Source organism: Paenibacillus sp. BK033 (assembly GCF_004345425.1).
Taxonomy (GTDB): domain Bacteria; phylum Bacillota; class Bacilli; order Paenibacillales; family Paenibacillaceae; genus Pristimantibacillus.
In genome coordinates this window covers 155,646-270,988 of the sequence record NZ_SLVP01000003.1, presented here as the reverse complement: position 1 = coordinate 270,988, position 115,343 = coordinate 155,646, and the positions used below count along the sequence as shown (strand labels likewise).

Genomic DNA, 115,343 nt, shown 5'->3' with positions numbered 1-115,343 from the left:
CCCGCACCGTGTGCAAGGAAGGCGACGAAATCGTCATTACGCCGATGGAGCATCATGCCAACCTTATTCCGTGGCAGCAGGCAGCCAAAGCGACAGGAGCGACGCTGAAGTATATTCCTCTTCAGCCGGACGGCACGATCTCTTTGGCGGATGTTGAACAAACGGTTACGCCAAATACAAAAGTCGTCGCGATGACTTATGTATCGAACGTGCTTGGCGTTGTTAATCCGATTAAGGAAGTTACGGCTATCGCGCACAAGAACGGTGCGGTTATGGTTGTTGACGGAGCGCAAAGCACGCCGCATATGAAAGTAGACATTCAGGATTTAGACTGCGATTTCTACGCTTTTTCCGGTCATAAAATGTGCGGGCCAACCGGTATCGGCGCTTTGTACGGCAAGAAGTCGCTTCTGGAGAATATGGAGCCGATCGAATACGGCGGCGAGATGATCGACTTTGTTGATTTGTATGAATCAACCTGGAAGGAATCGCCGTATCGCTTCGAAGGCGGTACGCCAATTATTGCGGGAGCCGTAGGACTTGGCGCCGCGATAGACTTTCTGGAGCAGATCGGACTTGACGAGATCGATAATCATGAGAAAAGGATGGCGGCTTACGCCTATGATAAGCTGTCCACGATTGAGGACGTAACGATCTACGGGCCAAAAGCAAACCGCGTTGGTCTTGTCACCTTCAATCTGGGCGATATCCATCCTCATGACGTATCGACGGTGCTTGATTCTTACGGCATTGCCATTCGCGCAGGCCATCATTGCGCCCAGCCTTTAATGCGCTGGCTGAATGTATCGGCTACGGCGAGAGCAAGCTTTTATCTATACAATAACGAGGAAGAGATCGACCGCTTGGTGGACGGCCTCATCCGGACAAAGGAGTTCTTCGGTCATGCAATTGGATGATTTATATCGTCGAGTCATCATGGATCATTATAAAAATCCACGCAACCGCGGAACATTGGATACTGAAGCCATCACGATCAACTTGAACAACCCGACTTGCGGCGATCGCATCTCGCTTCAGCTTCAAGTGGAGGACGGCAAAGTAATCGATGCGAAATTCAGCGGCGAAGGCTGCTCCATCAGCTTGAGCTCCGCATCAATGATGACGGAAGCTGTTAAAGGCAAAACTTACGAGGAAGCTCTGGAGCTTGCTGAGCGGTTCTCCGGCTTAATGAAAGGCCAAGACGTCGAGTTCGAAGAGAACGAGGATATCGAAGCCTTATCCGGCGTTAACAAGTTCCCTGCGAGGATTAAATGCGCAACGCTGGCTTGGAACGCTTTGCGTAAAGGAATTGAACAGAAGCAGGTTTAATACGGATACGATTAAATAAAGGAGTGTGAATACCATGCCAGGAACAATGCCTGAAATGGAAGATTATAAGTATGGTTTCCGTGACGAGCATAAAGCGGTCTTCCAATCCGGTAAAGGATTGACGGAGGAGATCGTACGCACGATTTCCGAGATGAAAGGCGAGCCGCAGTGGATGCTCGAATTTCGTCTGAAATCGCTGGAGCAATTCAACAAAATGCCGATGCCTAACTGGGGCGGCGATATGGCTGACCTTGATTTCAGCGACATTCAATACTATGTCAAGCCATCCGAGAAGCAAGGCAAGACATGGGAGGAAGTACCGCAAGAAATTAAAGAAACCTTCGATAAGCTGGGTATTCCCGAGGCGGAGCAAAAGTTCCTTGCCGGCGTATCCGCGCAATACGAATCCGAGGTCGTCTACCACAGCATGCAGGAAGAGCTGGAAAAGCAAGGCGTTATCTTCACCGACATGGATACCGCGCTTCGCGAATATCCGGACCTTGTGAAAGAATACTTCAGCACGATCATTCCCCGCACGGACAACAAATTCGCTGCTCTGAACAGCGCGGTATGGTCCGGCGGCAGCTTTATCTATGTTCCGAAGGGCGTGAAATGCGAAGTTCCGCTGCAAGCTTACTTCCGCATCAACTCCGAAAACATGGGCCAATTCGAACGTACGCTCATTATTGCGGACGAAGACAGCTTCGTGCATTACGTAGAAGGCTGTACGGCTCCGATCTACAGCACGAACTCGCTGCATAGCGCGGTTGTAGAGATTCTCGTCAAGAAGAATGCTCGCTGCCGTTATACAACCATTCAGAACTGGGCGCCAAACATCTACAACCTCGTTACCAAACGCGCGGTTGCGGAAGAGAATGCGACTATGGAATGGGTTGACGGCAATATCGGCTCCAAGCTGACGATGAAATATCCAGCGGTTATCCTGAAAGGCCGCGGCGCAAAAGGCATGGTGCTTTCCATCGCCGTTGCAGGCAAAGGCCAGCATCAGGACGCAGGCGCGAAGATGCTTCACCTTGCTCCCGACACAACCTCGACGATCGTATCGAAGTCGATCAGTAAGCATGGCGGTAAAGTAACTTACCGCGGTCTCGCATCGTTCGGACGCAACTCCGAAGGATCGAAATCTAACATCAAATGCGATACGCTCATTCTCGATAACGAATCGACATCCGATACGATTCCTTACAACGAGATTATGAACGACAACATTACGCTCGAGCACGAGGCAACCGTGTCGAAGGTGTCCGAGGATCAGCTGTTCTATCTGATGAGCCGCGGATTGTCCGAAGCGGAAGCGACGCAAATGATCGTAATGGGCTTCATCGAGCCGTTCACGAAAGAGCTGCCTATGGAATACGCGGTTGAGATGAACCGTCTCATCAAGTTTGAGATGGAAGGCTCGATCGGTTAATAAATGGTAAGGATGCGTGCCCGAGATTCTCGGGCACGCATTTTATTTTGCAGCGTTATTGTTTCTGCCTTGTGTGAAAATACGCAAAATTCAAATGCCCGTCCATTATTGGACGGGCATTTGAGTAGCTGTTCATTTTAGAAAATAATTTCCTTGATCTCATACTCGCGATCGACGGTAAGATCGATAAAGCGTTCGCCCGTCTGAATAAGCGGGCGGAAGAATTCGGTCGGGTGGGTCATGACGATGGTGCCAACCTCTCCGGATTCCAGGACGGCTTTTTTGCCGATAAAGTTAGGGATCATATGCTTGATAAAGGTATGGGTCGTATGCGCATCCAGCTCATTAAAGCTCATCTTATACAGTTCCTTCAGGACATAGAACAGGTCGCGCTTTTTCTTGTAGACGCGTTCGGAGATCATGGCGCTGTAAATATCAACGACGGCAATAAGCTTAGCCACCGGATGAATCTCGTCCCCGCGCAGGCCATGCGGATAACCGCTTCCGTCATTGCGTTCATGATGCTGAAGAGCGCTGACCGCCATCATTTCGGAATTGATCTCAAACGATTGTCGAATAATTTCATGGCCGTAAAGCGTATGCTTCTTTATTTCCTCGAATTCCTCGTCGGTTAATTTGGCGGGCTTGTCCAAGATGCTGGAAGGAATTCTGCTCTTGCCGATATCGTGAAGATAGCCGGCTTTCGAAATTTCAAGCGCTTCCAATTCTGTATAACCAAGCCAAGAGGACAGGTAATAAGATAACATGCCCACTTGCACAGAATGCTGGTACGTATAATCATCAGCCGTATTCAACAGAAGCAGCATGGAGACAACATCGCGTTCCATTTGGAAATTTTTAAGAAGAGGCTGGAAGGCCGCAGCAACCTCGTCCTGCTTGACGATCCCGCCGTCCGTTGCTTTCTGGAACAATTCCTGGAAGCCCTTGACGGCATTCTCGTAATCGGGCCGCACGTTGGGCAGCCATTTGGGATTTACTGTAGTCTCGAGTGTACGATGAGCAGGTTGCTCTGTAGTTGGCCGGTCTTCAATATCAACATAGTCAACATGATGCTGAAACAGCTTTGCAATATCCTTCTGCGCAAGGACGGTACCCTTGGACAAAACATGCAGACCGTAACCGTTAAAGGTGTCCTTAAGCAGGATATCTCCCTCTTTTAAATCTGAAATATGCAGCCTCATCGTTGCACCTCAATAGTAAATTATGTACGGTATATATGAAATAATAGTAACAATGAATGAATGTAATGGCAATAAGAGGGATGCGAAAACATGACTATTGTCCTATACGTTTAGCACCACTCTTCGAATGGACATCCATTAATCGGGCAGGGATTCAATCGGATTCCAAGGGCTTCCCTGCTGATGCCCTTTCCATTCGGAGCCGTTTTCCCAAATTTCCTTCTTCCAGATTGGAACGATCTGCTTCAGTCTCTCGATAGCGTACCGGCTTGCTTCGTAACAGGCATCCCTGTGGGGGGAGGAGACCGCTATAACGACACTGGTCTCCGCGAGGCCAACAACGCCAATCCGGTGGGAAATCGCCGTCAGCGTTCCCGGCCAGCGCTCGTTAAGCTCAACGTCAATCTGTTCCATCGTACGCACGGCCATAGGCGCATAAGCTTCATATTCCAGGCGTACCGTGCGTTGTCCATGGGTCCATTCGCGCGTGGTCCCCACAAACGCGATCGCTGCGCCATGCGCGGGCACGATAACTTTAGCGAGTACTTCATCCGAGGTGATCGGCTGCTTCGTGATGACGAATCGGCCGTCCGCGGAACTGTATTCGCCTCCGCCTGTTTCGTTTTCCTCCGGTTCCCCGCCGGAGACGGGGGGAAGGACGGCAAGCTCGTCCGAGGCTTGAATAACGGTATCGTCGGAAGCATACGTCTGATTGCAAGCCACAAACGAAATGCGCACAAGATCCGCCTGCTCCGGAAAACGGTCCGCGAGCTCCTGCTTGAGCGCCGCTACCGTCATGGAAGAGGCGTCTGTTTCTATTTGAATGACCGGGCTGCCGAAACGGTCGGAAAGCCCGGCGAATAACTGGATTTTCCAAGTATATGCCATGTAATATAACCTCTCATCGCTTAAGGGTGAACTCCGTATTAGCATACCATAATCATGTGAAAAATGTTATTCTAGTAGAAGAGAAAAGGAGTGAGAGGCATGCCCCCATTGATGGACCGTTTCGGGAGAGAACACGATTATTTGCGTATTTCGGTTACGGATAGATGCAATTTGCGTTGTTTATACTGCATGCCGGAGGAAGGTATGGAATTCGCTGATGCAAGCCATTTGCTCAGCTATGACCATATTGTAGAGGTGGTTCGGACCGCGGCGGAGCTTGGCATTACCAAGCTTCGGATTACTGGCGGCGAACCGCTTGTCCGTCCGGGCTTGGATGATCTGATCCGCAGGCTGAAGGCGATTCCCGGCATTGAGGACATCGCCTTAACGACGAATGGCATGCTGCTTGGCAAATATGCCGAAGCTTTAAAAGCTGCTGGCTTAAACCGCGTCAATATCAGCCTCGATACGCTTGATCCCGCGAGATTCAAGTTTATTGCCCGCCGCGGAGAGCTGAAACGGGTAATTGAGGGGATTGAGGCAGCCGGCCGGGCTGGCCTTGCACCGATTAAGCTGAATTGCGTGCTGCTCAAAGGCATTAACGAGGACGAAATCGCTTCGTTCCTGAAGCTGGCTTACGAGCAGCCGATGCATGTGCGTTTTATTGAATATATGCCGATTGGCCATGCGGACGATAATTGGCGTAACCACTACCTGCCACTGTCGCATGTGCTGGATACGGCAGAGCGCGAGGGTTATAAGATCGAAAGACGTTTGAACGTAAAAGGAAACGGGCCGTCCGATGATTGGCAGATGGAAGGCGGCAAGGGATCCTTTGGCCTTATTCATCCGGTTAGCGATCATTTCTGCAAGAGCTGCAACCGACTTCGCCTGACGGCGGACGGTTCGATGAAGCCCTGCCTCTATTGGGTGGATGAGCTGAATGTGAAGGCAGCGCTGGGCGATCCGGAAGCGATGCGAGGCATTTTCTACAAAGCCATGGATCTGAAGCCCGAAAATCATGAAATGGCGGCTAAGCTGGCGAATGAAGCGTTGTCGCATACGCCAACCGACCGCCGGATGTCTCAAATTGGCGGGTAACGAACCGGAGGAGGCAGGCATGACATTCTCAAATCGATCAATCCTCATTTTGCACAGCAACGATATTCATAGCCGTCTCGAGAATGCAGCAAGAATGATGTCTTATATAGAGGAGCAGCGAGCTGCTTACGGCAGCGAACCTATACTCTGCCTGGATATCGGCGATCATATGGACCGTATCCGGCTGGAAACCGAGGGCAGCGACGGTATGGTCAATGTCGAGCTATTGAACGCGGCCGGTTATGACGCGGCGACGCTTGGCAATAACGAAGGTCTTACGTATTCGAAGGATACGCTTGAGCGGGTATACCGCGAGGCGAAATTTAAGATTCTTGGCGCAAATATGCGCGAGCTCGGTACGGGTAAGCCGCCGGACTGGCTGCTGCCCAGCACGGTAATGGAGAAGAACGGAATCCGAGTCGGTCTGATAGCCGCTACGGCCCGTTACACGGACTTTTACGAGCTGCTTGGCTGGGATCTGACCGATCCCTTTGAAGCTATTGGAGAAGAAGTGAAGAGGCTAAGAGAGCAGGTGGACGTCATAGCCGTGATGTCTCATCTCGGAATTAACGTCGATAAGCAGATGGCGGAAAAAATACCGGGCATCGATCTGATCATGGGCGGACATACGCATCATCTGCTTGAGGAGCCGCTGGTTATCGGCGGTACCTCGATTTGCGCCGCCGGTAAATACGGCGAGCAGATCGGACGCATCGAGCTCGAGCTGGACGAGAGCAAGAAGCGCTTGAGTCTCCGCGCAGCATGCGTGCCGATGGCCGCCTATGCGGAGCATCCCGCAGCCGCCGCGATTATCGGCGGCTACCGCGAGGCGGGAGAGCGGCGGCTCAGCCGGGTTATCGCCCGGCTGGATGCGCCGCTGCCCGCCCTCCCCGAGCGGGAATCGCCGCTCGGGAACCTGCTGGCCGCCGGCCTGCGCCGCCATGCCGATGCCGAGATCGGCATCGTGAATACGGGGCAGCTGCTAGGCGGCCTGCAGGAAGGCGACGTGACGGAGGGGCAGCTGCATGCCCTCTGTCCGTCGCCGATTAATCCGTGCCGCATGGTGCTCAGCGGCGCGAATATCCGGGCAGCGCTGGAGGAAGCGCTGCTGCCTTCTTTTACAGGCATGCCGATCAAAGGCTACGGCTTCCGTGGCGAGGTGCTTGGCACGCTGGCGATTGACGGCATGGAGGTCGAATACGATCCATCCCTTCCGGAGTTTCATCGAATTTTGTCGATTCGCGTTAACGGCGAACCGCTCTCCGACGAGCGGGACTACGTGGTTGGCTGCATCGATATGTTTACGTTCCATATCGGCTATTTATCGCTGGGACAGGCGACGGAGGTATCCTACTATCTACCCGAATTTATCCGGGATCTTCTGGCTGCGGAGCTGCGGGAAGGCAATGGAATTACGGCATGTCACCAAGAAAGATGGAGAATATTGTCGAATTTTTAGTATAAAATGGTTGCCAAGCGTGAATTTATACCTTACATTAACAATACGGCTAGTTTTGTCCGAATAAGAATGTATAAGTGTTTTTTAGCTTAGACACCGTTTGATTAAGGGGAAGGATCAAGAACATGCGCTTGGTACCCATAACGCAATGCCAGCCTGGCATGAGACTTGCCAAAAAAATTTTCTCGGGCGACGGATTAGTCCTCTTGGGAGAAAATATGGAATTAACGAGTCGCCATATTTTCCGTTTGGAGCAATATGGAATTCATTATGTGTTTATTAAGGATCCGAGGACCGATGATATCGTAGTTCCGGAAATTATAAGCGAAAATACGATCAGTCTCGCCTTAAAGGAGATCAAGACGAATTTCCGCGCGATGATGGAATTGCCGAAGCAGAAAAAAGGCGCTACTTACCCGTACATCGCACAGCCTTTTAAACAGATCATGAATATGATAATCGACGATCTGTCCAATCATAAGGACGCCATGATCATGTTGATGAACATGGGGATTGTCGACGAATATCTCTATCAGCATTCATTGAATGTCTGCGTATATACGACATTGCTTGGCTCTGCCCACGGTTATACGAGAGACGAATTAATGAAGCTCGGAATGGGAGCGTTGCTCCATGATATAGGGAAGACGCAAATCCCGATGGACGTGCTGAAAAAGCCTGGCTCTTTGACCGATCATGAATTTCGGATGATGCGCAATCACGCCAAAATCGGCTTCGAGCTTCTGAAGGATGAGCCAAATATGCCGCTCATTGTCGCGCATTGCGCTTTCCAGCATCATGAACGGGTTGACGGCAGCGGTTATCCTCGCGGGATCAAAGGGGAAGAAATCCATGATTTCGCCAAGTGGATCGGCCTGGTTGACTCCTATGACGCGATGACGACAAACCGCGTGTACCGCGCGCCTATGCTTCCTCATCAAGCGATTGAGCTGTTGTATGCGGGCACGGGCACCTTGTACGAGCAGCACATGGTTCAGCTATTCAGGGACAAGGTGGCGATTTATCCAATCGGGATAACGGTCAAGATCCATACGGGCGAGACGGGTGTTGTGGTTGATTTCAACCACTCGTATCCGCATCGGCCAATTATCCGTCTGCTCTATAACGAAGCGGGGGAAGAGCTGGCTGCGCCTTACGAAATCGATTTATCGAAGCAGCTCAGCACGATGATCGTCAGCGTAAACGGCGAACAATCGAATGTTGGCCTGGCCTCAGGAATATAATAGGAGAAAAGGAGGCTGCATAGCCTCTTTTTTCGTTGTTTATACCTATTTCCATTTGCTTCATTCTCCTTCGAACATTACAATGGTATAAGCCATACCCAATTTAACCATGTAAGTCAGGTGCTGATATTAATGAAATTATTGAACCAGATAGATTATGCATTGAATAAGAATACCCTCACGCCATTATCTCCCCTTAACGATCCTTGGGACCCGATTCGATCCTTGCAGCAATATGGACGCCATACCTTGACCAGTGTCGAGATGACGGTATCCAACCTGTGCAATATGCGCTGCGAGCATTGCGCCGTAGGCGATACGCTGGTCATGTCGGAGCCGGCGAAGCTTCCTTTGGAGCTGATGATTAAGCGTCTGGATGAAGTGAAGCATTTGGAGACCATAAGCATTACGGGCGGAGAGCCGTCTTTCTCGGACCGTACCGTGAAGGAATACATGGTTCCTCTTCTTCAATATGCGAAAAGCCGAGGCATCCGCTCGCAGATTAACTCGAATGTCACGCTGCCGTACAGCCGTTATGAGCAGCTCGCTCCGTATCTGGACGTCATGCATATTTCGTTTAACTACACGAATGCGGACGATTTCCACCAGATTGGCTTCGCGAAGGCGGGTCATGCGGTATCCCGCGAAGCGGCTGCCAAGCTGTATGACCGGATGATTGACAATGCCAAGCGGTTAAGCGATGCGGGTGTGCTTGTATCCGCCGAATCAATGATCAACTACCGGACTCATGATCAGATTGAAGAGATTCACCGGCTAATTATCGAGATGGGCTGTCAGCGCCATGAGGTGCATCCGATGTACCCAAGCTCGTTCGCGAAGGATCTTCCGGTCTTGTCGAAGGAAGACATGCAACGGTCGATCAGCAGACTGCTCGATGCAAGGGACAAGAATGTGTGGATGCTGTTCGGAACCTTGCCGTTCTATCAATGCAGCGACAATCCGGAGGAGCGCAAGCTCTTGTCGAGACTAGCCTCGGAACCCAATGTGACGGTGCGTAATGACCCGGACGGCCGCAACCGGCTGAATGTGAATCTTTTTACCGGTGAGGTATTCGTAACCGATTTCTCCGACGTACCCGCATTTGGCAATATGAAGGATGAACGACTGGATCGATTGTTTGATCGCTGGCTTGACCATAAGCTCGCGAGAAGCGTGAATTGTCATTGTCCGGCGGCCGCCTGCTGCGGTCCAAACCTGCTGGTGAAGGACATGTATTATAAGGACATCGACTTTCACAAGAAGACAGCAATTCTTTAAGCTTCCGCGCGGAAAAGGGGACATTACTTTCGCAATTGGGCGTATGCTGATAGTGGACGAAGCTCATACGAAAGTCTTAGCCCCGCTTACATAACGGCTCGTAAAACTTTTCCAGAGGAAAGGAGGGTATCCGTTAAAGTGTCGATAAAAACGTTAGTCATGGTTGCGTTTGGACTGTTCCTGCTGTACATGCTGTTTACGGTTGGGGCGCCGTTCCTGCTTGCTCTAGTTGTTGCTATTTTCCTGGAGCCGCTGACTCAGTTTCTTATCCGCAGGCTGAAGACCAACCGTCTCATCGCCTCAACGATCTCAAGCAGCCTGTTTACCGTTATTCTAATCGGATTGATGGCGCTGCTTGGGGTTAAGGTTGTCGCGGAGCTTATCGCCTTCGCGCAGAAAGTACCTAACTATGTTGGGGATGCCAGTACATACGTAACCGACCTGGTCGAGAATGCAAGATCGCTGTACGCGAATTTCTCTCCGGATACCGTAAGCCAGATTGAGAATTGGCTGACCGATATGAGCAAGTCGCTCACGGGCATGGTAGGCTCATTATCGTCCTCCGTCATTTCTTTTGCTTCAGGGATTCCGAGCATGTTCATTTTCTTTATCGTCTTTCTGGTTGCGGTCTACATGTTCGGCTTCAGCCTCCATACGATGAAGGCTACGTTCTTAACCCTGTTTGACGAGAAATCGAGGCCACAGGTCAATGAAGTGCTGGATAATTTGAAAAGATCGATTTTTGGCTTCCTTCGCTCGCAAATAATTTTGAGTGCTCTTACTTACATCCTTTCGTTAATCGGTCTGATCATCCTGGATATCAAATATCCGCTTGCGATTGCTCTTCTTATCGTCATCGTGGATATTATGCCAATCCTGGGCACGGGTACGGTGCTTGTCCCATGGGGGACTTATCTGGTCGTAACCGGGGACTTGTATGCCGGGATCGGACTTTACGTCCTGTTCCTGTTCATGACGGTATTTCGCCGTATCGTAGAGCCTAAAATTCTGGGTGACTCGGTAGGGATCGGCTCGTTATCCGCGTTGATCAGCTTGTATGTTGGTTTTAAGCTGGTGGGCGTAATCGGGGTCTTTCTTGGACCATTGGTTGTCATTATTTACATGGCGATCCGCAAAGCAGGTTTGTTCAAAATAAATATCAAGCTGTAACGTGATCCGGCAGATTCTGCCGGATTTTTTTTCGTTTGCGATTACGCGCGGAATAATTGATGTTTTTTCCGGTATTCTCCGGGGGTATACGAGGTATGGCGTTTGAGCAGCCGCGAAAAGTAATTGATATCCTGAAAGCCGCATTGTTCCCCGACTTTAACCAGAGGAAGCCTGGTATGCGCGAGGAGTTTTTTGGCGCGATCGATCTGCAGATGATGCCTGTACTGCATGGGGCTCATGCCGGAATATTCCTTTAAGCAGCGCGCCAAATAGTCAAAATGATAATTTAAATCCAGTTCCATCCGTTTGGAATCGAAAGGAAGCTCGAGCTGGTCTGCCAGGTAGGAAGCTACCATTTCGCCAATTTCGTATGTCCGGGCATTTGGGCTGTTCTCCCGTATTCCATTCTGTAAGTGAATGAGAAGCTGGCCGAAGAGGATCTCTAATTCAAAGGAGCGCGAAAGAGTCAACATGCTATGCAATTTGATCATTTCTTTCAATAAGGGAACGATTGCCCGCACATTGATGGCTGTGAACTTGGGAATATCGATGATCGCGGGGGGAGGGACGATATCCTGGTCTGTTACCTGCAGCAGGGGCTGCCGGGAGATGGACTTTTCTTTCAATAACAAAAGGTCCGACGAAGGGTATTGAAAATGAATCCAGTACACTTCCGTTTCTGATTCTGTGGGACGGTAACCACCGTGTATCTTCCCGGGTTCGAGAAGAAGCATCATTCCTTGTTCGAGTACGTACTGGATATCGTTCTCTTCCATATATAACGTACCTTTGGTGCAAATTATAAGATCGTATGCATCGAATTGGCGGCGAGCATGCACAATTCCGTTTTGCCACAGGGTATAGCCAACAGCAGTCAGTAACGGAATTGGCGGGACGGGCAGTTCGACGACCAGCATTCTATCATCTCCTCCTATTCAATGTAGATATCGTATGATTATTAGTCGTCATTGTCTGATTAACTAATTAGATAAATGAGATACAGTAGTAGATATCATACGATATCGAGTGGTTGCTAGCAATAATAAGGAGGATGGAGAAATGATAAACCCCGAGCTGGTGCGGAGACAGAAATGGTTTGTTAATCAACGATTCGGCATGTTTATTCACTTCAATAGCGCTACCTTTCAGTTTGCCGAGACGGAAATAGAGGATTGGGAATATGCGCACGAAAATCATGACGAGCCCCGCAGATTCCCTTTCGAACCAAAGAGCTGGAGTCCGTCCGAATTGGATTGCGCGCAGTGGGCCAGGGCAGCTAAATCAGCAGGCATGAAGTTTGCCGCATTGACAGCGAAGCATCACGAGGGGTTCAGCTTATGGCCGACCCGTTATACGGAACACAGCGTGAAAAACGCAGCTATTCAGCGTGATGTCGTTAAGGAATACCTGAATGCATTCAGGCAAGAAGGCATTGCGGCGGGACTCTACTTCTCAATGCTGGATTTGCACCATCAAATCGGGCGTAGGAAGTGTACGCCAGAGGATAAGCATTTTATTAAAAATCAATTGGAGGAGCTGTTGACAAGCTATGGAGAGGTTCCGTTCATAATCATTGACGGATGGAACGCGCATTGGGGAGGTCCGAATTACGAGGAGCTTCCGTTCGAAGAGATCGATGAGTGGGTGAAGGGCTTCCAACCGCAATGCTTGCTGATGAATATCAGCTGCGAATCGACATTGGATCATACGGATATCGTCTTTTACGAGAATGCCGCGGGTCAGGAAATAGAGGATTCATTTAACGGACCGGGAGCAAGCTGCAATATTCTGACTAAGACCTGGTTCTGGAGAAAAACCGATTCGACCATGGAATTGAAAAGTACGGACTGGGTACTGCAAAAGGTTGAGGATGCCAATCTTCACAACGTCACGTTTTTATTGAACGGGGCACCAAACCAAAAGGGACTCCTCGACAAAAACATTGAAGAGCGCTTTGCCGAAATCGGGACGCGTTTCGGGCAGCCCGAAGAGCTTGTTGAGATGCCTGCGAACTGGCTTTACCGGAACTATTAATTGCCGAAATTAGCGAAATACGTCCATTTATCGACGGTTATGGATGCGCAGGACCGCATTTGTATTTTTTAGGTCGGAAAGTAGGTCGGTCAATTCCAGACCAATTCTCTAATGTAAAAAAACCGGCTCTATTCTCATGAATAGAAGCCGGATGGCCGTAATTAGACCGGAGAAAGATCAGCTCTAGACGTGGCTATTTGTTCTCGCCAAATCATACTTAGGTGAGCTTAGGAGACAACAAACTGAACGATAATTGGAGTTCCTGCATCCAGGACGTCGCCTCCTGGAATGGTAATAGTAGTGGTCGTAACGGTGGACGTGTCAGCCGTTTGCATAAGACCGTTAATATAGAGATTATAATAATTGAACGTGCCCGGAAATGCTGTTGCAGCAGTACCGGCATCGTTCGTGAAAGCTGTGGCGGCAATTGCATACGTCGCGCCAGTTCCCGTTCCTGAACCGATAGTAGAAGTAAACCTTCTGCTATTTTGATAGGGTGTAACGATTGGCATTGTTCTCACCTCCCTTCCTCATTAATAAATGATAGAAGGGAGGTAGATGTGAGGGCAAATCTATCAAAATTACGAATTATGAAGGAATGATATTCGCCATAAACTGTACCGTTTCGAGTACGATTGGAGTTCCTGCAAAGATGATGCTGCTTTGCGGTGGGAAATACAGTTCGGCATAACTCACGTCATAAGAGCCGCCCGGTTGAATGATTCCGTTAATGTAGAGGTTATTGAAACTGTTCGGGCCAACTCCAGTAAATTCGGAGGTTACCGCACCATCGTCATTTGTAAATTGATTTGCAGGAATGGCAGTAGACAACGATAAATCCAGATCGGTATCAGGGGAAAAGAAATAACGGTTTTCCATGGAAATGACTTCTACTCCAGGAACAATGATTATACCCTGTGGACCCTGTGGACCCTGTGGGCCCTGAGGACCCTGTGGGCCTTGAGGACCTTGAGGACCTTGAGGGCCTTGAGGACCTTGAGGACCTTGAGGCCCCTGAGGGCCCTTAGGACCCTGTGGGCCTTGAGTGCCTTGAGTGCCTTGAGGGCCTTGGGGACCTTGATTGTCTTTCTGACCTGATGTGCCTTGAGCACCTTGCGGGCCTGATGGACCGGTAGGGCCTTGAGCACCAGGGGCACCTTGCGGACCTGATGAACCGGCGGGGCCTTGAGCACCTGCAGCACCTGACGGGCCAGCTGATTCGTTCCGCCATTGTACGCTTGATGTATCATGAGACTTTTGAACCTTCTTTATTGAACGATAAAGGCAGGGTCTTTTGCAGATTGAGCGACGTCTCCTGCAACCAGATTTCTTTGGTATACCCTTTTTCTTGCATGTCCACGAGCCTTTTCTTTTTTTTGTCACTCGTTTGTGCCTTCTTTTTCTTTTCACGATCCTTTTCTTTTTCTTCAAATCGCCCAGCTCTCCTTGGTTATAAGGCATATATAATTATTTGTATGTTATTTGACCATTCCGAGAGTGGATGAATAACTACCTTACAGCAAATTAAAAGACCGTAAACATTTCCCTTGGAGGCGATATATGCATGAACGGATTGAAGCTATTGCATCGTTTAAGGAGAAACAACGGTATGAACAATATTCTTTTATGAGATGGGTGATCTGAGTAATGTTTGTTCAAGTTTAAACAATTAAAGTAGAAAGATCCGGCAGATTCTGCCGGATATTTTATTTTTGTGATAATGGGGAAAAGCCATCCCGGCATACAGTGATTAGGAGATGTCTAAATGTCAGGAGGGATATCCGGATGACCACCGAGAGCAATAACCGAGCGGAGAATAACGCTAACATGGCAGCTCAAGCTGTGAACAACGCTCCGAATGCGGCAAACGCTGCAAACGCCTCGAATGCAGCAGTAAATGCAGCAAACGCGGAAAACGTTGCGGCTGCAGCCAACAATGCCCCTGTTCCAAACATGGCAGCTGTAGAGAACATGGCAATGGGGATGGAAAATAAGGGATACAAGACCGCAAACAATACGAACCCGCTTAATCAGGTTCATGTGTATGAGCCTTTTATCGGTCCATGCGATCCTTGTCCGCCGATGAAGCTAAAAACCTATGTCGTGCCGCCGAACCTGTTTATCCCGTACCAGCCGCAGGGGCTGCCTCAGTACTCGATTCACGAAGCATTAAGGCGGGGAACGCTGTGGCCGGCTCTCTACAGCTCCTATCAATCCAAGTATTACTTGTAAGGATTTCTTAGGGTTATGCTTTCGAAGTAAGAATTGCTTCGCAATTCCGGGTTAACGTTTACGAAGTAAGAATTATCACAAATGGCCAGAGAATGGCCAAACGGGTGACAATTCTTTGGGTTTATGCTTTCGAAGTAAGAATTGCTTCGCAATTCTTTTGAGGAGGTTGATTTTCTTGAGCATTGTTCTGGACGAACAATACTACAGCAAGCTGGAAGAGCTTCAAGCGATAAGTTTTGCCTTGGTGGAATTGACCCTCTATTTGGACACCCATCCGCATGATGCCCAAGCGATCCAGCAGTTTAATCAGCTTGCGATGCAGCAGCATCAATGCCGGCAGGCGTTCGAAAGCCTATACGGTCCAATGCTTCAATTCGGGAACAGCTTCTCGAATTATCCTTGGCAGTGGTCCCAAAGTCCATGGCCGTGGCAGGTGTAGTACCGAATTGAGCCTGTATTTCCACTTGAGAAAGGGGACGTGTCGAACGGATGTGGTTATATGAGAAGAAGCTGCAATATCCCGTAAAGGTAAGCAAATGCGATCCAAGGATGGCAAGATACTTAATTGAGCAATACGGTGGTGCGGATGGAGAATTGTCAGCTGCTCTTCGATATTTGAATCAACGTTATTCGATTCCGGATAAAGTCATTGGGCTATTAACGGATATCGGCACGGAAGAATTTGCTCATTTGGAAATGATTGCGACAATGGTATATAAATTAACGAAGGATGCGACTCCTAGGCAGCTGGAGGAAGCTGGGTTGGGACCTCATTATGTAAACCACGACCACGCTTTATATTATGCCAATGCCTCTGGGGTTCCTTGGACCGCAGCATATATCCAGGCGAAGGGTGATCCAATCGCGGACCTCTACGAGGATATTGCAGCCGAGGAGAAGGCGCGCGCTACCTACCAGTGGCTCATCGATATGACGGATGACGTTGATTTGCAGGACAGTTTAAAGTTCCTGCGCGAACGCGAGATTGTCCATTCCCTGCGGTTCAGGGAAGCGGTGGAGATGATCAAGTCCGACTGGGGAACGAAGAAGGTATTTAAGGTGTGAGGTAGGAATTAATATCCCCGAGAAATCGATAGACAGCAGCCGATTACTTTGTCGGCTGCTATTTGTGCGTTTGGCCGTGGAAATGACTTGGGAATGAAAATCTGTCTATGATTCGCATTGTCCCACTTCGAATGGTATGAAGAGCTTACAAGGATAAGTTTGTAAGTAAAAGTACGTCTTTAAAAAAGTCGTCCAGAAGCAAATGATAAGTAGAATTTGGAGTAGTGATTTAAAGACAATATAATATAGAATGTTTAATAAAATCGACATCATGCTATCTGGGAGGTCCTTACCGTGAATGCTCTGTTGCCACATCTATCGAGGAATTCCATGCGCTTCAAGCTGACAGCTCTGGTCATCGCTATTATTTTGCCCATACTTGCCTTGCTGCTATATAACACCTTTTATGCTATAGACGTCGTTAGGGAGCAGGTAGCGCAATCGAATAAAAATTTGATCTCGCTCTATATGGGACAGATCGATGGCCGCCTTGATGATGTCGATAATTATTTAATCAGCCTGGCGGCTACCAATTTGGATTTGCAGAGCATGCCGGACAATCGTTCTCCGCAAGAGGAGCTGTTAAGTAAAATCCGGCTGTCCAGAAAATTGTCCGATGATGTGCTGGTCTATAAAACGATTGACTCTTTGTTTGTATATACGGGAAAGGATGATTTACTGGAAGGCATTAACCTAAGCGCCTCTTATAAGGAGAGAGAAGCGGTACGAAATTATTTGAAGAATCACCTTAATTCAACGGAGCGCCCTTCCAAGGATTGGATCGTACAAAAGCTTGGCGATGAATATTATTTGTTGCGTATTCTGGCTACTGATCATTCTTATGTAGGTGCATGGGTAGATATCAATCAGCTGCTGATGCCATTAAAGCTAATAAATCTGGGTGAAAAAGGTGTTTCTTTGATGGTGACGGATGAAGGTAAACCGACGATTCATGCGGACATTGTAAGTGAGAATCGCATCCATTTGAATCGAAGCTTCGAAAGTTATTATATGTCCGGTGATAAAAATCGTTACCTGGTTGTAGGCGAACGCTCGATGAAGGGGGATTTCAGTTTGTTAGCGCTTATTCCAGATGAACAGATACTAGAAAACCTTCCTTATTTGCAGAAGATTTCCACTATTATCACTTTGGGATCGATCTTACTGCTGCCGCTTTTCCTCATTATGCTGCGCAAAATGGTCCTGCGTCCGCTCAACCGAATCATCTCGGCAATGAAATTGATTGGAGAAGGGAACTTGAACATTCGCATACAACCTTATCGTACAAGTGACGAGTATCAGGTCGTAAACAATTCGTTTAACAATATGATGAGTCAGATTGAGGAACTGCGTATCAGCGTTTATGAAGAACAGATCAATAAGCAAAAAGCAGAGTTGCAGCATCTGCAGTTACAAATCAATCCCCATTTTTTTATGAATTCGCTAAATATCATTTATACGCTTGCCCGTTCGGGTAAGACGAAGGTGATCGAGGAGATAACGCTCTGCTTGGTTCAATATTTCAGATATATGTTCAGAAGCAATCTAACGGTCGTGCCGCTTCAAGATGAGCTGAAGCATGTACGGAATTATTTGCGGATTCAGGAGCTTCGGTCGCCGACTGGACTTATTCCGTCCATTGATGTTCATGACAACGTTGCGGATGTTTACGTCCCGCCTCTTCTTATCCAGTCGTTTGTGGAAAATACGATTAAGCATGCCGTAACCTTGGATACACCCGTATACTTGTTCATTGACATTCGGATGGATCATGCCGGTGCAGCGCCGAGAGTGCATATTAAAATTAGAGATACGGGAAAAGGCTTCTCTCAGGAAATGCTTCAACTGCTTAATGGAAGCGAACCGATTCGAGACGACCAAGGCGAGCATATCGGCATTCGAAATATTCAACAGAGGCTCAATCTTTTATATGAGGGACAAGCAGATATTAAATTTAACAATGGAAATCCTTCCGGAGCCGTGATTGAAATTCAATTGCCGCTCGAGCAAAACAACTTGAAGAAGGTGAAGCATGGATGAATCTGCTAATCGTTGATGACGAAAGTATTGTAGTTGACAGCCTTTTATCGGATATTAATTGGTCTAAGCTGGGTATTACGGGCGTGTACACAGCATTCAATATTCGACAAGCGAAAGAGCTCTTCGAGGGTACGGCCATTGACATTATGCTATGCGATATCGAAATGCCGCAAGGGAGCGGATTGGATCTGCTTGAATGGGTAAGGGAACATTCGCAAACAACGGAATCAATTATAATGACTTGTCATGCTGACTTTCATTTCGCCAAAAGGGCAATGAAGCTCGGCAGCTTGGATTATATATTGAAGCCTCTTCCGTATGAGGAGCTGGAGATAGTCGTAGCGAAAGCAGCAGACAAAATTATGAAAGAAAGAGAAACGGTCAATCTGGGCGAAAAGTGGTTCCGTCATCAATCCATATTGAAGGAACGATTTTGGATGGATGTATTGAATCGTTCTATTTCTTTGCAAGCTTCTCATATCGAAAAAATGGCAACGGAACGCGGTATACCGTTTTGCGCTTCCGATAAATTCGTGCCTGTGCTTATTCATATTCAAAGATGGCACAAGTCCATCAATCAACGAGATGAACGCATATTGGAATATGCTTTAAAGAATACGGCTGAAGAAATGATGAAGGGCGAATCTTCCGTCATCCAGGTTATTCCTTTTACAAAAGGGTCACTGCTCGCAATCCTATCTTTTGAAGAAGCTCACAACTATAAGGAACAAGAGCTAAACCGTCTTTGCGAGCAATATATTACCGCTTGCCGCGGGTACTTCTTCTGCGATCTCACCTGTTATATTGGAGGGCAGGTTGATGTGAACCAACTTCCCGAGCTCGTGGATGAGCTGATCGTTACCCAGAGGAATAACGTGGCACATCATAATAAAGTGATGCGGCTTGGTTACGAGCCGTTTCGCATTAGCTCGACGATCCAAAAACCGGACCAGCAGATGTGGACGGTTCTGCTGCGCGAAGGCTCAAAGCAAAAAATCGTGATGGAAGCGGAGCGTTACTTGGCCAATCTTGCAAATGCTTTCGAGCTAGACGCGAGCGCATTGTATCTTTTTCAGCAATTCATAACGCAAACTCAGTACTATATGATGAGACAAGAAGGTGCCCCTTTCCAATCTTTATTCGGAGATATCAAACTGGTGGAACTGTCCGAGAATGCAACGCGATCGGTTCCCGATTTCCTCGCATGGATTTCCGGGTTCACGGAAACGATATCCGCGTTAAAGAACGAAAAGGACCTGAATCACAGTGTGATAGAGCATATCATGGCCTATATCGCTCAGCATCTGGACTTGCCATTGACGAGGGAAGAGATCGCCCAGCAGGTGCATTTAAATCCGGATTATCTTGATCGCTTATGCAAGAAAGAGAAAGGTATGTCCGTAACGGAATTGCTTGTGTTGGAGCGTCTGAAATTTGCGGAATCGTTGCTGCTGAAAACGGAGATGCCAGTCAGCAGGATAGCTGTAAGCGCCGGATATTCGAATCTGTCGCACTTTTCGAGGAGATTCAAGAAGCATACCGGGATGAATCCTTTAGAATATAGGCTTAAGTCTCTCTCGTAGTCTAAAATCCACATAAAATGCCGACCGTTCAGGTCGGTTTTTTTCTCATTTACATCGAAATACTTTTGGTCGAGATGAGGCAAATGAAAGGTCGATCACGGAGCAGTAGGCTTGTTCCATTCGCATTACTATAGAGAATATACAACAAGTGAGTGGAGAAAAGGGAGGATTGTTCGATGACAGAGGTCGTGATGGCAGAAGAGAAGCAGATCAGCGCGAAGAAAAAAGTCATGAAACTAAGGAAGTATATGCCGCTGATGCTGATGACCCTGCCGGGTATCTTGTATTTGATTATCAACAACTATTTACCAATGTTCGGAATTGTGATCGCCTTCAAGGATGTCAATTTTTCGAAGGGCATATTGGGCAGTGAATGGATCGGCTTCAAAAATTTTGAGTATTTGTTTAAGACAAGCGATGCCTTCATCATTACGAGAAATACGATCTTGTACAACACCGCATTTATCATTATTAATTTAATTGTTGCTGTAGGTATCGCTATTCTGCTCAATGAAATTCGAAATCGATTTCTGTCGCGGTTTTATCAGAGCATTATTTTGCTGCCGCATCTTATTTCCATGGTCATTGTCAGCTATCTGGTATTCGCATTATTAAGCGCTGAAACTGGATTTATGAACAAAACCATTCTTCCCATGCTCGGGCTAAACGAAATTTCTTGGTATACGGAATCGCAATATTGGCCATTTATTTTAACCGTGATCAATGTTTGGAAAAGTGCGGGATTTCTGTGTGTTGTTTACTTAGCTGCCATAATCGGCATCGATCAGGAGTATTTTGAAGCAGCTACGCTCGACGGCGCGTCCAAATGGAAGCAAATCTCGATGATTACGATCCCTCTAATAATGCCTGTTATTACGATGATGACGCTGCTGGCGATCGGGCGCATTTTCTATTCCGACTTTGGCCTGTTCTATCAGGTTCCGCTCAACGCCGGTGCATTGAACAGCACAACAAACGTTATAGACACTTATGTCTATCGAGGCTTGATGCAGCTTGGCGATATTGGCATGTCGTCTGCTGCTGGCGTTTACCAATCGATTGTTGGTTTTGTATTAGTTCTCATTTCCAACTATGTCGTTCGTAAAATCAACAGCGATAACGCTTTGTTCTAGAGAGGAGCTTAACCATTATGAACGCAGAAAATCGGACGATCCAATCGATTGGCCATATTACGATGATCCTCATTTCGGGTGCATGTCTTATTCCGTTCCTGCTGCTGGTCGTATCCTCATTGACGAGCGAGCAATCTATCCTTAGCAACGGGTATTCGTTTTTTCCGCAGGAGTGGAGCTTTTCCGCTTATGAATATTTAGGAAAGGCATCCGAAGAAATTTTTAGAGCATACGGAATAACGATATTTATTACGCTGACCGGCACGGCGACTAGTCTAGCGATTACATCCCTGCTTGCCTATCCGATGTCCAGGGGAGACTTCCCGGTAAAAAATCCGCTTGCCTTCTTCGTTTTCTTCACGCTTCTATTCAATGGAGGTCTGGTTCCGACATACCTGATCTACACGCAATATTTTGATTTGAAAAACACGATTTGGGCGCTGATAATCCCAGGGCTGCTAATGAATGGCTTTAACGTATTGCTCATGCGGACGTTTTTCATGACCTCCGTTCCGCTGCCGGTTATCGAGTCTGCCAATATCGATGGAGCAGGAGAGTTCAGGACATTTTTTTCGATTGTCATTCCGCTTTCGATGCCCATTATGGCAACCATCGGATTATTTCAGACGATCGCCTATTGGAACGACTGGTTTAATGGGCTTGTTTATTTGACAGATCCGAAGCTGTTCAGCATTCAAAACATTTTGAATCGAATACTGACGGACATACAGTTTTTATCGAGCGGGATGGCGGACTCGAGAGCCAGCGGTGCAGCACAACAACTGCCAGGCACTTCAGTACGTATGGCCATTGCCGTAGTGGGTGCTATTCCAATATTGATTGCTTATCCTTTTTTCCAGAAATACTTCATTAAAGGAATTACGATCGGAGCCGTAAAAGGATAACAGCTTTGTGATCAGGGGAAACGAGCACAAAGTCGATATGGTGCAAATGAGAGGTCGAGCTTGGAGCAGAGTGCTTGAAAGCATGATTATATAATGGGTACCAAGCTAGCGAGGTTCAACGAAATGGGAATGCGACCGTCAACAAATCGCTGGCTATACAATACACAATGAAATGGGGGATTCTCGATGGTTAAAAAAATGAAATGGTTGTCCGCATTAATGGCTCTTTGCATGATCGTGCTGTCGGCTTGTTCTTCTAATGGAGACAGCAATGGTGAAACGGCAAGCCATTCCGGAAGCGGAGGTGAAAAGCCTTATGAGCTAAATATTGTATTCCCTATTTTTGGCGGTGTGCCGACCGATCTGCAAGCTGTACAAGATCAAATCAGCAAATTGGCTTTGGAGAAGATTAATGCTACTGTCAAGCTGACTCCGATTAATTTCGGCGCTTGGGATCAGCAAACGAATCTGATGCTGACAAGCGGCGAGAAGATTGATCTTATGATGCTGTCCGGCAATACGTATCCGCTTAAGGTGGCCAAGGGCCAATTGACGGCGCTGGATAACTTGATTGAAGAGCATGGTCAAGGGATCAAGAAGGTATTCGATCCTGCTTATTTATCCGCCAGCAAAATAGACGGAAGCACTTACGGTGTCCCTTCGAACCGCGATCTCGCAACGAATTATTCGTTTGCGATGAGGAAGGACATGGTCGATAAATATAAAATTGATGTTACGTCCATTAAAACGTTAGATGATGTGGAAGCGGTTCTGAAGACGATTAAAGAAAACGAGCCAACTATGGCACCTCTTATACCATCCGCAGTTGGAGCATCGATCGCAGACAGCTATATTACTTATGATAGCTTGGGGGATTCGTTCGGTGTATTGCCAAATTTCGATAATGGGTTGAAGGTCGTCAATTTGTACGAAACGCCCGAATACGCAGCGCTATTAAACAAAATTCATAGCTGGTACAAAGCAGGATACATCCTTAAGGATGCAGCTACGAATAAAGACAGTCAGTTCGATCTGTTGAAATCAAATCGCGGCTTCGGCTACTTGGCAAAAACAAAGCCTGGTTTTGACGAACAGGAATCAAAGAACGGCGTTGCCGTTGTATCCGTTCCGCTTACCCTGCCTGTTGCTACAACATCTTCCATTACTGGCATTATGTGGGGTATTCCGGGCAGCAGCAACAATGCTGATAAAGCGATGCAATTTTTAAATCTGATGTATACGGATAAAGAAATCGTAAATCTATTCGATTGGGGAATCGAAGGCAAGCATTTCGTGAAAGTATCGGATAACGTTATCAAATTTCCGCAAGGCGTCGACGGAACGAACAGCGGATACAATTTGTTCATGGGCTGGTTGTTTGGCAACCAATTTCTTTCTTACACCTTTGAAGGCGACAACCCTGACATTTGGAAGCAAATGGAGGAATTCAATTCTTCGGCGTTAAAATCCAAAGCTTTAGGATTTATATTTGATGTTGACCCGGTAAAAACGGAGTTTGCGGCTGTGACAGCTGTCAGTCAGCAATTCCGTCTCGCCCTTGAAACGGGCATGTTGGATCCGGGTAAATCGCTTCCTGAATTTATTTCGAAGCTAAAATCAGCAGGAATCGACAAAATTATCGCTGAAAAGCAAAAGCAGCTGGATGAATGGGCGAAATCGAATAAGCAAGTTTCGAACTAGTATAACAATATTAGCGAGGTGCAGATGAAATGAAGCAATTGCCCTATCTCAATAATGAGAATGGATTAACAACTTTGTACGTGGACGGAGCACCCTATATCGCTTTAAGCGGTGAGATTCATAACTCCAGTTCTTCTAGTCTTGACTATATGAAGACGAAAGTTTGGCCGAATTTACGAGGCTTGCATTTGAATACCGTGATCGTGCCCGTATTTTGGGAATTAATGGAGCCCGTTCAAGGCCAATATGAATTTGCTTTGGTTGACGGCATTATCGATCAGGCAAGAGAAGAAGGCGTAAGACTTGTCCTGCTATGGTTCGGGCTGTGGAAAAACGGTCGATCCACTTATGCGCCTTCCTGGGTAAAAAAAGACTATGAAGCCTATTTCAGAGCGCGTTATCCGGGCGGAGCGGCATCGGATACGATTTCACCGCTATGCGACGCAGCCGTTGAAGCGGACGCCACGGCGTTTCATTCTCTGATGAAGCATTTGAAGGAAATAGACGGGGAGAAGCAAACCGTCATTATGATGCAGATCGAGAACGAAATTGGTTTTCTGGGCGCGGAAAGAGATTACTCGGATAAGGCTGACAAGCAATTTGAAGAGGCTATTCCTTCGGGCCTTGCTGCCCTATATAGTAAAAACGGGAACTGGAAAGAGGTGTTTGGCGAAGCAGCCGCTGAAAATTTCATGGCCTATCACTACGCATGCGCGATAGAAAAAATCGCTAAAGCAGGTTCGGAGGCTTATCCGCTTCCAATGTTTGTTAACGCATGGCTGGAGCAATACCCTTGGAAGGCCGGCACTTATCCGAGCGGCGGTCCAATTGCGAAAGTGATGAAAATATGGAAGCACGCTGCTCCGACCATCTGTCTGTATGCGCCTGATATTTATTTGCCCAATTTTGCCGAGGTTTGCGAAGAATATACGGCTGACGGCAACCCTCTCTTCATTCCGGAAGCAAGAAGAGATATGGTGTCGGCAACGAACGTATTCTACGCCATCGGAAAGCATAATGCACTATGCTTTGCTCCGTTCGGGATTGAGGATTTTCTTGCTGCTGAGACAAATGAAGACGGGCCGGATTTCGGAATCATGATGGCACTTAATATTGATATGTCGGCTTTCATCTTAAACGGTACCGGACCATATCTCGCCGAAAGCTATAAATTGCTCGGCAATATGATGGGTATCATTAACCGGTATCGGGGTACTGGAAAAATGACCGGTTTCCTGCAACATCATAACAGTGGATGCTTGCTAACTTTTTCGAAATATGATGTGAAGCTTACCTATAAACGGCAAGAGGAAGGCAAACCGGTTTCAGGGGGGCTGGTCATCGAGATTAGCGAGGATGAATTTCTGTTCGCTGGAATCGGGTTCTCGGTGGAATTTCTTCCGAAATCGGGAGAAACGGATAAGGTCGGCTACATTCAAATCGAGGAAGGCGAGTTTATAAATGATGAATGGATCAGAGGAAGAGTATTAAACGGTGATGAAGCTGCTTATATGATTTCGGTAGGTCGAAAACCAGCTGCTCTTAAAGTGGAGATGTATAAATATAAATAATCAAGCGATACGAAGGGATAAGGACGATGGCGTACCATAAAGTACTTGCCTCTGCGCGCCTTGGTTTCGTTCGGCGGCGGTGCCATGACCGATGGGCACCTCGAGCAAGTTTTAGCACAATTAAACGAAAGCAAATAAAGGAGACGATCCATGACAAGGCTGCCACAATCCGGCAGCCTTGTTTATTTGTAGGACAGTCTGAAGCGGTGCAGATGATCAAGTCCGATGGGGGAACAAAAATGTATATAACGTAATGGAACGGTATTTAATGTGGTTCAAAATGGAATAATAACGTGGATAAATAAGTGAGAAATCACGTTAAACAAGAAGAGGTGCCCCATGAGCAAACTACAACACGAAGAAAAAACGGAAATGGAAGGAAATACGCCCAATAAATTAACGTCGGCGGAAGTCGGGAAATTATGGGCGACTTTTATGGGGAACAGTATGGCCAGGTGTGTTTTGCGTTATTTTCAGCAAAATGTGGACGACGCAGATATTCGAAATGTTTTGAATGAAGCGTTACAACTGGCAGACCGATTAACGCAAACGGTCAAGGATATTTTCACGCGGGAGGGTCATCCGGTACCGGTCGGACTCACCGATGACGACGTAAATTTAAAAGCTCCCCGGTTGTACGCGGATGAATTTTATTTGCATTACTTGAAGTATACCGGTAAAGCGGGGATTAGTATCTACGGAATCGCTGTGCCATTAATGAGTCGTCAGGACATCCGCGAATTTTTTACCGATTGTCTCAAATCAACCATTAATCTAATCAATGACGTTAACGATTTGCTGGATGCGAAAGGACTTTTGGTCAAGCCGCCTTATATACCCGTTCCGGACAAAATCGATTTTATCAAAAAACAGCGGTATTTAGACGGTTTCTTCGGGGATATTCGTCCTCTTCAATCACTGGAAATTACCCATATTTACGATAATGTTCAAAATAACGCGACCAGTTGTGCGGTATTGGTAGGCTTCTGCCAAGCTGCCAAGCTGGATCAAGTTAGGAATTACTTCAAGAGAGGGAAGGATATCGCATTGAAACAATACGATATTTTAACCAAGCTGCTGCACAAAGAAGATTTGCCTACCCATCCGTTGATGAATCATCTCGTTACCGATTCAACCGTATCGCCATTTTCGGATAAGCTAATGCTTACCCATAAAATCGATATGTTTGCGATGCGGGTCCGAACATATGGCAATGCGTTGGCTTTTAGTGCAAGACATGATGTGTCGGCTACATTCGCGCGATTAATCATGGAAGTTGGAAATTACGTGGAGGATGGAGCCAATACAATGATTGATTTAGGCTGGATGGAACAGCCTCCACAAGCGGCAGATCGTAAATCGTTAACCATGGGGTAGGACATGGGTAGAGTGTCCCGCATCGAGGCGTTATTGTGGAGTATTGCTTTACCGGGATTCGGCCAGCTCCTTAACGGTAGATATGTAAAGGGCATCCTGCTGATTTCCTTGGAATTTCTTATCAACTTAAAGTCACATCTGAACGGGGCTATTGTAACGAGCTTTCATGGAGATATTCCAACGGTCGAGCCAACATGTATGGAATGGCTTATGTTCTACCCTTGTGTCTACATGTTCGGAATTTGGGATGCCTATAAGGATGCCGGGGAAGAACTGAACCCAAATACTGTATTCCCTTTTGCTTTCGGAGCTTTTTTCGGGACCGTTGGAGTTGTTTTTTCGAAGGGATTTTTGGGAGCGGTTTGGCTTGGGTTAATAGGAATCGGTGTTGGCGTTATAATCGGAATTGGTCTTTTCACTATCCTTCGGAAACGTTAAAAGACAGTGAACAGCCTCGAATCATGACGCTTTAATTACAGGACAGCAGCCGATACAGGCTGCTGTTTTTTACGCCAACGGAAGCTTAGTTCCAATAAGCAGCATTAAGCTGAACTCAGGAGTTAAAGGAATAGGAAATGAAGACAGAGCCAAAACGCTTAGTAGATGAAGGCATGGTGAATCGCAAACACAAGAAAGAGCTATTTGAAAACATCCAACAGCCCAATCCACCAATGCTCGGTAACCATACGCGTAACAGGACTCTATTGTGTAGACTAAAGACCGCCGTATAGGGTTCCTTTAAGCGTCAAGCATCGCTATGGAAGTATCTGCTATTTGATGCAGCCTTTTTTTATCGGTGGTCGTTCGAACCAATACTCTTAATCCAATCAGTGTAGTCTGCAAACTAGCCGCAAGAATTTTTGCATCCTTATCAATGGGAATCTCGCCCGACTGCTGACCTTTTTGAATGAGTTCTACCAGAACTTTCTCCGAGTTATTAAAACCTTCGTTTGTTATTTCGCGTACTTCCGGATCCCTCAAAGCCAGTTCGGTGGCTGAATTCACAAATAAGCAGCCCAACGGTCGGTCGTCGTTTACTTCAATCAGCAAATCAAAGATCAAGCGGATCGCCTGTTTCGCCGAACGACCGCGTGTTACTTCTGCCTGAATAGCTGCTGTTTTGTGTTTCTCGTATAGTTCCAACGTCTTTATAAAGAGGCTATGCTTATCGCCAAAAGTATCATACAGGCTTCTGCGATGTATCCCCATATGCGTAACAAGGTCCTGTAAAGAGGTTTTCTCATAACCCTTTTCCCAGAATAAATACATTGCCTTTAATAGGACTTCTCTCTCATCGAACTCTTTGCTTCTTGTCATCGTGTTCACCTCATCAGAATGATTTTATCATATTAGAACATTCGGTAAAAGTTTAATAGTGAACAATCAAATGTAAACCAATAATGCCTTAATCTAAGCATTCTTAGGTTTTGAAAAGCTGAAACGATTATATTTTTTTAAACATAAAAATACTGACCGGAAAAATTTATGAAATGTTAAGATTGCGCAGGATACATTGACTAAAGCGGATGGTTTTTCTATTATGAGAATGATCGATCTCATTACTGCGCAGGTAAAAAAATCGACAACCAAGAGGAGACCGGGAGAAATCATGAGTAATCAAAGCAAAGCAGGAAAGATGCACCGGAAGTCAGAAAATGATAATACGTTTTTATTCCTTACCGACATTAATTCCATCTTGGTAAGCGGGGAAGACACAAACGGGGAATTTTGCGTCGTGCATTGTTCGGTTAAGGAGAATGATGGTCCGCCGCTTCATATCCACGGAAACGAAGATGAATCTTTTTACGTGCTCGATGGAGAGTTAGAGATGACACTTGGGGATGAAACGTTTTTTGTGCAAAGCGGAGAATATGTCTTCGCCCCTCGCGGCATTCCGCATACCTTTAAGGTGAGGTCCAAAAAGGCTCGTTTCTTAGTCACGGCCTACCCTGCAGGCTTTGATTCTTTTGTAAAGGAATTGGGCACCCCTTACGTGGAAGGGATGGAAGCCCAATTGGAGCCCCCTACTCCTGAGTTTTTCCAGAAGCTCATACAAGTATCCAATAAATATAATATTACGTATCCGGGTCTTTAATTTTACCTTGAATGCTAGCGAATCTTTTTAGCCTACTATATCCATGCCAGAACATATTTACTGTCCACCATTGAACGAGCTTCAGCAGGAAAATGGAAGAGCAATCCGATTCAACCGGTAAAGTAACTCAAATCGTAAAATAAAGGCTACCCTTTGCCGTATACGGCAAAGGGTTTTCTCTATCCGTTGATCAATGTCAAACATTTAATCTAAATCCTGCAAGAAGTTTTTTCCTATCCTAAAATGACTAAACGGAAAAATTTATGAAATATTAAGTTTGCGATAGATTCGTTGACAAAACATTGTTGGAGTACCATTATGAGAATGATCGATCTCATTACTGCGCAGGTAAAAAAGTCGACAACCAAGAGGATTTCTATTCATCCGCCGAACTAGCCGATTTCCAGATAAAGCATGAAATGATTGCTATAGCGCAAAAGAAAGAGGTTCTATTATGTCAAAAATTATCATTCCCATTACACCTGTATACGGACATGTCGCTCCCATGCTGTCTATAGCAAAAGACCTTATTCGCCGCGGTCACGAGGTGACTATTATTACAGGATCTATATTCAAGGAAGCTGTCGAAAAGACAGGCGCCGCATTTGTTTCATTTACGGGTGCAGCCGATTGGAAGCCCGAGGAATTATTAGACCCCGAGCGACTCGCTCTCGAAGGGCCGACTCAGGTTAACTATGACCTGCAGCGTTATTTCGTTAGCGCTATTCCGAATCAATACGCAGCACTGCAACAAGAACTGAAAAAGTATGGAGACGACCAGGCGATTGTGATGGCAGAATCATTTGGATTCCCAATCTCGCCAGCATTGCACGGTGCCCCAGGCGTACGAGCGAAGGGTTATATAGTCGTTGGTGTTATACCGCTAGCAATTTCTAGCATGGATGCTGCGCCATTTGGCATGGGGCTCGAACCGGACGGCTCGGAAGAGGGACGCGCACGAAACATCGAGCTTAATGGCTTAATGAAAAATACCGTATTCGGGGATGCACAGAAGCTTTATGAAAAGGTGTTAAAGGATCTGGGAGCGGTCGGGGAAATACCGTACCTTCTTGATAGCTGCGTACTTGCCGACAGCTACCTTCAGTTGTCTGTAGAGGAGCTGAGTTATAAGCGATCAGACCTGCCCGACAGCGTCCGCTTCATCGGAGCGCTTCCTACCCCGCCTTCCGTTGAGGCTAAATTGCCAGTATGGTGGCCGGAAGTGTTAGAAGCTGAACAAGTTGTCGTTGTAACACAGGGAACCGTAGCAAACGGTGACTTCAGTCATCTCATTGAGCCAACACTAGAAGCGCTGGCTGACCTGCCTGTTCTAGTTATTGCCGCGACAGGCAGTAAGGATGAAGTCAAAAAAATACCGGCCAATGCGCGCGTCGCGGAATTTATTCCTTTCGTCGACCTCCTTCCGCATACCAATGTTCTCGTCACAAACGGTGGATTTGGCGGGACGCAGCAGGCATTGAGTTTCGGAGTGCCGATGGTATTGGCTGGAATCTCCGAAGATAAGATTGAGGGTAACGCTCGTACGGCCCATACTGGTGCCGCAATCAATCTCAAAACCCAAACACCAACGCCGGCGGCAATTCGGGAGGCGGTTCTTAACGTACTTAACAAGACGGAATTCTTGGCGAATGCACAACGATTGAAGGCGGAGTATGCTGCCCTTGATCCGTACACGTCCATCGCGAATGTCGTCGCCGAGTTAGAAGCCAAATCATAATATCCTTGTCATCTTAATATTGATGACCGGGAGGTAAGGGGGGATATTAATGAAGGGAATTATTCTCGCAGGCGGGACGGGGTCCAGATTGTATCCACTAACCAAAGTGACGAATAAACACTTATTGCCCGTCGGTAAATATCCCATGATATTCTATCCGGTTTTTAAATTAAAACAAGCCGGCATCACCGAAATTCTTGTCGTAACAGGAAAAGAGCATTTAGGGGATGTTGTTAACCTGCTCGGGAGCGGCCGAGAGATGAACGTTACATTCACTTATAAAGTTCAAGATAAAGCCGGAGGGATTGCCCAGGCTTTAGATTTAGCCGAACAATTCGTGGGTAGCGACAAAATGGCTGTTATTCTCGGGGATAATGTGTTTGAAGAGAGTATAGCTCCTTTTGTGAATCGTTTTAAAGAGCAGTGCAAAGGCGCGAAAATATTGATCCGGGAAGTACAAGCCCCGGAGAGATATGGTGTTGCAGAGCTCTTAGAAGATAAAATCCTCTCGATTGAGGAGAAACCCCGATATCCGAAAAGCAATTATGCCGTCACGGGTATTTATATGTTCGACAACACCGTTTTTGATATCGTGAAGAAACTGAAACCATCCGGTCGCGGCGAATTGGAAATTACGGATGTGAATAACGCGTATATCGAAAGAAACGAGCTCACCTTTGATATCCTGAAGGGTTGGTGGACAGATGCGGGGACTCATGAGTCGTTATTACACGCTAATGAACTAGCCAAGGATTTATTTCTTGATGACAACTACTGGAATTAAAAATGTAAGGTGTTGATGCTAATGAATTTCATTCCTACAAAGCTAGAAGGATTATATGTTGTAGAGCCGGAAGTTCATGGCGATTCCCGAGGCTTCTTCATGGAGAGTTACAGTCAGGCAGCATTTGCTGAGCATGGGATCGACATTCCATTTGTACAGGATAATCATTCCTTATCTGCTCAGAGCGGGGTTTTAAGAGGCTTGCATTATCAAGTAAATCCCCATGCTCAAACAAAACTAGTTCGTGTCATTACAGGAGCCATTTATGATGTTGCGGTTGATATCCGCCCCAATTCTCCAACCTTCGGCCAATGGGAAGGGGTCATCCTAAGTGAGGCTAATAAACGGCAGCTGCTTATCCCGCGGGGCTTTGCACATGGCTTTTGTACCATAGTTCCCAATACGCAAGTTCTATATAAGGTTGATGCTTTTTACTCTCCTGAGCAGGATCGGGGGATCCTTTGGAGTGACCCGGCATTAGGTATTCATTGGCCTACGGCGAATCCTATCTTATCGGGTAAAGATCAGGAGCATCCGCTGCTTGTTGATGCGGAACTAATTTACTAGGAGCAATAAAGTCATGAAAATACTAGTCACGGGCGGAGCCGGATTTATTGGCAGCAACTTCGTTCATTATATGCTGGATCGCTATCCGAATTATGAACTAATCAATTTAGATGCATTAACGTTCGCGGGAAATCTAACGAATTTGTCAAAAATTCCAAGAGACAGCAAGCATTCATTTATAAAAGGCGATATCACAGACAAAGAACAAATGAACCGTTTGTTTGGACAGGGAATTGATATCGTTGTTCATTTTGCGGCTGAATCTCATGTGGACCGCAGTATTGTGGAACCGGATATTTTTACAAAGAACAATGTATGGGGCACGCAAGTCTTACTTGATGCCGCTGTAAAAGTTGGAGTTAAGAAGTTTGTTCATGTCTCTACGGATGAGGTGTATGGAACGCTTGGCGAAACAGGGTTATTTACCGAGCAATCACCGCTTCACCCTAATAGTCCGTATGCGGCAAGTAAAGCCGGATCCGATCTGCTTGTACGTGCCTATCATGAGACATTCGGCTTGCCAGTTAACATCACACGCTGTTCGAATAATTATGGGCCCTATCAATTTCCCGAAAAATTAATCCCGCTCATGCTTGTAAATGCATTGAACGATCGTCCTCTTCCTATCTACGGAGACGGCTTGCATATCCGTGATTGGTTGTATGTAGAGGATCACTGCCATGCTATCGATCTGGTGCTGCACCAAGGAAAGAACGGCGAGGTTTATAACATTGGCGGAAGTAATGAGAAGACGAATATTCAGATTGTGCAGACGTTATTAAAGGAGCTTGGAAAGCCGGAATCATTAATTCGGCATGTTCCTGATCGTTTAGGGCATGATCGTCGTTATGGAATTGATGCAACCAAGATTATGAACGAACTGGGATGGCATCCGAAGCATCATTTTGAGACAGGTATATTAGAGACTATTCAATGGTACTTGGACCATCAAGACTGGTGGATGAGCATTCTCACTGGTAACTCTTCAGAGCCAGGCCATCACGGTTAGGGGAATGCCATGAAGATATTAGTGACAGGTGCGCATGGTCAGTTAGGTCATGATGTTGTCAAACTTTTTTCGGCTAGTCACGAGGTTTTAGGTCTTGGCAGAAAGCAGCTTGATATTTCAAATGAGGCTCAGTGCGTGGTGGTGTTTGAGGCTTATAAGCCGGATGTCGTCATCCATTGCGCTGCTTTCACAAATGTGGATTTAGCCGAATCTAAGGAAGAACTGGCTTTCAAAATAAATGAAATAGGCACCTGGAATATAGCAAGAGCCTCTTCAAGCATAGGGGCAAAGCTATGTTATATCAGTACGGATTATGTCTTCGATGGCAGGGCAACTAAACCATATGAGGAACATGCATCTACTAATCCACAAAGTGTTTATGGAAAGTCAAAGCGGGCCGGAGAGCAAGCTGTCCAAATGTTTTCCTCTCGCTATTTTATCGTAAGGACCTCTTGGGTATATGGGCGGAACGGGAATAATTTCGTTAAAACCATGCTGAAATTGGCTCAGGAACGAGAAAGGTTAGAGGTAGTCCATGATCAATTCGGATCTCCTACCTATACCATGGATCTTGCCCATTTTCTATTGCAACTTATCCATTCGGAGAAATATGGCATCTATCACGCCTCAAACACGGGGATCTGTTCCTGGTATGATCTTGCTCTTGCGATTATGGAGGAGAGCGGATTCCAAGCGGAGGTTAAACCATGCTCCACGAAAGACTTTCCACGACCTGCGCCTCGTCCGCGCTACTCGGCAATGGCGCATACGGCGATCCACTCCAATGGATTTGAAGACTTTCGTCCATGGCGCAAAGCATTGGAGGAATTTTTGAAGTCGTTCGGCGATAATGGCAAGTAAGGTGAAATTACAATCAATTATAATCATTAACCAAGAAAGAAGGAATTTAAGCATGAATACATCTAATGATGCTATCAAACAACCACTGGCAGCTGGAGAGCATGAAATCTTCATCGACGGTCTGCGTCAAGTTTATCACGTAGCTGGCAACGGCCCCGTTTGTTTGGTTCATCCGGGCGGACCCGGGTTTCACTGGAAGTATCTGCAGATGCCGGAGCTGGAGAAAACAATGACAATGGTTTATTTGGAGCCTGTAGGAACAGGTAAATCAGATGCGCTGCCAGACGGAGACTACAGTATGCCTCGGTATGCGCATTTCGCGCATAAAGTAGCCGAGCATACCGGAGCTCAAAAGTATTACTTCCTGGGTCATGCTCATGGCGGTGGCGTTGGCCTTCAATACGCTCTGGATTACCCGAACGAACTTGCCGGTCTGATCCTCCAATCCAGTGCTCCTTCCATGGGACCCGAACTGTACATGGAGCAATTCAAACAAATCGAGAGCTTTGCAGAGCGTTGGCCGGATAACGCGGAAGCTCAAGATGCAAAGCAGGCTATGATGGATTCGAAAAACGTAAGAGACAAAGAGTCTGCGCTGGCAGTTCTCCACCGCTTATTGCCTGCCTACTTCGGTAACTACTGGAGCGTTAAGGAGAAGGTAGACAAATGGAAGGTTGTTCTCGATTTCTTTGGAGATCCTAACCGGCAACCCTATGAGTGGGATGTACGGGATGTCCTGCACACGATCACCACGCCAACGCTCATACTGGTCGGTGAATATGACGTCAACTGCGGGCCAAGGTGGTCAAATGAAATGGCGGAAAAAATACCTGGATCTCAACTCGTCATATTCGAACGAGGCGGTCATATGGAACACGTTGAGCACACCGAGCAATTTACGCAAGCGGTTAACGAATTTGTTGCGCAAACAAAGTAATAGGACGAATTCTTAACATAAATGGGAGGATAGTTCAGCCATTTGTCGAACACCTAGTCATGACGCACACAAAGGCTCCTTGATATTTCTCCGCTGTTAACCTGCAAAGGAGGGCGAGCTGCAGATGCCAATGGTGTTCTCCTCCTGGATTTCTAGCTCTCCGCATGTTTCGTGATTTGATTAAATGGGCATTATTTTGAAAAACGGATGGCGTAAGCCAATCCGTTTTTTTGTATGCGCCAGCATGGGCGTCATATCTGGCCAAGTGAAGCTGCAATTCGATCCAAAAATTTACGTTAAGTATTTGTTATAGACACCGTCTATACCATCTCTATATTATATTAATTTCGTATATGGTGTAGTTTCGTATTATAGTAGAGCTGACGATAGAACAATATGATGTTGAAGGAGAGAAGAATGTTGAGATGATGTAATGATTTCCGTTGGCCGACTAAGTTAGACCGCAACAGAGGCTAGAATAAAGAGTCAGCTCTAAGAAAAATACAAACAAAGCCGCACCATGAAATCGAAGGTGTGCGCAAAAGTGGAGGGAATACGAATGAATAAAGTTCAAATTGGCGTGGCGGGATTAGCCGTTATGGGCAAAAACCTAGCCTTGAATATAGAAAGCAAAGGTTTTTCGGTAGCGGTGTATAACCGTTCTCCGGAAAAAACGAAAGAGCTTCTGGCCGAAGCACCGGGCAGGAACTTTGTAGGCACTTACAGCATCAATGAATTTGTACAGTCGCTTGAGGTACCGCGCAAAATCTTGATTATGGTTAAAGCGGGGAAACCAACGGATGATACCATTAATCAGCTAGTGCCTTATCTCAGTCCCGGAGATATCATTATCGACGGCGGTAATGCTCATTACCTGGATACGCAGCGCAGAAACCGGGAATTGGAGGCCCAAGGAATTCGTTTCATTGGGTCGGGGGTTTCCGGAGGTGAAGAAGGAGCTCTTAAAGGGCCGTCTATTATGCCTGGCGGCCAGCGTGATGCCTATGAGCTTGTAGAGCCGATTCTGACCGCCATTTCCGCCAAAGTGAACGGAGACGCATGCTCGACCTATATCGGGGAGGGTGGAGCCGGTCATTATGTCAAAATGGTGCATAACGGTATTGAGTACGGGGACATGCAGTTGATCGGCGAAGCTTACCATCTGCTGAGAGACGTGCTGAATGTGAATGCTGACGAATTGCATAACATTTTCAGCAATTGGAACAAGGGAGAACTGGACAGTTATCTCATCGAGATTACATCGGATATTTTCTCCAAAAAAGATCCAGCCACCGGCAAACCGATGGTAGACGTGATCTTGGATTCGGCCGGCCAAAAGGGAACTGGCAAATGGACCAGCGAAAGCGCGCTTGATCTTGGCGTTCCACTCTCCATCATAACGGAATCCGTCTTTGCCCGGTTTATTTCCGCGATGAAAGAGGAACGTTTAGCAGCAAGCAAGAAGCTCCGCGGCCCTGCGCTTCAGAAACACGAGGGTGAAGCTGATGAATTCATCGAAGCGGTAAGACAAGCTCTATATGCTAGTAAAATTGCCTCTTATGCGCAGGGGTTTGCCCAGATGAAGGTGGCATCGGAGCATTTCGGCTGGAATTTGAACTATGGCAATATCGCCATGATTTTCCGCGGAGGCTGCATTATCCGAGCCGGCTTCCTGCAGAATATCAAGGATGCATTCGATAAGGATCCGGCGTTGAATAACTTATTCCTGGATGAATATTTCGGCGGAGTCATCGACAAATACCAGGAAGCCTGGCGCAAAGTCGTTGCAATCGCGGTAACCAGGGGTATTCCTGTTCCGGCATTTTCTTCCGCGCTTGCTTATTACGATAGCTACCGGACGGCAAATTTACCGGCCAATCTGCTTCAGGCACAGCGGGATTATTTCGGGGCTCATACGTTTGAAAGGGTGGACCAAGAGGGAAGCTTCCATTTCCAATGGTTGCAGAACAACGAATAATACAGCAGCCGCAATTCGTTATACAATATTAATCTCGCCTCCGAGCGGCGTACAGCTGCTCGGAGGTATTTTGCGTTTAAAGGAAAGAGAACCTTATAAACGGAAGATAAACGTCCCCGCTGGCGGATAAGCCTTGTGAGAAACTGGCATACTATCCACGATAATAAGGAGGGATTTTCCATGAATACTAGGATGCGCCGCATCGGTATTATGATTTTGTCCGCCGTAATTTTGCTTTCCGGAACGGCATGTGGTGCCAAGAATAATGGGAGCAATGCGAATTCCGGTACGGAAGACGCATCAAACGGTAACAATGCGAGCTCAGCACCTGACCATTCACTGGCATCGATTAAATCGGCCGGTGAAATCACGATTGGCACGGAGGGGACATACGCGCCATTTACATTCCACGACAAGAGTGGCAAGCTGACGGGATTTGATGTGGAAATCGCGGAAGAGATTGCGAAGCGAATCGGGGTAAAAGCGAAGTTTGTGGAAACCAAATGGGACGGTATGCTGGCCGGCTTGGATGCGAAGCGATTCGATATGGTTGCAAATGAAGTTACGATCAGGGATGACAGAAAAGCCAAATACGACTTTTCGGAACCTTATATTCTATCCAAAGCGGTTCTGATCGTAAAGGAGACCAACACGAGCATTAAGAGCCTGGCCGATCTAAAAGGTAAAAAGTCCGGTCAGTCGCTAACCAGCGACCTCGGCGATATCGCTAAAGCGAACGGTGCGCAGCTCGTTGCGGTCGATGGGTTCAATCAGGCAATCGATTTGCTTACATCCGGACGAATCGATGCAACCATTAATGATAAGCTGTCTTACCTGGACTTGAAGAAAGCGCGTCCTGACGTGCCGATAAAGGTTGTAGCCGAGACGGATAATGTGTCGCAAAGCGGCATGCTTTTCCGAAAAGGAAACACGGAACTGGTCAACGCTGTTAATCATGCAATTAAAGAAATGATGGCTGACGGAAGATACTTGGAAATTTCCAAAACCTATTTCGGTGAAGATGTCTCGAAGTAAAAAGGCGGGCTTTGCATCATGAATGAACGAACAAACCTGGATATTTTCTTTGATTCATTTTTCCCTCTGCTGAAAGCAGGGATTTCGTTTACTGTACCCCTAACGCTGATCTCCTTCGTGCTTGGTCTGGTGCTCGCGGTCCTGACGGCACTCGTGCGATTGTCCGATGTTTATCCACTGGTTTTGGTGGCGAGGTTCTACGTCTGGATTATCCGGGGAACGCCGCTGCTGGTACAGCTGTTTATTATTTTCTACGGACTGCCGAGTCTTGGCATTCTGATTGACGCGTTCCCGGCCGCTGTCATCGGTTTCACGCTTAGCGTAGGTGCATACGGATCGGAAATTATTCGCGCGGCGATCGTCTCTATTCCGAAAGGACAGTGGGAAGCAGCGTATTCGCTCGGAGAAACTCGACTACAGGCGCTGCGCCGTATTATCCTGCCCCAAGCAGCGCGTGTCTCGGTACCGCCGTTGTCCAATTCTTTCATATCGCTTGTGAAGGATACGTCGCTAGCGGCAACCGTGACGGTTACCGAGCTCTTTCAGAAAGGACAGCAAATTACAGCGGCTGTCTACGAGCCGCTGCTAATCTACTGCGAGGTAGCGCTGATCTATTTGATTTTCAGTTCCGTGCTGGGGTTATTGCAGCAGCAGTTGGAACGGTATTTCGAACGGTATTCCACGGTTTGACACGGGAAGGAAGTTTCATATTCGCTGAAGGAGGGTCGACCGCATGATTAACGTGCGTGAGTTAACAAAATCATTTGGAGACAAGCTGGTGCTTCGCGGTATAGACCTGACCCTTGAACAAGGGCAAGTCCTGGTGTTGATTGGGCCCTCGGGTTCGGGAAAATCGACTTTGCTTCGTTGTTTGAACGTGTTGGAAGTCCCAACCACAGGCACGGTTGCAATCGGGAACGCGCGGCTAGAGTTTCGACCAAACGCGAAACCCCGGAAAGCAGACGTACTAGCGCTGCGCCGCCAGTCGGGTATGGTGTTTCAAGCGTATCATTTATTTCCGCACCTTACGGCTCTTCAGAACGTGATGGAGGGGCAAATCACGGTGCAACGCAGATCAAAGAATAAAGCCCGGGCAAAGGCGCTAAGTTTGCTTGCGAAGGTCGGGTTGGGTGACCGGATTGACGCGTACCCGCATCAGCTCTCCGGCGGCCAGCAGCAGAGAGTCGGCATCGCGAGGGCGATGTCGATTGACCCGGAATTATTGTTGTTTGACGAACCGACGTCTGCGCTTGATCCCGAACTTGTACGCGAAGTACTTAAGGTCATCCGTGAGCTGGCGGAGGAGGGAAGAACCATGATCATTGTCACGCATGAGATGCATTTCGCGCGTGAAGTTGCGGACCGCGTTATGCTTCTCGACGGAGGTGTCATTGTAGAAGAAGGGCCGCCGGAACAAATTTTCTACAATCCCCAAAATGCACGGACTCAGCAGTTTCTCTCCTTGCTGTCGGAAGCGTAAGTTTTACAGGCTTCTTTCCAATAAGGCCCCCACTTGTTTGGCCATGCTTTGCGGAGGATAAGGCATTTCGTTTCTAATCCACCATTCAATTACCCCTACATACGCTGTACCTGTAAATTGCAACATGACGTCTTCGCTTAAGTCCTGATTTCTCCCGCTTTCCCTATCAATCTCGCCTTTAAAACCTTTCATAATATATTCTAGAAGCCTTGTTCTAAAGGATGGGGCTCCCTTACTGGCTAACATGGTCGAAAAAAATAAATAGTTTTTCTCAAAGTACTCGAAAAAAGGGACCAGGGCATTGGTCCAATCCAGCTTGCATGCCCATTCATCCATTTCGCTTAACTCATCCATATGCGATTCAATCATTTTATCCAACAGGTCATATTTATCCTGATAATGAGAGTAGATGGTTCCACGGTTCAAATTGGCTTGGTCGGCGATATCCTGTATGGTAATTTCGTCGAAACTTTTGTCGGCCATCAACTCAATAACAGCCTTTTTTAAGGATTCTCGAGTCTTCGCAATTCTTCGATCTATTTTTGCCATCCTCATACCACCAATCTTTCTCAGTTAATTAACAATTTCGATTATTATGTTGAAATACCAACAAACTAAGGTTTTTTAATCATTGAATATGCGAGGGTTACTCTTATAATAATAGACATGAGTTGGATAAACAAATCAATTTGTTTTTCAATCCATTGTTGGTTTTGAGGAGGAGGCTTTAATATGAATCGAGTGGAGAAAAGTCAGGATACGTATATAAAGCTTTTCGGCGACGCCATTCCGGCAGCATACGCAACTGATCCGGATCTTCAAGATATTTTGAGCCGTTTTATATTCGGTGAAGTGTTCCATCAGGGCAGCTTGAATGAGGGGCAACGGGAGCTGATTACACTGGTGGTTCTGGCCATGAATCAAACGCTTCCTCAGCTCCGTTCCCATGTGCATGCCGCACTTCATGTCGGGCTGACGCCGATCGAGATCAAAGAGGCGGTTTACCAGTGTGCGCCCTATATTGGGTTTCCCAAAACGCTTAACGCAATCGCAGAGGTTAATGAGGTTTTTAAAGCCAGAAACATTGAATTACCCCTTGAAAGCCAGCGCCTCGTGAATGAAGACGAACGCTTTGAAAAGGGACTAGCTGCGCAAATCGAGATTTTCGGAGAGGTCATCAGGCAGAACCGCGAGAAGGCTCCGGCCAATCAAATCCATATCCAGGATTTCCTTTCCTCCTTTTGTTTTGGCGACTTCTACACCCGCGGTGGTCTTGATTTGAAAACTCGGGAATTGCTCACGCTTTGCATTCTAAGCGCGCTTGGCGGAGCTGACAGCCAAGTCAAGGCGCATGTTTGGGGTAATCTCAATGTTGGCAACAAAAAAGATACCTTGATCGCCGCCATCACACACTGCCTGCCCTACATGGGTTTCCCTCGCACGCTAAATGCGCTGCAATGCGTCAACGAGATTATTCCGGAGGATGAATGAGCGACCGGCTTATATAGGGTTTGAAACGATAACAACGGATAAGGTGGGCAAAATATGTTTAACGAAACCTGTAGATTATCAAATGGCTTGGAAATACCAAAGTTGGGGCTAGGTACTTGGCTGCTTGACAATGAGCAAGCTGCGCAAGCCGTGCGTGACGCGGTGTCTATCGGATATCGCCATATTGATACTGCTCAGGCTTATGGGAATGAAGCTGGCGTAGGCGAAGGAATTCGTTCCTGCGGCGTCGCAAGGGAAGAGCTTTTCATTATGACAAAGGTTGCTGCCGAATTAAAGAACTATACGGCCGTTATGCAATCTATTGATGAATCGTTGGCGAGAATGGGGCTGGATTACATTGATCTTCTGATTATTCACAGCCCGCAGCCTTGGCGGGAGTTCCGCGAGGAGAAGCGCTACTTCGAGGAAAACAAAGAAGCTTGGAAAGCAATGGAGAATGCTTATAGGTCAGGAAAAGTAAAGGCTATCGGCCTTTCCAACTTCCTCCAGGATGATATAGAGAATATTCTAGCCGTCTGCGAGATCAAGCCAATGGTCAATCAGATATTGGCGCATGTGAGCAATACTCCTGAGAAGCTGATTCGATTCTGCCAGACAGAAGACATCCTGGTAGATGCCTATTCCCCAATAGCTCATGGTGCAATCCTTGACGATGCAGCCGTGAAGGTAATCGCGGATAAGTATGGAGTATCGGTTGCCCAGCTTTGCCTGCGCTACGACATACAGCTTGGTCTAGTTGTCATTCCCAAGACGGCAAATCCGAATCACATGAGAATGAATGCGGAGCTTGATTTTGTTATCAACGATACCGATATGGATACGTTAAAAAATCTGGAGCAAATTCAGCATTATGGGGAACATAGCTTCTTCCCGGTGTTTGGCGGAAAATTAAAGTAAGAGGATACCTTCGCCGCCGTTTGACCTTCTCACCCGCGGGGAAAATTACGCCATTTTTTACAAAAGTCATTGATGTTCGGTTAGCGTCTAACGAAACATCGGTTTACTTAACCGTAGCCAACGAGGGTGAACGAATAACGAAACGTAATAGCGTTTTAAGGTAAGGGAACGGCCAGGCCTCTCCGATCGGATATTGCCTAATCCATCCAACGGAATCTCTAATTGGACCGGAAAAAGGTTAATTCATAAAAAGCTCCGTCCTTCGGGACGGAGCTTTTCGTTGGTTAAGTAGACCCTGCGAAAGGAGACTTAAGGTCTTGGCTAGGAAGCTTATTCTTACAGGTGCTGCAGAAACCGGCAGCATGTTTGACGTTGTCAATGCACACCCAACCGGTCGTCATAATGAGATCCCCTTTCCGGCGAACATGAACGATTTTGCAATGCATGCAGAAATAAGAATCGTTACGGATTAACAATCGTGTAACCACCTTGTCCAATATGTTTACAGAACTATACCATAATTGGTTTGCGTTGGAATGCGGTTGGATTAAGGAGTGAGGTAGAGAAAATCAAGAAGTTTGCCGTGTTCGCAGCAACGGAGGAGACCAGAATCGTTAAGTTTGCCGTGATCACTGATTACGGCATGAGAACAGCACTAAACCGTCTGCTGTTACCGGTACGCGCACTTATGTTACGATAGAAGTAAAACCTTTTTGCGTTAGTTGCAAATCAGGAGGAGTCTATGGCAAATACGCATGTCTATTCTAGGAAGGAAGAAGCGGCTAACGCTATCACCCATGGCATTGGCGCCGGGTTAAGTATTGCCGCATTGGTATTGCTCATCGTTAGGGCGAGTTACATTGGTGAAGCCTGGCATATCGTATCGTTTGTCCTGTTTGGATTTTTTATGTTTATTTTATATATGTCATCCACCCTTTTGCATAGTTTTCCGGAAGGAAAAGTAAAGGATCTGTTCGAAATTTTCGATCATGGGTCGATTTATTTGTTTATTGCCGGCACATACACGCCTTATCTGCTTGTTACGATACGAAGTCCGTTCGGTTGGAGCTTATTTGGCATTGTGTGGGGATTAGCGATCGGGGGCGTGGTGTTTAAATGCTTCTTTGTAAAGAGGTTTCTATTCTTATCAACGCTTGGTTACGTCGTTATGGGATGGATGATTGTTTTTGCATGGGGGGCCATAGCTGACCATTTAGCCTATGGAGGACTTGTATTTCTGGTCATCGGCGGCGTGTGTTATACGGTTGGCAGCATCTTTTATGTATGGAGAGGCTTCCTTTATCATCATGCGGTATGGCATCTTTTCGTTATCGCCGGATCCGTCTGTCACTTCTTTTCCATTTTTTTGTATGTTTGAGAAAGGCCGCGAATCGCGGCTTTTTTTAATACGGACTTAAAAACAGCCGAGCCTAACGAAATCCTATATTGGCTGCCAAGAACAAAAACATGCATGTCATTTTAGGAGGCGCATTTTGAAAAAGAAAATTTCCTATATACTAATCGGTGCAATAAGCACGATCATGCTTTCTTACGGTGTAGTAGCCTACGCGGATTATGATGCTTCCGCAGCGCAAGAGGATAAACCGACAATAAGCGATTCATCCGTAGTCCCGTCAAAGACGGATGCTGCGGTTAAGCTTGCGGCAGCCCAACCGGGCACCAGTACAGCTCCAATTCAGCTTGAACAGTTGAAGGAACTGGAGCTGAAAATAGAAGGCAATAACGTGAAAGTCAAGATCGAGCTCGAAGAGGAACAAGCGCAAACCGAGTCCAAGGTGGAAATTAAAATTGGCGAGGGCCAGAAACAATATTTGACAGGCAGTGAAGCGACTTCGTTCATTCAGCAGCTGCTTACGGCACTAAATCTGCAGGCAAACATGGACAAGCAGCAAGTCATGGATGCGTTGTATAAGCACTTTGCTGTCGATCCGGCAAAAGTAGAACTGGAAATCGATATTAAAATGAAAAACCGTCCGGATGAATTGAAGTTCAAGGAAGAGAAGGACGACGACGCTGATCACGGTGATGACGCTGCGAAGGTTCAACCCGTACAATCAACCGTTCAAGATAAGAAGGCACAGGCTGCAACGGATGATCAGCATACCAAGCAAGAGCAGAAGAAGGCATTGATTGCTCAGAAAAAAGCGCTGCAGCAAGCTTGGCAGAAGGCTCATAAGGAGCAGCAGGAAAAGAAGAAGCAGCAAACGCAATTAGTGCGCAGCGATCGGGAGCACGGCCAAAATAACGGGCAAAAGGGTAGTCATGATGATGATCAAGGCGAGAACCGCGACCATGACGGCAATCATGGTAAACACCAAGAACATGAAGAGCATGACGAGGACTAATACAAATTCAAAAAAAGGGTCGGATCATATCCGGCTCTTTTTTTGTCCGTATTATTTTGATTTTAATAGCAGTTAATAAATTACTTATTATTTAACGCTAATCTACAGAAGCGTGCGCTTGTGATTATTACATTAGGGAAGTTATTAATTAGTCGATCCCGTGATAGGAAATAGTCGAGATTGTATTCGTCTAATGTTAACCGATCTAATAAAATAGGAGTTACGCTGGGCATAATAGGTCTTTTACATAGAAAGGATGATCGCAAATGACGGGACGGCTTTTTGGATTTACATGGAACTCCATTCGCTTCAAGCTCGTTTTCGGTCTGTTAGTGATTACATTGCCGACTGTAGCATTTCTCATATACAACAACAACTATGCAATCCGCGTCGTTCACAAGCAGGTCGCTGAATCCAACCGCAACTTGATTACGATGTACATGGAGCAAATCGATAGTAACCTGGACAATGTCGATAAATATATGACGAATCTTATCGTGAATGACCCGGATCTACAAGATATGGAATACCAAGCCTCCGAGCAGGCTCGTATCCTGGCTAAAGTCCGCTTGGACAACAGGATGAAAACAGACATAGCCAACTTCCAGTCAATCGATTCCATGTTTGTCTATTCGGTTCCGAACCAAGAGCTTTTGGAAGAATTTCAAGGATCCGAAAGCATGCAAGAAAGAGAAGGGATTCGCAGCTATATTCAAAAGCTTACCGACAACCTTCGGAGCGAAAAAGCATCGTTAAACAGGACGTGGTACAGCGAAAAAATTAATGGCGAGTACTACTTGTTCCGTGTTTTGCAAACAAGCGACAGCTATGTAGGTGCTTGGTTAAACATAGAGAGGCTTTCGGTACCCTTGAGCTTATTGAATCTCGGCAAGGACGGGATTTCGCTGTTCTCCACGGAGGAGGGGGAACCGATGATACATGCCGGAGAGGTGAAGGAGCACAACATCAATCTATCCAGGAATATGGAAGGTTATTACTTTTCAGGAGATAAGATCTCTTATTTGGTCCTTGGCCAACGGTCGACCAAAGGCGACTTTCGTTTGGTAGCGCTGATTCCGAATAAGCAAATGCTAGAGAATTTGCCGTATTTGAAGCGCATTGCTTCGATGATTCCGATTGCAGCCGTCATCTTGGTTCCGGTCTATTTGTTACTGCTGCGAAAGATGGTTCTCAGGCCCCTCAATCGGATTATAGTGGCCATGAAGCGAATCGGCGAGGGCAATTTAAACACACGTATCGACCCATTTCCGACATCCGATGAGTTCCTGCTTGTGAACGAGACGTTTAATCGAATGATGCAGCAAGTGCAGGAACTGCGAATCAACGTATACGAAGAGCAGCTAAGCAAGCAGAAGGCGGAGCTGCAACACTTGCAGCTGCAGATTAATCCGCATTTTTATATGAATGCTTTAAACATTATATACAATCTAGCGTTGGTGCGAAATTACGAATTAATTCAAGAGATGGCACTAAATTTGGTGCGATACTTCCGCTACATGTTTCGAAGCAATCTGACGTTCGTCACGGTGAAGGACGAGCTCGAGCATGTGCGCAATTACATTCGGATTCAAGAACTAAGATTTCCCGATAGACTATCATTCGAGATAGCAGCTCCCGAATATTTGCTGGCCGCACGGATTCCGCCGCTTGTCATTCAGACATTTGTTGAAAATTCCATTAAGCATGCCATAGACTCCGACGTAAAAGTCAGGATCTCCGTTCGCATTAAATTAGAGGAGTCCGAATCGGAGCCGAGGCTTCTGATCAGTGTCCAGGACACGGGGAAAGGCTTCTCGAAGGAAGTTCTGGAGGAAATAAGAGCGGGAAATAGGATCATTGATGAACAAGGAGAACATATCGGAATTTGGAACGTTCAGCGAAGGCTTGGATTGCTGTATCCGGAAAAGGCTTATTTGCTCGCCTCAAACGCTGTGCCTTCCGGAGCGCTCATTGAGATGCTGATACCCTTGTAGACAAGCTTGTGATTAGAAAGGAGAACGATTGCTTATATGGCCAGACTTTTGATTGTTGACGATGAAATTCACTCGGTGGAAGGGATCAAGGCAGCTGCCCGGTGGGACAAGCTCGGCATCTCCAAGGTGCTTACCGCTTACGATATCCGACAGGCCAAAGAACGATTCGAGGCCGATTCTCCAATCGATATCATGCTGTGCGACATAGAAATGCCGTTGGGGAGCGGTCTTGAGCTTCTTGCCTGGGTTCGGGAGAATTATCCGGATACGGAATCGATTTTCTTGACGTGCCACGCAGACTTTCAATACGCCAAGCAGGCTATCCAGCTAGGCAGCTTCGATTATCTTTTGAAACCGATCCCAATTCCGGAACTCGAGAATGTTATTGCCAAAGCCGTAGCCAAGAAAGAAAAGGACAACAAAAAATCGGAGTACAGCCAGTACGGTCAATTCTGGGTTCAGCATCAACCGCTGCTTATCGAAAGATTCTGGCTGGATATTTTGAATCGAACCATTCCGTCCCGTCCTGAAGCCATTCACCTGGCCGCGGAGGAACGCAACATCCCGTACCCGAAGGGGATGTTATTCGTTCCGTTACTGATTGTCGTAAAGCGATGGCATAAGGTCTTGAACAAGAGGGATGAGATTATACTCGAGTACGCACTTCGAAATTCCGCTGAGGAACTACTGATGAAGTTGGGCGAATACGGGCAATTGCTTCCTATTAATCAAGGTAATTTACTCGCGATTTTAACGTTTGAGACATGGAGTGACTACGAGCTGGAACGGCTCAGGAAAAGTTGCGAGACTTTCATAAACAGTTGCAATCAATATTTCTATTGCGATTTGAGCTGTTATGTGGGTCATCCGGTTCATGCATACGAATTGCCGTCCGTGACCGATCAATTATTGTCATTCGACCGTAACAACGTGGCATTCGATAACCGGGTTCATCTGTTGAACGGGCAATTAGCGGAACAGTTCCCTTCAAATGAGCCTGAGCTTCCGTTGTGGTCCGTTTTACTTTCGGAGAACGCTCCCGAGAAATTGTTGGAAGAAGTGACCGTTTTTTTGGAAAGATCAGCTCATGCCACAAGTTTGGATGCGAAACGATTGCATCAATTCCATCATGATTTTCTGCAGATGGTGTATTCCATGCTGCATGCCAAGGGGATCCAGGCTCGTCAATTATTCAGTGACGATAAATCCGTTGAAATGTCGCAGAAAGCTTGCCGTTCGGTAAAAGAGATGCTCGAATGGTGCCGCCATATCGTAGCCAAAGCGGCGGAATGCCTTCGGTCCGTCGAACGCTCCGGATCAATCGTTGACCAAGCGACAGCGTACATTGTTCAAAACCTGGACAAACCTTTGGTACGTGATGATATTGCCAAGCATGTTTTTTTAAATCCCGATTACTTAGACCGGATGTTTAAAAAGGAGATGGGGGTATCCGTCACGGAATATATCGTCCGGAAACGTATGGCCGTCGCCAGACAGCTGTTGAGTAAGACGGCTCTTCCCGTTCACGCGATTGCGAGTCAGGTTGGCTTTTCGAATTTTTCGCATTTTGCCCGCATTTTCAAAAAGCACGCGAACCGAAGTCCGCTTGAATTCCGACACGAGGAACAGGCTGGTACAAGCAGAGAAAAAGACCGTTGAGTGGTCGACGACGTGACAGGTAGAGGTCGATATCCGGGTAGTTGACCTTATTCAAGAAGTCCTATTATAGATGCAGAGCCGGGAAGCGCAACGGACCAAACGATTCGGACCTGGCTTATTCCAACGAAACGAGGGGACAAAATGAAACGAAAGATGATTATGCTTCATGCTTTGGTTACCATGATGCTTCTGCTTGCCGCATGTGGATCAAACAACGGGAATAACAGCAGCTCGTCCGGGAACGGAGGGACCGAGGAATCCGGCGGAGGCGGAGGCAAGCCCTATGAACTGACGGTGGCCTATTTCTCGCTTGGCAGCGTACCGAAGGACCAATTGCTCATTGAGCAAGAGCTAAACAAGATCACGAAAACGAAAATTAACGCCACCGTAAAGCTGTTGCCGATCAGCATGAGCGCATGGCAAAACCAGATTAACTTAATGTTAACCAGCAACGAGAAGCTTGACCTAATGCCAATGTTAGGCACCACGTACGCGAATCAAGTCGCAAAAGGCCAGTTGGTCCAACTGGATGACTTACTCTCCAACCAGGGGAAAGGAATCGTGGAGGCGCTTGGTCCGGATTACGCGAATGCGGCTCAGATTAACGGAAAAACGTATGCTGTTCCAACGGTCCGCGACTTGGCGCAAAGCTATGGTTTCTATTTGAACAAAAATCTTGCCGACAAGTATAATCTTGATTTGAGCAAAGTGAAAACCTTAGACGATGTAGAGCCGATTCTCAAGACCGTTAAGGAAAACGAGCCGAATATGATTCCGATGGTCAACGCCACGAACGCTTCACCGCTCTCTTCGTTCAGCACGCGGGATTCGCTTGGCGACGATATGGGCGTTCTGCTCAATAACGGACAAGATTTGAAAGTGGTGAATTGGTTCGAATCGGAAGAATACGCGGCAGAGTTGAAGAAAATGAGAGAATGGTATCTTGCCGGTTTTATCGCCAAGGATGCGGTTACGGTGAAGGAATCCAAATCCGAGATCATTAAAGCCGGCAAAGGAGCCGGAAGCCTTGCTGTCATGAAGCCCGGATTCAACGTACAGGAATCCCGCCAGAGCGGAACCCCGATCATATCCGTCGAGATGCTTCCGCCTGTCGCGAAAACCAGTACGGTCACTAATATCATGTGGGGAATCGCAAGGAATTCCCAGAACCCGGAAAAAGCGATGCAGTTCTTGAACCTCATGTATACGGACAAGGAGGTTGTCAATCTGCTCGACTGGGGAATCGAGGGCAAGCATTATGTCAAAGTATCCGATAACGTCATTGATTACCCGCAAGGCGTAAACGCAAGCAACGTCGGTTATGCCGGAACAGGATGGTTGTTCGGAAACCAGTTCCTATCTTACGTATTCAACGGAGACGATGAGCAGCTCTGGGAAAAGATGAAGGCATTTAACGCCGGAGCAATCAAGTCCAAGGCACTAGGCTTTACGTTCGACTCTTCATCGGTCAAGACGGAATATGCCGCCGTCAGCAACGTTCTTAGCCAATACCGCATCGCGCTGGAGTGCGGGGCGCTCGATCCGGCCAAGGTTCTTCCCGAGTTCTTATCGAAGCTGAAAGATGCGGGTATCGGCAAGATCATCGCCGAGAAGCAGAAGCAACTGGATTCCTGGGCTGCCAAGAAAGGCACGGAAGGAAATAGAACATGACAAGCTTCTCGGTCAGAAGGTGGAAAAAGTTCGCTCCTTTGTTTTTATTGATGCTTCCCGGGCTCGCTTATTTGATCGTCAATAATTATCTTCCCATGTTCGGAATTATCATTGCCTTCAAAGATATCAGTTTTTCGAAGGGGATTCTCGGCAGCGATTGGATCGGGTTCAAGAACTTTGAATATCTGTTCAAGACGGAGGATGCCTACATCATTACGCGTAATACCATTCTTTATAATGGATTTTTCATCATCGTAAACACGATCGGAGCCCTTGGCCTCGCGATACTGTTAAACGAAATACGGAAAAAGTTTTTCCAACGGTTCTATCAGAGCATCATCATTTTACCGCACTTGATTTCGATGGTAATCGTGAGTTATCTGGTGTTCGCCATGCTAAGCAGCGATACGGGATTTGTCAATAAATCGATTCTCCCGCTATTTGGCGCAAGCGATATATCCTGGTACTCGAGCAAGCAATATTGGCCTTATATTCTGACCATCGTCAATGTGTGGAAAGGCATCGGTTACTTGAGCGTCGTTTATTTGGCGTCCATCATCAGCATCGATCCGGAATATTACGAAGCGGCGACACTCGACGGCGCTTCGAAATGGAATCAAATCCGCACGATAACGGTTCCCCTCATTATACCCGTGATTACTATGATGACGCTGCTATCCATCGGTCGCATATTTTACTCTGATTTCGGGCTGTTCTACCAAGTTCCAATGGATTCGGGCATTTTATCGGAGACGACCAATGTCATCGATACTTACGTCTATCGCGCTCTCATGAACTTGGGCGACATCGGGATGTCATCCGCTGCAGGAGTGTATCAATCGATCGTTGGGTTTGTCCTGGTCATTATTTCCAACTTTGCGGTACGTAAATTCAGCAAAGACAATGCTTTATTCTAAACGGAGGTGACTCTTGATGCCGAACGACAGCAGATGGGTCAGATGGGTCGCGCATTCAGTCTTGATGGGTTTCTCGATTGTTTGCATCGTTCCATTTGTGCTCTTGGTGATGGCATCGCTTTCAAGCGAAAGCAGCATCATTCAACATGGTTATTCATTCTTCCCTCAACAGTTCAGCAGCAAGGCTTACGATTATTTATGGTCTCATTGGGGCGAGCTCGGACACGCTTACGGGATAACGGTGCTGATTACGGTGGTCGGCACTGTTGCCAGCCTGGCAATGACATCCATGCTGGCGTATCCGATGTCGCGTCAGGATATTCCGCTGCGAAATTTCTGGGCATTCCTCGTGTTTTTTACGCTTCTGTTTAATGGAGGACTCGTGCCGTCCTATTTAATTTACACGCAGGTGTTTGAGATCAAGAATACGATCTGGGCACTGGTTGTTCCGGGTTTGCTCATGAACGGATTTTATGTGCTGCTGGTCCGGACGTTCTTCGCGACCTCGGTTCCCCCTGCCTTGATCGAGGCAGCTCAAATCGACGGAGCGGGGGAGATCAAGGCATTTTATAAAATTGTTCTTCCTCTGTCGATGCCTATCATGGCTACGATCGGTTTGTTCGAAGCGATTCTTTACTGGAACGATTGGTTTAACGGGATGACGTACGTGACCGATCCGAAGTTGTTCAGCATCCAGAACATACTAAACCGAATGATCTCGGATATTCAGTTCCTTGCGAACAACAGCAATCTTTCCTCTACAGCAGGCGATGCAATGTCGGAACTGCCTGGATCGTCGGTACGAATGGCCATTGCGGTAATCGGAGTCCTCCCGATTCTGATCATCTATCCGTTCTTCCAGAAATATTTCATCAAGGGCATCACGATCGGCGCCGTGAAGTAATAGGGTGGCAGCTCGAATAGGGAGGAACATCTCGATCGGAACTTGGAGCAAATTAATGGAGAAACTAGAAACGGGGAGCGGCGAATAAGATGTCTCATGCGATATCATTAAACGATAACTGGATTTTTACCACAACAGACGATTCTGCTTATCAGCTCAAGCCTATTACGGAGGGACACATGGTTTCGCTCCCTCATACCTGGAATCAAACGGACGGTCAAGGGGGCGCAGATTCCTATTTTCGCGGTTCCTGCTGGTATCAGAAAGGATTGATTGTCTCCCCGGAGGACTTAACCAAGCATATATACCTGGAGATCGGAGCGGCTGGAAATATCGGGCACGTGTATGTCAATGGCCGATTAGCCGGGGAAAGCCGCTGCGGTTATGCCATGTTTCGCGTACTGCTGACCCCGTATCTGAAGGAAGGGGAGAACCTCATCGCGATTCAGGTGGACAACCGTCAACATAACGAGGTGTTTCCTCTCATGGCCGACTTTACTTTCTATGGAGGCCTGTATCGGGAAGTTAAGCTTTTCTACATGGACGATATTCATTTTGAGATGACGGACAACGGACGCGACGGTATTTATTTGACTCCAAAGAAATTGGAAGGACGAACCTTCGAATTGCTGGTTGAAGGCCAAGTTGCCAATCGGTCCGCAATGCCTGAAAAAGGAGAGATCAGGGTTCGGCTTCAGGATCAAGATGGAATAACCGTATTGGAAGACGTTATGCAGCTGGCGTTTGAGGATCAAACGAAGTTTGCAATGCGAAGCGAGCTTATAGATCCGATCCTGTGGGAAGGGGTAGTACGGCCCTATTTATACTCGGCAACCATTGAAGTCATCGTAGGGGGACGGATTAGGGATTCCCGGAACATTTCAGTCGGCTTTCGAACGATTGAGGTCACAACGGATCGCGGATTTCTCTTAAACGGCAAACCGGTCAAGTTGAACGGCGTGTGCCGCCACCAGGATTTCGGCGGCAGGGGCAACGCCATAACCAAAGAGCATATGGAATTGGACATGTCCTTGATCCGCGAAATTGGAGCCAATAGCCTTCGGCTCGCCCATTACCAGCATGACGATTATTTTTACAGCTTGTGCGATCGTTACGGATTGTTGGTATGGGCCGAGATTCCCTTCATCAGTATCCCTTCCGCCCAGGACCCCGAGAGTCGGAATGCGGAGGAGCAATTGGAAAAGCTCATCAAGCAAGCTTACAACCATTGCTCCATCTATTGCTGGGGGGTTCAAAACGAAATTACGATCGCGGTTGAAAACGAGCATACTCACCGGTCGATTCAGAAATTGGTTCGATATGCGAGAGCTTTGGATCCGAATCGTTTGACCGCGCAGGCGAATATCTACAGCGTCGAGAATGAAAGTGTCATCAATCGGTATACGGATCTTGTAGGATACAATTTGTATTACGGCTGGTATTACGGAGAGATTAAGGATTTGGCCGACCGTTTCGATGCGTTTCATCAAGCTCAGCCGGATGTTCCGCTAATCTTGTCCGAGTATGGCGTGGATACCAATCCTAAGTATCATTCCTATACGCCTCAAGTTCAAGATTACACGGAAGAATACCAGCTTCTATTCCATCGCAATGCGATTGAAGCAATGAGCTCGAGACTGTTCGTTCAGGGCGGGTACGTCTGGAACATGTTCGACTTCGGAAGCGCAAATCGGCGGGAAGGAGGAGAGACCGGCAAAAATCAGAAGGGGCTTGTGACGATCGATCGCGCCTTGAAGAAGGATGCCTTCTATCTTTATAAGGCTTACTGGTCGAAGGAGCCTTTCGTTCATTTGGCCGGCCGGCGCTTCGTGAATCGGCATCAAGAGCTCAACGACATCGTGATCCTGTCGAACTTGAGGCGGGTCCGTGTTTATCTGAACGGGATTCTCCTGACGGAGATTTCGAACGAAGAACCGGTGAAAATTGTGAAAGATGTCTCTTTGGCTATCGGAGAACACCTATTGCAAGTAGAGGCAACGGATGAGCTTAGCCATGTTTATCGCGATGAAATTCAGCTATGCCGCGTGATGGAGATCGACTCGAGTTATATCCATGTGAAAAAAGAAGAATCCGGGAATGTCGTTAATTGGTTTGAGAAATTCGATCTGTCTAACGCGGAAAGCATTGAATTGAAGGAAGGTTACTATTCGACCTTCGATACGTTCGATGAATATGATGGCAACGAAGAAGCAAAACGAGTATTCCTCAAATACTTCGGAGACATGACGAACAATCCTTTCTTCGAAGTAACGAAAAACGTTATGTCGATCGAGAAGTTTGCGCAAATTACAAATATTCCACCGGAATTATTGGCAGTCATTAATAGGGAATTGAATGTAATCAAAAAGGTGACGTAATGGATAAAAGCCGCGAAAAAACGCGGCTTTTTCCTATTTTCGATTACGGACATAAAATCACTCTACACATCCACAACTTAGGAAAGGAATATGGATAGCTCCTTTTATGTAGCCGCGTTCAAAGCTTTACTTCCTCAAATAGGCCTTTTCTCGATTCGAAAAATCACTACCGGAACAACGAGAATAAATGCAATTGCCCCGTAAAGTCCTATCGTATAACTCGTTACATAGGTAATGCCAATCATCTTGTGCAGGATGAAGGTGAACAGATGAATCAGCATATTCGTAAAGCAGAAGGCGTAGCTGCGGATCATCCACCGGCGATGCGGAGAAACCCGTTTTTTCCGGATGTGAACAATCGCTGTTGTTGTGACAGCCAGCCAAATCAGATTAAGCAAATTAAAGCCCATGCTGCTTATTTTTCCTCCTGTTGCATAAGGGGCCATGTATCCGGAGGTCAGCACCACCATCAGTACGGAAGTTACATAGATGTATCCGTTCGAGCGATGTAACCGGGGGTGCTTCATATAACTGCCGGTCCAGAAGTTGAGAAGCCCCGAGGCCATTGCGACGCAGGCGAACGCGATATGAACGTACATAACCATTAACCAGGCTGACGTATTAAGCTCCCGCGTTAGATCTGTCTTGTGGCCTAGGAATGCCTCCGCGCCCGGATCGATCATGTAATTGTGGGCCAGCGAATAGAGGATGTAAATAGCGCAAACAGACGAAACCAGCTTGTAGAAAGATAAATTTTTAATCAATGCTTCCCGCAACCTCCCTTTGATATAAAACCGCTAATCCGAAGGATAGCAGGAAAGTCTCTCGAATGAAGCGCACAAATGATCACAAAATAATAAACAAACCGTCACAATATGCGAAGAGCTCGTTTTTTCCGGGACGAAGATGGTACACTTTTGATCGTGGGCATACTTGGATTGGAGGCGGGATGGACATGAATAAGGAAGAACCGATCGTCTTGGTCGTGGATGACGATCAGAGCATCGTCGACTTATTGAGAGACTTTTTGGAGAACGATCAATTCGGGGTATTGACGGCTAACGACGCTGCGGAGGCATGGACCATCCTGCAGCAGAATTCCGTTCATTGCATCATCCTGGACATTATGATGCCGGGACAAACTGGATTTGAGCTTTGCCGGCGAATTCGGGCGGAGAGCAGCATCCCCATATTGTTCTTGAGCGCTCGCGGCGAAGATGTCGATAAGATTCGCGGCCTTACGCTTGGCGGGGACGATTATATTGTAAAAACCGCTTCGCCCGGAGAGATTGTGGCTCGGGTGAAAGCCGTTCTACGGCGTACGGGAACAACGCAATTCAATCAGAATCAAGTGCTCGAATATGGCCGCATTAAGCTTGATGCGAGCACGAGGGAAGTATTCGTGGGTCAAGCGAATGTATCGCTAACGCCCAAGGAATTCGAGCTGTTGCGATTATTTCTGGAGCACCCGAAGCAGGTGTTTACCTATGACCAGCTGCTGGAGAAGTTCTGGGAGGGCATTGGGGACAAACATACCATACGCGTCCATTTGAGCCGTCTACGCGAGAAGATCGAGCTAGATTCCGGTCAGCAGCAGCTTATTAATATATGGGGCGTTGGTTACCGCTTCGAGGGTGTGTAGGATGCAAAAGCTTCGTCTTCGTACGCATTCCTTGCTTAGCTTGGGATTGCTTCTGCTGCTGCCTTGGATATTCTTTGTCATTGTATTTTTCATTACGACTAAATCGCTGCATATTAGAGAGGACCGGACGGATTCCTACGCGGTTCCCATGGCGGCTGCTTTCGCGGGGCTGCTGGTTGCTTTCGTTATTGTTGGCTGGCAAATGCGGAGGCTTCTTCTAAAGCCCCTTGAGGGGCTGGGCTTAGCAGCACGAAAGATAGCGGGAAGCGATTGGGACATCGAGCTGCCCCAATCGAACATTAGGGAAATTTCGGAGGTTCGAAACGGATTTGAATTAATGGTGAACGAGCTTCAAGACTCGCATTTAAAGCAGGCAAAGCTGGAGGAAGAGAGGCGATTCGTCATCGCGGCCGTCGCGCATGACTTGCGGACTCCGTTATTTGCCTTACGCGGATATTTGGACGGGCTTGAGCAAGGCATAGCGCAAACACCGGAACAAATGTCGAAATACGTAGCCGTATGCAAGCAGAAATCGGCGCAATTGGACCGGTTGGTCGAGGACCTTTTCGCTTTTACCCGAATGGAATATCAGGAGGCCGAATTGATTAGAGCTCCGATAGATTTTGGAAGCATTATTCAAAAATCGATGGAAAGCTTGGAGCCGCAAGCAAAAGCAAAGCAAATCTCCCTTCTTCTCCATTCAATGCCGGACGATTGCGCGGTTCGCGGCGATTCGCATATGCTCGAGCGCGCAATAAGCAATTTACTGGATAATGCCGTTCGGCATACACCCGATTGCGGACGGATTTACGTTCAATATTGGATAGAGAAGGATCGGGTGTCTTTCACGATCCACGATTCCGGGCAGGGCTTTTCAACGGAAGAGCAGGAACAGGTATTTGAACCGCTTTACAGGGGAGAGAAGTCAAGGAACCGCGCAACCGGAGGCGCGGGTTTGGGGTTAACCATATCGCGCCGAATTATTCGCCAGCATGGTGGCGAATTAGCCGCGAGCAATCATCCAGCAGGAGGGGCCCTTCTTTCGGGCTGGATTCCTGCCGATGATCGCTGCTAAACAAATCAAAGAGATAGACGGCAAAATCAAATCCCGGTATGATGCTTGCGTTCGCTGGAGGAGTCCCGCTTCGTGCGGTACTTCTCCTTTTCGTCCTGCTGCTCAATGGTCTGATCCTCAACGGGGATCGGATCAACCGTGCGTTCGCTAACGAACTTGTCGAATAGGCTCTCCTTCTCCGTTGGCACTCCCTCCGGGTTATCACGGTTGCCCTGCTGCACGCGCCTGCGGTCGGCGCTTCGCTCGAATTCGTTCATCGTTGTCACCTCGCATCAATTTATATCTATTCTTACCCGGTTTTGAACCGTACTCAAACGTGGAATGCGCCTGTTAATTTCCGTAGACTCATACTAGCGTTTTTCGCCTCTAGCATTGTTCATATTTTAGTAGTGCCTTCAATTACGGAATATGTTACTTTTATAAGTAATTTCCATTATTGAATTGGAGGCATGACAATGAAATTTGAGTGGTTGAATGAGAGTGAAATCCATGAAACGGAAGGCAGAATAGAAATACAGGCAACGGCGAAGAGCGATTTTTTCATTAATCATGGAGCAATAGCCGATGAAGGAATCACGCCGGAATCACTTTGTAATGCGCCGTTTTACTATACAGAAATATCCGGAGACTTTGTGATGCGGGTAAAGGTATCGCATGATTTCAAAGATACATACGATTCCGCCTCCATCATGGTAATGAAGGATCTCACGCATTGGGCAAAGGCTTGCTTTGAATTAACGGATTTTGATACTCATGCGGTTGTTAGTGTGGTGACGAAGGAAGAATCGGATGATGCGAACGGCTGCAATATCGATGATCACACGGTATGGCTGCAGGCGTGCAGAAGCGGGAACTCATTTGCATTCCATTACTCTGCGGATGGGGAAAACTTTTATATGATGCGATTTTTCGCTTTGCCTGCGGATGAGACGGTCAAGGTGGGGCTATTGGCACAAGCACCGTTAGGAAACGGCGGCAAGAGAATTTACGAGAATCTAACGATCGAGAGAAAAACGGTCAAAAATATTCGCATGGGCAAATAAGGCTTGCCTTACCGCAATAAATTAGCCTCCCATCACTTATCGGACGGTTTTGACGAGGCAGCGCTGAGGGAGTTAAACGGTTGAAGGGGATGAACTGCACTCTAAATGGTTAGATACCATTGTCTTGGAGAGCAGTTCATGCCTTTTTTTAATAGGTTCAGCAGCACGCTCCCTTGATAGCCAAGCGAGGCCGCAAATTTCCCTTGTGCGTTAATAAGGTTGTTCCTAATAAACGAAAGCTTTTCCGCTTCTTGGAGTCATAATCGGCTTCACTTCAAACTTGGCGTAAGCACCTCCTCGTAAATTCCTCGCTATCATTTCTTGGAAGCTGCAAAAAATGAATTAAACGGTTGGAATGGTTCCTCCGTCAATGACATACTCGCTGCCGTGAATAGCCGCTGCGCGGTCCGAAGCGAGGAATGCAGCGAGCTCGGCAACCTCATCCGGCATTCCGGGGCGGCCAAACGGAATGCCTCCAAGAGAATCCATCAGCTGCTTCAGCGCTGCTTCGCGGCTTCCCGCCGTTACGGCGAGACGATCGATCAGCCGGTCCGCGGCTTCCGTTTGCACAAAGCCAGGTGCAATGGTATTAATGCGGATTCCTTTGGGGGCGAACTCGTTGGATAGACCTTTGCTGTAGGCGGTCAAAGCTGCTTTTGCCGCAGCGTATGCCAATGTTGATTCATAAAGGGGCATCGTCCTTTGAATAGAGCTGACATGTATAATGACGCCCTTGCTTTGTTCCAGCATGACCGGAATCAGGCTGCGGTCCAAACGGACGGAGCCAAGCAGGTTCGTATTCAATTCCTCCAGCCAATGCTCCTCGGTTAACGCGAGTGCCCCGCCGGCAGGGGAGCTTGAACCGCCAACCGTATTGATCAGAATGTCAATTCCTCCGAGCTTTTTATGAACAGCGTCAACAATGGCAGCTGTTCCTTCCGGTTTCGTAACGTCGGCTTGCACAAAATAAACGTTCGGAATGGGGTAGTCTTCCGGTACATTGCGCGCTGTCGTAAGGACAGTCGCTCCGGCTCCGGCCATTCGCTTCACGATAGCAAGGCCCATTCCTTGCGTTCCTCCCGTAACTAATGCCCGTTTTCCTTGGAATTCGTTCTCAAAAGATGCATAGTTCATCTAAAAATCCTCCTTATTTTGGTTAGGCTCATTTCCACGGGTTTAAGTTTACTCTTTATCGAAAAATAAATATAATTTATATTTATAATCATTTTCATTACTAGAACGAATGAGTTTAAACCATAGGAGTGTAGAACGATGGAATTGACCCAATTGGAATATTTTTTGAAAGTTGCGAGAATGGAGCATTTAACAAGAGCCGCTGAATCCTTATCCATTACTCAGCCTGCTCTCAGCCATTCGATCTTGAAGCTGGAAACCGAGCTTGGTGTTCCTTTGTTCGAACGGAAAGGAAGAAACCTCAAGATCAACCGGTACGGAATGATGTTCTCCAAGCATGTGGAGAAGATCCTGCAGCAAGTAGAGCGCGGAAAAAAAGAGATCGAGGAGCACTCCAATCCGGAATCCGGCGTGATCCATCTGGCTTATTTAAATATACTCGGGGTTGATCTGATCCCTAAGCTTATCCGGGAGTATCAGCTTGCAAACCCGGCTATTACCTTTGAGCTGTCGCAAGGCGACAAGGGAACTATTCTGAACCAGGTTGAGGAGGGGCATTCCGATCTTATGATTACTTCCGAAAAACCGGTAAACGAAACCTATGAATGGGTACCGTTGTTATCGCTTCCGCTCTATCTGGTCGTCTCGGAGGAACATCGATTAGCGAATGAAGCATCCGTTCAATTGGGAGAGATTGCGGGGGAGCCGTTTGTTGGCTTGAAGCATAACTGCAGCTTGAGAAACTCGCTGCTTGCCCGGGTTCATCATCAGAATTTCACTCTTGCCTCCACCTATGACGCGGAGGATCTTCAGACGGTGGCCGGCTTTGTAGCGGCGGGACTTGGGATATCGGTGCTGCCGCAAACTGCCGGTTTAAATCTAAACGGTATAAAATGGATCCCGATTGCGGAGGAGGGATGGCGCTGGGAGGTTGGGTTGCATCTCAAAAAGGAACGATTCCTGTCCCCGGCCACAGCGCGGTTTGTTGGATTCATTAAGGAAAAGGCCGGTTTTTAAACGGTATACCTCATGCTGTCCAAAAAAAATTTATGATGAAATGAACTTTCTACGCCCCAACGTGCTCTTATCTATGAAAGGGGAGAGAACATGAGTGTAAGCCGGTTAGTCAGACAAGCCCAAAAAGGCAATAAAGATGCTTTATTGCAGCTAATCATGGCCGATCAGGACGCGTACTATCGCCTTGCTTATACCTATATGGGGAACGAGCACGATGCGCTGGATGCGATGGAGGATATGATTGTTACCTTATACGAAAAGATTGATCAGCTTCAAAAGAGCGAAGCCTTTTACAGCTGGAGCAAAACGATTCTGGTGAATCGCTGCAAGGCTATGCTTCGCAAGAACGGGAAGTTCACGCCGCTTGAGGACGGGCAGGAAGCAGGCGTCTACGGTTTAACGGAAGATAATCCGTATCGCGGCACGGAATCCGAGATGGATATGCAGACGCTGCTCTCCCATCTGAATGCCCATCAGCGGGAAGCTATCGAGCTTCGTTATGTGCATGACTTTCCTTATCAGACGATAGCGGACATGACGGGGGTACCGCTCGGGACGATCAAATCAAGAATTTCGCAGGGTATTGAAAAATTGAAGGTGATTATCGGAGGTGATCGTTATGAATGCGATTGAGGATAAAATCCAAGAGCACAAACAAAATTTGAGTCAGATCAAGGCTCCCATTGAATTGGAGGATCGGCTGCGGCAGGCTCTCCACCGGATTCCCGAGAAAAAGCGCAGAAATAACAAGGCTCTTATGTGGAGCATCTCGGCTGCTGCGGCTCTGCTGATCCTCGTGTCCACGTATCAATACCCGGCATTTGCGTACCTTGGAGGCAAGCTGCTTAACAGGGTAGAGCTAAGCTCGCTAAGCTTCGCCGAGGTTGCGGAGCAGGGGTACGGACAATCCATTAACAAGAGCAAAACGTTCAAGGATGGCACCGTCACTACGATTAACGGGGTTATTGCCGACGATAACGCCTTTCTTATGTATTACACCATCAAGCTCCCTGAGGGCGTAACGTTTAAATCTGATGAATTTATCCGTTACGGTGTTAATAAAATAAAAGGATTTTTGACGAATTCCAATATGACGGAAGGCGCAGGCAATTACAGCAAGGATAAAACACAGTTCCAAGGGGTCTATAAATTCGAGCCCGTAAATCCGTTTTCCCGAACGCTAACAGCCCATTTCAGTGAGAGGCTGGATAGCGGCGAGCAGGAAATACTGCCGATCTCCTTCAAATTTGAGGCCAATAAGGCGATGAAAAGCATCATTAACGAGAAAATTTCCAAAACGGTGGCAGTTGATGAGGGAACGGTTCATTATGACGCCATCGTAGCTTCGCCGACTTCAACGGTCATACGAGGACATTACGAACTGAATAATAATGGCGGGTACCCGAGGTTCCCGGGCAAAACAAAGCTTTTTGTTAACGGTACCGAGGTTGAATCCTTTGGCTACCGGTCGGGCGGGTTAGACGGAAAAAACAGCCCAACGTTTGAGTTTAATTACGATGTACTCCCAACGGATAAGATTAAATCGCTGGAAATCGTGCTCGATAAATTCAGCGGTTACCGGAAGATAACGGAGCCGATTCCGCTGACTTCGCCTTCCGACCGTTCCATGAAAATCAATAACGAGAAGTTATGGATCCGAAGCGTAACGAAAACAGGAAGCGGCTACGACATCGTTATCGCCAGAAAAGAATTTACGATCCTGGATACCGATGATTTATCGGTGCAAGCCGGCGGCAAAAAAATCCCGATTGCTTCGATTTCCGTCTCGCGTCCTTGGGATCTGGGGAACGGGAATGTGTTAAGAGAGCAGACTTACTCCGTTCAGACGCAGGATAAACCGGAGTTTCTGCTATTAGAGGGTTTCCATTACATTAAGGAGTATAATACAAAGATATCCATTCCCATTGATCCGAATTAAGGCCGTGTTCCGAGAAGGGAGAGGGAAGATTTGACTTCGTTTTTTGCGCGCTACGTGGAAGAAGAATTTATTCCCTACTCCGCTTCGCACATCGTTATGCTTGCCGCATTGGTGGTGCTGGCGCTTCTTCTATATGGCTTTCGGGAGCGAAGCCGGAGCAATGCTCACGTAAAAACCATGATCCGGTACAGTATCCTGCTGGGTCTTCTCGCACCTCAAATTCTTCTTTATTATTGGTATGCCATCGTGGGGCTGTGGAGCGTCAAATATACGCTTCCGCTTGAGCTCTGCAGTATATCGCAAATGCTTGCGATTATAATGCTGTTCACGCGAAGCAAACTGCTGTATCAGATTGTCTTTTTCGCCGGTATTGGCGGCGCGATGCAAGCGATGCTGACGCCGGATTTGGATTATCCGTATCCGCATTTCCGGTTTTTTCACTTCTTTATCGTGCATATCGCCATTATTCTTGCTCCTCTTTATATGACGTGGATCGAGGGCTTTCGGCCGACATGGAAATCCGTTTGGCTTACGATGATTTTTCTGAACATTCTTCTCGTTGCGGTGGGAGGAGCGGATTACTGGCTGGATGCCAACTATATGTTCCTGAGGGAAAAGCCCCAAGGCGCATCCCTATTGGATTTATTGGGGCCGTATCCCTATTACTTGATTGCGGAGGAGGGAATTGCTCTTGTTCTATTCTCCTTGATGTACCTGCCCTTTATTCCATGGAGAAGACGGCAGAGCTGAGGCTATGCCGTTACCTGTATAGAAGGAATGATAAACATTTAGGGAGAGCCGGTTTATTAACCGGTTCTTTTTTGCTGGCCCGGATAAAAAAAAGGGGGTCCAACGTCATTTTCATGACTTATGGGACACCCCTTTCCATTATTTAGTCTTCCTTAGGTATAAAATCGAAGATTTCTCCGGATTCGAACGAATCGATTAAACGGTGCAGCCAGCGGTAGTATTTGAGAGCTTCGTTAATTTTCTGCTCATCGATTGAAGTGATTTCCTGCAAGGTGCTGTTATCGGGATCTGATGCTTGAAGCGCGTGAAGCTCTTTCAACGACTTCTGAAGAGAAGACATGTTGCTTTCCACGGCTTTCCGCCATTTTATCGAGAAGAAGTCCGTAAAGTTCTGGTACCAGTCGGGAACAACCTCATAGAAGTCCTTCCTCGAGCCTTTGCCCCATACCTTATCGATCATCTTCAAATCCATTAACGTCCGCATGCCGGTGCTCATGGATGTTTTGCTCATTCCCATCTGCTGGCTCATTTGATCCAGCGTAATGGGGTCGTTCTGAAAATACATATAACCGTAAAGATGACCAATTGATAATGTTATGCCGTAAAGATCCATGTTTTTTCCGATCGAGTCAATCACACGCTGGCGTGATACGTGCAGCGACCGTGATTGCTCAGGCGTTAAGCCGCCTATATTTTCGTCCATAATTGCCTCCTGGGTCACCTTGTCACACTTCATTTGTTATTGTAAGCCGATCTGAAATTAAAAGTAAAGCATTCATTTCCATAAGCATTATGGAGGAAATGGAAGGGATCAGGAGTATTCGTATTGTACAGTTTAAACTGTACGTAAATTACGTACGGATATTAACGTTGACTAAAGATGGCCAAAAAGCCTAAACTGGCGTCAGACCAAAAAAAGTAAGCTCATGCTTGCGAAGCAATAGGGAGGGAAAGTATGTCCATCATCGAAGCCAAACAACTGACTAAAATATTCGGGAGTCATCCGGAGCAAGCGATGCAGTTCCTCAAGCAGGGATGGACGAAAGAACGAATTCTAAAAGAAACAAGAATGACAGTAGGGGTAAACCAGGCTAGCTTCTCAATTGAGGCGGGTCAGATCTTTGTCATTATGGGTTTATCCGGAAGCGGCAAGTCCACCTTAATCCGCTTGTTGAATCGATTGATTGAGCCTACATCGGGTCAACTCTTGTTTGAAGGGCGGGATATCGTTCAGATGAGCGCCAAAGAGCTCAGGCAATTCCGCCGCAAAAAAATGGGAATGGTCTTTCAGAAGTTTGCTCTGTTTCCTCACCGCACGGTTCTGCAAAACGTAGAATACGGCCTTGAGATTCAAGGAATCGAGAAGCAGGCGCGTAAGGCAATGGCTGAGCAAGCTTTGCAACTGGTAGGCCTAAACGGATGGGAGAACAGCTATCCGGATCAATTGAGCGGAGGGATGCAGCAGCGTGTCGGCTTGGCCAGAGGGCTGGCCAACGATCCGGACATTCTGCTTATGGATGAAGCGTTTAGCGCGCTTGATCCGCTAATTCGCAAAGACATGCAGGATGAATTATTGCAGCTGCAATCCGCCATGAAGAAGACGATTATCTTCATTACCCACGATCTTGACGAGGCGCTGCGCATCGGGGACAAGATCGCGTTAATGAAAGACGGCGTTATCGTTCAGATCGGTACGCCTGACGAAATCTTAATCAATCCGGCTACCCCGTACGTTGAGAAATTTATAGAGGATGTAGATCTCTCCAAAGTGTTGACCGCTGCTCATGTCATGCGGAAGCCTGCAACGATAACGCTGGAACGCGGTCCGCGTGTTGCGCTTCAGCTTATGAAGGAGCAAGGGGTATCGAGTTTGTATGTGACCGATAAAGGGAAGAAGCTTCTTGGCGTCATCACGGCAGAGCTTGCTTCCGCGGCACTGAAAGAGAATTTGTCGATAGGAGATATTTTGATTAAGGAAGTACCTTCTATTGATTCGGCAACACCGATCAATGAATTGTTTGAACCTATGGCAGCCTCGAGCATTCCGCTCGCGGTAACGGATGACACGAACCGGCTGCTTGGCATCGTCATTCGCGGGGCCGTATTTGCCGCACTTGCCGGGAACGCCATACCAGAGGCAGGTGGTGCAAAATGAATCAAATTCCCAAGCTTCCGTTAGGCAGCTGGATTGAATCGTTGGAAAGCTGGTTAGAAAATCATTTTACCCCTTTGTTTGACTTCATCCGCCTGATTATAGGCTCCATCGTTGATTTTCTGCATAACGTTCTTCTCTTCAGTCCTTCCATCCTTATGATTCTGATTATGACGGCGTTAGCCTGGTTCCTCGGAAAATGGAAGGTTGCCGCATTTGCGCTTGTCGGGCTGCTCTTGATTGATAATCTGGGCTATTGGGAGCATGCCATGGAGACTTTATCCATCGTGCTTACCGCATCGTTGCTCTCCATTATTATTGGCGTGCCAACCGGCATATTGTGCGCGAGAAGTTCATTCTTGCAAGGTATTATAACTCCATTGCTTGATTTAATGCAGACGATGCCCGCATTCGTGTATTTGCTGCCGGCCGTATCGTTCTTTTCGCTTGGGGTTGTGCCCGGCGTTATCGCATCGATTATTTTTGCGGTACCGCCAACGATTCGCCTGACGAATCTCGGCATACGGCAGGTGCCGGTTGAGCTGGTGGAAGCAGCCGATGCGTTTGGCTCCACGCCTAACCAGAAGCTGTTTAAGCTGCAGCTGCCGATGGCGCTTCCTACCATGATGGCGGGAATTAATCAGACGATAATGCTGTCTCTGTCCATGGTCGTTATTTCTTCCATGATTGGGGCGCAGGGACTAGGGGCCGACGTGTACCGCGCGGTGACCCAGACGAAAACCGGAATCGGCTTTGAAGCGGGTATTTCCATAGTTGTATTGGCCATTTTACTTGACCGGATGTCTAACCATATCGTGAAAAAAAATAAACGCTAGAGGTGAAGCACGTTGAAGAAAAAATGGGGATTGGCATTAACCGCGGTAATTGTATTGGCGGCTGCGTTGGCAGGCTGCTCACAGAAAACGGACTCGAAAAAGATCAAACTGGCTTACGTGGCCTGGGATTCGGAGATTGCAAGCACGAATGTCGTCAAATACGTTCTGGAATCGAAATTGGATTATTCCGTTGAGCTCCTTCAGGTGGATGCAGGCCCAATGTGGGCGGGAGTTTCGGACGGCAGCGCCGATGCGATGGTAGCGGCTTGGCTTCCGACAACGCATGCCTCGTATTTGGAGAAGTACGGCAGCAGCGTAGAGGATCTTGGTCCTAACCTGGAAGGAACAAAAACAGGGCTTGTTATTCCTTCTTATATGAAGGAAAACTCGATAGAAGATCTGAACAACGACGCCACAGGCAAATCGGTTGATTATCAGATCATCGGGATTGAGCCTGGCGCCGGCATTATGCAATCGACAGAAAAAGCGCTGAAGGACTATGGTCTGGATGGCAAATGGAAGCTGATCGAAAGCTCCTCGGCCGCGATGGCAACGGAGCTGCAGAAGGCTTACGAGGCGAAAAAGCCGATTATCGTGACGGGCTGGACGCCGCATTGGATGTTTGCCAATATGGATCTGAAATATTTGGAGGATCCAAAAGGCGTGTATGGCGGTGCTGAAAGCATTCATACCATTGCCCGTAAAGATCTGAAATCGGATAAGTCCGATGCTTATACGCTGCTGGACCAATTTACGTGGACGGCGGACGATATGGCAGAGGTCATGGTTGCCATTCAGGAAGGGCAGTCGCCGGAAGAGGCAGCGAAAGCCTGGGCCGACAGCCATTCGGATCAAGTCGACAAGTGGCTGGAAGGCATTAAATAACAACAAAGTTAACCAACCGGAAGATAGGAGAGGCGAGCAAGCAAGCCCTCCTGTCTTCTTTTTTTACATAATTATGTTAGCTGGGGAGAACAATGTAAACAGTAAAGATCTCATTAGAAAGTTGGATGTTAAGTATGGTTTTTATTATTTCTATCGTCATTATTGCCGTATTTGTTTTATGGGGAGCGTTTGCTCCGGATCAGCTTGCCGATGCGGCGAATCAAGTGTTTTCCTTCTCCATCGGAAATTTTGGCTGGTTTTATTTGATGTCCACGCTGTTTATACTTGTTTTTGCCTTCTATATGGCTTTTGGAAAATACGGGTCCGTTAAGCTTGGAACGGATGACGATGAACCCGAGTATTCGACAATTTCCTGGTTTGCGATGTTGTTTAGCGCCGGGATGGGGATTGGCTTAGTGTTTTGGGGAGTTGCGGAGCCTTTATCCCATTATTCCTCCCCGCCGGAGGGGGCAACGGGAGGCACTACGGAAGCTGCCAGACTTGCGATGAGATACTCCTTTTTCCATTGGGGGCTTCATCCTTGGGCGATTTATACGGTCATTTCGCTGGCACTGGCGTATTTCCAATTCCGTAAAGGTTACAAAGGCTTGATTAGTTCTACGTTTATTCCGCTTATAGGAGAAAAGCTCGCGCAGGGTTGGGTAGGGAAAATCATCGATACGCTTGCCATCATTGCTACGGCCTTTGGTGTAGCGACCTCGCTTGGTTTAGGTACTCTCCAAATTAATGGCGGCTTGTCGCATCTATTCGGGCTGCCCAGCTCGATCCTAGTCCAGACCTTAATTATCCTTGTGGTTACCATCCTGTTTCTGTTATCTGCAACAACTGGGCTGGACAAAGGGATTAAGCTGTTAAGCAATCTGAATCTAACGATAGCCGTCATACTCATGCTGTTTGTGCTTCTAATGGGGCCAACGTCTTTTATCTTTGATACCTTCACCTTGTCACTTGGCGGCTACCTGCAAAATATAATTGAAATGAGTCTGCGGCTCACTCCGTTTACGCAAGGAACCTGGGTGGGAGCATGGACGCTGTTTTATTGGGCTTGGTGGATCGCTTGGGCACCGTTTGTAGGCACTTTTATTGCCAGAGTCTCCAAAGGCAGAACGATTAAAGAATTTGTGCTAGGCGTGCTGCTTGTTCCAAGCGCCTTCGGTTTTATTTGGTTTGCGGTATTTGGAGGAACGGGATTGAGACTGGAGATGTTTGACAAGGTTCATCTGGCTCAAGCCGTAAAGGAGGATATGACAACCGCTTTGTTCTTGACGCTTGAGCAGCTGCCTCTTGGAACGATTATATCGGTGGTCGCCACCTTACTGATCATTACCTTCTTTATTACGTCGGCCGACTCGGCGACTTTTGTTCTCGGCATGCTTTCTTCTGACGGCAGGCTGAATCCTTCTAACAAAGTGAAGATTATCTGGGGGGTTCTTCAGTCCTCGATTGCATTGGTCCTGCTAATAAGCGGAGGATTAAACGGGCTTCAGACGGCTTCCATTGCCGCAGCATTGCCTTTCGCCGTCATTCTTATCGGAATGTGCGCCTCCCTGCAGAAGGCTCTTCGGGAGGAAGATAAGCTAAGAGTCAGGAAAGAACGGATCATGAAGAAGCAATTAAAAGCATTGCTTGAAAAAGAATGCAATGAAGCTTAACTTCCGTCAGGTTGCGGCATGCCCCCCTATCCATTATGATAATGGCAGACTTCAAAGGGGGAAAATGTCATGGCGATTCAATTTGACCGGCCGGAAGCGGTAATCTTTGATATGGACGGTACCTTGTTTGAAACAGCTGCCCTGCTGGAAACGGTGCATGAGCGGTTGTTCCGCACCTTGCGCGAGGAAGGACTATACGATCGGACGCCTCCGCTCGATGATTTGCTTGGCTGCCTCGGCATGCTGCTCGAGGACATTTGGCGGAAGCTCATGCCGGGCAGCTCGGAAGCCGCGCGTCTTCGCGCCGATGAGCTTATGGTGCAATATGAGCTCGAGGAGCTGGAAGCGGGAAGAGGCAGATTGTACCCACAAACCGCCGAAACGCTAAAGAGCCTGAAGGAGCAGGGCATCAAGCTGTTTGTGGCAAGCAACGGGCTGGAGGCTTACGTCAAGGAAGTGGCGCGATTCCAAGGGATTGCGGAGCTGTTCGACGGTTTGTACAGCGCGGGCGAATTCCAGACGGCAAGCAAGGTTGACCTCGTCGCCAAGCTGCTTAGCGACCATCGGGTCAAGACGGCCTGGATGGTCGGCGACCGTTCCTCGGACGTGGAAGCGGCCAAAGGCAACGGCCTTGTCGCAATCGGCTGCGCGTATGCCGGTTACGGGCGCGATTCCGAGCTGGCCGACGCGGACGTTTGCATTCAAGCCATGCCTGAGCTTTTAGCCTTGCTGAAATGATGAATAAGAGGGCGTCACAGCGATTAAAATGTGACGCCCTTTTTTGTTCTGTCCCGCTATTGCGTGGCGTTTTTTTTGGTAAGGGGATTCCAATCCAATTTGGATTGTTCCGAGGAATCCCTGAGCAATGGCGATCGGAAGAACATTCGAATGCGCAGTCCATTAGCGAAGTTCAATCGTTTAGAAAATGTTTATCTTTATCTGTTAAGATACTAACGAAAGAATCTCATCCCGAAAGAAGTGCCGCCATGAAAGTAATCAACCGAATCATGCTCTCGAGCGCCTTGTTGGTGATGCTTTCCTTGCTCTCCCTGCTGTCCGTGTTTGGGATTATTTTGTTCTTCGATTCCTTGAACGGCGACGGTGGCAAGGAAATGCTGGATGCCAAGCTATTCAAGGCGGAGGAGCAGATGAGCGGCTTCGATGCCTCTACAGAGCAGTGGGGGCAGCTGCATGAACAGCTTGACTCGTTTGGCTACCGGCTGCTTGTCATGCGGGAAAACAACGTGATCTATACTACGCTGGCCGATTCCGGAGAGGATAGGATCAACAGCCTAACTAATATACGGCTTGGCAAAGACGCATTGGCAGGCAGAGTGCAAGACGCCACTTTTATCGCGATGAATAAAGAAGGTTATTTGATCTATGCCGTGAAGCAAACCGCGGACAAAAGCGGCGGCAATTTCTATGCCATTTTGAGGCCGGCTATTCTAATCAGTATAGCTGTCATTGTCGTAATCGTGCTGCTTAGCCAGCTGTTTACCCGCAGGATGGCTTACCGGATTCTCCGCCCGCTGAACGCCTTGTCGGAAGGCGCGAGACGAATCGAGAACGGTGATTTGGCCCAGCCGATTATTTACAAGGGCAATGACGAATTTGCCTCCGTGTGCACGGCTTTTAACCACATGCAGGAGCATCTGCTGGAAGAACGGCGGAAGAACAATGCCTATGAACAAGCGCGGATTGATCTTGTTGCCGGCATCTCCCATGATCTGCGAACGCCTCTTACCTCCATCAAAGGCTACATCAAGGGCCTTCGCGACGGCGTCGCCCAAACGCAGGAGAAGAGAGAGCAATATTTGAAGATTGCTTATCAGAAGTCGACTGAAATGGACAAGCTGCTACAAAAGCTTTTTTATTACTCGAGTCTGGAAACAGGCAATTTGCCGCTCGCGCTTAAACTTCGGGACCTGGGACAGTTTGCGCACCATTATGCGGCTGCGGTTCATGAGGAGCTTGCGCAAATGAATGCAACCTTGACCGCCAGGATTGAACCCGCTCCGCATCCCGTACGGCTGGATAGCGAACAGATGAACCGCGTAATGGCGAACCTGACCGAAAATGCAATCAAATACGCAGGGGTAAGCCCTCTCCGTTTGAACGTATCCGTCTGGAGGGAAGGGGATTCGGAGCATCTGTTATTCGCCGACAATGGCCAAGGCGTTCCGGAGGAGCATCTTCCTCATCTGTTTGAGCAATTCTGGCGAGGGGATGAGGCGAGAACTCAAACGGACGGGAACAGCAGCGGACTAGGACTATATATCGTGAACTATATTGTAGAACGGCATGGCGGGACGGTCACGGCCCGCAACCATCACGGCTTGCAGATCGAGATCGTGCTGCCCGGCGGAAAGGAGGCAAGCGTTGAGTAAAATCTTAATCATTGAGGATGATCCGGATATCGCCATGCTGGAGAAAGATTACCTGGAGATAAACGGATTCGAGACGGAGATTATCGCGGACGGGAAAGAGGCCGTTACCGCCATTCTTGCGCATCCTTACGATCTGATTCTGCTGGATCTGATGCTTCCCGGGCGGAACGGATACGATATTTGCCGGGAGGTACGGGATAAGACCGATGTTCCGATACTGATGGTAACGGCAAGGACGGAATCGATGGACAAGATCAGAGGATTGGGGCTTGGCGCCGACGATTATATTGCGAAGCCGTTTGATCCTGCGGAGCTGGTTGCCCGGGTTAGGTCTCATCTAAGCCGTTATGAACGGCTGATTGGTTCATCCAGGAATGCAGATCCTGATGGGGACATCACGGTTGCCGATCTGGTTATCAAGCGGGGAAGCTGGAAGGTCTACAAGGCGGGGCGGGAAATCCGGTTCCCGAATCGCGAGTTTGAGCTTCTCTTATTTTTGGCGGAGCATCCGAATAAGGTGTTCTCCAAAGACGTCCTGTTCGACAAAATATGGGGTTACGACTATTCGGGCGACAGCGCAACCGTTACCGTTCATATCAACCGGATTCGGGAGAAGATTGAGGATGATCCGTCCAAGCCCGCTATTATCGAGACGGTTTGGGGTGCGGGTTACAGGCTGAACCATTAAGAGAGACAGATAACCATGCTTGAGCCTTACGCGCTCGGTATGGTTTTTTATTGTTCGTTTATAAATTGTTTATAGGTTGTTCGAGGAATGGTCCGGAAATTTGTCTGGCCGTCTGCCGTTGTTTTCTTTTTGTTTGAGCACTTCATGTTCCGAATCGTTTAGAAATCGTTTATCTTTTCTCACCCGTATATTTAGGTCTGCGGCTTACAATTGGCATATGGAAACCACGACAAATCGGAGGGAAGAACGTGAAACTGACTGTAGACCGCGTAAGCAAGCATTACGGGAAGAAGCAGGCGCTCTCCGGCGTCAGCTTTGAAATGGACAACGGCGTATACGGCCTGCTCGGGCCAAACGGAGCGGGCAAATCCTCGCTAATCCGCATATTAGCAGGTGTAATGGAGGCAAGCGTTGGAGAGGTGCTGGTAGACGGCGTGAACCGGAAGCAATGCGAGCGCGAGTATCGGATGAAGCTTGGTTATTTGCCGCAGTCCCTCGACTTTTACCCGGAGTTCACCGGACGGGACTATTTGCGATATATTGCCGCGCTGAAAGGGCTGAAGGGCATGGCGGTGGAGCGGAAAATAAACGAATTGGCCGAGCAGGTGCGGCTGACGGGAGATTTGGAGCGAAAATGCGTCCATTATTCCGGGGGGATGAAGCGCCGGCTCGGAATCGCTCAAAGCCTGTTGAACGATCCGGAAATTCTTATTCTGGACGAGCCAACCGCAGGACTCGATCCGTATGAGCGAATCAAATTCCGGAATTTGATCTCGTTCATCTCCCGCGAGCGGACCGTGCTTCTCTCCACCCATATCGTATCGGACATTGATTCCATTGCCAAAGAGACCGTTATGATAAAAGCCGGCAAGGTTGGCCGGATGCAAAGCAATCAAGGCTTCGTGAAAGACATGGAGGGCAAGGTGTGGCTGGCCCGCATGCCGGTGGACGAGCTGGTGGTCTATCAGAATGACCATCTAATCAGCCATGTTATGCCGGCAGCAGACGGCATGGAGGTGCGTATTGTCAGCGACGTCAAGCCATTTATGCATGCAGTCCCTACGTTGCCTAGTCTTGAAGATGCTTATTTGCACGAATTCCATTCCGAGGTGCAAGGATGAAGCTATTCCATTACGAAATGAAAAAGCTGCTCGTTAACCGGAACAAGCTTATTTTGCTTGTGGTCTTGTTCGTCATTTATACGGGAGTTGCCTGGGTGTCGGCAAAAGGGATATTCGAGCTCAGTGGCTCGGAAGGGGAAAAGGCGGTGAGTCTCTATACCCGATTGCTGGATGGGCATAGCGGGGCATTGGATCGTGAGCAGCTTGCCTCTTCTCAGGGGATTCGCGATGCCGCTGTTGCGAAATACGGAACGGGAGAAGGGCTGAGCGTAAGGATCAATCGTGATCCGGAACTAAAGTTCCACGTGCGTTATGCGGCATTCGGCAGCAAGGTGGATGAGTACTGGAACGGTCCGGCGGAGCAGGATCAAGATCATATTAAAGGCATCTATCCGTTGCGGGAGAAGCTTGAATCGCTTGAAGAGGAAAAACATACCGCCACGTACGATTACAGGCTGTATTCGAAGGAGCTGGCTAACGAGCTTGCGATAGGCGAGCCGGTTTTCGAGAATGCAATCTTCTGGAATTTCTTCTTTATCCGGTTTGACGGATTTATGATTGTCTTTTTGCTGCTGCTTGTCCTGACCTACTTCATGGCGCCGTTGTTCACGCAGGAGGTCCGAACGGAGATGGACAGCATTCTGCTAAGCACGGTAAAAGGCCGGAAGGAGATTGTAACGGCGAAGCTGTTGAGCGCCGGTCTAACGGCCGTCGTTATTACCGCTGCGTATCTGATAGGATCCTTTATCGGGACCTGGCTGGGGTACGGGGATTTAAGCGGTTTTTCCGCGCCGCTTCGCAGTCTGGAAGGGTTTGAGTCCTCCGCGCTTCCTTTCTCGATTGGCGGGACTGTCTTGCTGGGCGCCGTGTGGCTGATCGCTTCGGCTGCTGCTTTCAGCATGGCGCTTGCTTTTATCTCATCCAAGCTGAAGGGTCAAAGCTCGGCATTCGGAATCGGGATGGTTATTCTTCTTGCAGGCTCTCTGTCTAATTATTTCAGCAACGGGATCAAGAAGCTGATCTGGCCGATTGTCGATTTCAATTACGGCTCTCTTGCCATGGTGAATACGATCTTTGGCGAGCCGAGGTATTACGACTTGTTCGGTTTCCCGTTATCTTACGGCTTGGCTGCTTGTCTTGTAGGCTGCCTCCTCGCCACTGGCGCGGTGCTGCTTACTTATGCTGCGCAGAAGAGGCGGTCGGTGGCATAGCCTCATCCCGCAGCCACTCGAACCGCAGCGTTGGCTTGCCGGTAGGTCCGGTCGACATGGAGACCGCCTTCATGCCAAGGCGAAAGAAGAGAGTCAGGCTGGGCACGTTGTCGAGCGCAACCTGGCAGGTCAATCTTCCCAGCTTGTTCATAATGGCTTCCATTACCGCGTTCCCGACCCCAAGCCCGCGAGCCTCGGGGTGGGTTACAACGATGCAGCACTTTTCGCCTGCTTCCTCCGCATAGCCAAGTCCTACGATCCGGCTGCCAAACCGCGCAACCGCCATAACGGTCCCGCTCTCCTCCTGCGAGAGCAGCTCGGGAGGCAGACGGCGAAGAGAATGGATGGCTGCAACCGTAAGCCGCTTCTCCCCGAAACGGACGGCAAAATCAATGAGTCTCTTGCGTTCTTTCGCCCATAATTCGGGGGTAAGCAGCTGCAGTTCCATTATCTCGTCGCCTCCTGCTTCACTCGCTCGTTTCTCATCCTGGCCAGATAGGTGCTGTATTGGAAAATCCGTTCAAGCGACTTCTGCCGGATATGCGGCTCGTCAAACTTCATCGGCTTGGAGTTGGCTTCGAAAAACCAGATATGGCCTTGACTGTCTATGCCCAGGTCCATGGACATTTCGCCAAGCATAAAGCCGGACCCTTTTTCTATCTGTCTGGCGATCATAATGGAGGTTTGCTTGGCTTTAATCAGTATCCTTCTCGCCTGATCGGCGTTGAAGGAGCTTTTCAGCAGCTTCTCGGGATCTTCGATGGAGCCGCCCCTCGGGACATGGGTCGTAATGCTGGAGGACCCTGCTACCCTTGCGCCGATGCCGGTCAAATCCCATTTGCCGCGTTCGTTTTTTTGCACGAGAGCCCTGAGATCAAACCGGCGGTCGTTAAAGGAAGCAAGCTGAATGCCTTGCTGGGCGATATAAGGCTCGCTGCCGCATTCCTTCTTGATGCGGTTCCACAGCTTTTGAAAATCCGCGCAGCTGAAGGTAGAGCTTTTTTTGTTCTCCTGCACCTTAAGCAAATACGGAAGCGGCTTGTCGGGCTGCACCTTGACGGTCATAATGCCTTTCCCCGCTTTGCCGCTTTCCGGCTTCAGGTAGAGGAAGGAATGCTTTTGCAGCATTCTCTCCAGCCTGGCTGCCGTCAGCAGCTTGCGGGTTGCCGGGATAAACGGTTTGGTCGACTTGCTGCCGCGCAGCCATTCGAACAAATACCATTTGTTGAAGAAGGAAGGGTTGAACAATTTGATCCGCGGATCCCGCATGCAAGCCGCAATTTTGTTGCGGACGGCAGGAAGCATTTCGTCCTCGCGCTGCGGAATCCGGTTATAGATAATATCCGGGAAAGGCAGCAATCGCTGCTGCCATGTATCCTTCTGTTCACTATAGACAAATCCCCGCAGATTCGGACGGTTCAAGATCAGGTTTTTTACGGTGAGCACATAGACGAGAAATCCTCTTTCCTGGCCCGTTTTGATAATGTCCGCGAAGTTATTCCGGTTACCCCGGAATAACTGTTCCTCGTTCTCAATCGTCAGTATGGCGAGTACCAGGCGTCCAGCCGGCCGATCATACACCTCTTCTTTCTTCGATGCTCTAAGCTCCATTAGCTGTTCCCTCCTTGAAACTTGCTGAGGTACAAGCAATGATCGATGATGCAGTCTACGGATGCACGGCCTTCCGCTTCGAGGGAAGGGTGCTTGAAGATGGAGCGTCCCGGCTTTGCATTGGCTTCGAACATCCAGATATCGTTATCCTTGTCGATGCCGATATCGAGGCCCAGCTCGCCAAGCCGGTGCGGATAATTACGCTCAATCGCCTCAGCCATTTTGATGGAGACCTTCTTCGCATTCTCCAGGATCTCTTTGCCTTTTGCGCCGAATGCGCGGTTCAGCGCCTGCTCCGGCGTCATAAGCGAGCCGCCGTTTTTCACATGGGTCGTTACGCTGCCTTTTCCGGCTTTTTTCGCTCCGATGCCTGCCGGCACCCACTCGTTCTTGCCGTTCTTGTGCATATGGAAGCGGAAGTCGAGCGGGCATCCGTCGATTTCCACCAGCCGGATCCCTTGCTGCGCCACATAGCTGCTCAAGGTTGCTCCGTGACGCGCCTGCAGCATTTTATACAGGCTGTTGAAGGAGGAGAAGCGCAGCAGGACGTTTTTTCCGTTCTTCCGGTAGCGGGCGAAGTAGCCGCGCTTCGGATGGTAGGTGAGCCGGTAAATGCCAACGCCGAGGCTGCCTGCGGTTGGTTTGAAATAGACGAAATGATGCTTCTCCAAAAGCTGCTTCAGCTTCTCGCCCGTCGGGGCGGATACGGATTCCGGTAAATGCTGGAGAGCCTCCGGATCGTTATCCAGCAGCTTATACACGTCCGATTTGTTGAAGAAGCCCCAGTTGAAGAAAGGAATCTTCTTGCGAAGCAGCCTTTCGCGGAGTGACCCGATATAATTGGACGTCTCCGCTTTGCGGCTCCGGAGCCGGTTATAGATGACATCGGGCAGCGGAACGGTCTTGCGGTACCAGCCTCCCTGCGAGTTGAGGAAGTAGCCGAGTACCGTCTCCTGCTGCCAATTGATATCCTGGGGGGTAAAACCGAAGAGAAAAGCCTTCCGGTCGCCGGAACGGATAATCTGCTTGATGAAATTTGTTCTCATGCCAAAGGGCTGGCTATCCGATTGGGAATAGCCCGAATCGCTCAATACGCCGATGAGCGGCCCGATCTGCACCTCGTTTTCGCCGTTTTTGTGGACGAAGATGCTGCCCGTTTTGGGTACCCGAATGTATTGCCTGACCCCGGCGGATAAATAAAGATGATTGCCTTGTCGCCTGACAGGCCTGACGGCAGTCGTTATCACTTCTTTGCCAAGCTTCAGGTGAACGGTTTTTTTGCCGGACAGCTTCAGCTCCTTGAGAAGCGTGTTGGATAAATAGATGACTTTATCCGATTGTTGCGAGAAATGAACGTTACAAGTTGTCAAGCTCATGGGTGAACCTCCTGAACGTTATCAGACCGGATCCTCCTGCCTACCTGACAGTCTTGGATCTGACCTGTTGCGGAGTCATTTATGATCAAAGGTTTGTTAAGCCGCTGCGCGAGCAGGCGGGCATACCGGAGCGGCAGCTCCACCGACAGGCGCGCTGCCTCGTCGTCGCCGGATTGCTGAAAGGAGGAGCGTCCCGGTCTGGAGTTGACCTCCAGCAGCCATATTCGTCCGTCCGGCTCGATTCCGAAATCAATGCCCAGCTCGGCTAATCGTCCGTAGTTGTGCTCCAGCTTTTCTGCTGCCTGGAGGCTGGCTTCCGTTATTTCGTTCATCATCCGTTCAGCCTTTGCTTCGCCAAACAGAAGGGACAGGTAATCGGCGGGCTGGCTTGCCGTGCCGCCGCCATGCAAATTGGAAGTGACGCTTCCTGTGCTTCCGGCACGAACCGCCGCGCCGGTAACGCCCCAGCGTCCTTTTCCGTTTTTCTGCACAAGCACGCGAAGGTCAAACGGGTTGCCGTTAGGATCGGCCAGCCGCAGATAGGGCTGCGCGATATACGACGCCTTCCCCGTAAATCGTCTTATCCAGCGCGACAACGAGGAATAATGGGCGAAGCGATGCCGGAACAGGAGATTGCTTCCGGTTCGTCCGGCGGCTATCCACTCGCGGGTCGATGGCGATAGCTTCAGATGAACAGCCCCTTTGCCCTGCATGCCCGCTGAAGGCTTCAGAAACAGCTCCCCGTTATAACTATTCAGAAGGCGCAGGAGAGTGTCCGGGCGGTTGAGCCGGATTGTGGAAGGGAGCAGCGGAGCCAGTGCAGAGTCCTGTCGGAGCGTACCGTACACCTCCCATTTGCCGGGAAGGCTTCCGTTTAGCGTCGTCACGGGCTTTTGTTCACGGATGGCGGCAAGCACCGCTTTGCAGAGCAGGCGTTCCTCAGCCGTTCGATAGAAGCAGCGGTCGTAGAGAATATCCGGGAGCGGGCAGGGTTCTTTCACCCAGCCGCCGTCACGAAGCCGGAAGGCAGTCAGCTGCCCGGTTTTTTCCTCGTATTCGGCGGGGGAGAAGACATACAGGTCGATTGCGAGACGGCCTGCCGCTTCGCTGAGCTTTTGCGCGAATGCCGGCTCCGGCAGCTTAATGCCGCAAGCTTTGCCTGATGCCTGATTCTCCGGCTCCGCGCCGGCCTCTATCGAAGCGACATACAGTCCTACTCTCACAAGCGTTGCCCTCATAAGGCCCTCCGGTTAGAATCCCGACAGGAAGCGGGAGTATTGGATGACGTTCCGGACCGATGGACGGATCTTGTTGTCATTTTCCTGGTTGAGAGGCGTGTTGTCGCTTTTCGAAGGCTTGGAGTTAACCTCCAGCAGCCATACGCGGCCGCTGGTGTCCAGCGCCAAATCGATTCCCAGCTCGCCGAAATGCGCCGGAATATGCTTATCGATGCCTTCGGCAATCGCTAGTGCTGCTGTTCGAAGACGTTTGGAGGCCCCTTCCTTGCCGGCGAAAATATTGGAGCGCGCGACAGCTTCGCTAACCGTGCTGAGCGTTCCGCCGCGTGCGAGATTGGAGACGAAATGCTGGCTGCTCGCGGTACGCGCGACAACCGATGTCAGCGTCCATTTGCCTGTTGCGTTCTTCTGGACCACAGCCCGGAAGTCGACCGGCCGCTTCTGGATCTCGATCAGATTAAGTCCTTGCTGGGCTTGATATTTAATGGTTTTCATCTTGGTTGAAATGTTCGAGAACAGCTTCATAAGGTTCGGATATACCTGCCGCCTTGTTCCCGTGCCGGTTGTGAAATGCGCCTGATAGCTGTCTCCCTCAAGCCTTGTCACTCGGATAATGCCTTTGCCGAGACTGCCTTTGGAGGGCTTGAGGAATACATTGGCGTAACGGGAGCACATCGATTTCAGCGTCGTATAATTGCGGAGAAAGTGGGATTCCGGCAAATAGCGGCGGACGCTTTCATCCTTTTTCAGCGCATCGAAGACTTCCATTTTGTCCAGGAACTTTTCGTTAAACACGCTGACGTGATGCGTACTCTTTATCTCTTTGAAGAACTGCTGCACATGAGCACGGCTCTCCAGCTTGCGAGACGTCAGGCGGTTGTTCACGACATCCGGCAGCGGAAGCTTTGCTCTCTTCCAACCGTTCGCAAAGGTCCAGCCTTCGATCTGCTTGTCGCTGCTTCCCGAAATATGGTTCGGAGTGAAAAAGTAAACATGCGCTCCCTGATTCGCGCAGCCGTCGATCAATTCCTTGCAGAACATCGTAATGGTGCCAAACGGTTTGTCGGGCGTACTCGGATAATCACGGCTGATCAGAACGCCGATCAGAGGCCCAAGCCGGAGCGTGGAAGACGAGGAATCGTAGCTCAGGCGAAGGGCGGTGCTGCCAAGGATGCCCATCTGTCTGGCAAGCGATTGGTTCATGCGCATTCCGTCGTACTTCGGTACCGGTATTACCTTCACCGTTTTCTTGAATGTTCCGAACCGCAAGACGATCGACACGCTGTGAGAAATATGCCATTGCTTCAGGTAGGCTTCACCGAGCATAATCGTATCTTCCGGAAGCATGCCGGAGCTTATAAGCTGAACGGCTACTTTCGATTTTTGCATTGTGTAAATCTCCTTCCAAGCAGGAGGATGACGAAAAGCGGATAAAGGCCCATAGGTGTTTTACACGAATTACTTCATCATATGAGGACATCTATACCTTGGTGATTGGCCAAAGAAATTAGTTATGCAGTCATATTCGGCGGTTTGTCTTCATAGGATAGTGGTGCGGACAAGCAAAAGCTAAGGAAGCGGGAGTTGAGGGAATGAGGGGAAAAGCCCGGCATGTGATTTATTTGGCAATTGCATTGGCGATGCTGTTCTACGGGGTGCCGAAATTGGATCTGGCGGGTCCATGGAATGCTGTGACGATATTCGGGGTAGTGTGGACGTTGTTTGCGCTGCTCGTCATTGCCGCTCACTTAAATGCGCTGCTCTGGATGAACGAGCAGAAGAAGAAGGAGCTGGACCGCATTAAGCGGATGAAGAGGAATACCTGGGAGCGCAGGCTGCAGCAGGCGGTGAACAGGGGTTCGAACCGAAGCGCAAGAGGTTAAGGCCCAGACGCAAAACCAGTGCCCCCGCAAGGGGGCTTTTTCCATTTGCTGCGTTTTTTGAGAATAGGATGCGGTTGCGGCAAGCGCATTTTACGCATGTTAATCGATTTCCTTGAACTGGACGAGCTGCTTGACGAATTTATACACCGCTTCTTGTTCCTTGACGGATAACCCCTGAAGCTGAGAAGCGATTTTCTCTGCGTAGGTGCTTTCCTCGTGAGGTGTCCCGGGCATATGGACCAGCTGCTCTAGCGGGCATTGGAGGGCATGGGCAATTTTGCTCAAGACATCGACCGTTGGACTCTTCTCGCCGCGTTCCACTTGACCCATGTAGGAGCCGTTGATTTCCGCCCGCAGAGCCAGCTGCTCTTGGCTAAAGCCCCTTTGTTTGCGTAATGCCCGTATATTTTCACCGATATTTCGGCTGATTTCGTTCACATTCGTCACCTCAGCCTTAAGATAGAGCTTTCCTATCCCGGCAACAACGTCTTATAGTCCATATTAAAAATAGTGCCTATAGTCATTGACTAAAGGTTATGCTTTTTATTATAATTGTGTAAAAAGGTTCTACCTATTAACATCATTTCCTAAACAGGAACTTTTTAACAAGGAGCAACGCTTATGGTTGATGAGTTTGAGTTTTTTCGAAACGTACAGACTTACTATCAGCATATGCGGTTTCAGGTGCAGTTCACGTACCGCATTTTACATAAGACCAATAAGTCGGCAAAGGCGCAGGGCAGCTTTAATTGCAGGGTGAATCCCCGCACGCAGCAGGTGGAATACCAAATGAGCCTGCAGTCGGAAACGATCGCAAGACCGTTTAGCGAGAAGAGCTCTTTTTTGTTTTCCAGCCAATATCCGGAGATCCCTCCTCAATCCGTCATTATAGAGAATTATCCGATTCTGAAGCTGAAGTATCCCGTACCTATCAATTATGATTGGTACTCCTTTATATTTAAAGGAACGCAAGAAGCATTTACGGTGCAGTCCCTCCAGCAGGTGTTCGACAAATATCGTTGTACCGGGGCAGACGGTGAAGACGTGGATGCGGGACTAAAGGTCGCTGCCGTCTCTATCGACTGGTATAATGGAATGAAACGAACGAAGGTTTAATTGGGGGAGGGCGGTGCCGGTGGCATCCGTTTCCGGAATGGATACGAGCACGAAACGCGAACAAATTCTGCAATACATAGAGACGCTCGATATCGGCGAGAAAATCTCGGTAAGGGCAATCGCCAAGGCGCTGGGCGTGAGCGAAGGAACCGCTTATAAGGCGATTAAGGAAGCGGAGGCTTCCGGTCTTGTCAGCACGAAGGAAAGAATCGGGACGGTCCGCATTGACCGGAGAAGACGCGAGGCGCTGGATCAGCTGACCTTCGGCGAAGTGGCGGAGATCGTTGAGGGGCATATATTCGGCGGCGCTTCCGGCCTCGACAAGTCGCTGCACAAGTTTGTTATCGGAGCGATGGAGCTGGATGCGATGCTCCGCTATATCGATGAAGGCAGCCTGCTTATCGTAGGCAACCGGGGTGGCGCGCACCGCTGCGCACTGGAGCAGGGAGCTGGCGTTCTAATCACGGGAGGATTCGAACCAAGCGAGGAAGTAAAGGCGCTCGCGAACGAGAACGGACTGCCGATTATTTCGTCCCGGCATGATACGTTTACCGTAGCTTCGATGATTAACCGGGCGATGTACGACCGGCTAATCAAGCGCAAAATCATGCTGATCGAAGATCTCATGACGTTCAGCAGGCCGGCCGATGTGCTGCGGTCCGGCAATACGCTGCTCGACTTTCACAAGCTGAGCCGCGAGACAGGTAATTACCGTTTTCCGGTGATCGATGACCGAGGCAGGGTGGTCGGCATGATGACCTCCAAGGATGCAGCCGGCTCATCCGATGACAGTCCGATCGACAAGCTGATGACCCGTCATCCGATCACGGCCGCGCCTAATATTGCGGTGACATCGGCTGCGCATACGATGGCGGCGGAAGGGATTGACCTGCTGCCGATTGTGGACCGTCATCGGAAGCTGCTTGGAGTCGTCACCCGCCAGCAGCTGCTGGACGCTCTCCGTTTTGCCGGCAAGCAGCAGGAGATCGGAGAGACCTTCGACGATCTGATCTGGTCCGGCTTTGACGCGGAGGAAGTGGATGGCGTACCGCTCTACAAAGGAGCCATTACGCCTCAGATGTCCGGATCGCTTGGCATGGTATCGGAAGGGATTTTGGTCACCTTGATGACCTTGGCCGGACGGCAGATGATCCGGGACGCAGGCAAGCGGGACTACCTGATTGACGGGATGACGGCCTTCTTCGTTAAGCCTGTCCAGATCGACAGCCAGATTACGATTGTCCCCCGCGCGCTCGAAATGAGCCGCAAAGCAACGAAGCTCGAGATCGAGCTTATTGATCAGACTGGGCTGGCGGCGAAGGCCATGATGACGGCGCAGATGATTGATTCGTATTAGGGTCAGTCTTACAGAAATGTATCTCCTTCCGGCCGCTGTTGTAATCGTGAATTTTAGAATCAACTCGCCTATGCGATATTTCACGATTACAAAGGCGAACGCTAACGCTCCTCCAGGAGATACATTTCTATCCTTCCCCATACGAATCAATCATCTTTATAAGAGATAGTTAAAGGGCTGCCAATTGCTTGGCAGCCCTTTTAATGTTTTTAGTCACTTATCTGGACTTTTCGTTCAAGTTCAAATACGTTGCACGAAATGCACGATAATGGCGCGAATCTGCTTTGTTATCCGAAATATCCTGCACGGAATGCAGCATATTCGAGAAAAGTAGCCGTCATTGATTCAGTCGGGCGCAATATCCTGCATTCTGTGCATTATACCGTTTCGGCTTCCCACCAAAATGGCTGATAGACTGCATTTCGTGCAATCTATTTTCAGCTGATAAAGCTATAGGGAAGAGCGGTAAGTTAATCGTAATCCCAAGCGCCGGCTTTTGTTCTGCGCTCGCTATTGCGGGAGGAGGAACCGGCTGCTTTTTTCGCTTTCTTCGCCAGGCTGTTTTCTTTGCGCGCAAGATGGGAAAGTTCTTTGGCCGTCTTCTTATAGTTGTGGAGGCGTTTCGCTTCAAGCGTTCCGTCTTCAATCGCTTGCAGGACCGCGCAGCCAGGGTCTGACTCATGACGGCAGTCCCGGTAACGGCAACCGGCCGCCAGAGCTTCGATATCGGAGAAAGCCTGCTCCAATCCGTCCTGCGCATCCCACAGCTGAAGCTCGCGCATGCCCGGCGTATCCATGACAAGCGTTCCGTTTGGCAGAAGGAACAGCTCACGGTGCGTTGTCGTATGGCGGCCGCGGGCATCGTTTTCACGGATGCCTTGGGTCTCCATGACGTTGTCATCCGCGAGCCAGTTCAGGAGAGTAGACTTGCCGACGCCGGACGAGCCTGTGACGGCAATGGTTTTGCCCGGCTGCAAATAAGGGAGAAGCTGCTCTTTTCCTTGGTTCTGAAGGGCGCTAATGAGGTGAACCGGCACGCCGGGGGCGGCGCTCTCCATTTGTGCGGCCAAAGCTTCCGGCTCGTCGCACAGATCGGCTTTGGTCAGCAGAATAACCGGTGAAGCGCCGCTTTCCCATGCCGCAATCAGGTAACGCTCCATTTTTCGTACGTTAAAATCCTGGTTCAACGCGTTTGTAATAAACAAATAATCCATATTGGCGCCAACGACCTGATCATCCACCGTGCTTCCGGCTGCTTTGCGGATCATTACGCTTTGTCGCGGCAGAAGGCGATGAATAACCGAGCGAGTCTCTCCCGGCAGCTTCTCTGCCATAACCCAGTCGCCCACGGCGGGAAAATCGCTTTTCAGCGTCGCGTTAAATTCGTATTTACCGGTAACGGTAGCGGTATGCTCGCCGTCCGGCGTCATGATTTGATAAGAATGGGAATGCTGGGCGATCACGCGGGCGGGTTCCAGCTGTCGAGCGCTTGGCGGGATTTGCTTCATTTTATTATCCCAATCGGTGTTCCAGCCGTAGGCCAGATGTTGTTGATGCTGCTGCAAGGTATCGTTATGTTTCAAATCGGATGCTCCTCTTTAATCGATTTAGTTGTTGAATGGCATAAAACAAAAAAATCCGCAGGGATTCCCCTGCGGAAGGCATAAAAAAACCGCAAGGACCTCTCGGTCCCGCGGCTCGTCTCTAATACTAAAAGGCGTTCCGTATAGGCCGAGATAAATGAACAGCGCAAACAATCGATAGGTTCATCATTTAACATCAGCCTCCTGTAGTAAGATGTGCTTAGTATATGCAAAAGAAGGCCCTTTTCTCTAGGCCAACTTTGAGTAAAAGAAAACTTTCCGCTTCCCCCAAAAAAAGCCGACCCGCGAAATGCCGGGTCGGCTCAATCTGCTGCCCACAAGGACGGGCAGCAGTGATTTTTTTATGCGAAAAAGGTGAACGGAGTGAACAAATATCTCTGGAAAAGCGAAGCGCTCGCCTTTGGTTCCCGGATACCTGCCTTGTCCTACGTCTAATGAGAGGAATCCGGAACCAACAGCGATTGGAAGAGATATTTGTTCACGCAGTGTTCATTCTTTTTAGAAAAAACGCGCTCTACTGCTGCATCGTCCGAAAAATACTATGGTTGCGCAGCCCCGCAAACAAATTAAAAAATCCGATCACGAGGAAAATCGCCCCGATTACGATACGCGCCGTCGAAGTGCCGGAGAGGAACAGCTGAACGCCGGCGATAAACATAAGCATAAAGCCCATGCTGATGTTCATTCGCGAAGCATGAAGGCCGCGCGCGCGCATGTCCGTTGAGCGGCGGGATTTAAAGCTGAAAAAGACGGTAAGCGCGAGCGTAATCATAATGCCCGGCGCAAACACCCATTGCAGGAGTGAATCCATGTTTGCTACAGCTCCTTTTGTAGTCTCGATGGCGTTATTGTAGCATGAATTCACCCAAAACCGGAAATAAATGCGTTTAAGAAGGCGGTCTCGCGTACAGCCTTACTTTCACCCACACCTGCAGCTTGTTTTCCGCAACCAGAATCGTCGTGATGTCGATAGAATAGTCTTTTTCAAGGACATTGGTATAAATCTTGTTGCTCAATAATCTCCGCGCGAGCTGGGCGTCCGTGTCGATTTCATAAATGCTTTGCCCGAGGAAAACGGAAAGATCCGCCTTGATCCGCTTGATTAATTCCGCTTCCGTCACTTTATCCAGCTTGGGGCGACCGGTATTTTGGCCGGCTTCCTCTTCGATTCGGGGCAGGACGCTTTTGATGACGGTATGCTGATTTTTGAATTGCGTTAAGCTTCTTATATCCGATTCCGACTGCTCCAGCTTAACCTCAAGATCGCTCTTCAGATTTACAAGCGCCTCGAATTGGGCGTGGTAAATGGAATTGTAGATGATTGCGCCAAGCAGCATGCCAAGCAGCAGCACGCCTAGCATCTGCACCCCTTTGACATACCGCTCGAACTGAGGTACGCGCATGCGTCAAGCCGCCCCTTTGCAAATGAGCTTGACAAACTCGGTTCCCATATGGGCTCCGAGAAAAGCGATGGCGATATAAGCAACCTGAAGGACGGCAGGCGACAAATGCCCTTCCACGATATTACTTTCTATTACGCGCATCGGATCGATAGATCCTCCGACGGCCGCGACAATCGCCCAAATTTTAAGATTCCCGGCCGTGCTCAGCATCATGGAAGTAGGCGGGAGCAGCAGAAAAACCGAGCCGATTCCGGCCAGCATGGATCCTCCGACAACAACGCCAAAGGCGATAAAAAAATCTAGCCCGGCCTTTGATAATATGACGTTCACAACGCACACCTGCCTTTTAGCGCAAAGTCCAGCCTGTCCGGCTGCCTTACTACCATTCTATGGGCTATGTGCGGTCTATTATGATAAAATAGAAGGAATAAGAACTCGAAAGAGGGTGCCAGCGGATGAACAACATAGATTCCTCGTTTGTGCATTTGCACGTGCATAGCGAATATAGCTTGCTTGACGGCGCAGCCCGGATCCGCGACTTGGCGGCAAGGGCTGCCGGGCTGGGAATGAAGGCGCTTGCCCTTACCGATCACGGTGTCATGTACGGAGCTATTCCTTTTTATAGAGCATGCCTGGCACAGGGCATCAAGCCGATTATCGGCTGCGAAATGTATTTTACGGCGGGATCCCGTTTCGAGAAGGGAACGCGCAAGGATAATCCGATCTATCATTTAATTCTGTTAGCCAAAAACGAGACCGGCTACCGCAATCTGATGAAGCTGGTCTCGATTGGCCACCTGGAAGGCTTTCACTATAAACCTCGCATCGACCCGGAGGTCCTGGAGGCTCATTCGGAAGGTCTGGTCTGCCTAAGCTCCTGTCTGCACGGGGAAATCTCGCAGCATCTGCTTCACGACCGCCGGGAGGAGGCGCTATCGGCCGCATTGCGGTACAAACGGATTTTCGGAGACGATTTCTACCTGGAGCTTCAGGATCACGGCATGCTGGATCAGAAAAAAGTGGCGGCAGCCATGATCGAATTGGCGCGGGAAACGGGCATTAAGCTTGCGGCTACCAACGATGTTCATTATTTGACGCCGGAGGATGCCGCCGTGCAGGATGTTCTGATTTGCATCGGAACAGGCAAGTCGGTGGACGATACGGACCGGATGAAGATGGGGACCGATCAGCTGTATATGAAGAGCGGGGAAGAGATGGAGCTCTTGTTCCGCCATGTCCCGGAAGCGATTCGCCATACAGCCGAAATCGCGGACAAATGCTCGCTGGAGCTGACGTTTGGGCGGGCAGCGCTGCCGGTCTTCCGTCCGGTACCGGACGGCATGACTTCGTCGGCGTATTTGTCCGAGCTTTGCAGAAGCGGCTTAGCCACCCGTTATGCGGGGCTGCCGCAATGGGCGGAGGATCCTGCATTCCGGGAACGGGCCGAAGCAAGGCTTGCTTACGAGCTGTCCGTTATCGAAAATATGGGCTTCAGCGACTATTTTCTGATCGTATGGGATTTTGTCCGCTTTGCCCATGAGCAGGGCATCCGGACCGGTCCGGGACGGGGCTCGTCAGCGGGTAGCCTGGTTGCTTACGTGCTCCGGATTACCGACGTGGATCCGCTGAAGTACAAGCTGCTCTTCGAGCGCTTCCTGAATCCGGAACGGATTACGATGCCGGATATTGATATCGACTTTAACGACGAGCGCCGCGATGAGGTGATCGCTTACGTCTCGGCCAAATACGGCGATGAGCACGTGGCGCAGATCATTACCTTTGGCACGATGGCTGCCAAAGCAGCCGTCAGAGACGTTGGGCGCGCGATGAACGTGCCGTTCGCGGAGGTGGACCGGGCGGCGAAGATGATTCCGAACCAGCTTCATATTACGCTTGAGGAAGCTCTTCGGGTCAGCGACGCGCTGCGCGAAGCCTGCGAACGTCAGCCGAGGACCGATGCCATGATCAAGATGGCGCTGAAGGTGGAGGGCATGCCGCGCCACGCCTCTACCCATGCGGCCGGCGTCGTTATCTCCGGCGGGCCCTTAACCGATTACGTCCCGCTGCAGGCGGGAAGCGAGCGGACGGCGCTTACGCAGTATTCGATGGAGCATCTCGAGGCGGTTGGCCTATTGAAAATGGACTTCCTCGGCCTGAGAACGTTATCCATTCTGGAGCGTTCGCTCGTTTGGGTGAAAGGATTGTACGGCAGGGAGATTGATTTCCGCGCAGTGCCGGACAATGATCCGGCCACCTACGAGATGCTCGGGCGCGGCGAGACGATGGGCATTTTCCAGCTGGAGTCGTCCGGGGTCAGACGCGTATTGAAGGAGATGAAGCCCAGCGAATTCGAGGATATCGTATCGGTGCTTGCTTTATACCGTCCGGGTCCGATGGAATTTATTCCGAATTACATTAAGGGCAAGCATGGGCTTGCGCCGGTCAAATATCCGCATCCCTCTCTTGAGCCCATTCTGTCGGATACCTACGGCATTATTGTGTATCAGGAGCAGATCATGCAGATTGCGTCAGCCATGGCCGGCTTCTCCCTTGGCGAAGCGGATTTGCTGCGCCGCGCCGTATCGAAGAAGAAGCGGGAGGTGCTCGACGAGCAGCGCGCGCATTTCGTGAAAGGCAGCGTAAGCGAAGGCTATACCAGCGAGGACGCCAATCTGGTTTACGATATGATCGTCCGGTTTGCGGACTACGGCTTCCCGCGCGCCCATGCCGCGGCGTACGGCGTGCTTGCCTTTCAGACGGCATGGCTGAAGGCTCATTATCCGATTCCGTTTATGGCGTCGATGCTTGCTTCCGTTACCGGCAATCAGCGGAAAACCGCCGAATACGTGGACGAATGCAGACGGATGGGCATTGAGGTGCTGCCTCCCGACGTGAATGAAAGCGGCGTTACGTTTACGCCGGTTGAAGGAGCCGTCAGGTTTGGGCTTGCCGCCGTCAAAAATGTCGGTACCCAGGCCATCGAGGCCTTGGAGAAGGAGCGCCGCGAGCGGCCGTTTGACAGTCTGCTTGATCTATGCCGACGCGTCGATCTGCGCGTCGTCAACAAGCGCGTGTTGGAGTCGCTAATCCAAGCCGGGGCGATGGAGTCGCTGCCCGGCCACCGCGCGCAGCAGCTTGCCGCCCTGGAAGAGACCGTGGAAGCGGCGCTGAAATGGCGCAAGGAGAGGGAAGAGCTGCAGATCGAGCTGTTCGGCTTTGACGAGGTGCAGAACTGGGATGTCGAGCTGCCGGATATTAGGCCGTATTCAACGGGTGAGCAGCTGGAGCTGGAACGCGAGCTGCTTGGCTTGTACCTGTCCGGCCATCCGCTTGACGCGGTGGAGGAGCAGCTTGAGCCGCTTGGCCTGGATCGGCTCGCGGAGCTGGGGGAAGCGGCGGAAGGGGCCTCTGCCGTTATCGGGGCGAGAGTGGTTTCCCTTAAACCGTTTACAAATAAAAAAGGAAATGCGATGGGCTTTATTGAAGTAGAGGACAGAGTCATGCGTGCTGAGGGCGTCGTATTCCCGGCTGTATGGAAGCGCTGCGGGGATCGTCTCGTGAAGGGCGGCCTCGCGATTATTCACGCTACCGTCCAGCATCAGGACGAAGACTTCAAGCTGATCATCGAGGATGTTATGCCGTTTCAGGAAGGGTCGGCCGACGGGGAGCAATTGGCCGAGCATGTGGGGCGGATGCGGAAGCAAGCGGCCTCCCGCGCTTCGAGGCCGGCAGGCGGCGGTTATCCGCCGCAAGGGCAAGGGCAAGGGCAAGGGCAAGGGCAAGGGCAAGCCGCCGCAGTCCGGCAGGCGCCGGCTGCACAAGCGGCCTCCGCAGCCCGGAAACCGCAGCCCGCAAAGCCGGCGGAGCCTGCCGAGCGCGCGAATCCGCCTGCCGAGAAGAAGCGTCAGCGCGTCTATATCAAGATTACCGCCGCGCGCGAGCATCCGGATGTGCTGGAGCAGCTGAAAAAGCTGCTGGCCGACCACCACGGCCAACTGGATACGGTACTGTTCTATGAACGGGAGCAGCGCTCGCTTGCTCTAAGCGAAACGTACCGGACAAAGCCTTCTCCGCAATTATTCAGCGCCATTGAGCAGCTTCTTGGGCAAGGAGCCGTAATTGTCAGATAATTTATGCACAACTCTATTACCTCCCGCATACATTTAATGTTACAAGTGGGATTAAGCGGCTGCTGCCGCTGCTTTTTCCCGGCTTACGTTGCATGAAAACGTACAAGCATATGCGGGAGGGATGGACATGACGTCCGGAATCGAAAAGTGGTTGCAAAAGCGTGGAGTAAGCGTGGACGATATTGCGGAAATTGTATATACGCTGCAGCGTCCTTACAATGCGGATTTAACCGTGGCCGAATGCGAAGAGAGCGTAAGAGCCGTACTGGAAAAGCGCGAAGTGCAATATGTGCTGTATACGGGAATCGCTCTTGACGAGCTGGCCGAACGCCGTTTGCTGCCGGAACCTTTGCAGGCCATCATGGAAACCGACGAGTCTCTGTACGGCGTGGATGAGACTTTGGCACTAGGAATAACGAATGTTTATGGGATGATTGGCTTGACGAGCTTCGGATATTTGGATAAAGTAAAGCCCGGCATTATTCGTCAGCTGAATCTGAAAGGCGAGAAAATTCACGTGTTTCTCGATGATCTTGTTGCAGGACTGGCGGCGGCGGCATCAGCAAGGATCGCGCATCAGGACCCAAAAGCCATCCGATACCATTTGCCCGATTCGCCATGACTGTGGTATCATTATGACATCATATGGCCTTTAACGGGATTGACTTGTTAGAAGATGCGAACTTTGCTGTGGGCAAAGTTTTCAGGAGGTACCATAATGTGGACGGTCATTTACATCGCTCCAACCGCTAGAATCGCGGACAACATCAAGAAGCGGCTTACGGAAGAAGGCTTTCTCGTAAAAGTCCGTCCAGTTAATCTGTCTAAACAGCAATATGAGATTTTGGTTCCTTCGGGTGAGTTGGAGGAGGTACAGGAAGTATTTAACTCCATCATGCAGCCGTAATACCTTATACTATTGCGCCTTGAGAGGTGTCACACATTGCAAATTAAGGACTTATTTTCAAAGAAGAAGTATGCGACCATCCCTTCTGAGCGGCCTAAACGCGACATACCGGAAGGTCTAATGAATAAGTGCTCCAAATGCGGCACCATTCAGTACAGCAAAGAATTGGATAAGAACTTGAAGGTATGCTCGTCGTGCGGGCATCATTACCGTCTGAGCGCTTGGGAACGGATTGGAATGACGCTTGATGACGGGCGTTTGTATGAATACGACGCGGATATGGAATCTGTCGATCCGCTCGAATTCCCCGGGTACAAAGGGAAGCTCGAGCAGCAGCGGCAGAAGAATCCGAATCTGCGCGAAGCCGTTGTGACGGGCGAAGGCGCCATTAACGGCCATCCGGTTGTCGTTGCGGTCATGAGCTTTGACTTTTTCAGCGGAAGCATGGGATCTGTCGTAGGCGAGAAAATAACAAGAGCAATCGAAGCGGCGCATGAGAAGAAGCTGCCCCTTCTTATTTTCTCGACATCGGGCGGTGCCCGCATGCAGGAAAGTATACTCAGCTTAATGCAAATGGCGAAGACAAGCGCCGCTCTTTCCATGTTTCAAGGGGCTGGCGGCTTGTTCATTTCGGTGTTTACGGATCCTACGATGGGCGGGGTTTCCGCCAGCTTTGCGAGTCTTGGCGACTACAATTTGGCCGAGCCCGGCGCGCTTGTGGGTTTTGCGGGCCGTATCGTAATCGAACAGACGATTCGCCAGAAGCTGCCGGACAACTTCCAGACGGCGGAGTTCAACATGCAGCATGGACAGCTGGACTTGGTTGTTCACCGCAAGGATATGAAGTCAACGCTTGGCAAGCTGCTGGATATGCATACCGTAAGGGAGGGATTATCCCATGGCGGCTGAACAGATGCTTCCGTTCGAGAAGCCCATTAGCGATTTGCGAGAGAAGATCGCAACGCTGAAGACGCTGGCTGAGAGCAACGGCATGGACTTTTCAGAAGAGATAGCGCGTCTTGAAGAGAAGTGCAAGCAAATGGAAGAAGAGCTGTACAACGAAATGACCCCGGCGCAGAAGATGCACATTGCGCGTCTTCACCAGCGTCCGACCTCGCTTGATTTCATTCAGGCGGTCTTCACGGACTTTATCGAGCTCCATGGCGACCGTTTGTTCGCGGACGATCTGGCGATCGTCGGCGGTCTGGCCAAGCTGAACGGTCTGCCGGTAACGGTAATCGGCCATCAGCGCGGCAAGGATACGAAGGATAATATTGCCCGTTTCTTTGGCAGTCCCCATCCGGAAGGATTCCGGAAAGCGCTGCGCCTTATGCAGCAAGCAAACAAATTCAAACGCCCGATCGTTACTTTTATCGATACCAAGGGCGCTTACCCAGGCAACACGGCCGAGGAGCGTGGCCAATCGGAAGCGATTGCCCGCAACTTAAGAGAAATGGCCGGATTTGGCGTGCCAATCGTCTGCATCGTTATCGGTGAAGGCGGCAGCGGCGGGGCGTTGGCCCTCGGCGTAGGCAACCGGGTACTGATGCTGGAGAATGCAATTTACTCCGCAATTTCCCCTAACGGCGCGGCTTCCATTCTGTGGAAGGATGCATCCAAGGCGGATATTGCGGCTGAAGCGATGAAAATTACGGCGAAAGATTTGCTCGAGTTCGAAGTGATCGAGGACATCATAGAAGAGCCGCAAGGCGGCGCGCATCGCGATTTGGCGTTCACGGCGGAACGGCTGAAGGAGAAATTGTGGAAGCATTTGGTGGAACTTCTGCCGATGACACCCGAGCAACTCATTGAAGACCGTTACCATAAATTCCGCAAGATTGGCGAGTTCCAAGTGGCGGAAGCTGCAGCGCAGGAAGCTGCGCAAGCCCCGCAAGAGGCTGAAGCCCCCGCAATGACGGAACCGGCAAAGGCATAAAATTTTCAAGCTGTCGTACAAGCTGCGGCTCAAGATTTCGATTATTGACTATAATGACTATAGCAGGCACTAAACGGAGGATACTTAAAGATGCGTAAAGCTAAGATTGTATGTACGATTGGACCTTCCAGCGAATCGTTGGAAAACACGAAGAAACTGATTAAAGCGGGTATGAACGTTGCCCGTCTGAACTTCTCCCACGGCGACTTTGAAGAGCATGGCAACCGGATCAAAAACATCGGTATCGCAAACAAAGAGCTTGGAACTAACGTAGCGATTCTGCTCGACACGAAAGGGCCGGAGATTCGTCTCGGCAAGCTGAAGGAAGAGCCGATCGAGCTCGTGGCGGGCGAACGCGTTGCGCTTACAACGGAAGAGATTCTGGGCGACATTCATCGTGTGCCTATCACTTACAACAACCTGCCTAACGATGTTTCCGTAGGCTCGACGATTCTGATCGATGACGGCTTGATCGGCCTGACGGTCGAAGAAGTGCAAGGCACTGAAATTATTTGCCGCATCAACAACAGCGGTCAAATCAAGAGCAAAAAAGGCGTTAACGTCCCTGGCGTTGCGATTTCCCTTCCGGGCATCACCGAAAAAGACGCTAACGATATCATCTTCGGTATCGAAATGGGCATCGACTTCGTGGCGGCATCGTTCGTTCGTAAAGCAAGCGACGTGCTTGAAATTCGCGAGCTGCTTGAGCGTCATAATGCAAGCCACATCCAGATCATCTCCAAAATCGAGAACCAACAAGGCGTTGACAATCTCGACGAGATTCTGGAAGTTTCCGACGGCCTGATGGTTGCCCGCGGCGACCTTGGCGTGGAGATCCCGGCCGAAGAAGTACCGCTGGTACAAAAAACAATGATCGAAAAATGTAACCGTGCCGGCAAACCGGTCATCACGGCTACTCAAATGCTGGATTCGATGCAGCGCAACCCGCGTCCTACACGCGCGGAAGCAAGCGACGTGGCGAACGCGATCTTCGACGGCACGGACGCCATCATGCTCTCCGGCGAAACGGCTGCCGGCAAATACCCGGTTGAAGCGGTAACAACGATGTCCCGTATTGCCGAGCGTGCGGAAGCGGCTCTGGAATACCGTGAAATCTTCACGAAGCAAGCGAACGCTCAACAAACTTCCGTTACGGAAGCAATCAGCCAGGCGGTTGCCGTATCCGCTCTGGACCTGAACGCTGCTGCAATCGTGACTTCGACGCAAAGCGGCTTCACAGCTCGCATGGTATCCAAATACCGTCCGAAAGCGCCAATCATCGCGGTAACAAACGATGAGAAGGTGATGCGACGTCTGGCTCTGATCTGGGGCGTTAAACCGGTTCTTGGCGAAATCGCGGAAACAACGGACGCCATGTTCGAGAACGCGGTTGATGGCGCGCGAAGCACGGGCTTGATCAGCCTTGGCGATACAATCGTTATTACGGCAGGTGTTCCGGTTGGCCGCGCAGGCACAACCAACCTGATTAAGATCCACCATGTTGGCGAGCTTCTGGCTCAAGGCCAAGGCATCGGCAGCCAAACGGCTACCGGCCGCATCGTGGTTGCGCGCACGCCCGAAGAAGCAAACGCGCGCGTAACGTCCGGTTCGATCCTGGTTACGGTATCGACGGATAAAGAATATATGCCTGCTTTCGAAAAAGCGGCAGCTGTTATTACAGAGCAAGGCGGTATTACAAGCCATGCAGCCGTATGCGGCATTAACCTGGGTATTCCGGTTATTCTGGGCATCTCGAATGCAACGGAACTGCTGATGGACGGTACGGAAGTAACGGTCTACGGCGAGACTGGCGTTGTATACTCCGGACAAGCTAAAGTCCTGTAATAACGAATTTCATATTTCTCTTTGGAATCAGAGAAGAACAGAAGCGAGGGTGAGCCATTCACCGTCGCTTTTGTTTCACATACAGAGGTATATACATATGCTCGATTTATGTTTGCGTTTTGTAAACAAAGCTAATTTTTTCGACCTCAAGTTCGTAATAATATAGGGGGGGCTTCATCATGACGTCACAACAATGGTTCCTTCATCCTCTGCGCGTTCGTTATCAGGAAACGGATCAAATGGGGGTTGTTTTTCATGCCAATTACATAACCTGGTTTGAAATTGGCCGTACCGAGCTGATTCGTTCAGCGGGATATGACTACAAAACCATCGAGCAGCAAGGCCTGCTGCTTCCGGTTGTGGATCTTCAGTGCCAGTACGAGCTTCCGGCCCGATACGACGATACGGTGCTGATTTGTACGCGTATATCGGATTTTTCGCCTGTGCGTCTTTCTTTTGAATCGGAAATCCGCAAGGTGAGTCTGGATCAATTTCATCCTGCGATTGCAGAGCGGTACGAGGATCTTCCGGGGGAGCGGCTGGTAGCCGGCGGAACAAAGCATGTCTGGGTAAACGAGAAATGGCGGCCCGCAAGATTGGATAAAGGCTTGCCTGAATTATATTCTTTGCTGCAGTCCATGGTTTCGCTGTAACCGGAGCATCGAGCTTTAACTTGATCTTTACAAATCGTTAATATTCCTATAATAGTCATCTGTCATAATAGGGGCATAATTGGGGAGGCGTGAGGAATGACAAGACAATTGTCCCACTATGTGAACCGGGATTTGAGCTGGATTGAATTTAACCGCAGAGTGCTGCAGGAAGCACAGGAATCGAATAATCCACTGCTTGAACGCGCCAAATTTTTATCCATTGTATCCAGCAATCTGGATGAATTCATGAGTGTTCGAGTAGCCGGCATTCAGGATCAGATCCGCGCGGGCTATACGAAGATGGATTTTACCGGCTATACGCCTGCCGGGCTGTGGAAAAGGCTGATCAAACGCACGACCCAGATGGTCTATGATCAATACAAAACGTACCGGGAAGTATTTCGCTCTCTAGGGCGGGAAGGCATTATCATATCATCCGTCAAGGAACTGAATGTCAGCCAGTCCAAGGCGGTGTCGGAATATTTTCAGGAAATTGTTTTCCCCGTGTTAACGCCGATGGCCGTTGACCAGAGCCGCCCGTTCCCCCTCGTGCATACGAAAGAGCTCTACTTGGCGGTGCTTTTGCAGCGGGAGGATTCGGACAAGGACGATGAGCCGTTGTTTGCTATCGTACAGGTTCCTTCGATACTGCAGCGCTTTGTGCCGGTACCGGGACGGACAAACAGCAAGAAGATGGAGTTTGTGCTGCTCGAGGATCTTATCGAAAATCATATCACTACTTTGTTTAACGGCTACATTCCCTTCGCCGTTCATGCGTTCCGCCTTACGCGCAATGCCGATCTTACGTTGAATGAAGACGGGGCGGAAGACCTTCTGGAGGAGATCGAGAAGGAGCTGCGCAGAAGACGCTGGGGCATTCCCGTGCGGTTGGAAGTCGCGAGAGGCATGCATCCGATGGCGCTTGAAATTTTGAAGGAAGAGCTGGAGATTGAAGATAATCTGATAGAAATCGATGGTCCTCTTGATCTCAGCTTCCTGATGAAATTTGCGAACGCGCTCCCGGGCTACGACAACCTTCGCTATAGCCGTCTTGAGCCGGTATATCCGCATGAATTCGACGAGACGGACGATATGTTCGAAGTGATCCGCCAGCGCGACGTGCTGATGTATCACCCCTACGAGTCGTTTGAAGCGGTTAATGATTTTATCGACCTGGCTGCGGAAGACCCTAACGTATTGGCGATCAAGATGACCTTATACCGTGTCAGCGGTCAATCCGCGCTTGTACAGGCTTTGTCCAAGGCGGCGGAAGCAGGCAAGCAGGTAACGGTGGTTGTGGAGCTTAAGGCGAGGTTTGACGAGGAGCGGAATATCGCCTGGGCGCGCCAGCTGGAGAAATCGGGCTGCCATGTCGTTTACGGCCTCGTTGGCCTCAAGACGCATGCCAAGATTTGTCTGGTTGTCCGCAGGGAAAGCGGCACGTTGCGCCGCTACGTCCATGTCGGAACGGGCAACTACAACGACAGCACGGCAACGTTGTATACGGATATCGGTTTATTTACTTCCCATCCGATTATCGGCAGCGATGCCTCAGCATTGTTTAATGAAGTAACCGGGTACTCCTCGCCATATGAATGGAAGGCGTTTGGCGTTGCTCCGACAGACTTGAAGGAGAAGCTGTTCCGGTTGATTGACCGCGAGATTGCTAACGCCGATCAGGGTAAAAGGGCACGTATTATTGCCAAGATGAATTCCTTGTCCAATCAGGAAATGATCGATAAGCTGTACGAGGCTTCGCAAGCCGGAGTCAAGATTGACTTGATTGTCCGCGGCGTCTGCTGCCTGAGACCCGGCGTAGCCGGACGCAGCGACAATATTCGCGTAATCAGTATCGTGGACCGGTTCCTGGAGCATGCGAGGGTGATGTACTTCCATAACGGCGGAGAAGAAGAGGTTTACTTGTCGAGCGCGGACTGGATGACGAGGAATCTGACGCGCCGGATCGAGCTGATGAGTCCCGTATTTGACGAGAATCTGCGCAAAACCTTGATCAACATGCTGCAGCTTAATCTGGACGATAACGTGAAAGCCCGCGAGCTGCAGGCAAACGGCACCTACGTTCATGTGAAGAACGAAATGATGCCGTTCCGCAGTCAATTCGAAGCCAGGTCGATTCCGCAGTGGAAAAATTACGTATAGTCGGGAAGGGCGAGAACGGGAGTTAGTCCCCACAGCTTTTTGAAATCGGAGGACAGCTCCTCGACTTCCCGGGCTTCAACGGCTAACGTTCCTTCGGAACGCAGCGGATTAAGCAGAAGCTGGCTTCCGGATTGGACGGCTTCCAATCGGCCGAGCGCTTGCGTCTCGCTGCGGTCAAGCGCTGCCGCCAGCTGGAGCAGAATGCCAAGCTTATAAATGGTATCCATATCGGATTCGCCGAGCAGTTCCTTGTACTCCAGAAGCTGCTGGCGGGTCCGGTTTTTGCTTTTGTAAGAGGCTATAGCCGCAATCATCAGAATTTCCCGGTGGGCAAGCCCGTTGAGATGGGAGTTCACTATGAGATAGAACGTATGCTTCGCAAATTCGTAATAATCAATGGAAGCGCCGATCTTGAACAAAGTGGAGGCGGCATCAAGCAGCACCTTCGCCCGGTTCGGAAGCAGATGCACGGGTCTCAGCTCATCGTAGAGCTGCAGGGCCAGACGGTTAACTTGCATCACATGCTGCTTGGGCGCAGCAGGATGCAAAGCGATTACGTTCTGCAGGCTGAACGCGAGCACGTCTTGATGCAGGGAACGCTCCGGGAAACGGGTCGCATGGAACAAGCCGTCGCGAAGTCCGGAGCCGCAGATGCGGTAATGGCTGGTCTTCAGCAGGCGGAACAAGGTACGCAGCACCGCAATGCCGGGCACAATGACATCTACGCGGTCCTTGGACAGACCAGGGAACTTCTTGCGTTTGTCCAGCGGCGTCAGGAACAGCTCCTGAAACAGGGCATCCGCATCTGGCCCCGTCATCGGATAGTTATGAGTTTGGGTGAAAGGGTACTTCGTCGCGGCCTGATGAATTTTGCCCATTGCGCGTGCGGTTCCGCCTACCGCAATGAGCGGCAGGGATGGAGCTTTCGTCAGCCAAGGCTCGTTTTTGACGGCTTCGGCGACCAGCGCTTCAATGCTTTTTAGTCCTTCTTCGTTCAGCATCCCTTTTACCGCATAGCTCCGGTTCAGACTGACGCAGCCAAACGGGAAAGAGACCGATTGGACGAGCTGGCGGCCGCGGAACAAAGAGACCTCCGTGCTTCCTCCGCCGATATCGACAAGAAAGCCGTCCTGCACATCCATGGCGTTAATCATGCCGAGGAAGCCGTAGGAAGCTTCTTCTTCGCCGCTTAGCAATTCGATCGTAAGGCCGGTTTCGGATTTAATCGTTTCCAAAATTTCAGCCCGGTTGGCCGCGTTGCGGATGGCGGCAGTCGCGACCGCTCGGATATGCCCGGTCCGGTTATGGGCGCAAATCATGGTGAAGTGGTTCAGGGTGCCGAGCAGCTCGGCGATCGCATCCGTGGCCAGAATGCCGTCGTCATCAACGCGCTCCGCGAGGCGGGCAGGGCGCTTGCCTCCGTCAATGACGCGATGCGCGCCGTTTGCCGTCCGCTCGTAGACAACAAGGCGGACTGAGTTCGAGCCGATGTCGATGATGCCAATTCGTTGTTCTGTCATCGTGTTCCTCCGTGCGAGTTATTTCTTCTATTCTATCACATTGAAATATGATTCCGGTAAGCGAGTATTTTTGCGGGGAATAGGGAAAAATGCGTCTGGAGCAATTCGTGCGAAATTTGTGGAAGAAAGGGAATGAAAAAAAACTTTATAGCGCCGATAAAGCATTTCTATGTCCGGTTTTGTTCACTTCGCTGTCAAAATCATTTATGATTAATAGCGACGAGAGGTTTACTATTTTTGGCGAATAACTTTTCAAGTTAGAGGAGAGAGAACGAATGACAGCAACTAAAGGTCTTGAAGGAATTGTGGCCGCTTCTTCGTCGATCAGCTCCATTATCGATGGAGTCTTGACATATCGCGGTATTAATATTGATGATCTTGCAGAAAATGCGACATTCGAAGAGGTTGCCTACCTGCTGTGGTACGGTAAGCTGCCGAATCGTTCCGAGCTCGAAGGCTTGCAGCAAAAGCTGGATCAATACGCGGCTATCCCTGCTCAAGTAATCGAACAAATTAAATTGTATCCGCAAGGCACTAACTCGATGGCGGCGCTTCGCACAGCGGTATCGAGCCTTGCCTTGTACGACGCATCCGCTAACGACATGTCTCCCGAGGCGAATCAGCTGAAAGCAATCAAGCTGCAAGCCCAGCTGCCGACGGTTGTGGCCGCTTTCGCCCGCATCCGCGAAGGCAAAGAGCCAATCGCTCCTAAAAAAGGCGTATCGATCGCTTATAACTTCCTGTATATGCTGACTGGCGAAGAGCCTGCCGAAGTAGCGATTAAAGCCTTGGATCAAGCATTGGTTCTGCATGCTGACCACGAGCTTAACGCTTCGACATTCGCAGCTCGCGTAACCGTTGCGACTTTGTCCGATATCTATTCCGGCGTAACCTCCGCAATCGGCGCGCTGAAAGGCCCTCTGCACGGCGGCGCTAACGAAGCGGTAATGGTGATGCTCGAGGAAATCGGTTCGATGGAGAACGTTGAAGGCTACATCAACAACGCGCTTGCTAACAAACAAAAAATCATGGGCTTTGGCCACCGCGTATACAAAGACGGCGACCCGCGCGCGAAGCACCTGCAAAAAATGTCCCGCGAGCTGGGCAAACTGACAGGCAACATGGAGCTGTACGAGATGTCCATTAAGATCGAAGACATGGTTACCGGCCAAAAAGGTCTGAAACCAAATGTTGATTTCTACTCGGCATCGGTTTACACTACATTGGGTATTCCTCGCGACCTGTTCACGCCGATCTTCGCAATCAGCCGCGTTTCGGGATGGAGCGCGCATATCCTTGAGCAATACGAAAACAACCGTCTGATTCGCCCTCGCGCTGATTATGTCGGCCCGGTTAACGCGAAATATATTCCAATCGAGCAGCGCTAATTACAAGGCGCGGCTTACATACCCTTAAGGAGGATTTATTCTAATGGCACAATTCGAGAAATACGCCCTTCCAACAGAAGGCGAGCAAATTACAATTGATAACGGTGCTCTCCAAGTACCTAACAACCCAATCATTCCTTTCATCGAAGGCGACGGCACGGGCCGCGACATCTGGCGCGCATCGAAGCGCGTGCTTGACGCAGCTGTAGAGAAAGCATACGGCGGCAGCAAAAAAATCGCTTGGTACGAAGTGTTCGCAGGCGAAAAAGCATTCAACGAGTTCGGCGAATGGCTGCCAGCTGATACGCTGACTGCAATCCGTGAATACATCGTTGCGATCAAAGGTCCTTTGACTACGCCAATCGGCGGCGGTATCCGTTCCCTGAACGTTGCGCTTCGCCAAGAGCTTGACCTGTACACTTGCCTTCGTCCGGTTCGTTACTTCGCTGGCGTACCATCCCCGGTTAAACGCCCTGAGCTGGTTGACATGGTTATCTTCCGCGAGAACACGGAAGACATCTATGCAGGTATCGAGTACCAAGAAGGCTCCGAGCAAGTGAAGAAAGTGATCGCATTCCTGCAAAACGAAATGGGCGTTAACAAAATCCGTTTCCCTGAAACTTCCGGTATCGGCATTAAGCCAGTATCCAAAGAAGGCTCCCAACGTCTTGCGCGCGCTGCAATCGAATACGCGATCAAACACGGCAAGAAGTCCGTTACGCTCGTACACAAAGGCAACATCATGAAATATACGGAAGGCGCGTTCAAGAACTGGGGCTACGAAGTGGCTGAGCAAGAGTTCGCGGACAAAACTTTCACTTGGGGTCAATACGACCGCATTAAAGAAGCAGAAGGCACTGACGCTGCAAACAAAGCGCAAGCAGATGCTGAAGCTGCTGGCAAAATCATCGTAAAAGACGCGATTGCCGACATCGCTCTGCAGCAAGTTCTGACTCGTCCAACCGACTTCGACGTAATCGCAACGCTGAACCTGAACGGCGACTATCTGTCCGACGCTCTGGCTGCACAAGTTGGCGGTATCGGTATCGCTCCGGGCGCTAACATCAACTACCTGACTGGCCATGCAATCTTCGAAGCTACTCATGGTACTGCTCCTAAATACGCGGACAAAGACGTAGTTAACCCAGGTTCCGTTATCCTGTCCGGCGTTATGATGCTTGAGCATCTGGGCTGGCAAGAAGCGGCTGACCTCATCTATAAAGGCATGGAAACTTCGATCAACAACAAAACCGTTACTTACGACTTCGCACGCCTGATGGAAGGCGCTACCGAAGTGAAATGCTCGGCATTTGCTGACGAAGTCATTAAAAACATGTAGTTTACAAAAAGCGGGGGGCATTATTGCCCCCTCTTTTTTTGCCATTAAACAAGCTTTTTTCCCTTATCTTCTATCTTATTTGGATGACTTTCGGCAATAATGCAGATGTTAATACAAGTATAGGAGGGTTATATGAATGGCTATTAAACGCAGAAAAATTACGGTAGTAGGTGCGGGTTTTACAGGCGCAACCACGGCTCTGATGGCCGCCCAGAAGGAACTTGGCGATATCGTGCTGGTCGACATTCCCCAACTGGAGAATCCGACAAAAGGCAAAGCGCTTGATATGCTGGAATCAACCCCGGTTCAAGGCCTGGACGCCAACATTACGGGTACATCCAATTACGAAGACACGAAGGATTCCGATGTCGTTATCATTACGGCTGGCGTTGCCCGCAAACCGGGAATGAGCCGCGACGACCTGGTGAACACCAATGCAGGAATCGTCCGTTCGGTGTGCGAAAGCGTAAAGGCAACAAGTCCAAATGCTTATGTCATTATCCTCTCCAATCCGGTAGACGCGATGACTTACGTGGCTTACCAGACGCTTGGTTTTCCTAAAAATCGCGTGATCGGCCAATCCGGGGTTCTGGATACCGCGCGTTATTGCACCTTTATCGCGCAGGAGCTGAACGTCTCCGTGGAGGATGTACGCGGTTTTGTGCTAGGCGGGCATGGCGACGACATGGTGCCGCTCGTTCGGTACTCCAATGCAGGCGGTATTCCGATCGAGAAGCTGATTCCGGCTGACCGCATCGAAGCGATCGTACAGCGCTCCCGCGTTGGCGGCGGCGAGATTGTTAATTTGCTGGGCAACGGCTCGGCCTATTACGCGCCTGCGGCATCGCTGGTTCAAATGACGGAAGCGATCCTGAAGGATAAGAAGCGCATTCTGCCGGTTATTGCCCTGCTTGAAGGCGAATACGGCTACAACAACCTGTTTATGGGCGTGCCTACGATTATCGGTGGAGACGGTATCGAGAAGGTTATCGAGCTTGAGCTGACGGCGGAAGAAAAAGCCGCTCTGGACAAATCGGCGGAATCCGTTCAAAATGTAATTAAAGTAGTGACGGGCTAACCGATAAGCCTTATACTCATAAAGTTTCGTTTGGGAGGACCCTGACACATTGCTGCCAGGGTCCTTATTGTGATTACGGAAGGGGGAATCGACGTGCTTCAGCAGGCACGTAGCGAGCTGAAAAGGGTCTACGGGTACGATACGTTTCGTCCGGGCCAAGAGGGTATTATCGAAGGGATATTGGAGGGACGAGATACGCTTGCCATTCTGCCGACAGGCGGAGGGAAGTCGATCTGCTACCAGATTCCGTCCTTGCTTATGCCCGGGACCTCGATAGTCATTTCGCCGCTTATATCGTTGATGAAAGATCAGGTTGATGCCTTAAACCGGCTTGGCGTGCCCGCGGCGTTTCTGAACAGCTCCTTAGGAGCGGAAGAATACCGGACCGTTCTCCGCAATGCGCTTCGAGGCGAGTACAAAATGCTGTACGTCGCGCCGGAGCGGCTGGATGCGCCTATGTTCACAACCTTGTCCGAGCAGCTGCATATCCCAATGATCGCAATCGACGAAGCCCACTGCGTATCGCAGTGGGGGCATGACTTCCGTCCAAGCTACCGGCAGCTGGCAGGCTGGATCGGAAAAATGCCGAACCGCCCGCTTGTTGCGGCTTTTACGGCGACAGCGACTCAGGAGGTAGCCGCGGACATTACGGCGATGCTTGGTTTGCGTGAGCCGAATGTGTTTGTGACCGGCTTTGCAAGGCCCAATCTGTCTCTCTCGGTTGTAAGCGGAGGGGACAAGAAAAATTTCCTGCAGCAGTTTTTGCGCGAGCGGGAGGATCAATCCGGCATTATTTATACGGCTACCAGAAAAGAAGCGGAGCAGGTGCAGGAGCTGCTTGTTCGAAAAGGAATTGCGGCGGGTAAGTATCATGGCGGGTTGTCCGATACGGAACGCGCGGAGACGCAGGAACGCTTCCGGTTTGACGAGATCCGCATTATGGTAGCCACGAACGCTTTCGGAATGGGGATCGACAAGCCTAATGTCCGTTACGTCATTCACTGGCAGATGCCGGGCGATATCGAGTCCTACTACCAGGAAGCGGGACGCGCCGGCCGGGACGGCGAGGAGAGCGAATGCGTGCTGCTGTTCGAACCGCAGGATGTGCAGGTGCAGCGTTTCCTGATCGAACAGGGTATGGGAGATGAATACCGGAAGTCGGTCCAGCTGTCCAAGCTTCACAACATGATGAATTACAGCCGCACGCAGCGCTGTCTTCAGCAATACATCGTCGATTATTTCGGCGAGAAGGGCGTTGAGCCTTGCGGAAAATGCAGCAACTGTCTGGATAAAAGCGAGCTGGTTGACCGGACGGCCGAAGCGCAGAAGGCCTTATCCTGCGTTGGCCGGATGAAAGGGCGGTTTGGCGTTACGATGGCGGCCAAGGTGCTCAAAGGCTCAAGGGACAAACGTCTGCTCGAGTTCGGCCTCGACCGCCTGACCACTTACGGGCTCTTCGGCAATTGGCCGGAGAAGGAGATTGCCGACTGGCTGTACTGGCTGGTGGCGGAAGGTTATCTCCGGATGAGCGAAGGCCAGTACCCGACCGTATCGCTAACGGCAAACGCTCTGCCCGTACTGGAGGGCAAAGAGACCGTTATGCAGCGTCTTCGGACGAGCGTTCGCCGAAGCGCTTCGGGAGAAGGCGGAGCAGCCTCTTCGCCTCTGTTCGATGCCCTCAAGAATTGGCGTAAGGAAGCGGCGGCCAGAGAGAATGTACCTCCGTTTATGCTGTTCTTTGACGCGACGCTGAAGGAGCTGGCCGATGTCCGGCCCGTTACGGAAGAGCAGCTGATGCAGACGAAAGGGATTGGCGCGGCAAAGGCAAGCAAATACGGCGAGGAGGTGCTCGCCATTATTCAGGCGTATGCCGGTAGCGAGGGCGGTAGCGCTACGGCTAGCATTAGCGCAGCGCCAAGACGGCAGCCGGCAGCGCGTCCAACGTCAACCTCGGAGGAAACCCCAAGCCATGTTCAGACGCTGGAGCGGTTTAACGCCGGTCTGGAAACAGCTGCGATTGCGGAAGAGCGTGGACTCAGCCGGGTGACGATTGAGGGCCATTTAATCCGTTGCGCGGAAGAAGGGTATGAGCTCGATTGGAGCCGTATCATTCCGGAGCAGTACGAGGACCGGATTGTACAGGTTATCGGGGAGCTGGGATGGGAGAAGCTGAGGCCCCTTAAAGATGCCCTGCCGGAGGAAGTCGATTATTTCGCTATCCATGGAGTAATCGCCAAACACGGCTTTAAGACGAAATCTTGAACATTGCCGAAAATGCTTGGGAAATGGCGTATTCCTTGAGGCTTCTCTTTGTGTTTCAGACAGGCATTTAGTATACTTATTGGTAGATTACGCATATGCAGGAGGGTATTTCATGAATGATGTGTTTTTCTTTTTACACTTGCTAGGGGCAGTCGGAATGGGCTTTTATATCGTTCTTCCGATCATGATCGGCAAAGCGACAAAGCTTGCCGGCCTTGGACAAGGCGGATTGGCTGACGGCCTTGTATCGGCAAACCGGATTGTGCAATATGCGCTTATTGTTCAGCTGCTGACGGGCGGCTACATGATGTCGCAGGCGGATTATTCCGTTGCCTGGATGATCATCGTAACGGTCTTGTTCCTTGCGATCGCAGCCATATCCGGCATTATGTCGAAGCCGCTTAAGCGTATCGTATCTTCGATTCAGGACGGACAAAGCGCGACAGGCCATATCGCAAAAGCACGCACGTTCAGCTTAATCGTATTGATTCTTTACGTGGTAGTCATTTATTTCATGGCTTTCCCTATGTACAAGTAACAATCAACGCTAACGAAGCAAGAATTACTACAGCAGTCATTATTATGACTACTTGTGTAGTAATTCTTTAAGCCAATGCTTACGAAGTAAGAATTACCACAGCGGCTATTAACATTGCCGCTATAATGGTAATTCTTTTTAGGAGGAGAAATCGTGCATCAATCACCAGACGTAGTAACCTTTGGGGAATCGATGGCATTGTTTATGCCGCAGGAGCACAAAGCTCTGGAACGGGCAACAACGCTGGAGCAAGGCTTCGGCGGCGCGGAGAGCAACGTGGCAATCGGGCTTGCGAGACTCGGCTGCTCCGTAGGCTGGTTCGGGGCGCTTGGCAACGATCCATTCGCCCGCATGATTGTGAAAACGCTTCGCGGGGAAGGCGTAGACGTGTCGCGCGTCAAATTCAGCGACGAGGCTCCGACAGGCATGATGTTCCGCGAGCAGGTGGCGGGCCGTCTTGCCGTTCATTACTACCGCAAGCATTCCGCGGCTAGCCGGATGACTCCCGAAGAGCTGGATGCGGATTACATCCGCGGAGCCAAGCTGCTGCATATTACGGGCATTACCACGGCTCTTAGCGAGAGCGCGAAGCAAACGGTGCTGCGGGCCGTACAGATTGCGAAAGAGGCCGGCGTAAAGATTTGTTTCGATCCGAATCTCCGCCTTAAGCTTTGGTCGATTGAAGAAGCGCGCGAAGTGCTGCTCCCTCTTGCTGAAGAAGCGGACTACTTCCTGCCGGGCTGGGACGAGCTGAAGCTTCTGTATCAGACGGATGACTTTGAAGAAGTGAAAGCTAAGCTGAAGCAGCTGAAGGCTGTTACGGTTATCAAAGGACTAGACGACACGACGGTTGTCCTCGATAACGGCGAGGAATCAAGCGTTCCGTTCTATCCGGCCGAGAAGGTAGTCGATACGGTTGGAGCAGGGGACGGCTTCTGCGCGGGCTTCCTCGCTGGCGTGATGAAAGGCATGACGCCGGTGGAAGCGGTTGGCCTTGCCAGCATCAACGGATCATTGGTCGTGCAAATGCGCGGCGACTGGGAGGCTCTCCCGGAATGGAGCGCCGTTGAACAGCGCATGTCCTCCAAAGCGTGGGTGGAGCGATAACCATGGTTGATTCGAACGTTTCTGGATCCAAGGGGCAGCGCCGACGCGAAGCGATATTGCAGCTGCTCAAGCAGCAAGGACGCATTACGATTCAAGAGCTGGTGGAACGCTTTGATTGCTCGGAGGCAACGGCTAGACGCGATCTCGAGCAAATGGAAGCGGCGTATCCGATCATCCGAACCATCGGCGGCGCGATGTACGACGGCATGAATACGGTCCGCGACACAGCGTTTGCGGAACGGGAAGGGCTGTCGTATTTGGAGAAAGAGCGTATCGCCGCCAAGGCCGCATCGCTTATCGAAGAGGGCGATGTGATTGGCTTGTCGGGCGGAACCACGAACTATCTGCTTGCCAAGCTTCTTAAGCTGCGGAGCGGGATCACCGTGGTTACCAACGCCGTCAATATCGCGATGGAGCTTGCGGGCAGCAGCGTCCAGGTTGTCGTAACCGGCGGGATTATGCGGCATAACAGCTTTGAGCTATGCGGGCCGCTTGGCGAAGGAATGGTCGCGCATCTGAATATCGGCAAGATGTTCATCGGGGTCGACGGCATATCCGCTGCCGGCGGCATTACGACGTATTCGGAGCAGGAAGCCCAGATTGCAAAGGCGCTTATCAAGCGTACCCATACGACGTACGCGGTATTTGATCAGACGAAGGTCGGCAAGACCTCGTTGTTCTCGATCGCTGCGCTGCCCGAGCTGCAGGCTTTTATTACCGATGTGCCGTTAACGGGAGATCTGGCGGACAAAGCCGGACAGCATCGGATCGTTGTCCATGTGGCAGCAGAGCAGGAATAGAAAGAGCGGTTGAAGGACATAATCCTTCAACCGCTCTTTTGTTTGTTTACTCGGCCGAATACACCTGTCTGCCTTTTACCCATGTCGATCGCACTTTGCTGAAATCCGGTTCGGCAAGGACGAGGTCTGCTTGCTTGCCAACGGCGATGGAGCCGGTCGACTCGAACAATCCAAGCTGTCTTGCAGGGTTAGCGCTGGCATAACGGCTGATCTCATTGACGGATAACCCGGAGTTCTCCAGCATATAACGGAATGCGTTAATCATCGTCAGGCTGCTGCCGGCCAAATTGCCTTCCTGCAGCCTTGCTACGCCATCCTGCACGATAACGGGCAACCCTCCAAGGTCGTACAAGCCATCCGGTCTTCCGGCCGCGGAGATCGCATCGGTAATAAGAATAAGCTTATCCTCCGGCTTGGAGGAAGCAAGCAGCTTGATCGCTCCCGGATGCACGTGATGGCCGTCAGCGATAAGTTCCGCGTATATCCGGTCATCGGTCAGCACGGCGCCTACGGTACCCGGCTCGCGGTGATGAAGCGGGCGCATGGCATTATAGGTATGAACGGCATGCGTAAGTCCGGCTTCCGCTGCTTGCGTCATCACTTCAAAGGTTGCATCGGTATGACCGCATGCGACAACCACTTGATGGTCGGACAGCCACTTAATCGCTTCGATGGCGCCTTCATTCTCGGGGGCGAGCGTCAGAAGCTTGAGAACGCCCGGATAACGCGCTGTCCAATCCTCCAGCCAGTCGAGACGAGGCGGCGACAGGAATGCGGGATTCTGGGCCCCAATCCACTTGAGGCTGATAAAAGGTCCTTCCAGGTGGACGCCAAGCAGCGGGGCGTACGGCATATCTTTTTTCATATAAGCGCTGGTTGCCTGGAATACCGCTTCAATCGCTTCCTGCGAGGCCGTTACGGTTGTAGCCAGCATCCCGGTAGTGCCTTGGGAAGCATGGAACTTCGTGATCGTGTCGTAGCTTTCTTCATTGGCATCCATGAAATCTCCGCCAAATCCGCCATGCACGTGGACATCGATAAAGCCAGGAAGCAGCCATGCTCCTTGTCCGTCCATAACATGATCAAAGCCTGCTGTATCTTCCTTACCTTCGTTCACGCCGGCAATAATGCCGTCCTTGATGCTTACGCTGCCTGCGGTTACCCGGTTTTCCAGAACGATCCGTACGTTGTGAATAAGCAGCGATTTGCCGCCTGGTTGTGTCATTATCCCAACATCCTTCCTGCCTCGCGGTCAAGGAGCACGGTAACGCGCGGATGCGTCTGAAGCAAGGATGCCGGTACCTCCGTCGTAATGGGTCCGGTCAACGCTTGTTTGACGATATCCGCTTTATCCGCGCCGCGTACCACGAGAACAATCGAATTTGCTTTCAGAATCGATCCCACGCCCATCGTAATCGCGTATTCCGGCACTTCGTCCATGCTGGCGAAAAATCTCGCATTCGCTTCCCGCGTCTCCTCCTTCAGCTTCACGACGTGGGTTTCCCCCGATAAAGCGTGATCCGGCTCGTTAAAGCCGATATGGCCGTTATGGCCAATCCCAAGAAGCTGGACATCGATCTGCCGATCCAGCAGCATGCGGTCATACTGCGCGCACTCTGCTTCAAGATCCTCCGCCATGCCGTTCGGAAGGAAGGTCTGCGTATCCGGAATATCGATATGAGCGAATAAATGCTTGTTCATATAATAGGCGTAGCTTTGATCGTTATAAGGCTTAAGCCCGACGTATTCGTCGAGGTTAAATGTCGTAACTCCGGCGAAGGATACGTCGCCTTTCCGGTATTTCTCTACCATTTTGGCATAAATGCCCACGGGTGTCGATCCTGTTGCAAGACCTAGTACCGCGTTTGGCTTGGCTTTAACGATATCGATAAAAAGATCGGCCGCAAAGGCGTCGAGCTCTGATTGCGTGTCAAAAATTCGTATGTTCACGGAAGATGCCCCCTCATTCTCATTTGATTCTATTCTAAAATATATTATTCATTTTAACAACAAAATTGATTGTAAATTTCATTTTAATGATTGTAAACGTCAAAATTATCGTCTGTCCTTGACCTATCCTTGCTCCGTTCCCGATCGCTGGGTTATGATGAACAAAAGTATTCTCGCAAAGCTTAAAGCTTATGCTTAAATGCCTGCGGCATTTAGGCATACGGCGGAGGTTGGCTATACAAATAGGAGGATTGCCCTATATGACAGTAGAGCAAATATCGGGGGCAAGCGCTTCCACATCGAAACGCAAAAGCGAGCATATCCGCATCTGCCTGCAGGAGAACGTAGCGGGTGAAGGGATTGAAACGGGGTTTGACCAATTTCGTTTCCGTCATAACGCCCTTCCCGAAATCGCGTTTGACGATATCAGGCTGGATACGGAATGGCTGGGGCGCCGCATGCGTACGCCGCTGCTGGTTAGTTCGATGACAGGGGGCACAAACGAAGCAGGCGCGATTAACCGGCGCCTGGCCGAAGCGGCGGAAACAAGAGGGTGGGCCATTGGCCTGGGGTCGATGAGAGCAGCTATTGAACAGGAGGAAATGGCGGCTTCCTTTTATATAAGAGATATCGCGCCTTCCGTTCCCGTGATCGCAAATCTGGGCGCCGTTCAGCTCAACTACGGGTATGGGGTCGATGCGTGCCTCAGGGCGGTGGAAATGGCGGAGGCCGATGCTCTTGTCCTGCATCTGAACAGCATGCAGGAAGTATTTCAGCCTGAGGGGGATACGAACTTCCGCGCGTTGCTGCCCCGGATTGAGGAGGTGTGCCGCGCTTTGTCCGTACCTGTAGGCATTAAAGAAGTAGGATGGGGAATTGACGCGGATACGGCTGCGGCTCTTGCTTCGACAGGAGCGGCTTTTATAGACGTAGCGGGAGCGGGAGGCACGTCCTGGAGCCAGGTGGAAAAGCACCGCCAGAACGATCCCATGCGCAGGTTGGCCGCCGAAGCTTTCGCAAGCTGGGGAATACCGACAGCCGAGAGCATCAGGGAAGTGAAAGCCCGGCTGCCGGAAACGACGGTAATCGCTAGCGGAGGTCTAAAACACGGCGTAGACGCGGCGAAATCGATTGCGCTCGGTGCCGATATTGCCGGCTTTGGACGGGCGCTTCTTCCGCGCGCGGCAAACGGGGAGGCGAGGGTATCGGTCGAGCAGCTCATTGAGCAGTTCGAGCGTATCGAATTTGAGCTTCGCGCAGCCATGTTCGGAATCGGCGCCGCGGCGATTTCCGATCTTCAGCATACAACCCGGCTTATTCCAGCGCGGTAAGCAAGTAAGTACGGGAAGTTCAGCGAATACTAGACTGTCGGCAGAGATTACGATGGTTGAATGGCTTATAGGGAGGGCTCGGCATCCATGACGGTGGAGACGAAGGTATGGGACGGCGGATGGATTCAGGCGAAAATTCCGCTTCCTTTTTCATTAAAATGGGTTAACAGCTATTTGATTTCCGAGGAGGACGGGACGTATACCGTTATCGATCCCGGTCTTCATACGGATGAGGCGCTTGCGGCTTGGGAGGAAGTATTCCTCAACCACGCTCTAACCATGGAGCAAATCAAGCGGATTGTGCTTACGCACCAGCATCCGGACCATTACGGTCTAGCCGGGTATTTCCAAGAGCGGACCGGCGCGCCCGTATATATATCGGAACGTTCCCACGGTTATACGCGGCGTTTGTGGGGAGAGAGCAGCACGTACGCGGATGAGCTCCGCGCGCATTTCGCCATCCACGGGATGCCGGATGAGCTGACGCTCGACATAAAGAACAACCTGGACGGCTTTGTCCGGCAAGTATCGCCTCAGCCGGAAGTCACTTATTTGAAAGCCGGCGGGACTATTCGGCTTGGAGGAACGCAGTGGCAGATGATCGATGCTCCGGGGCATGCTTTCGGACAGCTGTGCTTCTACGAGCCCGATAAGGAACTTATGCTTTGCGGGGATCAAGTGTTGCCTCATATTACGCCAAACATTGCGTTTAATCCGGGTGAGGAAGAGGATCCGCTTGGTTGTTTCTTAAGCAGTCTGGACGAGCTGTCCGGATACAAGGTGAAGCTGGCTTTTCCCGGCCATCGGGAGCCGTTCGCCGAATTTGCCAACCGGATTCAGGAAATCAAACAGCATCATACGCGGCGGCTGGACAAGTTATGGGAGATGCTAAGAGTGCCAAACAGCGCGTTTGAGGTATGCGAGCATCTGTTTGGCGGTCATCTGCGGACGAACCCCCATAATTTGCGCTTTGCGATGTCGGAAACGATCGCCCATCTTCATTATTTGGAGAAGCGAGGGAAACTGATCCGGACAGGTACGCCGGATACGGTCATGTTCCGGACTGCCGAATAGAGGGAGAGAAGGCTTGGCTTCACGGTTGTGAAGCCTTTTTTTCGTTGCGGAAGCGGATTATTTTTTTGCTTCTTTCAAGTAAGCCTTAAGCTGCTTTTCTTGGTCATAGGTCAAATCGAGTATCTTTTCGCGTATCTTTTTGTTAAATTTCCGGTAAGCATGTTCATACAGCTGACGATCCACCTCGTTTTTGAGAAGGACGATCTTCGCCGCTTCGCTGGACAACTTAAGATCTGCCGGGCGGTTGGGAGTCACGTTAACCTTAGAGAAATGCTTCGGCTTCCAGTTCATCTTCTGCATAAACAAAAATAAAGAAAGATCATATTGCTCTCTAAAACCAACGAAGGCGAATTGATCGTTTAGGATGTCGCGGGCTTTTTTGAAACTCGGGAAAGGCTTTCCGATTTGCCCGGCTATCATCCTGGCTTGCAAATTACAGTATTCAAGATCATAAGCAGGGTCAAGTACATAGTCGTCAAATGTAAGGTCCTTATTATAATAAGGTTTATAGCTGGGGTTTTTGTATTTGAAATAAAAATAGGAAAGCGTCCGCTCCACGGGAAGACGGAGCATCGTCACATATTGATAAGGACGGTCCGTATAGTGATGGACGCCATATTGGAAATGACCGCATAAGGCATCCGCATTGCCGAGCTCAGCCTGTAATTGGAATACGTTGGATAACTTGTAGAAATGAACGGTATTCGGGCAATTATCGGTGATGGCCTGGGTGAACGAGGAGCCGGCCGTTTTGGGGATATGCAAATAGAGCAGCAGCTTATTGTCGTTCATGTATCCATTCCTTCTTCCGGGCTCGAATTGATAAGCTGCCGGCGCTGGATGAAGGCAATCACTTCGGAAACCGAATCGGCTACGGTGCGTTCATCCGTCTTAAGCACAAGCTCTGCCTGAAGAGGCGGCTCATACGGCGCAGAAATGCCTGTAAAATATTTGATTTCCCCGGTTCGCGCTTTTTTGTACAAGCCTTTCGGATCTCTGCGCTCGCATTCTCCATGGTGCATTGCACGTATACCTCGATAAATTCGCCCGGTGTGCATGATGCCCGCACTTTGTCCCGGTCTTGTCTGTAGGGAGAGATCGCGGCCACAATCGTGATGATGCCGGCATCGGCGAGCAGCTTCGCTATTTCGCCAATTCTGCGGATATTTTCCGACCGTTCCTCCGGACCGAAGCCAAGATCCCCGTTTATTCCTTCCCGCAGATTGTCTCCGTCCAGAATATAAGCGCGGGAGCGCTGCTTGAAAAGCTCCTTCTCTATAGCTGCGGCAACGGTCGATTTGCCGGAGCCGGACAAGCCGGTCAGCCACAGGATACAGCTCTGGTGACCATTCAAATGCTCTCTGTCTTCCCGGGTAATGCCGGAGGCATGTCATTCGATATGTCTCTCATTCCTCTCTTTCATCTGCCTGGTCACTCCTCTCTATCTTGCTATATTAATAAACTATTCCAGAATATAGAAAAGGCTCAGAGAGAAGAGGCTCAAAGAAAAAGCTGTCCTGCAAATGCAGGACAGCTTTTTGTGCCAAGTTTCTATTCCTTCAATCGTTCCGCTTCTTCTTCGCGTCCGGCTTGCTTGCGATGAGCCAGACGGCTTGCGGCCGCAGCGGCAATTGCTCCGACGATATCATCCAGGAAAGTATGGATTTGACCGTCGTTCTTGTCGTTCAGCTTTTTCAGAATGCCCGGCTTCAGCTTATCGATGTAACCGAAATTGGTAAACCCGATGCTGCCGTATACGTTAACGATGGAAAGAGCCAATATTTCATCGCAGCCGTACAGGCCTTCGTCATTTCGGACCATCTCTTGCAAAGGAGCCATCAGCTTGCCTTCTTCAGCCAGAAGATCAAGCTGGATGCCGGTTAATACGGCATTCTGCACCTCTCTCTTGGACAGAACGGCTTCCACGTTGCTGATGCACTCGTCCAGCGTCAGTTCAGGATAATAATCCTTCTGAAGAAAATGCACGAGCTGTGCAATGGATGTTTTGGATACGCCGCGCTTGTCGAGCCATAGGTTGGTGGCTTCCGCGACCTCGCGGCTGTTTAAGCTGTAAGTGACTTGATTGAACAATTTTGTTACCCCCTCAGATTTTGTGGACAAAACTGGTCTAAAAAAGGGAAGGGCTCGTATACATAGTACTACAAATCAACAAATGTACAAAGTCGCCGAGCAGGCAATAACTAATTTTGGGAGGAAAGTTCAATGACTCAAACAAGATGGATTCGCCGTGCAGCAATTTGCGGTGTGCTGGTTTTCCCCATTCTTGCAACAGGATGCGGCTTAATTACGCAGGATACAAAAGGGGAGATCGACCCGCCTCAGCAAACCGCGTCAACAGGCAACGTAGACGGCACAAATACCGGACAGGCTGTTATGCCTGGACAAGACGATGATTCCAATCTGACCGTGTATCTGGAGGACCGTAACGGCTACCTCGCGCCGGTATCGCTCAAAGCATCGCTTACCGAAAATGCGGTAGAGGAAGCCGGCAAGAAAGCTCTCGAAATTATGGTGGATGGCGGAAGCTTCGCGAGCCAGCTGCCGGAAGATTTCCGCGCGGTACTGCCGAAAGGCACGGAAGTGAAGTCGCTTCACATCGATCCAAAAACGCAAGTCGCAACGGTAGAATTTGGCGGAACGTTCACGGATTATCCTGCAACGGACGAGCGTACGATCGTTGAAGCCATTACTTGGACACTGACGGCTATGGGAGCAAAAGGCGTAGAGCTGTGGTACGACGGCGCCAAGCTGCCGGAAATGCCGGAGGGCGGCTTCCCGCTTGACGAGCCGCTTACGCGTTCCGTAGGGATCAACCTTGAAGCGGCTGACGGAGTCAATTATTTGAACTCCACGCCGGTCACGCTCTACTTCTCGTCGCAAACCGCAAATGATGAACAATATTATGTACCGGTTACGCGTTTGATAAACCGTTCCGACGAGTCGACCGCGCAAGCCGCTATGGAGCAGCTGATTACCGGTCCGCTGAACGCTAAAAATCTGACTGCCGTTCTTACCAACGACGTGAAAGTGAACAGCATCAACCAGAAGGATGACACGGTAACGGTAGACCTGAAGGATCAAGCGTTTGAGACGGGGCTCCCTGCTCCGGCCGAGATGCTTGAAGCGATCGTTCTGTCGATTACGGAGAACACGGGTGCCGCCCAAGTTCAAATTACGCTGAACGGCCAGAATGTCACCGACGAGAATAACGTGGATTACAGCAAGCCCGTATCCCGTCCGCATCATGTCAACGCGATTAAAAGCTAAGCAAGCATCACGAAGAAAAGCAGTCCCGTACTGGTCTCTGAGACCGGTCGGGACTGTTTTTTGCCGGAAAAGATGCTTTTCGCGGGATGCTTTGATAAAATAGGAAAGATTGCATAGCCAGTACATAAGCAAAAGCAAATGATTCAGGAGGAACAAAAGAATGCGGACAGACGGTCGGCAACCGAACCAGCTTCGGCCCGTTACGATAACGACAAGCGTAAACAAATATGCGGAAGGCTCCGTACTGATTGAGGTCGGCGACACAAAGGTCATTTGTACGGCCAGCGTCGAGGAGCGGGTTCCGCCTTTCATGAAAGGACAAGGCAAGGGCTGGATTACGGCCGAATATTCCATGCTTCCGCGAGCAACCCATTCGCGTAACCACCGGGAGTCGGCAAAAGGCAAGCTGTCGGGCCGTACGATGGAGATTCAGCGTCTGATCGGGCGCGCTCTGCGCTCCGTCGTAGATTTGCAAGCGCTGGGCGAACGGACGATTACTCTTGACTGCGACGTCATTCAGGCCGATGGAGGCACGCGCACGACGTCGATTACGGGCGCTTTTGTAGCGCTGTGCCTCGCCGTTAACAAGCTTTCCAAAACAACGACGTTTGCCAAATATCCGATTACGGCTTTTCTCGCTTCGGTTAGCGTTGGCGTTATTCAGGAACGCGAGCTGCTGGATCTGAACTACGATGAGGATTCCAAAGCGAAGGTCGACATGAATGTGGTTATGACCGGGGAAGGCAAATTTGTCGAGCTGCAAGGCACGGGGGAGGATTCGCCGTTCTCGCGCGAAGAGCTTAACAAGCTGCTCGAGCTGGCAGAAGGCGGGATCGAGGAATTGATCGAGAAGCAGCGTGCGGTACTGGGTGAGATTGCGGACCGGATCGGAGGGTAACGAAGTGGCACAGCCTATATTGATTGCGACGAAAAACGAGGGCAAGGCAAAGGAATTCGCCCATGCCTTCTCCAAGCTGGGCCGGACGGTTGTCAGCCTGAACGAATATCCGGATTTCCCGGATATCGTGGAAGATGGCGATACCTTCTCCGCCAATGCCCGGATTAAAGCGAAAGCGGCCGGGGACGCATTTAAAGTGCCGGTGCTCGCCGATGATTCCGGCCTTCGGGTGACGGCGCTTGGCGGAGCTCCGGGAGTTTATTCGGCCCGCTACTCCGGCGAAGGCGCTACCGACGCATCTAACAACGCCAAGCTGCTTGAAGAGCTTGGGCGACTGAACGCGCCGGATGCAGCCGACCCTCTGGCGGACGGCACAAGACTGTTAAGCCCGGCGCAATTCGTCTGCGTACTCGCTCTATACGATCCGGCAACCGGGGATTTCGTCGAGACCGAAGGCACCGTTGACGGC

General features: G+C 49.7%; 108 protein-coding genes and 1 pseudogene (2 of these 109 cut by a window edge). 81 read left to right on the top strand and 28 right to left on the bottom strand.

Going from position 1 to position 115,343, the window contains the following annotated elements; translation table 11 throughout:
• The 3 genes in view from EV294_RS13530 to sufB are tightly spaced (at most 34 nt apart) and all read left to right on the top strand, a layout consistent with a single transcriptional unit that may run on beyond the window.
• Positions 1–917: the 3' portion of a cysteine desulfurase gene (locus EV294_RS13530; protein WP_132307557.1), read on the top strand. It extends 310 nt beyond the left edge of the window; 917 of the gene's 1,227 nt are visible here — the last part of the coding sequence; its start codon lies off the left edge, out of view; it ends in the stop codon at positions 915–917.
• Positions 904–1,329: a Fe-S cluster assembly sulfur transfer protein SufU gene (sufU, locus tag EV294_RS13525; protein ID WP_132307555.1), complete on the top strand. Its 426-nt coding sequence runs from the start codon at positions 904–906 to the stop codon at positions 1,327–1,329. The genes EV294_RS13530 and sufU overlap by 14 nt, the downstream gene beginning before the upstream one ends.
• Before the next feature lie 34 nt (positions 1,330–1,363).
• Complete coding sequence (gene sufB, locus EV294_RS13520; protein WP_132307553.1) at positions 1,364–2,761, top strand: Fe-S cluster assembly protein SufB; 1,398 nt, start codon at positions 1,364–1,366, stop codon at positions 2,759–2,761.
• Between the two features lie 137 nt (positions 2,762–2,898).
• Here the strand turns inward: sufB and EV294_RS13515 are convergent, their stop codons facing one another.
• Positions 2,899–3,963, bottom strand: a complete 1,065-nt coding sequence (locus EV294_RS13515) for an HD-GYP domain-containing protein (RefSeq protein WP_132307551.1) — start codon at positions 3,961–3,963, stop codon at positions 2,899–2,901.
• Positions 3,964–4,101: 138 nt separating this feature from the next.
• Positions 4,102–4,851 (bottom strand): molybdenum cofactor biosynthesis protein, encoded by a 750-nt coding sequence (locus tag EV294_RS13510; RefSeq protein ID WP_132307549.1) that lies wholly within the window; start codon positions 4,849–4,851, stop codon positions 4,102–4,104.
• Positions 4,852–4,950: 99 nt separating this feature from the next.
• On the opposite strand from EV294_RS13510, the gene moaA reads away from it, so the two are divergent.
• From moaA to ytvI, 5 genes are all read left to right on the top strand, one after another.
• Positions 4,951–5,952 carry a GTP 3',8-cyclase MoaA gene (gene moaA, locus EV294_RS13505; protein ID WP_132307547.1) on the top strand — a complete coding sequence of 334 codons (1,002 nt, stop codon included), beginning with the start codon at positions 4,951–4,953 and terminating at the stop codon, positions 5,950–5,952.
• Positions 5,953–5,971: 19 nt separating this feature from the next.
• On the top strand, positions 5,972–7,411 hold the full coding sequence (locus EV294_RS13500) for a bifunctional metallophosphatase/5'-nucleotidase (protein WP_132307545.1): 1,440 nt from the start codon (positions 5,972–5,974) through the stop codon (positions 7,409–7,411).
• A 125-nt stretch (positions 7,412–7,536) separates the two neighbouring features.
• Entirely contained in the window at positions 7,537–8,655 is a 1,119-nt protein-coding gene (locus EV294_RS13495) for an HD-GYP domain-containing protein (RefSeq protein WP_132307543.1), read from the top strand.
• A 132-nt stretch (positions 8,656–8,787) separates the two neighbouring features.
• Positions 8,788–9,933, top strand: a complete 1,146-nt coding sequence (gene yfkAB / locus EV294_RS13490) for a radical SAM/CxCxxxxC motif protein YfkAB (protein WP_132307541.1) — start codon at positions 8,788–8,790, stop codon at positions 9,931–9,933.
• A 138-nt stretch (positions 9,934–10,071) separates the two neighbouring features.
• Positions 10,072–11,103 (top strand): sporulation integral membrane protein YtvI, encoded by a 1,032-nt coding sequence (ytvI, locus tag EV294_RS13485; RefSeq protein ID WP_132307539.1) that lies wholly within the window; start codon positions 10,072–10,074, stop codon positions 11,101–11,103.
• Positions 11,104–11,144: 41 nt separating this feature from the next.
• Here ytvI and EV294_RS13480 read toward each other — a convergent pair whose 3' ends face one another.
• Complete coding sequence (locus EV294_RS13480; RefSeq protein ID WP_132307537.1) at positions 11,145–12,020, bottom strand: helix-turn-helix transcriptional regulator; 876 nt, start codon at positions 12,018–12,020, stop codon at positions 11,145–11,147.
• Positions 12,021–12,162: 142 nt separating this feature from the next.
• On the opposite strand from EV294_RS13480, the gene EV294_RS13475 reads away from it, so the two are divergent.
• Positions 12,163–13,137 carry an alpha-L-fucosidase gene (locus tag EV294_RS13475; RefSeq protein ID WP_132307535.1) on the top strand — a complete coding sequence of 325 codons (975 nt, stop codon included), beginning with the start codon at positions 12,163–12,165 and terminating at the stop codon, positions 13,135–13,137.
• Positions 13,138–13,364: 227 nt separating this feature from the next.
• On the opposite strand, the gene EV294_RS13470 is transcribed toward EV294_RS13475, so the two are convergent.
• The 3 genes from EV294_RS13470 to EV294_RS30670 form a co-directional block, all read right to left on the bottom strand.
• On the bottom strand, positions 13,365–13,649 hold the full coding sequence (locus tag EV294_RS13470; protein ID WP_132307533.1) for a DUF4183 domain-containing protein: 285 nt from the start codon (positions 13,647–13,649) through the stop codon (positions 13,365–13,367).
• Between the two features lie 76 nt (positions 13,650–13,725).
• Entirely contained in the window at positions 13,726–14,016 is a 291-nt protein-coding gene (locus tag EV294_RS30675; protein ID WP_243711668.1) for a DUF4183 domain-containing protein, read from the bottom strand.
• A gap of 29 nt (positions 14,017–14,045) precedes the next feature.
• On the bottom strand, positions 14,046–14,387 hold the full coding sequence (locus EV294_RS30670; RefSeq protein WP_279513577.1) for a hypothetical protein: 342 nt from the start codon (positions 14,385–14,387) through the stop codon (positions 14,046–14,048).
• Between the two features lie 733 nt (positions 14,388–15,120).
• Here EV294_RS30670 and EV294_RS30895 point away from each other — a divergent pair.
• From EV294_RS30895 to EV294_RS13410, 11 genes are all read left to right on the top strand, one after another.
• Complete coding sequence (locus EV294_RS30895; RefSeq protein ID WP_132308021.1) at positions 15,121–15,369, top strand: spore coat associated protein CotJA; 249 nt, start codon at positions 15,121–15,123, stop codon at positions 15,367–15,369.
• Between the two features lie 175 nt (positions 15,370–15,544).
• Positions 15,545–15,808, top strand: a complete 264-nt coding sequence (locus EV294_RS13455; RefSeq protein ID WP_116394336.1) for a spore coat protein CotJB — start codon at positions 15,545–15,547, stop codon at positions 15,806–15,808.
• 50 nt (positions 15,809–15,858) lie between these two features.
• Complete coding sequence (locus tag EV294_RS13450; RefSeq protein ID WP_132307529.1) at positions 15,859–16,434, top strand: manganese catalase family protein; 576 nt, start codon at positions 15,859–15,861, stop codon at positions 16,432–16,434.
• A gap of 294 nt (positions 16,435–16,728) precedes the next feature.
• A complete protein-coding gene (locus tag EV294_RS13445; RefSeq protein ID WP_243711658.1) occupies positions 16,729–18,474 on the top strand; it encodes a sensor histidine kinase in 1,746 nt (581 codons plus the stop codon).
• On the top strand, positions 18,471–20,057 hold the full coding sequence (locus EV294_RS13440) for a response regulator transcription factor (protein WP_132307527.1): 1,587 nt from the start codon (positions 18,471–18,473) through the stop codon (positions 20,055–20,057). The genes EV294_RS13445 and EV294_RS13440 overlap by 4 nt, the downstream gene beginning before the upstream one ends.
• A 176-nt stretch (positions 20,058–20,233) precedes the next feature.
• On the top strand, positions 20,234–21,190 hold the full coding sequence (locus EV294_RS13435; protein ID WP_243711657.1) for an ABC transporter permease: 957 nt from the start codon (positions 20,234–20,236) through the stop codon (positions 21,188–21,190).
• A gap of 17 nt (positions 21,191–21,207) precedes the next feature.
• A complete protein-coding gene (locus tag EV294_RS13430; protein WP_132307525.1) occupies positions 21,208–22,095 on the top strand; it encodes a carbohydrate ABC transporter permease in 888 nt (295 codons plus the stop codon).
• A 186-nt stretch (positions 22,096–22,281) separates the two neighbouring features.
• Entirely contained in the window at positions 22,282–23,796 is a 1,515-nt protein-coding gene (locus EV294_RS13425; protein WP_132307523.1) for an ABC transporter substrate-binding protein, read from the top strand.
• Between the two features lie 29 nt (positions 23,797–23,825).
• The gene (locus EV294_RS13420; protein ID WP_132307521.1) at positions 23,826–25,367 is read left to right on the top strand and encodes a GH35 family beta-galactosidase; all 1,542 of its coding nucleotides are present in this window, start codon (positions 23,826–23,828) and stop codon (positions 25,365–25,367) included.
• Positions 25,368–25,706: 339 nt separating this feature from the next.
• Entirely contained in the window at positions 25,707–26,744 is a 1,038-nt protein-coding gene (locus EV294_RS13415; protein WP_132307519.1) for a DUF3231 family protein, read from the top strand.
• 3 nt (positions 26,745–26,747) lie between these two features.
• A complete protein-coding gene (locus EV294_RS13410; protein WP_132307517.1) occupies positions 26,748–27,182 on the top strand; it encodes a hypothetical protein in 435 nt (144 codons plus the stop codon).
• Between the two features lie 300 nt (positions 27,183–27,482).
• Here EV294_RS13410 and EV294_RS13405 read toward each other — a convergent pair whose 3' ends face one another.
• A complete protein-coding gene (locus tag EV294_RS13405; protein ID WP_132307515.1) occupies positions 27,483–28,061 on the bottom strand; it encodes a TetR/AcrR family transcriptional regulator in 579 nt (192 codons plus the stop codon).
• Between the two features lie 223 nt (positions 28,062–28,284).
• Between EV294_RS13405 and EV294_RS13400 the strand changes: the two genes are divergently transcribed.
• From EV294_RS13400 to EV294_RS13350, 11 genes are all read left to right on the top strand, one after another.
• Positions 28,285–28,839, top strand: coding sequence for a quercetin 2,3-dioxygenase (locus tag EV294_RS13400; RefSeq protein ID WP_132307513.1), 555 nt, complete (start codon positions 28,285–28,287; stop codon positions 28,837–28,839).
• A 454-nt stretch (positions 28,840–29,293) separates the two neighbouring features.
• The gene (locus EV294_RS13395; protein ID WP_132307511.1) at positions 29,294–30,577 is read left to right on the top strand and encodes a glycosyltransferase; all 1,284 of its coding nucleotides are present in this window, start codon (positions 29,294–29,296) and stop codon (positions 30,575–30,577) included.
• 49 nt (positions 30,578–30,626) lie between these two features.
• The gene (locus tag EV294_RS13390) at positions 30,627–31,361 is read left to right on the top strand and encodes a sugar phosphate nucleotidyltransferase (RefSeq protein WP_132307509.1); all 735 of its coding nucleotides are present in this window, start codon (positions 30,627–30,629) and stop codon (positions 31,359–31,361) included.
• Positions 31,362–31,382: 21 nt separating this feature from the next.
• Complete coding sequence (gene rfbC / locus EV294_RS13385; RefSeq protein WP_132307507.1) at positions 31,383–31,928, top strand: dTDP-4-dehydrorhamnose 3,5-epimerase; 546 nt, start codon at positions 31,383–31,385, stop codon at positions 31,926–31,928.
• 13 nt (positions 31,929–31,941) lie between these two features.
• Complete coding sequence (gene rfbB, locus EV294_RS13380; RefSeq protein ID WP_132307505.1) at positions 31,942–32,937, top strand: dTDP-glucose 4,6-dehydratase; 996 nt, start codon at positions 31,942–31,944, stop codon at positions 32,935–32,937.
• A gap of 9 nt (positions 32,938–32,946) precedes the next feature.
• Complete coding sequence (gene rfbD, locus EV294_RS13375; protein ID WP_132307503.1) at positions 32,947–33,798, top strand: dTDP-4-dehydrorhamnose reductase; 852 nt, start codon at positions 32,947–32,949, stop codon at positions 33,796–33,798.
• Positions 33,799–33,850: 52 nt separating this feature from the next.
• A complete protein-coding gene (locus tag EV294_RS13370; protein WP_165930680.1) occupies positions 33,851–34,735 on the top strand; it encodes an alpha/beta fold hydrolase in 885 nt (294 codons plus the stop codon).
• Positions 34,736–35,294: 559 nt separating this feature from the next.
• Positions 35,295–36,713 (top strand): NADP-dependent phosphogluconate dehydrogenase, encoded by a 1,419-nt coding sequence (gndA, locus tag EV294_RS13365; RefSeq protein ID WP_132307499.1) that lies wholly within the window; start codon positions 35,295–35,297, stop codon positions 36,711–36,713.
• 192 nt (positions 36,714–36,905) lie between these two features.
• Positions 36,906–37,748, top strand: a complete 843-nt coding sequence (locus EV294_RS13360) for an amino acid ABC transporter substrate-binding protein (protein WP_132308015.1) — start codon at positions 36,906–36,908, stop codon at positions 37,746–37,748.
• 18 nt (positions 37,749–37,766) lie between these two features.
• A complete protein-coding gene (locus EV294_RS13355) occupies positions 37,767–38,438 on the top strand; it encodes an amino acid ABC transporter permease (protein WP_132307497.1) in 672 nt (223 codons plus the stop codon).
• Positions 38,439–38,481: 43 nt separating this feature from the next.
• The gene (locus EV294_RS13350; RefSeq protein WP_132307495.1) at positions 38,482–39,228 is read left to right on the top strand and encodes an amino acid ABC transporter ATP-binding protein; all 747 of its coding nucleotides are present in this window, start codon (positions 38,482–38,484) and stop codon (positions 39,226–39,228) included.
• 3 nt (positions 39,229–39,231) lie between these two features.
• Here EV294_RS13350 and EV294_RS13345 read toward each other — a convergent pair whose 3' ends face one another.
• Entirely contained in the window at positions 39,232–39,777 is a 546-nt protein-coding gene (locus EV294_RS13345) for a TetR/AcrR family transcriptional regulator (RefSeq protein WP_132307493.1), read from the bottom strand.
• A gap of 183 nt (positions 39,778–39,960) precedes the next feature.
• Here EV294_RS13345 and EV294_RS13340 point away from each other — a divergent pair, with 183 nt between their 5' ends.
• From EV294_RS13340 to EV294_RS13295, 11 genes are all read left to right on the top strand, one after another.
• Complete coding sequence (locus EV294_RS13340) at positions 39,961–40,719, top strand: carboxymuconolactone decarboxylase family protein (RefSeq protein ID WP_132307491.1); 759 nt, start codon at positions 39,961–39,963, stop codon at positions 40,717–40,719.
• Between the two features lie 54 nt (positions 40,720–40,773).
• Positions 40,774–41,637 carry an aldo/keto reductase gene (locus tag EV294_RS13335; RefSeq protein WP_132307489.1) on the top strand — a complete coding sequence of 288 codons (864 nt, stop codon included), beginning with the start codon at positions 40,774–40,776 and terminating at the stop codon, positions 41,635–41,637.
• 317 nt (positions 41,638–41,954) lie between these two features.
• Positions 41,955–42,110: a hypothetical protein gene (locus EV294_RS30280; protein ID WP_165930679.1), complete on the top strand. Its 156-nt coding sequence runs from the start codon at positions 41,955–41,957 to the stop codon at positions 42,108–42,110.
• 269 nt (positions 42,111–42,379) lie between these two features.
• Entirely contained in the window at positions 42,380–43,015 is a 636-nt protein-coding gene (gene trhA, locus EV294_RS13330) for a PAQR family membrane homeostasis protein TrhA (protein ID WP_132307487.1), read from the top strand.
• A gap of 115 nt (positions 43,016–43,130) precedes the next feature.
• Positions 43,131–44,003, top strand: coding sequence for a YusW family protein (locus tag EV294_RS13325; RefSeq protein ID WP_132307485.1), 873 nt, complete (start codon positions 43,131–43,133; stop codon positions 44,001–44,003).
• A gap of 266 nt (positions 44,004–44,269) precedes the next feature.
• Positions 44,270–45,997, top strand: a complete 1,728-nt coding sequence (locus EV294_RS13320) for a sensor histidine kinase (RefSeq protein WP_132307483.1) — start codon at positions 44,270–44,272, stop codon at positions 45,995–45,997.
• Between the two features lie 36 nt (positions 45,998–46,033).
• Entirely contained in the window at positions 46,034–47,656 is a 1,623-nt protein-coding gene (locus EV294_RS13315) for a response regulator transcription factor (RefSeq protein ID WP_132307481.1), read from the top strand.
• A gap of 141 nt (positions 47,657–47,797) precedes the next feature.
• A complete protein-coding gene (locus EV294_RS13310) occupies positions 47,798–49,327 on the top strand; it encodes an ABC transporter substrate-binding protein (protein ID WP_132307479.1) in 1,530 nt (509 codons plus the stop codon).
• Positions 49,324–50,244 (top strand): ABC transporter permease, encoded by a 921-nt coding sequence (locus EV294_RS13305; protein WP_132307477.1) that lies wholly within the window; start codon positions 49,324–49,326, stop codon positions 50,242–50,244. Before EV294_RS13310 ends, EV294_RS13305 begins: the two co-directional genes overlap by 4 nt.
• Positions 50,245–50,260: 16 nt before the next feature.
• Positions 50,261–51,148 (top strand): carbohydrate ABC transporter permease, encoded by an 888-nt coding sequence (locus EV294_RS13300; RefSeq protein ID WP_132307475.1) that lies wholly within the window; start codon positions 50,261–50,263, stop codon positions 51,146–51,148.
• An 89-nt stretch (positions 51,149–51,237) separates the two neighbouring features.
• Positions 51,238–53,526, top strand: coding sequence for a glycoside hydrolase family 2 protein (locus EV294_RS13295; protein ID WP_132307473.1), 2,289 nt, complete (start codon positions 51,238–51,240; stop codon positions 53,524–53,526).
• Between the two features lie 134 nt (positions 53,527–53,660).
• On the opposite strand, the gene EV294_RS13290 is transcribed toward EV294_RS13295, so the two are convergent.
• A complete protein-coding gene (locus EV294_RS13290; RefSeq protein WP_132307471.1) occupies positions 53,661–54,290 on the bottom strand; it encodes a DUF2306 domain-containing protein in 630 nt (209 codons plus the stop codon).
• Between the two features lie 191 nt (positions 54,291–54,481).
• On the opposite strand from EV294_RS13290, the gene EV294_RS13285 reads away from it, so the two are divergent.
• Together EV294_RS13285 and EV294_RS13280 are read left to right on the top strand one after the other, a co-directional pair.
• A complete protein-coding gene (locus EV294_RS13285; protein ID WP_132307469.1) occupies positions 54,482–55,168 on the top strand; it encodes a response regulator transcription factor in 687 nt (228 codons plus the stop codon).
• 1 nt (position 55,169) lies between these two features.
• Positions 55,170–56,243 (top strand): sensor histidine kinase, encoded by a 1,074-nt coding sequence (locus EV294_RS13280; protein ID WP_132307467.1) that lies wholly within the window; start codon positions 55,170–55,172, stop codon positions 56,241–56,243.
• 26 nt (positions 56,244–56,269) lie between these two features.
• Here the strand turns inward: EV294_RS13280 and EV294_RS13275 are convergent, their stop codons facing one another.
• Positions 56,270–56,500, bottom strand: coding sequence for a hypothetical protein (locus EV294_RS13275; RefSeq protein WP_132307465.1), 231 nt, complete (start codon positions 56,498–56,500; stop codon positions 56,270–56,272).
• Between the two features lie 198 nt (positions 56,501–56,698).
• Between EV294_RS13275 and EV294_RS13270 the strand changes: the two genes are divergently transcribed.
• Positions 56,699–57,286 carry a DUF1349 domain-containing protein gene (locus tag EV294_RS13270; RefSeq protein WP_132307463.1) on the top strand — a complete coding sequence of 196 codons (588 nt, stop codon included), beginning with the start codon at positions 56,699–56,701 and terminating at the stop codon, positions 57,284–57,286.
• A gap of 342 nt (positions 57,287–57,628) precedes the next feature.
• On the opposite strand, the gene EV294_RS13265 is transcribed toward EV294_RS13270, so the two are convergent.
• Entirely contained in the window at positions 57,629–58,420 is a 792-nt protein-coding gene (locus tag EV294_RS13265) for an SDR family oxidoreductase (RefSeq protein WP_132307461.1), read from the bottom strand.
• A 138-nt stretch (positions 58,421–58,558) separates the two neighbouring features.
• Here EV294_RS13265 and EV294_RS13260 point away from each other — a divergent pair, with 138 nt between their 5' ends.
• From EV294_RS13260 to EV294_RS13245, 4 genes are all read left to right on the top strand, one after another.
• A complete protein-coding gene (locus EV294_RS13260) occupies positions 58,559–59,437 on the top strand; it encodes a LysR family transcriptional regulator (protein WP_132307459.1) in 879 nt (292 codons plus the stop codon).
• Between the two features lie 90 nt (positions 59,438–59,527).
• Positions 59,528–60,070 carry an RNA polymerase sigma factor gene (locus EV294_RS13255; protein ID WP_132307457.1) on the top strand — a complete coding sequence of 181 codons (543 nt, stop codon included), beginning with the start codon at positions 59,528–59,530 and terminating at the stop codon, positions 60,068–60,070.
• A complete protein-coding gene (locus EV294_RS13250) occupies positions 60,057–61,376 on the top strand; it encodes a DUF4179 domain-containing protein (RefSeq protein WP_132307455.1) in 1,320 nt (439 codons plus the stop codon). Before EV294_RS13255 ends, EV294_RS13250 begins: the two co-directional genes overlap by 14 nt.
• 30 nt (positions 61,377–61,406) lie before the next feature.
• Positions 61,407–62,126 (top strand): YwaF family protein, encoded by a 720-nt coding sequence (locus tag EV294_RS13245; protein WP_132307453.1) that lies wholly within the window; start codon positions 61,407–61,409, stop codon positions 62,124–62,126.
• Between the two features lie 142 nt (positions 62,127–62,268).
• Here EV294_RS13245 and EV294_RS13240 read toward each other — a convergent pair whose 3' ends face one another.
• Positions 62,269–62,829 (bottom strand): GbsR/MarR family transcriptional regulator, encoded by a 561-nt coding sequence (locus EV294_RS13240; RefSeq protein ID WP_132307451.1) that lies wholly within the window; start codon positions 62,827–62,829, stop codon positions 62,269–62,271.
• 252 nt (positions 62,830–63,081) lie between these two features.
• On the opposite strand from EV294_RS13240, the gene EV294_RS13235 reads away from it, so the two are divergent.
• The 9 genes from EV294_RS13235 to EV294_RS13195 all read left to right on the top strand — a co-directional run bounded on the left by EV294_RS13235 (position 63,082) and on the right by EV294_RS13195 (position 73,082).
• A complete protein-coding gene (locus EV294_RS13235) occupies positions 63,082–64,281 on the top strand; it encodes a quaternary amine ABC transporter ATP-binding protein (protein WP_132307449.1) in 1,200 nt (399 codons plus the stop codon).
• Positions 64,278–65,114 carry an ABC transporter permease gene (locus tag EV294_RS13230; RefSeq protein WP_132307447.1) on the top strand — a complete coding sequence of 279 codons (837 nt, stop codon included), beginning with the start codon at positions 64,278–64,280 and terminating at the stop codon, positions 65,112–65,114. Before EV294_RS13235 ends, EV294_RS13230 begins: the two co-directional genes overlap by 4 nt.
• Before the next feature lie 12 nt (positions 65,115–65,126).
• Positions 65,127–65,999: a glycine betaine ABC transporter substrate-binding protein gene (locus EV294_RS13225; protein WP_132307445.1), complete on the top strand. Its 873-nt coding sequence runs from the start codon at positions 65,127–65,129 to the stop codon at positions 65,997–65,999.
• 134 nt (positions 66,000–66,133) lie between these two features.
• Positions 66,134–67,672, top strand: coding sequence for a glycine betaine uptake BCCT transporter (locus EV294_RS13220; RefSeq protein WP_132307443.1), 1,539 nt, complete (start codon positions 66,134–66,136; stop codon positions 67,670–67,672).
• A 69-nt stretch (positions 67,673–67,741) separates the two neighbouring features.
• Positions 67,742–68,410 carry an HAD hydrolase-like protein gene (locus tag EV294_RS13215; protein WP_132307441.1) on the top strand — a complete coding sequence of 223 codons (669 nt, stop codon included), beginning with the start codon at positions 67,742–67,744 and terminating at the stop codon, positions 68,408–68,410.
• A 248-nt stretch (positions 68,411–68,658) separates the two neighbouring features.
• Positions 68,659–70,062 (top strand): HAMP domain-containing sensor histidine kinase, encoded by a 1,404-nt coding sequence (locus tag EV294_RS13210; RefSeq protein WP_165930678.1) that lies wholly within the window; start codon positions 68,659–68,661, stop codon positions 70,060–70,062.
• On the top strand, positions 70,055–70,750 hold the full coding sequence (locus tag EV294_RS13205; RefSeq protein ID WP_132307437.1) for a response regulator transcription factor: 696 nt from the start codon (positions 70,055–70,057) through the stop codon (positions 70,748–70,750). The genes EV294_RS13210 and EV294_RS13205 overlap by 8 nt, the downstream gene beginning before the upstream one ends.
• Before the next feature lie 248 nt (positions 70,751–70,998).
• A complete protein-coding gene (locus EV294_RS13200) occupies positions 70,999–71,871 on the top strand; it encodes an ATP-binding cassette domain-containing protein (RefSeq protein WP_132307435.1) in 873 nt (290 codons plus the stop codon).
• Positions 71,868–73,082 carry an ABC transporter permease gene (locus EV294_RS13195; protein WP_132307433.1) on the top strand — a complete coding sequence of 405 codons (1,215 nt, stop codon included), beginning with the start codon at positions 71,868–71,870 and terminating at the stop codon, positions 73,080–73,082. Before EV294_RS13200 ends, EV294_RS13195 begins: the two co-directional genes overlap by 4 nt.
• Here the strand turns inward: EV294_RS13195 and EV294_RS13190 are convergent.
• The 5 genes from EV294_RS13190 to EV294_RS13170 are packed head-to-tail and all read right to left on the bottom strand — an operon-like array spanning position 73,045 to position 78,696.
• The gene (locus EV294_RS13190) at positions 73,045–73,530 is read right to left on the bottom strand and encodes a GNAT family N-acetyltransferase (RefSeq protein WP_132307431.1); all 486 of its coding nucleotides are present in this window, start codon (positions 73,528–73,530) and stop codon (positions 73,045–73,047) included. The two genes, EV294_RS13195 and EV294_RS13190, sit on opposite strands and share 38 nt — an antisense overlap.
• On the bottom strand, positions 73,530–74,693 hold the full coding sequence (locus EV294_RS13185) for a YheC/YheD family endospore coat-associated protein (protein WP_132307429.1): 1,164 nt from the start codon (positions 74,691–74,693) through the stop codon (positions 73,530–73,532). Before EV294_RS13185 ends, EV294_RS13190 begins: the two co-directional genes overlap by 1 nt.
• Positions 74,693–76,069, bottom strand: a complete 1,377-nt coding sequence (locus EV294_RS13180; protein ID WP_132307427.1) for a YheC/YheD family endospore coat-associated protein — start codon at positions 76,067–76,069, stop codon at positions 74,693–74,695. Before EV294_RS13180 ends, EV294_RS13185 begins: the two co-directional genes overlap by 1 nt.
• Positions 76,066–77,307 carry a YheC/YheD family endospore coat-associated protein gene (locus EV294_RS13175; RefSeq protein WP_132307425.1) on the bottom strand — a complete coding sequence of 414 codons (1,242 nt, stop codon included), beginning with the start codon at positions 77,305–77,307 and terminating at the stop codon, positions 76,066–76,068. Before EV294_RS13175 ends, EV294_RS13180 begins: the two co-directional genes overlap by 4 nt.
• Positions 77,308–77,319: 12 nt before the next feature.
• A complete protein-coding gene (locus EV294_RS13170) occupies positions 77,320–78,696 on the bottom strand; it encodes a YheC/YheD family endospore coat-associated protein (protein ID WP_132307423.1) in 1,377 nt (458 codons plus the stop codon).
• 203 nt (positions 78,697–78,899) lie between these two features.
• Here EV294_RS13170 and EV294_RS13165 point away from each other — a divergent pair, with 203 nt between their 5' ends.
• Positions 78,900–79,190: a hypothetical protein gene (locus EV294_RS13165; RefSeq protein ID WP_132307422.1), complete on the top strand. Its 291-nt coding sequence runs from the start codon at positions 78,900–78,902 to the stop codon at positions 79,188–79,190.
• Positions 79,191–79,289: 99 nt separating this feature from the next.
• Here EV294_RS13165 and EV294_RS13160 read toward each other — a convergent pair whose 3' ends face one another.
• Entirely contained in the window at positions 79,290–79,628 is a 339-nt protein-coding gene (locus EV294_RS13160; RefSeq protein ID WP_165930677.1) for a helix-turn-helix domain-containing protein, read from the bottom strand.
• A 183-nt stretch (positions 79,629–79,811) separates the two neighbouring features.
• Here EV294_RS13160 and EV294_RS13155 point away from each other — a divergent pair, with 183 nt between their 5' ends.
• Together EV294_RS13155 and EV294_RS13150 are read left to right on the top strand one after the other, a co-directional pair.
• The gene (locus tag EV294_RS13155) at positions 79,812–80,306 is read left to right on the top strand and encodes a hypothetical protein (protein WP_132307418.1); all 495 of its coding nucleotides are present in this window, start codon (positions 79,812–79,814) and stop codon (positions 80,304–80,306) included.
• 37 nt (positions 80,307–80,343) lie between these two features.
• Positions 80,344–81,663: a DRTGG domain-containing protein gene (locus tag EV294_RS13150; RefSeq protein WP_132308013.1), complete on the top strand. Its 1,320-nt coding sequence runs from the start codon at positions 80,344–80,346 to the stop codon at positions 81,661–81,663.
• Positions 81,664–82,133: 470 nt separating this feature from the next.
• Here EV294_RS13150 and rsgA read toward each other — a convergent pair whose 3' ends face one another.
• The 4 genes from rsgA to EV294_RS13130 all read right to left on the bottom strand — a co-directional run bounded on the left by rsgA (position 82,134) and on the right by EV294_RS13130 (position 85,000).
• On the bottom strand, positions 82,134–83,246 hold the full coding sequence (rsgA, locus tag EV294_RS13145) for a ribosome small subunit-dependent GTPase A (RefSeq protein WP_132307416.1): 1,113 nt from the start codon (positions 83,244–83,246) through the stop codon (positions 82,134–82,136).
• A gap of 535 nt (positions 83,247–83,781) precedes the next feature.
• Positions 83,782–84,078 (bottom strand): YtpI family protein, encoded by a 297-nt coding sequence (locus EV294_RS13140; protein WP_132307414.1) that lies wholly within the window; start codon positions 84,076–84,078, stop codon positions 83,782–83,784.
• Between the two features lie 76 nt (positions 84,079–84,154).
• Positions 84,155–84,670 carry a sporulation membrane protein YtrI gene (locus EV294_RS13135; protein ID WP_132307412.1) on the bottom strand — a complete coding sequence of 172 codons (516 nt, stop codon included), beginning with the start codon at positions 84,668–84,670 and terminating at the stop codon, positions 84,155–84,157.
• Positions 84,671–84,673: 3 nt separating this feature from the next.
• On the bottom strand, positions 84,674–85,000 hold the full coding sequence (locus EV294_RS13130) for a YtrH family sporulation protein (protein WP_132307410.1): 327 nt from the start codon (positions 84,998–85,000) through the stop codon (positions 84,674–84,676).
• A 125-nt stretch (positions 85,001–85,125) separates the two neighbouring features.
• Here EV294_RS13130 and EV294_RS13125 point away from each other — a divergent pair, with 125 nt between their 5' ends.
• The 8 genes from EV294_RS13125 to EV294_RS13090 all read left to right on the top strand — a co-directional run bounded on the left by EV294_RS13125 (position 85,126) and on the right by EV294_RS13090 (position 96,301).
• The gene (locus EV294_RS13125) at positions 85,126–88,800 is read left to right on the top strand and encodes a DNA polymerase III subunit alpha (protein ID WP_132307408.1); all 3,675 of its coding nucleotides are present in this window, start codon (positions 85,126–85,128) and stop codon (positions 88,798–88,800) included.
• A 127-nt stretch (positions 88,801–88,927) separates the two neighbouring features.
• Positions 88,928–89,422: a phosphatidylglycerophosphatase A family protein gene (locus tag EV294_RS13120; protein WP_015846042.1), complete on the top strand. Its 495-nt coding sequence runs from the start codon at positions 88,928–88,930 to the stop codon at positions 89,420–89,422.
• 96 nt (positions 89,423–89,518) lie between these two features.
• Positions 89,519–89,707 carry a hypothetical protein gene (locus EV294_RS13115; RefSeq protein ID WP_015846041.1) on the top strand — a complete coding sequence of 63 codons (189 nt, stop codon included), beginning with the start codon at positions 89,519–89,521 and terminating at the stop codon, positions 89,705–89,707.
• A 36-nt stretch (positions 89,708–89,743) separates the two neighbouring features.
• Positions 89,744–90,616: an acetyl-CoA carboxylase, carboxyltransferase subunit beta gene (gene accD, locus EV294_RS13110; protein ID WP_132307407.1), complete on the top strand. Its 873-nt coding sequence runs from the start codon at positions 89,744–89,746 to the stop codon at positions 90,614–90,616.
• Positions 90,606–91,643 (top strand): acetyl-CoA carboxylase carboxyltransferase subunit alpha, encoded by a 1,038-nt coding sequence (locus EV294_RS13105; RefSeq protein WP_132307405.1) that lies wholly within the window; start codon positions 90,606–90,608, stop codon positions 91,641–91,643. The genes accD and EV294_RS13105 overlap by 11 nt, the downstream gene beginning before the upstream one ends.
• A gap of 90 nt (positions 91,644–91,733) precedes the next feature.
• Positions 91,734–93,488 (top strand): pyruvate kinase, encoded by a 1,755-nt coding sequence (gene pyk, locus EV294_RS13100; RefSeq protein WP_132307403.1) that lies wholly within the window; start codon positions 91,734–91,736, stop codon positions 93,486–93,488.
• A 179-nt stretch (positions 93,489–93,667) separates the two neighbouring features.
• Entirely contained in the window at positions 93,668–94,141 is a 474-nt protein-coding gene (locus EV294_RS13095) for an acyl-CoA thioesterase (protein WP_132307401.1), read from the top strand.
• Positions 94,142–94,237: 96 nt separating this feature from the next.
• Entirely contained in the window at positions 94,238–96,301 is a 2,064-nt protein-coding gene (locus EV294_RS13090) for an RNA degradosome polyphosphate kinase (RefSeq protein ID WP_132307399.1), read from the top strand.
• On the opposite strand, the gene EV294_RS13085 is transcribed toward EV294_RS13090, so the two are convergent.
• Complete coding sequence (locus EV294_RS13085; RefSeq protein ID WP_132307397.1) at positions 96,292–97,821, bottom strand: Ppx/GppA phosphatase family protein; 1,530 nt, start codon at positions 97,819–97,821, stop codon at positions 96,292–96,294. The two genes, EV294_RS13090 and EV294_RS13085, sit on opposite strands and share 10 nt — an antisense overlap.
• Positions 97,822–98,096: 275 nt before the next feature.
• On the opposite strand from EV294_RS13085, the gene citZ reads away from it, so the two are divergent.
• From citZ to EV294_RS13050, 7 genes are all read left to right on the top strand, one after another.
• A complete protein-coding gene (gene citZ / locus EV294_RS13080) occupies positions 98,097–99,209 on the top strand; it encodes a citrate synthase (protein WP_132307395.1) in 1,113 nt (370 codons plus the stop codon).
• A 43-nt stretch (positions 99,210–99,252) separates the two neighbouring features.
• On the top strand, positions 99,253–100,548 hold the full coding sequence (gene icd / locus EV294_RS13075) for an NADP-dependent isocitrate dehydrogenase (RefSeq protein WP_132307393.1): 1,296 nt from the start codon (positions 99,253–99,255) through the stop codon (positions 100,546–100,548).
• A 136-nt stretch (positions 100,549–100,684) separates the two neighbouring features.
• Positions 100,685–101,626, top strand: a complete 942-nt coding sequence (gene mdh / locus EV294_RS13070) for a malate dehydrogenase (protein WP_132307391.1) — start codon at positions 100,685–100,687, stop codon at positions 101,624–101,626.
• Between the two features lie 93 nt (positions 101,627–101,719).
• The gene (recQ, locus tag EV294_RS13065) at positions 101,720–103,888 is read left to right on the top strand and encodes a DNA helicase RecQ (protein ID WP_132307389.1); all 2,169 of its coding nucleotides are present in this window, start codon (positions 101,720–101,722) and stop codon (positions 103,886–103,888) included.
• 112 nt (positions 103,889–104,000) lie between these two features.
• A complete protein-coding gene (locus tag EV294_RS13060; protein WP_132307387.1) occupies positions 104,001–104,426 on the top strand; it encodes a hypothetical protein in 426 nt (141 codons plus the stop codon).
• Positions 104,427–104,579: 153 nt separating this feature from the next.
• On the top strand, positions 104,580–105,533 hold the full coding sequence (locus tag EV294_RS13055) for a sugar kinase (RefSeq protein WP_132307385.1): 954 nt from the start codon (positions 104,580–104,582) through the stop codon (positions 105,531–105,533).
• Positions 105,534–105,535: 2 nt separating this feature from the next.
• Complete coding sequence (locus EV294_RS13050) at positions 105,536–106,333, top strand: DeoR/GlpR family DNA-binding transcription regulator (RefSeq protein WP_132307383.1); 798 nt, start codon at positions 105,536–105,538, stop codon at positions 106,331–106,333.
• Between the two features lie 46 nt (positions 106,334–106,379).
• On the opposite strand, the gene nagA is transcribed toward EV294_RS13050, so the two are convergent.
• Both nagA and nagB read right to left on the bottom strand, forming a co-directional pair.
• On the bottom strand, positions 106,380–107,558 hold the full coding sequence (nagA, locus tag EV294_RS13045; RefSeq protein WP_132307381.1) for an N-acetylglucosamine-6-phosphate deacetylase: 1,179 nt from the start codon (positions 107,556–107,558) through the stop codon (positions 106,380–106,382).
• The gene (gene nagB, locus EV294_RS13040; RefSeq protein WP_132307379.1) at positions 107,558–108,283 is read right to left on the bottom strand and encodes a glucosamine-6-phosphate deaminase; all 726 of its coding nucleotides are present in this window, start codon (positions 108,281–108,283) and stop codon (positions 107,558–107,560) included. Before nagB ends, nagA begins: the two co-directional genes overlap by 1 nt.
• 260 nt (positions 108,284–108,543) lie before the next feature.
• On the opposite strand from nagB, the gene fni reads away from it, so the two are divergent.
• Positions 108,544–109,614 carry a type 2 isopentenyl-diphosphate Delta-isomerase gene (fni, locus tag EV294_RS13035; RefSeq protein WP_132307377.1) on the top strand — a complete coding sequence of 357 codons (1,071 nt, stop codon included), beginning with the start codon at positions 108,544–108,546 and terminating at the stop codon, positions 109,612–109,614.
• Positions 109,615–109,701: 87 nt separating this feature from the next.
• Positions 109,702–110,688 carry an MBL fold metallo-hydrolase gene (locus EV294_RS13030; RefSeq protein ID WP_132307375.1) on the top strand — a complete coding sequence of 329 codons (987 nt, stop codon included), beginning with the start codon at positions 109,702–109,704 and terminating at the stop codon, positions 110,686–110,688.
• Positions 110,689–110,745: 57 nt separating this feature from the next.
• Here the strand turns inward: EV294_RS13030 and EV294_RS13025 are convergent, their stop codons facing one another.
• From EV294_RS13025 to EV294_RS13015, 3 genes and pseudogenes are all read right to left on the bottom strand, one after another.
• Positions 110,746–111,480: a sulfotransferase family 2 domain-containing protein gene (locus EV294_RS13025; RefSeq protein ID WP_132307373.1), complete on the bottom strand. Its 735-nt coding sequence runs from the start codon at positions 111,478–111,480 to the stop codon at positions 110,746–110,748.
• Positions 111,477–112,066 (bottom strand): annotated as a pseudogene (cysC, locus tag EV294_RS13020) (adenylyl-sulfate kinase). Before cysC ends, EV294_RS13025 begins: the two are co-directional and overlap by 4 nt.
• 173 nt (positions 112,067–112,239) lie before the next feature.
• On the bottom strand, positions 112,240–112,779 hold the full coding sequence (locus EV294_RS13015) for a phosphatidylglycerophosphatase A family protein (RefSeq protein WP_207918142.1): 540 nt from the start codon (positions 112,777–112,779) through the stop codon (positions 112,240–112,242).
• A gap of 132 nt (positions 112,780–112,911) precedes the next feature.
• Between EV294_RS13015 and EV294_RS13010 the strand changes: the two genes are divergently transcribed.
• The 3 genes from EV294_RS13010 to rdgB all read left to right on the top strand — a co-directional run.
• Positions 112,912–113,976: a GerMN domain-containing protein gene (locus EV294_RS13010; RefSeq protein ID WP_132307369.1), complete on the top strand. Its 1,065-nt coding sequence runs from the start codon at positions 112,912–112,914 to the stop codon at positions 113,974–113,976.
• 160 nt (positions 113,977–114,136) lie between these two features.
• Positions 114,137–114,874, top strand: coding sequence for a ribonuclease PH (gene rph, locus EV294_RS13005; protein ID WP_132307367.1), 738 nt, complete (start codon positions 114,137–114,139; stop codon positions 114,872–114,874).
• A gap of 4 nt (positions 114,875–114,878) precedes the next feature.
• Positions 114,879–115,343, top strand: partial view of an RdgB/HAM1 family non-canonical purine NTP pyrophosphatase gene (gene rdgB / locus EV294_RS13000; protein ID WP_132307365.1) — the 5' portion only. The gene runs 168 nt beyond the window's last position; 465 of the gene's 633 nt are visible here — the first part of the coding sequence; the start codon lies at positions 114,879–114,881; its stop codon lies off the right edge, out of view.

Excerpts from the sequence above, each read along its gene's own strand:
- sufU (WP_132307555.1), top strand. The coding sequence starts at position 904 with ATGCAATTGGATGATTTATATCGTCGAGTCATCATGGATCATTATAAA.
- sufB (WP_132307553.1), top strand. The coding sequence starts at position 1,364 with ATGCCAGGAACAATGCCTGAAATGGAAGATTATAAGTATGGTTTCCGT.
- EV294_RS13515 (WP_132307551.1), bottom strand. The coding sequence starts at position 3,963 with ATGAGGCTGCATATTTCAGATTTAAAAGAGGGAGATATCCTGCTTAAG.
- EV294_RS13510 (WP_132307549.1), bottom strand. The coding sequence starts at position 4,851 with ATGGCATATACTTGGAAAATCCAGTTATTCGCCGGGCTTTCCGACCGT.
- moaA (WP_132307547.1), top strand. The coding sequence starts at position 4,951 with ATGCCCCCATTGATGGACCGTTTCGGGAGAGAACACGATTATTTGCGT.
- EV294_RS13500 (WP_132307545.1), top strand. The coding sequence starts at position 5,972 with ATGACATTCTCAAATCGATCAATCCTCATTTTGCACAGCAACGATATT.
- EV294_RS13495 (WP_132307543.1), top strand. The coding sequence starts at position 7,537 with ATGCGCTTGGTACCCATAACGCAATGCCAGCCTGGCATGAGACTTGCC.
- yfkAB (WP_132307541.1), top strand. The coding sequence starts at position 8,788 with ATGAAATTATTGAACCAGATAGATTATGCATTGAATAAGAATACCCTC.
- EV294_RS13480 (WP_132307537.1), bottom strand. The coding sequence starts at position 12,020 with ATGCTGGTCGTCGAACTGCCCGTCCCGCCAATTCCGTTACTGACTGCT.
- EV294_RS13475 (WP_132307535.1), top strand. The coding sequence starts at position 12,163 with ATGATAAACCCCGAGCTGGTGCGGAGACAGAAATGGTTTGTTAATCAA.
- EV294_RS13470 (WP_132307533.1), bottom strand. The coding sequence starts at position 13,649 with ATGCCAATCGTTACACCCTATCAAAATAGCAGAAGGTTTACTTCTACT.
- EV294_RS30675 (WP_243711668.1), bottom strand. The coding sequence starts at position 14,016 with ATGGAAAACCGTTATTTCTTTTCCCCTGATACCGATCTGGATTTATCG.
- EV294_RS30670 (WP_279513577.1), bottom strand. The coding sequence starts at position 14,387 with ATGATACATCAAGCGTACAATGGCGGAACGAATCAGCTGGCCCGTCAG.
- EV294_RS30895 (WP_132308021.1), top strand. The coding sequence starts at position 15,121 with ATGGAAAATAAGGGATACAAGACCGCAAACAATACGAACCCGCTTAAT.
- EV294_RS13450 (WP_132307529.1), top strand. The coding sequence starts at position 15,859 with ATGTGGTTATATGAGAAGAAGCTGCAATATCCCGTAAAGGTAAGCAAA.
- EV294_RS13440 (WP_132307527.1), top strand. The coding sequence starts at position 18,471 with ATGAATCTGCTAATCGTTGATGACGAAAGTATTGTAGTTGACAGCCTT.
- EV294_RS13435 (WP_243711657.1), top strand. The coding sequence starts at position 20,234 with ATGACAGAGGTCGTGATGGCAGAAGAGAAGCAGATCAGCGCGAAGAAA.
- EV294_RS13430 (WP_132307525.1), top strand. The coding sequence starts at position 21,208 with ATGAACGCAGAAAATCGGACGATCCAATCGATTGGCCATATTACGATG.
- EV294_RS13425 (WP_132307523.1), top strand. The coding sequence starts at position 22,282 with ATGGTTAAAAAAATGAAATGGTTGTCCGCATTAATGGCTCTTTGCATG.
- EV294_RS13420 (WP_132307521.1), top strand. The coding sequence starts at position 23,826 with ATGAAGCAATTGCCCTATCTCAATAATGAGAATGGATTAACAACTTTG.
- EV294_RS13415 (WP_132307519.1), top strand. The coding sequence starts at position 25,707 with ATGAGCAAACTACAACACGAAGAAAAAACGGAAATGGAAGGAAATACG.
- EV294_RS13410 (WP_132307517.1), top strand. The coding sequence starts at position 26,748 with ATGGGTAGAGTGTCCCGCATCGAGGCGTTATTGTGGAGTATTGCTTTA.
- EV294_RS13405 (WP_132307515.1), bottom strand. The coding sequence starts at position 28,061 with ATGACAAGAAGCAAAGAGTTCGATGAGAGAGAAGTCCTATTAAAGGCA.
- EV294_RS13400 (WP_132307513.1), top strand. The coding sequence starts at position 28,285 with ATGAGAATGATCGATCTCATTACTGCGCAGGTAAAAAAATCGACAACC.
- EV294_RS13395 (WP_132307511.1), top strand. The coding sequence starts at position 29,294 with ATGTCAAAAATTATCATTCCCATTACACCTGTATACGGACATGTCGCT.
- EV294_RS13390 (WP_132307509.1), top strand. The coding sequence starts at position 30,627 with ATGAAGGGAATTATTCTCGCAGGCGGGACGGGGTCCAGATTGTATCCA.
- rfbC (WP_132307507.1), top strand. The coding sequence starts at position 31,383 with ATGAATTTCATTCCTACAAAGCTAGAAGGATTATATGTTGTAGAGCCG.
- rfbB (WP_132307505.1), top strand. The coding sequence starts at position 31,942 with ATGAAAATACTAGTCACGGGCGGAGCCGGATTTATTGGCAGCAACTTC.
- rfbD (WP_132307503.1), top strand. The coding sequence starts at position 32,947 with ATGAAGATATTAGTGACAGGTGCGCATGGTCAGTTAGGTCATGATGTT.
- EV294_RS13370 (WP_165930680.1), top strand. The coding sequence starts at position 33,851 with ATGAATACATCTAATGATGCTATCAAACAACCACTGGCAGCTGGAGAG.
- gndA (WP_132307499.1), top strand. The coding sequence starts at position 35,295 with ATGAATAAAGTTCAAATTGGCGTGGCGGGATTAGCCGTTATGGGCAAA.
- EV294_RS13360 (WP_132308015.1), top strand. The coding sequence starts at position 36,906 with ATGCGCCGCATCGGTATTATGATTTTGTCCGCCGTAATTTTGCTTTCC.
- EV294_RS13355 (WP_132307497.1), top strand. The coding sequence starts at position 37,767 with ATGAATGAACGAACAAACCTGGATATTTTCTTTGATTCATTTTTCCCT.
- EV294_RS13350 (WP_132307495.1), top strand. The coding sequence starts at position 38,482 with ATGATTAACGTGCGTGAGTTAACAAAATCATTTGGAGACAAGCTGGTG.
- EV294_RS13345 (WP_132307493.1), bottom strand. The coding sequence starts at position 39,777 with ATGGCAAAAATAGATCGAAGAATTGCGAAGACTCGAGAATCCTTAAAA.
- EV294_RS13340 (WP_132307491.1), top strand. The coding sequence starts at position 39,961 with ATGAATCGAGTGGAGAAAAGTCAGGATACGTATATAAAGCTTTTCGGC.
- EV294_RS13335 (WP_132307489.1), top strand. The coding sequence starts at position 40,774 with ATGTTTAACGAAACCTGTAGATTATCAAATGGCTTGGAAATACCAAAG.
- trhA (WP_132307487.1), top strand. The coding sequence starts at position 42,380 with ATGGCAAATACGCATGTCTATTCTAGGAAGGAAGAAGCGGCTAACGCT.
- EV294_RS13320 (WP_132307483.1), top strand. The coding sequence starts at position 44,270 with ATGACGGGACGGCTTTTTGGATTTACATGGAACTCCATTCGCTTCAAG.
- EV294_RS13315 (WP_132307481.1), top strand. The coding sequence starts at position 46,034 with ATGGCCAGACTTTTGATTGTTGACGATGAAATTCACTCGGTGGAAGGG.
- EV294_RS13310 (WP_132307479.1), top strand. The coding sequence starts at position 47,798 with ATGAAACGAAAGATGATTATGCTTCATGCTTTGGTTACCATGATGCTT.
- EV294_RS13305 (WP_132307477.1), top strand. The coding sequence starts at position 49,324 with ATGACAAGCTTCTCGGTCAGAAGGTGGAAAAAGTTCGCTCCTTTGTTT.
- EV294_RS13300 (WP_132307475.1), top strand. The coding sequence starts at position 50,261 with ATGCCGAACGACAGCAGATGGGTCAGATGGGTCGCGCATTCAGTCTTG.
- EV294_RS13295 (WP_132307473.1), top strand. The coding sequence starts at position 51,238 with ATGTCTCATGCGATATCATTAAACGATAACTGGATTTTTACCACAACA.
- EV294_RS13285 (WP_132307469.1), top strand. The coding sequence starts at position 54,482 with ATGAATAAGGAAGAACCGATCGTCTTGGTCGTGGATGACGATCAGAGC.
- EV294_RS13280 (WP_132307467.1), top strand. The coding sequence starts at position 55,170 with ATGCAAAAGCTTCGTCTTCGTACGCATTCCTTGCTTAGCTTGGGATTG.
- EV294_RS13275 (WP_132307465.1), bottom strand. The coding sequence starts at position 56,500 with ATGAACGAATTCGAGCGAAGCGCCGACCGCAGGCGCGTGCAGCAGGGC.
- EV294_RS13270 (WP_132307463.1), top strand. The coding sequence starts at position 56,699 with ATGAAATTTGAGTGGTTGAATGAGAGTGAAATCCATGAAACGGAAGGC.
- EV294_RS13265 (WP_132307461.1), bottom strand. The coding sequence starts at position 58,420 with ATGAACTATGCATCTTTTGAGAACGAATTCCAAGGAAAACGGGCATTA.
- EV294_RS13260 (WP_132307459.1), top strand. The coding sequence starts at position 58,559 with ATGGAATTGACCCAATTGGAATATTTTTTGAAAGTTGCGAGAATGGAG.
- EV294_RS13255 (WP_132307457.1), top strand. The coding sequence starts at position 59,528 with ATGAGTGTAAGCCGGTTAGTCAGACAAGCCCAAAAAGGCAATAAAGAT.
- EV294_RS13250 (WP_132307455.1), top strand. The coding sequence starts at position 60,057 with ATGAATGCGATTGAGGATAAAATCCAAGAGCACAAACAAAATTTGAGT.
- EV294_RS13240 (WP_132307451.1), bottom strand. The coding sequence starts at position 62,829 with ATGGACGAAAATATAGGCGGCTTAACGCCTGAGCAATCACGGTCGCTG.
- EV294_RS13235 (WP_132307449.1), top strand. The coding sequence starts at position 63,082 with ATGTCCATCATCGAAGCCAAACAACTGACTAAAATATTCGGGAGTCAT.
- EV294_RS13230 (WP_132307447.1), top strand. The coding sequence starts at position 64,278 with ATGAATCAAATTCCCAAGCTTCCGTTAGGCAGCTGGATTGAATCGTTG.
- EV294_RS13220 (WP_132307443.1), top strand. The coding sequence starts at position 66,134 with ATGGTTTTTATTATTTCTATCGTCATTATTGCCGTATTTGTTTTATGG.
- EV294_RS13215 (WP_132307441.1), top strand. The coding sequence starts at position 67,742 with ATGGCGATTCAATTTGACCGGCCGGAAGCGGTAATCTTTGATATGGAC.
- EV294_RS13210 (WP_165930678.1), top strand. The coding sequence starts at position 68,659 with ATGAAAGTAATCAACCGAATCATGCTCTCGAGCGCCTTGTTGGTGATG.
- EV294_RS13195 (WP_132307433.1), top strand. The coding sequence starts at position 71,868 with ATGAAGCTATTCCATTACGAAATGAAAAAGCTGCTCGTTAACCGGAAC.
- EV294_RS13190 (WP_132307431.1), bottom strand. The coding sequence starts at position 73,530 with ATGGAACTGCAGCTGCTTACCCCCGAATTATGGGCGAAAGAACGCAAG.
- EV294_RS13185 (WP_132307429.1), bottom strand. The coding sequence starts at position 74,693 with ATGGAGCTTAGAGCATCGAAGAAAGAAGAGGTGTATGATCGGCCGGCT.
- EV294_RS13180 (WP_132307427.1), bottom strand. The coding sequence starts at position 76,069 with ATGAGCTTGACAACTTGTAACGTTCATTTCTCGCAACAATCGGATAAA.
- EV294_RS13175 (WP_132307425.1), bottom strand. The coding sequence starts at position 77,307 with ATGAGGGCAACGCTTGTGAGAGTAGGACTGTATGTCGCTTCGATAGAG.
- EV294_RS13170 (WP_132307423.1), bottom strand. The coding sequence starts at position 78,696 with ATGCAAAAATCGAAAGTAGCCGTTCAGCTTATAAGCTCCGGCATGCTT.
- EV294_RS13165 (WP_132307422.1), top strand. The coding sequence starts at position 78,900 with ATGAGGGGAAAAGCCCGGCATGTGATTTATTTGGCAATTGCATTGGCG.
- EV294_RS13155 (WP_132307418.1), top strand. The coding sequence starts at position 79,812 with ATGGTTGATGAGTTTGAGTTTTTTCGAAACGTACAGACTTACTATCAG.
- EV294_RS13150 (WP_132308013.1), top strand. The coding sequence starts at position 80,344 with ATGGATACGAGCACGAAACGCGAACAAATTCTGCAATACATAGAGACG.
- EV294_RS13140 (WP_132307414.1), bottom strand. The coding sequence starts at position 84,078 with ATGGATTCACTCCTGCAATGGGTGTTTGCGCCGGGCATTATGATTACG.
- EV294_RS13135 (WP_132307412.1), bottom strand. The coding sequence starts at position 84,670 with ATGCGCGTACCTCAGTTCGAGCGGTATGTCAAAGGGGTGCAGATGCTA.
- EV294_RS13125 (WP_132307408.1), top strand. The coding sequence starts at position 85,126 with ATGAACAACATAGATTCCTCGTTTGTGCATTTGCACGTGCATAGCGAA.
- EV294_RS13120 (WP_015846042.1), top strand. The coding sequence starts at position 88,928 with ATGACGTCCGGAATCGAAAAGTGGTTGCAAAAGCGTGGAGTAAGCGTG.
- EV294_RS13115 (WP_015846041.1), top strand. The coding sequence starts at position 89,519 with ATGTGGACGGTCATTTACATCGCTCCAACCGCTAGAATCGCGGACAAC.
- EV294_RS13105 (WP_132307405.1), top strand. The coding sequence starts at position 90,606 with ATGGCGGCTGAACAGATGCTTCCGTTCGAGAAGCCCATTAGCGATTTG.
- pyk (WP_132307403.1), top strand. The coding sequence starts at position 91,734 with ATGCGTAAAGCTAAGATTGTATGTACGATTGGACCTTCCAGCGAATCG.
- EV294_RS13095 (WP_132307401.1), top strand. The coding sequence starts at position 93,668 with ATGACGTCACAACAATGGTTCCTTCATCCTCTGCGCGTTCGTTATCAG.
- EV294_RS13090 (WP_132307399.1), top strand. The coding sequence starts at position 94,238 with ATGACAAGACAATTGTCCCACTATGTGAACCGGGATTTGAGCTGGATT.
- EV294_RS13085 (WP_132307397.1), bottom strand. The coding sequence starts at position 97,821 with ATGACAGAACAACGAATTGGCATCATCGACATCGGCTCGAACTCAGTC.
- citZ (WP_132307395.1), top strand. The coding sequence starts at position 98,097 with ATGACAGCAACTAAAGGTCTTGAAGGAATTGTGGCCGCTTCTTCGTCG.
- icd (WP_132307393.1), top strand. The coding sequence starts at position 99,253 with ATGGCACAATTCGAGAAATACGCCCTTCCAACAGAAGGCGAGCAAATT.
- mdh (WP_132307391.1), top strand. The coding sequence starts at position 100,685 with ATGGCTATTAAACGCAGAAAAATTACGGTAGTAGGTGCGGGTTTTACA.
- EV294_RS13060 (WP_132307387.1), top strand. The coding sequence starts at position 104,001 with ATGAATGATGTGTTTTTCTTTTTACACTTGCTAGGGGCAGTCGGAATG.
- EV294_RS13050 (WP_132307383.1), top strand. The coding sequence starts at position 105,536 with ATGGTTGATTCGAACGTTTCTGGATCCAAGGGGCAGCGCCGACGCGAA.
- nagA (WP_132307381.1), bottom strand. The coding sequence starts at position 107,558 with ATGACACAACCAGGCGGCAAATCGCTGCTTATTCACAACGTACGGATC.
- fni (WP_132307377.1), top strand. The coding sequence starts at position 108,544 with ATGACAGTAGAGCAAATATCGGGGGCAAGCGCTTCCACATCGAAACGC.
- EV294_RS13030 (WP_132307375.1), top strand. The coding sequence starts at position 109,702 with ATGACGGTGGAGACGAAGGTATGGGACGGCGGATGGATTCAGGCGAAA.
- EV294_RS13025 (WP_132307373.1), bottom strand. The coding sequence starts at position 111,480 with ATGAACGACAATAAGCTGCTGCTCTATTTGCATATCCCCAAAACGGCC.
- EV294_RS13010 (WP_132307369.1), top strand. The coding sequence starts at position 112,912 with ATGACTCAAACAAGATGGATTCGCCGTGCAGCAATTTGCGGTGTGCTG.
- rph (WP_132307367.1), top strand. The coding sequence starts at position 114,137 with ATGCGGACAGACGGTCGGCAACCGAACCAGCTTCGGCCCGTTACGATA.